This window comes from Amycolatopsis sp. NPDC047767 (assembly GCF_040704195.1).
Taxonomy (GTDB): domain Bacteria; phylum Actinomycetota; class Actinomycetes; order Mycobacteriales; family Pseudonocardiaceae; genus Amycolatopsis.
Genome location: NZ_JBEYSJ010000013.1, coordinates 169755 through 252155, shown reverse-complemented (window position 1 = coordinate 252155; position 82401 = coordinate 169755). Strand labels below are relative to the sequence as shown.

81 protein-coding genes (1 of these 81 cut by a window edge) are annotated in these 82401 nt (G+C 70.0%); 41 read left to right on the top strand and 40 right to left on the bottom strand.

Annotated features, from left to right (window positions below; genetic code table 11):
• Positions 1 to 123: 123 nt before the first annotated feature.
• Together AB0878_RS24400 and AB0878_RS24395 are read right to left on the bottom strand one after the other, a co-directional pair.
• Positions 124 to 708: a TetR/AcrR family transcriptional regulator gene (locus AB0878_RS24400; RefSeq protein ID WP_366582552.1), complete on the bottom strand. Its 585-nt coding sequence runs from the start codon at positions 706 to 708 to the stop codon at positions 124 to 126.
• Positions 709 to 722: 14 nt separating this feature from the next.
• Positions 723 to 2426 (bottom strand): SDR family oxidoreductase, encoded by a 1704-nt coding sequence (locus tag AB0878_RS24395; protein WP_366582551.1) that lies wholly within the window; start codon positions 2424 to 2426, stop codon positions 723 to 725.
• A gap of 229 nt (positions 2427 to 2655) precedes the next feature.
• Between AB0878_RS24395 and AB0878_RS24390 the strand changes: the two genes are divergently transcribed.
• From AB0878_RS24390 to sepH, 7 genes are all read left to right on the top strand, one after another.
• The gene (locus AB0878_RS24390; RefSeq protein ID WP_366582535.1) at positions 2656 to 3495 is read left to right on the top strand and encodes an ABC transporter ATP-binding protein; all 840 of its coding nucleotides are present in this window, start codon (positions 2656 to 2658) and stop codon (positions 3493 to 3495) included.
• Positions 3492 to 4316 (top strand): ABC transporter permease, encoded by an 825-nt coding sequence (locus tag AB0878_RS24385; RefSeq protein WP_366582534.1) that lies wholly within the window; start codon positions 3492 to 3494, stop codon positions 4314 to 4316. Before AB0878_RS24390 ends, AB0878_RS24385 begins: the two co-directional genes overlap by 4 nt.
• Positions 4313 to 5485 carry a sensor histidine kinase gene (locus tag AB0878_RS24380; protein WP_366582533.1) on the top strand — a complete coding sequence of 391 codons (1173 nt, stop codon included), beginning with the start codon at positions 4313 to 4315 and terminating at the stop codon, positions 5483 to 5485. Before AB0878_RS24385 ends, AB0878_RS24380 begins: the two co-directional genes overlap by 4 nt.
• A complete protein-coding gene (locus tag AB0878_RS24375; RefSeq protein ID WP_366582532.1) occupies positions 5482 to 6105 on the top strand; it encodes a response regulator transcription factor in 624 nt (207 codons plus the stop codon). The genes AB0878_RS24380 and AB0878_RS24375 overlap by 4 nt, the downstream gene beginning before the upstream one ends.
• A 24-nt stretch (positions 6106 to 6129) precedes the next feature.
• Positions 6130 to 7476, top strand: coding sequence for a serine hydrolase domain-containing protein (locus tag AB0878_RS24370; RefSeq protein WP_366582531.1), 1347 nt, complete (start codon positions 6130 to 6132; stop codon positions 7474 to 7476).
• A 160-nt stretch (positions 7477 to 7636) separates the two neighbouring features.
• Positions 7637 to 8764 (top strand): phosphoserine transaminase, encoded by a 1128-nt coding sequence (gene serC, locus AB0878_RS24365; RefSeq protein WP_366582530.1) that lies wholly within the window; start codon positions 7637 to 7639, stop codon positions 8762 to 8764.
• Between the two features lie 260 nt (positions 8765 to 9024).
• Positions 9025 to 9873, top strand: coding sequence for a septation protein SepH (gene sepH, locus AB0878_RS24360; RefSeq protein WP_366582529.1), 849 nt, complete (start codon positions 9025 to 9027; stop codon positions 9871 to 9873).
• Here sepH and AB0878_RS24355 read toward each other — a convergent pair.
• The 3 genes from AB0878_RS24355 to AB0878_RS24345 form a co-directional block, all read right to left on the bottom strand.
• Positions 9870 to 10226: an MmcQ/YjbR family DNA-binding protein gene (locus AB0878_RS24355; protein WP_366582528.1), complete on the bottom strand. Its 357-nt coding sequence runs from the start codon at positions 10224 to 10226 to the stop codon at positions 9870 to 9872. The genes sepH and AB0878_RS24355 overlap by 4 nt on opposite strands.
• 18 nt (positions 10227 to 10244) lie before the next feature.
• On the bottom strand, positions 10245 to 10841 hold the full coding sequence (locus tag AB0878_RS24350) for a DUF2537 domain-containing protein (RefSeq protein WP_366582550.1): 597 nt from the start codon (positions 10839 to 10841) through the stop codon (positions 10245 to 10247).
• Between the two features lie 311 nt (positions 10842 to 11152).
• Positions 11153 to 11956 carry an RNA methyltransferase gene (locus tag AB0878_RS24345; RefSeq protein WP_366582527.1) on the bottom strand — a complete coding sequence of 268 codons (804 nt, stop codon included), beginning with the start codon at positions 11954 to 11956 and terminating at the stop codon, positions 11153 to 11155.
• 226 nt (positions 11957 to 12182) lie between these two features.
• Between AB0878_RS24345 and AB0878_RS24340 the strand changes: the two genes are divergently transcribed.
• The 5 genes from AB0878_RS24340 to AB0878_RS24320 all read left to right on the top strand — a co-directional run bounded on the left by AB0878_RS24340 (position 12183) and on the right by AB0878_RS24320 (position 16846).
• The gene (locus AB0878_RS24340) at positions 12183 to 13682 is read left to right on the top strand and encodes a glutamate-cysteine ligase family protein (RefSeq protein ID WP_366582526.1); all 1500 of its coding nucleotides are present in this window, start codon (positions 12183 to 12185) and stop codon (positions 13680 to 13682) included.
• 63 nt (positions 13683 to 13745) lie between these two features.
• A complete protein-coding gene (locus AB0878_RS24335) occupies positions 13746 to 14363 on the top strand; it encodes a TetR/AcrR family transcriptional regulator (RefSeq protein WP_364049560.1) in 618 nt (205 codons plus the stop codon).
• A gap of 67 nt (positions 14364 to 14430) precedes the next feature.
• Positions 14431 to 15099: a biliverdin-producing heme oxygenase gene (locus tag AB0878_RS24330; RefSeq protein WP_366582525.1), complete on the top strand. Its 669-nt coding sequence runs from the start codon at positions 14431 to 14433 to the stop codon at positions 15097 to 15099.
• Positions 15100 to 15308: 209 nt separating this feature from the next.
• Positions 15309 to 15932, top strand: coding sequence for a superoxide dismutase (locus tag AB0878_RS24325; protein ID WP_366582524.1), 624 nt, complete (start codon positions 15309 to 15311; stop codon positions 15930 to 15932).
• Positions 15933 to 16033: 101 nt separating this feature from the next.
• The gene (locus tag AB0878_RS24320; protein ID WP_366582523.1) at positions 16034 to 16846 is read left to right on the top strand and encodes an arylamine N-acetyltransferase; all 813 of its coding nucleotides are present in this window, start codon (positions 16034 to 16036) and stop codon (positions 16844 to 16846) included.
• A gap of 239 nt (positions 16847 to 17085) precedes the next feature.
• Here the strand turns inward: AB0878_RS24320 and AB0878_RS24315 are convergent, their stop codons facing one another.
• From AB0878_RS24315 to AB0878_RS24305, 3 genes are all read right to left on the bottom strand, one after another.
• Complete coding sequence (locus AB0878_RS24315; RefSeq protein WP_366582549.1) at positions 17086 to 18345, bottom strand: MFS transporter; 1260 nt, start codon at positions 18343 to 18345, stop codon at positions 17086 to 17088.
• A gap of 200 nt (positions 18346 to 18545) precedes the next feature.
• On the bottom strand, positions 18546 to 18977 hold the full coding sequence (locus AB0878_RS24310) for a MarR family transcriptional regulator (protein WP_366582522.1): 432 nt from the start codon (positions 18975 to 18977) through the stop codon (positions 18546 to 18548).
• 118 nt (positions 18978 to 19095) lie between these two features.
• Positions 19096 to 20562 (bottom strand): NCS2 family permease, encoded by a 1467-nt coding sequence (locus AB0878_RS24305; RefSeq protein ID WP_366582521.1) that lies wholly within the window; start codon positions 20560 to 20562, stop codon positions 19096 to 19098.
• A 137-nt stretch (positions 20563 to 20699) separates the two neighbouring features.
• Here AB0878_RS24305 and AB0878_RS24300 point away from each other — a divergent pair, with 137 nt between their 5' ends.
• A complete protein-coding gene (locus tag AB0878_RS24300; protein ID WP_220247183.1) occupies positions 20700 to 20927 on the top strand; it encodes a DUF2530 domain-containing protein in 228 nt (75 codons plus the stop codon).
• A 24-nt stretch (positions 20928 to 20951) separates the two neighbouring features.
• Here AB0878_RS24300 and AB0878_RS24295 read toward each other — a convergent pair whose 3' ends face one another.
• Positions 20952 to 23717, bottom strand: coding sequence for a molecular chaperone Hsp90 (locus AB0878_RS24295; RefSeq protein ID WP_366582548.1), 2766 nt, complete (start codon positions 23715 to 23717; stop codon positions 20952 to 20954).
• 50 nt (positions 23718 to 23767) lie between these two features.
• A complete protein-coding gene (locus tag AB0878_RS24290; protein WP_366582520.1) occupies positions 23768 to 26386 on the bottom strand; it encodes a DUF3027 domain-containing protein in 2619 nt (872 codons plus the stop codon).
• A 51-nt stretch (positions 26387 to 26437) separates the two neighbouring features.
• Between AB0878_RS24290 and AB0878_RS24285 the strand changes: the two genes are divergently transcribed.
• From AB0878_RS24285 to AB0878_RS24275, 3 genes are read left to right on the top strand one after another with little or no spacing between them, the layout of a single operon-like run.
• On the top strand, positions 26438 to 27235 hold the full coding sequence (locus AB0878_RS24285; RefSeq protein ID WP_366582519.1) for a glutaminyl-peptide cyclotransferase: 798 nt from the start codon (positions 26438 to 26440) through the stop codon (positions 27233 to 27235).
• 38 nt (positions 27236 to 27273) lie between these two features.
• On the top strand, positions 27274 to 29265 hold the full coding sequence (locus AB0878_RS24280; protein WP_366582518.1) for an MFS transporter: 1992 nt from the start codon (positions 27274 to 27276) through the stop codon (positions 29263 to 29265).
• A 10-nt stretch (positions 29266 to 29275) separates the two neighbouring features.
• The gene (locus tag AB0878_RS24275) at positions 29276 to 29752 is read left to right on the top strand and encodes a DUF2771 family protein (RefSeq protein ID WP_366582517.1); all 477 of its coding nucleotides are present in this window, start codon (positions 29276 to 29278) and stop codon (positions 29750 to 29752) included.
• Positions 29753 to 29812: 60 nt separating this feature from the next.
• Here the strand turns inward: AB0878_RS24275 and AB0878_RS24270 are convergent, their stop codons facing one another.
• Entirely contained in the window at positions 29813 to 30199 is a 387-nt protein-coding gene (locus AB0878_RS24270; RefSeq protein WP_366582547.1) for a cold-shock protein, read from the bottom strand.
• Positions 30200 to 30330: 131 nt separating this feature from the next.
• Here AB0878_RS24270 and AB0878_RS24265 point away from each other — a divergent pair, with 131 nt between their 5' ends.
• Positions 30331 to 30561 carry a hypothetical protein gene (locus AB0878_RS24265; RefSeq protein WP_285972115.1) on the top strand — a complete coding sequence of 77 codons (231 nt, stop codon included), beginning with the start codon at positions 30331 to 30333 and terminating at the stop codon, positions 30559 to 30561.
• Between the two features lie 3 nt (positions 30562 to 30564).
• Here AB0878_RS24265 and AB0878_RS24260 read toward each other — a convergent pair whose 3' ends face one another.
• Positions 30565 to 31170: an HAD hydrolase-like protein gene (locus tag AB0878_RS24260; RefSeq protein ID WP_366582516.1), complete on the bottom strand. Its 606-nt coding sequence runs from the start codon at positions 31168 to 31170 to the stop codon at positions 30565 to 30567.
• 102 nt (positions 31171 to 31272) lie between these two features.
• On the opposite strand from AB0878_RS24260, the gene AB0878_RS24255 reads away from it, so the two are divergent.
• The 3 genes from AB0878_RS24255 (at position 31273) to AB0878_RS24245 (ending at position 33467) form a co-directional block, all read left to right on the top strand.
• Positions 31273 to 31887: a TetR family transcriptional regulator gene (locus tag AB0878_RS24255; RefSeq protein ID WP_366582515.1), complete on the top strand. Its 615-nt coding sequence runs from the start codon at positions 31273 to 31275 to the stop codon at positions 31885 to 31887.
• 16 nt (positions 31888 to 31903) lie between these two features.
• The gene (locus tag AB0878_RS24250) at positions 31904 to 32872 is read left to right on the top strand and encodes a R2-like ligand-binding oxidase (RefSeq protein ID WP_366582514.1); all 969 of its coding nucleotides are present in this window, start codon (positions 31904 to 31906) and stop codon (positions 32870 to 32872) included.
• Between the two features lie 427 nt (positions 32873 to 33299).
• Positions 33300 to 33467 carry a hypothetical protein gene (locus tag AB0878_RS24245; protein WP_366582513.1) on the top strand — a complete coding sequence of 56 codons (168 nt, stop codon included), beginning with the start codon at positions 33300 to 33302 and terminating at the stop codon, positions 33465 to 33467.
• 139 nt (positions 33468 to 33606) lie between these two features.
• On the opposite strand, the gene AB0878_RS24240 is transcribed toward AB0878_RS24245, so the two are convergent.
• Both AB0878_RS24240 and AB0878_RS24235 read right to left on the bottom strand, forming a co-directional pair.
• Positions 33607 to 34728, bottom strand: a complete 1122-nt coding sequence (locus AB0878_RS24240; protein WP_366582512.1) for a hypothetical protein — start codon at positions 34726 to 34728, stop codon at positions 33607 to 33609.
• 64 nt (positions 34729 to 34792) lie between these two features.
• Complete coding sequence (locus tag AB0878_RS24235) at positions 34793 to 36451, bottom strand: AMP-binding protein (RefSeq protein WP_366582511.1); 1659 nt, start codon at positions 36449 to 36451, stop codon at positions 34793 to 34795.
• Between the two features lie 133 nt (positions 36452 to 36584).
• On the opposite strand from AB0878_RS24235, the gene AB0878_RS24230 reads away from it, so the two are divergent.
• The 11 genes from AB0878_RS24230 to AB0878_RS24180 all read left to right on the top strand — a co-directional run bounded on the left by AB0878_RS24230 (position 36585) and on the right by AB0878_RS24180 (position 44937).
• The gene (locus AB0878_RS24230; protein ID WP_366582510.1) at positions 36585 to 37361 is read left to right on the top strand and encodes an ESX secretion-associated protein EspG; all 777 of its coding nucleotides are present in this window, start codon (positions 36585 to 36587) and stop codon (positions 37359 to 37361) included.
• Positions 37358 to 37930 (top strand): hypothetical protein, encoded by a 573-nt coding sequence (locus AB0878_RS24225; RefSeq protein WP_366582509.1) that lies wholly within the window; start codon positions 37358 to 37360, stop codon positions 37928 to 37930. The genes AB0878_RS24230 and AB0878_RS24225 overlap by 4 nt, the downstream gene beginning before the upstream one ends.
• Before the next feature lie 112 nt (positions 37931 to 38042).
• Entirely contained in the window at positions 38043 to 38591 is a 549-nt protein-coding gene (locus AB0878_RS24220; RefSeq protein ID WP_366582508.1) for a hypothetical protein, read from the top strand.
• 169 nt (positions 38592 to 38760) lie between these two features.
• Positions 38761 to 39312 (top strand): hypothetical protein, encoded by a 552-nt coding sequence (locus tag AB0878_RS24215; protein ID WP_366582507.1) that lies wholly within the window; start codon positions 38761 to 38763, stop codon positions 39310 to 39312.
• A gap of 292 nt (positions 39313 to 39604) precedes the next feature.
• Entirely contained in the window at positions 39605 to 39820 is a 216-nt protein-coding gene (locus tag AB0878_RS24210; protein WP_366582506.1) for a hypothetical protein, read from the top strand.
• Positions 39821 to 40100: 280 nt separating this feature from the next.
• Positions 40101 to 40655 carry a DUF3558 family protein gene (locus tag AB0878_RS24205; RefSeq protein WP_366582505.1) on the top strand — a complete coding sequence of 185 codons (555 nt, stop codon included), beginning with the start codon at positions 40101 to 40103 and terminating at the stop codon, positions 40653 to 40655.
• An 88-nt stretch (positions 40656 to 40743) separates the two neighbouring features.
• Positions 40744 to 41298, top strand: coding sequence for a DUF3558 family protein (locus AB0878_RS24200; RefSeq protein WP_366582504.1), 555 nt, complete (start codon positions 40744 to 40746; stop codon positions 41296 to 41298).
• Between the two features lie 99 nt (positions 41299 to 41397).
• Positions 41398 to 41874 (top strand): hypothetical protein, encoded by a 477-nt coding sequence (locus tag AB0878_RS24195; protein ID WP_366582503.1) that lies wholly within the window; start codon positions 41398 to 41400, stop codon positions 41872 to 41874.
• Positions 41874 to 43337 carry a hypothetical protein gene (locus AB0878_RS24190; protein WP_366582502.1) on the top strand — a complete coding sequence of 488 codons (1464 nt, stop codon included), beginning with the start codon at positions 41874 to 41876 and terminating at the stop codon, positions 43335 to 43337. Before AB0878_RS24195 ends, AB0878_RS24190 begins: the two co-directional genes overlap by 1 nt.
• A gap of 464 nt (positions 43338 to 43801) precedes the next feature.
• A complete protein-coding gene (locus AB0878_RS24185; protein ID WP_366582501.1) occupies positions 43802 to 44563 on the top strand; it encodes a PhzF family phenazine biosynthesis protein in 762 nt (253 codons plus the stop codon).
• Positions 44563 to 44937, top strand: coding sequence for a YccF domain-containing protein (locus AB0878_RS24180; protein ID WP_364049602.1), 375 nt, complete (start codon positions 44563 to 44565; stop codon positions 44935 to 44937). Before AB0878_RS24185 ends, AB0878_RS24180 begins: the two co-directional genes overlap by 1 nt.
• On the opposite strand, the gene AB0878_RS24175 is transcribed toward AB0878_RS24180, so the two are convergent.
• From AB0878_RS24175 to AB0878_RS24150, 6 genes are all read right to left on the bottom strand, one after another.
• Entirely contained in the window at positions 44934 to 45728 is a 795-nt protein-coding gene (locus AB0878_RS24175; protein WP_366582500.1) for a metallophosphoesterase family protein, read from the bottom strand. The two genes, AB0878_RS24180 and AB0878_RS24175, sit on opposite strands and share 4 nt — an antisense overlap.
• A gap of 37 nt (positions 45729 to 45765) precedes the next feature.
• Positions 45766 to 46560 carry an HAD-IIA family hydrolase gene (locus AB0878_RS24170; protein ID WP_366582499.1) on the bottom strand — a complete coding sequence of 265 codons (795 nt, stop codon included), beginning with the start codon at positions 46558 to 46560 and terminating at the stop codon, positions 45766 to 45768.
• Between the two features lie 108 nt (positions 46561 to 46668).
• Positions 46669 to 47745: an ABC transporter ATP-binding protein gene (locus AB0878_RS24165; RefSeq protein ID WP_366582498.1), complete on the bottom strand. Its 1077-nt coding sequence runs from the start codon at positions 47743 to 47745 to the stop codon at positions 46669 to 46671.
• Complete coding sequence (locus AB0878_RS24160) at positions 47742 to 48500, bottom strand: ABC transporter permease (protein ID WP_366582546.1); 759 nt, start codon at positions 48498 to 48500, stop codon at positions 47742 to 47744. Before AB0878_RS24160 ends, AB0878_RS24165 begins: the two co-directional genes overlap by 4 nt.
• 64 nt (positions 48501 to 48564) lie before the next feature.
• A complete protein-coding gene (modA, locus tag AB0878_RS24155; RefSeq protein WP_366582497.1) occupies positions 48565 to 49371 on the bottom strand; it encodes a molybdate ABC transporter substrate-binding protein in 807 nt (268 codons plus the stop codon).
• Positions 49368 to 49772: a TOBE domain-containing protein gene (locus tag AB0878_RS24150; protein WP_220244619.1), complete on the bottom strand. Its 405-nt coding sequence runs from the start codon at positions 49770 to 49772 to the stop codon at positions 49368 to 49370. The genes modA and AB0878_RS24150 overlap by 4 nt, the downstream gene beginning before the upstream one ends.
• Before the next feature lie 449 nt (positions 49773 to 50221).
• On the opposite strand from AB0878_RS24150, the gene moaA reads away from it, so the two are divergent.
• The 3 genes from moaA (at position 50222) to AB0878_RS24135 (ending at position 52888) form a co-directional block, all read left to right on the top strand.
• Positions 50222 to 51295, top strand: coding sequence for a GTP 3',8-cyclase MoaA (gene moaA / locus AB0878_RS24145; protein ID WP_366582496.1), 1074 nt, complete (start codon positions 50222 to 50224; stop codon positions 51293 to 51295).
• A gap of 25 nt (positions 51296 to 51320) precedes the next feature.
• Entirely contained in the window at positions 51321 to 51572 is a 252-nt protein-coding gene (locus AB0878_RS24140) for a MoaD/ThiS family protein (protein WP_220244621.1), read from the top strand.
• Between the two features lie 668 nt (positions 51573 to 52240).
• Entirely contained in the window at positions 52241 to 52888 is a 648-nt protein-coding gene (locus AB0878_RS24135; RefSeq protein ID WP_366582495.1) for a transglycosylase family protein, read from the top strand.
• A gap of 141 nt (positions 52889 to 53029) precedes the next feature.
• Here AB0878_RS24135 and AB0878_RS24130 read toward each other — a convergent pair whose 3' ends face one another.
• From AB0878_RS24130 to AB0878_RS24115, 4 genes are all read right to left on the bottom strand, one after another.
• Entirely contained in the window at positions 53030 to 54061 is a 1032-nt protein-coding gene (locus AB0878_RS24130) for a molybdenum cofactor biosynthesis protein MoaE (RefSeq protein ID WP_366582494.1), read from the bottom strand.
• Entirely contained in the window at positions 54058 to 54531 is a 474-nt protein-coding gene (moaC, locus tag AB0878_RS24125) for a cyclic pyranopterin monophosphate synthase MoaC (RefSeq protein WP_366582493.1), read from the bottom strand. The genes AB0878_RS24130 and moaC overlap by 4 nt, the downstream gene beginning before the upstream one ends.
• An 89-nt stretch (positions 54532 to 54620) precedes the next feature.
• The gene (locus AB0878_RS24120; RefSeq protein ID WP_285972095.1) at positions 54621 to 56018 is read right to left on the bottom strand and encodes an NAD-dependent malic enzyme; all 1398 of its coding nucleotides are present in this window, start codon (positions 56016 to 56018) and stop codon (positions 54621 to 54623) included.
• Positions 56019 to 56144: 126 nt separating this feature from the next.
• A complete protein-coding gene (locus AB0878_RS24115) occupies positions 56145 to 56327 on the bottom strand; it encodes a hypothetical protein (RefSeq protein ID WP_220244626.1) in 183 nt (60 codons plus the stop codon).
• 91 nt (positions 56328 to 56418) lie between these two features.
• Here AB0878_RS24115 and AB0878_RS24110 point away from each other — a divergent pair, with 91 nt between their 5' ends.
• Entirely contained in the window at positions 56419 to 58659 is a 2241-nt protein-coding gene (locus AB0878_RS24110; protein ID WP_366582492.1) for a helicase-associated domain-containing protein, read from the top strand.
• Positions 58660 to 58663: 4 nt separating this feature from the next.
• Here the strand turns inward: AB0878_RS24110 and AB0878_RS24105 are convergent, their stop codons facing one another.
• Positions 58664 to 59650, bottom strand: coding sequence for an aldo/keto reductase (locus tag AB0878_RS24105; protein ID WP_366582491.1), 987 nt, complete (start codon positions 59648 to 59650; stop codon positions 58664 to 58666).
• 105 nt (positions 59651 to 59755) lie between these two features.
• Here AB0878_RS24105 and AB0878_RS24100 point away from each other — a divergent pair, with 105 nt between their 5' ends.
• Complete coding sequence (locus AB0878_RS24100) at positions 59756 to 60325, top strand: helix-turn-helix domain-containing protein (RefSeq protein ID WP_366582490.1); 570 nt, start codon at positions 59756 to 59758, stop codon at positions 60323 to 60325.
• Positions 60326 to 60329: 4 nt separating this feature from the next.
• On the opposite strand, the gene AB0878_RS24095 is transcribed toward AB0878_RS24100, so the two are convergent.
• From AB0878_RS24095 to AB0878_RS24070, 6 genes are all read right to left on the bottom strand, one after another.
• Positions 60330 to 62054, bottom strand: a complete 1725-nt coding sequence (locus tag AB0878_RS24095) for a DUF742 domain-containing protein (RefSeq protein ID WP_366582489.1) — start codon at positions 62052 to 62054, stop codon at positions 60330 to 60332.
• A 3-nt stretch (positions 62055 to 62057) separates the two neighbouring features.
• Positions 62058 to 62483: a roadblock/LC7 domain-containing protein gene (locus AB0878_RS24090; RefSeq protein ID WP_285972090.1), complete on the bottom strand. Its 426-nt coding sequence runs from the start codon at positions 62481 to 62483 to the stop codon at positions 62058 to 62060.
• 394 nt (positions 62484 to 62877) lie between these two features.
• Positions 62878 to 63486, bottom strand: a complete 609-nt coding sequence (locus AB0878_RS24085) for an ATP/GTP-binding protein (protein ID WP_285972089.1) — start codon at positions 63484 to 63486, stop codon at positions 62878 to 62880.
• Positions 63467 to 64231, bottom strand: a complete 765-nt coding sequence (locus tag AB0878_RS24080) for a DUF742 domain-containing protein (RefSeq protein ID WP_366582488.1) — start codon at positions 64229 to 64231, stop codon at positions 63467 to 63469. Before AB0878_RS24080 ends, AB0878_RS24085 begins: the two co-directional genes overlap by 20 nt.
• A gap of 27 nt (positions 64232 to 64258) precedes the next feature.
• Positions 64259 to 64717 carry a roadblock/LC7 domain-containing protein gene (locus AB0878_RS24075; RefSeq protein WP_220247186.1) on the bottom strand — a complete coding sequence of 153 codons (459 nt, stop codon included), beginning with the start codon at positions 64715 to 64717 and terminating at the stop codon, positions 64259 to 64261.
• A gap of 14 nt (positions 64718 to 64731) precedes the next feature.
• Complete coding sequence (locus tag AB0878_RS24070) at positions 64732 to 67866, bottom strand: nitrate- and nitrite sensing domain-containing protein (RefSeq protein ID WP_366582487.1); 3135 nt, start codon at positions 67864 to 67866, stop codon at positions 64732 to 64734.
• Positions 67867 to 68574: 708 nt separating this feature from the next.
• Between AB0878_RS24070 and AB0878_RS24065 the strand changes: the two genes are divergently transcribed.
• From AB0878_RS24065 to AB0878_RS24050, 4 genes are read left to right on the top strand one after another with little or no spacing between them, the layout of a single operon-like run.
• Entirely contained in the window at positions 68575 to 69537 is a 963-nt protein-coding gene (locus AB0878_RS24065; RefSeq protein ID WP_366582545.1) for an ABC transporter substrate-binding protein, read from the top strand.
• 1 nt (position 69538) lies between these two features.
• Entirely contained in the window at positions 69539 to 70306 is a 768-nt protein-coding gene (locus AB0878_RS24060; RefSeq protein WP_366582486.1) for an ABC transporter permease, read from the top strand.
• Entirely contained in the window at positions 70303 to 71130 is an 828-nt protein-coding gene (locus AB0878_RS24055; protein ID WP_366582485.1) for an ABC transporter permease, read from the top strand. Before AB0878_RS24060 ends, AB0878_RS24055 begins: the two co-directional genes overlap by 4 nt.
• 22 nt (positions 71131 to 71152) lie before the next feature.
• Entirely contained in the window at positions 71153 to 72016 is an 864-nt protein-coding gene (locus AB0878_RS24050; protein ID WP_366582484.1) for an ABC transporter ATP-binding protein, read from the top strand.
• A gap of 51 nt (positions 72017 to 72067) precedes the next feature.
• Here AB0878_RS24050 and AB0878_RS24045 read toward each other — a convergent pair whose 3' ends face one another.
• The 5 genes from AB0878_RS24045 to AB0878_RS24025 all read right to left on the bottom strand — a co-directional run bounded on the left by AB0878_RS24045 (position 72068) and on the right by AB0878_RS24025 (position 77998).
• Complete coding sequence (locus AB0878_RS24045) at positions 72068 to 73285, bottom strand: acyl-CoA dehydrogenase family protein (RefSeq protein ID WP_366582483.1); 1218 nt, start codon at positions 73283 to 73285, stop codon at positions 72068 to 72070.
• A gap of 44 nt (positions 73286 to 73329) precedes the next feature.
• A complete protein-coding gene (mdlC, locus tag AB0878_RS24040) occupies positions 73330 to 74913 on the bottom strand; it encodes a benzoylformate decarboxylase (RefSeq protein WP_366582482.1) in 1584 nt (527 codons plus the stop codon).
• A 35-nt stretch (positions 74914 to 74948) separates the two neighbouring features.
• Positions 74949 to 75800 carry a class I SAM-dependent methyltransferase gene (locus tag AB0878_RS24035; protein ID WP_366582481.1) on the bottom strand — a complete coding sequence of 284 codons (852 nt, stop codon included), beginning with the start codon at positions 75798 to 75800 and terminating at the stop codon, positions 74949 to 74951.
• A 293-nt stretch (positions 75801 to 76093) separates the two neighbouring features.
• A complete protein-coding gene (locus AB0878_RS24030; protein WP_366582480.1) occupies positions 76094 to 76309 on the bottom strand; it encodes a hypothetical protein in 216 nt (71 codons plus the stop codon).
• A gap of 48 nt (positions 76310 to 76357) precedes the next feature.
• Positions 76358 to 77998 carry a S53 family serine peptidase gene (locus AB0878_RS24025; RefSeq protein ID WP_366582479.1) on the bottom strand — a complete coding sequence of 547 codons (1641 nt, stop codon included), beginning with the start codon at positions 77996 to 77998 and terminating at the stop codon, positions 76358 to 76360.
• 547 nt (positions 77999 to 78545) lie between these two features.
• On the opposite strand from AB0878_RS24025, the gene AB0878_RS24020 reads away from it, so the two are divergent.
• Positions 78546 to 79130, top strand: a complete 585-nt coding sequence (locus AB0878_RS24020; protein ID WP_366582478.1) for a sigma-70 family RNA polymerase sigma factor — start codon at positions 78546 to 78548, stop codon at positions 79128 to 79130.
• A gap of 260 nt (positions 79131 to 79390) precedes the next feature.
• On the opposite strand, the gene AB0878_RS24015 is transcribed toward AB0878_RS24020, so the two are convergent.
• From AB0878_RS24015 to AB0878_RS24000, 4 genes are all read right to left on the bottom strand, one after another.
• Positions 79391 to 80131 (bottom strand): GAF and ANTAR domain-containing protein, encoded by a 741-nt coding sequence (locus AB0878_RS24015; protein WP_366582477.1) that lies wholly within the window; start codon positions 80129 to 80131, stop codon positions 79391 to 79393.
• A gap of 24 nt (positions 80132 to 80155) precedes the next feature.
• Entirely contained in the window at positions 80156 to 80893 is a 738-nt protein-coding gene (locus AB0878_RS24010) for a hypothetical protein (RefSeq protein WP_366582476.1), read from the bottom strand.
• A gap of 66 nt (positions 80894 to 80959) precedes the next feature.
• Positions 80960 to 81637, bottom strand: coding sequence for a copper homeostasis protein CutC (locus AB0878_RS24005; protein WP_366582475.1), 678 nt, complete (start codon positions 81635 to 81637; stop codon positions 80960 to 80962).
• A gap of 15 nt (positions 81638 to 81652) precedes the next feature.
• Positions 81653 to 82401, bottom strand: the 3' end of a protein-coding gene (locus AB0878_RS24000) for a nitrate- and nitrite sensing domain-containing protein (protein ID WP_366582474.1). It continues 1999 nt past the right edge of the window; the window shows 749 of its 2748 coding nt (coding positions 2000-2748); the start codon falls outside the window, past its right edge; the stop codon is at positions 81653 to 81655.

Below are 82401 nucleotides of genomic sequence, written 5' to 3'. Positions count from 1 at the left end.
AACTTCGTTGCGGGGCAAGGAGGGCCGAAGTTCTGGGCGGCGCGAAGTCGGCTCGGTTAAACGCCCGGCCTGCACTGCCTGATAGAGGCCCAGCGCACCCAACGCCACATTGGGGTGGTCGGGTCAGGGGGTGAGCGCGGGGTCGTGGGCGGCGGTCGTGGCGAGCATGGCCGTGAGCTGGTCGACGAGCCAGCCGTCGAGGATTTCGCGGGGCACGTTGCGGTCCTGCAGCCACGACAGCAACGCGCCCTCGACCACGGCCGTCCAGCACCGCAGCGTGAGCAGCACCAGTGGTGACGGCGAAGCGAGGCCCAGCGCGTCGAGGATCAGCTCCACGGACCGGTTGCGCACCTCGTCGATGGCCGCGTCCGTCTCCGACGTCGCGATCACGGAACCGCTGCGCAGCAAGGCGACGTAGCCGGCGCGGTAGTGATCGGCCACGTCGATGAGCCCCCGCACGGCCGTGCGCAGCCGGTGTTCCGGCGGGCCCTGCTCCAGGTGCGCGAGGCCGTCGACGAGGCCGTCGGTGACCGTGCGCAGCGCCTCGACCTGCAGCTCGCGCAGGCTCGGGAAGTAGCGGTAGAACAGCGGCCGCGACACCTCGGCGCGCGCGACGATGTCGTCCACCGTCACCAGCTCCGGCGCGCGGCTGCCGAACAGGTCCAGCGCGGCGGCGATCAGGTCGTCGCGCCGGGCCTGCGGGGTCATCCGGCGCGGGCGGCTCACGGGGTGACGTCCAGCTTCGCCGCCGCGCGCAGCAGGCCGGGCGTCAGCCGCGAGAGGACCAGCGCGACCTTCGCTTCGGGCGTCGACGCCTGGATCGCGCGATCGCGCTCGACGGCCCGCAGGATGTCGCGCGCCACCTTCTCCGGGCCGAAGCCGCGCCGCGCGTAGAGCTTGGTCGACGCCTTCTGCCGCCGCGCTTCCTCCTGCGGCGCGACGCCGACGAACCGCGTGGTGCTGGTGATGTTGGTGTTCACCAGACCCGGGCAGATCGCCGTCACACCGATGCCGGCCCCCGCCAGTTCCGCGCGCAGCCCGACGCTCAACGCGAGCACCGCGGCCTTGGTCGTGCCGTACGCCGTGAGGACCTTCGACGGCAGGTACGCGGCGGCCGACGCGAGGTTCACGATCTGCCCGCCCTCGGCGCGCTCGACCATCATCGGCGCGAACGCGCGGCACCCGTGGATCACGCCCCACAGGTTCACGTCCACGACCTTCTCCCAGTCGGCCAGCGACGTGTCGAGGAACGGCCCGGACATCCCGATGCCGGCGTTGTTCACCACGATGTCGGGCACACCGAACTCCGCGCGCACCTGCTCGGCGAACCGGGCCACGGCGTCGCCGTCGGCGGCGTCCACTGTGTACTCACCGGCCTCGACCCCCTTGTCCCGCAACAGCTTCGCCGTTTCGGTCGCCGCGGCCGGGTCCAGATCGGTGACCACCACGTCCGCACCCTCGTCGGCGAACGCCAGCGCGGTCGCCCGCCCGATGCCGCTGCCGGCCCCGGTGACGACCACCAGCCGGTTCGGGAACCGCCCGCGCTCGGCCCCACCGACGCGAGCACGCTTCAGTGCCCGGCTCTCCTCGCCGCCCTCGACGTGGTCGATCAGCTCGGCGGTCGCGGCGGCCACGACACCGGGATCGCTGCGGGTGATCCAGTGCGAGCCGACGAGCCGGCGCACCCGCAGGTCCGGCACCCAGCGCTCGATCTCCGTCTGCAGCGGAGTGGTCACGTAGGCGTCGCCGGTCGGCGCGAGCACCTGCACCGGCACGTCGGCGGTCCGCGGCACCGGGCGCGAAAGCCGCGAGCCGATGTTCGCGCGGTAGAGCTCCAGCCCGTTCAAGCCGTCGACGGTCGAGGGCGTGGCTTCGGCGGGCTCCAGCCGGCGCATGAGCGCGCGCATCAGCCCGGTGCGCCAGAACAGTTCCGGCACGACCGGGAGCTGGAACAGCAGGATGTAGTACGAGTGGAAGAACTGCCTCAGCGCGCGCGGCAGGCCCGACGGCCGCCGCAGCTGCGTGCGGAACCACGCGCCGGCGTGGTCGAGGCTCGGGCCGGAGATCGAGGTGTACGACGCGATCCGCCCGCGCAGCTCGTCGCCGGTGACCGCGTGCCAGGTCTGGATCGAACCCCAGTCGTGCGCGAGCAGGTGGACCTTGCCGGTCGGTTGCACGGCGTCGACGACCGCGGCGAGGTCCGAGGCGAGCTGGTCGAGGCGGTACGCGCTGCGCGCCTTGGGTTTGTCGGACTCACCCGCGCCGCGCACGTCGTAGACCACGACGCGGTGGCGGCGGCCGAGCTCGGCGGCGACACCGTCCCACATCGAGCCGTTGTCCGGGTAGCCGTGCACGAGCACGACCGTGGGCCCGTCCGCGGCGCCGGTCACGCGCACCGAGAGGCGGACACCGTCACTGGCGGTCACCTGCTTGTGAGACATTCTGTCATGTTAGACAATTTGTCAATAGAAGTGGTTCACCTCGGCGGCGGTTGCCGTCTGCCGGGCGTTCGTGCGTTGGGTGGTTTTCGGGCTTCACAACGGCGTTTTCGCTGGTTCCACGGGAAACACCGGCTCGTGTCCACCGTTCGGTGGACAACCGGATTCCACTGGCCGGACGTCCCGCGGCGACGGTGCGTGGCCGCAGGATTGAGCCATGACCACAGCAGTGAGGGTGCGCGGACTGCGCAAGGAGTACCCCGGCCACGTCGCCGTGGGTGGACTCGACCTCGACATCCACCACGGCGAGGTGTTCGCGCTTCTGGGGCCCAACGGCGCGGGCAAGACCACGACCGTCGAGATCCTCGAAGGACACCGGCAGCGCACGTCCGGCGAAGCCGACGTGCTCGGCGAAGACCCCGGCAAAGCCGGCCGCGAGTGGCGCTCCCGGCTGGGCATCGTGCTGCAGACGGCGACCGACGCGGCCGAGCTGACCGTCACGGAAACCGTGCGGCACTTCGCGAAGTACTACCCCAACCCGCGAGACCCGGAGGCGGTGATCGACCAGGTCGGCCTCACGGAGAAGGCCGGCGCCCGCGTGAAGTCGCTTTCCGGCGGGCAGCGCCGCCGCGTCGACGTGGCGCTCGGCATCATCGGCCGGCCCGAGCTGCTCTTCCTAGACGAGCCCACCACAGGTTTCGACCCCGAGGCGCGGCGGCAATTCTGGGGCCTGATCGAAGGTCTCGCGAAGGAGGGCACCACGATCCTGCTGACCTCGCACTACCTCGACGAGGTGGAGGCGCTGGCCGACCGGCTCGTGGTGATCGCGAACGGCACGGTGGTTGCGGAGGGGACTCCCGAAACGCTCGGGGGCCGCGGCCAGGCCGAGGCGATCGTGCGGTGGAGCGACGAAACCGGGGAACACGAGGAACGCACCGCCTACCCGACGAAACTCGTCACGCAACTGTCCGGCGGGACGAGGGAGCTCGCCGGCCTCACCGTGACGCGCCCCAGCCTCGAGGACATCTACCTGGACCTGATCGGGGAACAACTGTGACCACCGCCGTCAACGCACCGGCCCTGCCGGGCACCTTCACGCTCGGCGCCGCCCGCGGCAGCTTCGAGCTGCGGCAGTTCTTCCGCAACAAGGAGCAGGTGGTCTTCACCTTCTCCCTGCCCGCCGTGCTGATGATCCTGCTCGGGTCCATTCTGGACGGTCCGACCGGACAGGCCGGAGTGTCGTCCGGCCAGCTGCTCGCGGCGAGCATGATCGGCGCCGGGATCGTGTCGACGTCGTTCAACAGCGTCGGCATCGGGATCGCCGCCGACCGCGAGGTGGGCGCGCTCAAGCGCCTGCGCGGCACGCCGATGCCGGCCGCGTCGTACTTCATCGGCAAGATGATCATGGTGCTCGTCACGAGCGTCGCCCAGACCGTGATCATGGCCGCGGTCGCGATGCTCCTGTTCGGGCTGAAACTGCCCGCCGACGGCGAGAAGTGGGCCACGCTGGTGTGGGTGATGCTGCTGGGCGTGATCTCCTCGACGCTGCTCGGCATCTCGATCAGCTCGCTCACGCGATCGGCCAACGGCACGGTGGCCGTGGTGCAGCTGGTGTACCTGGTGCTGCAGTTCATCTCGGGCGTGTTCGTCACTCCGATCACGCACCTGCCGAAGATCATGGTCGACATCGCGTCCTTCTTCCCGCTGAAATGGATCTGCCAGGGTTTCCGGTCGGTGTTCCTGCCGGAGGCGGCCGCGAGTCAGGAGATGGCGGGGACATGGGAACTTCCGACGGTGGCACTGGTGCTCGGCGCCTGGTGCGTGGTTGGGCTCGTGCTCGCGAGGCTCACGTTCCGGTGGACGAACGAGCCCCGGTGACCTCGCTCGACGACGCGTGGGAGCGCTCGTACTGGGTCTGGGAGGTGCTGTTCGCGGTCGTCTACCTGGCGACCGCCCTCCTGGTCCTGTTCGACGACGTTTCCCGAGCGGAGAAGGTGGTCGCGGAGGCCGCGCTCGCGGCGTTGCTGATCGGCTACGTCGCGGCGGGCCGCCGGATCACGCGCATCGACGAGAACCCGGTGCCCCGCAACGTGGCCACGGGCGTGCTGGTGGTGCTCGTGGCCACGGCGATGTTCGCCGACACCACGGCCGCGTTCATCCTGTTCATGGCGTGCCCGATGTTGTTCATGCTGCAGGAGATCCGCCCGGGCGTCGTGCTCACGACGCTGCTGATCCTGCTCGAACCGGCCGCCGCCGTCGTCCGCGGCGGCTGGGAGAACCCGAGCCTGCCGATCCTGCTGCCGATGACCGCGATCCTCGTGGTGTTCAGCGTGCTGGCGGGCAAGTTCACCACCGACGTCATCAAGCAGAGCGCCGCGCGCGCCGAGCTCATCCGGCAGCTCGAACACAGCCAGGCCGAGGTCTCGCGGCTCTCGCGCGAAGCCGGCACCGCGGCCGAACGCGAACGTCTGGCCCGCGAAATCCACGACACGCTGGCGCAGGGGTTCACCAGCATCGTCACGCTCACGCAGGCGATCGAGTCCGAACTGGACACCGACGTCACCGCGGCCCGCCGGCACCTCGCCCTGGCGTCGGCCACCGCCCGCGAGAACCTCGCCGAGGCCCGCGCGATGGTGGCGGCGCTGGCGCCTTCGGACCTCGCGGCCGGCACGCTCACCGACGCGGTGCGCCGCGCGGCCGAACGCCTCGCCGACGAGGCCGGCCTGCGCGTCGAGTGCGAAGTGGACGATCCCCTGCCACCGCTGGCCACGGCCACCGAGGTCGTGCTGCTGCGCGGTGCGCAGGAGGCGCTGGCCAACGTCCGCAAGCACTCGGGTGCGGACTCGGTGCTGGTGCGGCTGTCCGCTGTGGACGGAACGGTACGGTTGCGCGTGCGCGACGACGGCTGCGGCTTCTCCCCGAACGCGCCCACCGAGGGGTTCGGCCTGCGCGGCATGCGCTCGCGGGTCGAGCAGGTGGGTGGCCGGCTGAGCTTGCGCGGCGGCGCGGGTGGCGGGACCGAACTGGAGCTGGAGGTGCCCGCGTGATCACGATCATGCTGGTCGACGACCACCCCGTGGTGCGCGAAGGCCTGCGCGGGATGCTCGAGGCCGAGGCCGATCTGACGGTCGTCGGCGAAGCGGGTTCGGGCCACGAGGCCATCGCGCTCGACCGCGTGAAGCAGCCCGACGTGGTGCTGATGGACCTGCGCATGCCGGGCCTCGACGGCGTCGGCGCGATCCGCGGCATCCTCAAGGAGACGCCGAAGCGGCGGATCGTCGTGCTCACCACGTACGAGACCGACGCCGACATCCTGCGGGCCGTCGAAGCGGGTGCCGCCGGGTACCTGCTCAAGGACGCGTCGCGCGCCGAGCTGGCCGGCGCGATCCGGGCGGCGGCGCGCGGCGAGACCGTGCTGGCGCCGTCGGTGGCGGGCAAGCTCGTGAACCGCGTGCGCAACCCGGAACCCGTGTCACCGCTTTCGGCGCGCGAAGTCGAGGTGCTGCGGCTCGTCGCGAAGGGACTGACGAACGCCGAAATCGGTCGGTCGCTGCACATCGGCGAGGCGACGGTGAAAACGCACCTGCTGCGCGTGTTCGGCAAGCTCGGTGTGTCCGACCGCACCGCGGCCGTGACCACGGCGCTGGACCGGCAGCTGCTGGGCTGAGCCGCGCGGGGCAGAATGGCCCGCATGCTCGCTTCCACCGAACTCGCCCTGTACCGCCGGCTCGCGCGGGAGCAGGCGTCCTCCCGCACGCCGTCCCTCGTCGGCGCCGTGGTGCGCGACGGGAACCTCGTGTGGTCCGGCGCGCGCGGCCGTATCGGCTCCGCGCGCCCCGACGACGACACGCAGTACCGCCTCGGCTCGATCACCAAGACGATGATCGCCACGGCCGTGCTGCGCCTGCGCGACGAGGGCCGGCTCGAGCTCACCGACCCGATCGAGAAGCACCTGCCCGGCACCGCGTTCGCGACGGCGACGGTGGCGCAGCTGCTCTCGCACACCTCCGGCCTCACGTCGGAGTCGCCGGGCCTGTGGTGGGAGCGCACGCCGGGCGACGACTGGGCCGCGCTCGTGGCGAGCCTCGACAAGGACGCGACGAAACTGCGTCCGGGCTTCAAGTTCCACTACTCCAACGTCGGTTTCGGCGTGCTGGGCGAGCTCGTGGCCCGCCTGCGCGGCAAGCCGTGGTTCGACGTCGTGCGCGAGGAGATCCTCACGCCACTGGGCATGACCCGCACGACGCCGCACCCATCGGGCGCACACGCCGAGGGCTTCGCCGTGCACCCGTTCGCCGACGTCCTGCTGCCCGAACCCTCGCCCGACGCCGGCGCGATGGCCCCGGCCGGCCAGCTCTGGTCGACGATCAAGGACCTCGGCCGCTGGACGTCGTTCCTGGGCGGGCACACCGGTGGCGTGCTGAGCGAGGACACCGTGGCCGAGATGCGCACGATGAACACCGTCGACGACACCGAGGTCTGGACCACGGGCTTCGGCCTCGGCGTGATGGTGGTGCGCTACGAGGGCCGCCACCTCGCGGGCCACACCGGCTCGATGCCGGGCTTCCTCGCCGCGTCGCTCGTCGACCCGAACACCGGCACCGGCGCCCTGTGCCTGACCAACGCGACCGCCGGCGTCGGCATCACGCAGCTCACGCTCGACCTGCTCACGATGACCGACGAGCTGGAGCCCGCACTGCCCGACGAGTGGGTGCCGTCCACTGTGGACCCCGCGCTGCTCGCGCTCACCGGCCTGTGGCACTGGGGTCCGACGCCGTACCACCTGCGCGTGCTCGGTTCGGACCTCATCTCGCTCGACCCCGCCAACGGCGCCGGGCGCGCGTCGCGGTTCCGGCCCACCGGCCCGGACACGTGGGTCGGCCTCGACGGGTACTACACCGGCGAAACCCTCACCGTCGGCCGCGACGCGTCGGGCACGGCCAACCACCTCGACCTCGCGACGTTCATCTTCACCCGCACCCCGTACGACCCCGGCGCGCCCATCCCGGGCGGCGTCGACGAGGCCGGCTGGCGCTGAGCACCCCCATGCGGCGTTGGTTGCGTTGAGCGCACCCAATGCGGCGTTCGGTGCGTTGAGCGCACCCGATGCCGCATTGGGGCGAAAGTGTCGGGTTCCACATGTCCGACACCGCCCCACCGCATTGAGCAGGCGCATCCCGACCTGAGAGACTGCCCACATGACCGATGCAGCGGAGTTGAGCATCCCCGAAGACCTCAAGCCGGCCGATGGGCGCTTCGGTTGCGGACCGTCCAAGGTCCGTGACGAGCAGCTCGCCAAGCTGGCTGAGTCCGGCCACACCTACCTCGGCACGTCGCACCGCCAGAAGCCGGTGAAGTCGCTGGTCGGGCGCGTGCGCGCGGGGCTGTCCGAGCTGTTCTCCCTGCCGGAGGGCTACGAGGTCATCCTCGGCAACGGCGGCACCACCGCGTTCTGGGACGCCGCCGCGTTCGGGCTGGTGCGCGAGCGCGCGCAGCACTTCACCTACGGCGAGTTCTCCTCGAAGTTCGCGAGCGTCACGAACAAGGCGCCGTTCCTCGCCGACTCGATCATCGTGAAGGCCGACGCGGGCAGCGCGCCCGACATCGCGTACGAAACCGGTGCCGACCTCGTCGGCTGGGCGCACAACGAAACCTCGACCGGTGTCGCGGTGCCGGTCCGCCGCCCCGAAGGCAGCGACGGCGCACTGGTGGCGATCGACGCGACGTCCGGCGCCGGCGGCCTGCCGGTCAAGGCCGAGGACTTCGACGTCTACTACTTCGCGCCGCAGAAGTCCTTCGCGTCCGACGGTGGCCTGTGGATCGCCCTCGCCTCGCCGGCCGCGGTGGAGCGCATCGGCGAGCTGGGCAACGGCGACCGCTGGATTCCCGAGTTCCTGTCGCTCACCACGGCGCTGGACAACTCGCGCAAGGACCAGACGTACAACACCCCGGCCGTGGCCACGCTCTTCCTGCTCGCCGACCAGATCGAGTGGATGAACAGCCAGGGCGGGCTCGCCTGGACGACCGCGCGCACGCAGGACTCGTCGAACCGGCTGTACGAGTGGGCCGAGAAGACCTCCTACACCACGCCGTTCGTCAAGGACCCGGACCTGCGCTCGCAGGTCGTCGGCACCGTCGACTTCTCCGACGAGATCGACGCCGCCGCCGTGGCCAAGGTGCTGCGCGCCAACGGCATCGTCGACACCGAGCCGTACCGCAAGCTGGGCCGCAACCAGCTGCGCATCGGCCTGTTCCCGGCCATCGACCCGGACGACATCACGAAGCTCACGCAGAGCATCGAGTACGTCGTCGAGCGGCTGGGCTGAGTTCTCGGTTCACCGACGGGCCCCTCTCACTCCGGGAGGGGCCCGTCGTGCGTTTCGGCGACGAACACGGAACACCACTCATTCGTGACGGAACGTGGTCGGCGTGTCCCACGGGTTCCCGGTGAGCGGGCCCGGGAGGATGACGCGGACCGTCTCCAAAAAGGTGACGGATGGGTGATGCATCGGCGCGCCTCGCGCGTCAAGCCGACGCGCCGTTCTAACGTGAGCACCCACAAAGGTGAAGATCGGGGAGGCGAGAAATGCGGGCGCTACGGGTGGTCGGGCTGCACGAGGACGGCAAGTCCATCGTGCTCGAGGACCCGGCGAGCCGTACCCGCTTCCTGCTCCCGGCCGATGAAACACTGCGAGCGGCGGCGAGGGGGGACATCGCTCGGCTGGGCCAGATCGAAATCGAGTTGGAGAGCCAGATGCGGCCACGCGAGATCCAGGCGCGAATCCGCGCCGGCGAGTCCGTCGAACAGGTCGCGAGCGGCGCCGGTGTCTCGGCGCAGCGCGTGGAGCGGTTCGCCTACCCCGTGCTGCTGGAGCGCTCGCGCACGGCCGAGCTCGCCCAGAGCGCCCACCCCGTCCGCGAGGACGGCCCCGACGTGCAGACGCTCGGTGAGGTGATCGCGTACGCGTTCGGCGTCCGCGGCCACGACTACAGCCAGGCCCGCTGGGACTCCTGGCGCGGCGACGACGGCAAGTGGGTCGTCGTGCTGCAGTGGAAGGCCGGGCGCTCCGACAACCGGGCCCACTGGTCCTTCTCGCCCGGCGCCCACGGCGGCACCGTGCACGCCCTCGACGAGAACGCCGAGGTCCTGCTCAACCCCAACTCCTACCGCCCGCCGCGCACGGTCCGCGCGCTCGACCCGGCGCGCGACGCCGTCGTGCAGCCGACGCTGGACTCGGCCGAGGACGAGCGGCTCGCCATCGAGGCGCCGGCCGACCCGCACGAGGAGGACGACGACACCCGGGAGATCCCGCGCGTCCCGTCCGACGACGAGGCCGCCGACGACGACCAGCCGCGCACGAAGCCCAAGAAGAACCACCCCATCGTGCCTTCGTGGGAAGACGTCCTGCTGGGCGTGCGTTCGCAGCGCGGCTAGTTCTCGATCAGCACGGCCAGCGACCTCGGCGCGACCAGCCGGTAGGCGTCGCGCACGATGTGGTCGATCTCGGCCCAGTCGACGTCCACGTCGAGGCGCACGCCGAGCCAGCCGCGGTGCCCGACGTAGGGCGGGCGGAAGAAGCGTTCCGGCTCGGTGCGCACGAGATCCTCCTGCGCACCGGGCGGCGCCGGGCACCAGAACGCCAGGCGGCCGTCGTCGTGGTGGTGGTTCGCGAACATCACGAACGTTTTCTTGCCGCGCACGAACCACGTCGGCTCGCCGTGGCTGAGGCGTTCGGTGGCCTCGGGCAGCGCGAGGCACAGCTTGCGCAACTCGTCGAGGGGCGCCATCGGGCCAGTATCGGCCGGTCAGAGCACGATCGCCAGCAAACCCAGCCACGCGGCGATGATCCCGGCGCCCGCGCCGTACACCGCCCACCGCACGATCGGCAGCCGCCGCCCGAGCCACAGCGACGGCCCGATCCCGGCGGTCACCACGACCGACGCCACCACCGCGAGCCACACACTCGTCTCGCGCGCGAGCGTGCCGGCCAGCGCGAGCATCGCGACGGTCACGAGCACCGCGGCGAACGCCGACACCGTCAGCCCGGTCAGCCACGGCGTCGGCTCGGCCGGCGCTCCAGGCATCCCCCGCCGCCGCGCCACCACGCGCGCGGGCGGCTCGATCACCGTCTCGACGCCGGACACCGGATCCACGAACCGCACCGTCGTTCCCATCACCGTCGCCAGCCGCCCGGCCAGCTGCCTGCCCCGCTGCGACACGACCGAAGTGGCGACCTCCGCGTCGCCGCCCGTCCGCGACACCGCTGACGCGACGCGCGCCCACTCGTGCAGCGCCTGCGCCAGGTCCGCCCCGATCGCCAGCCGCCGCGGGTCGACTTCGCGCGCACCCTCACCACCCGGGCCGGCGAGCACCGCGCGCTCGCCCCGGATCCGCAGCTCCACTGACGTCCTCCCGCTGGGCATTTCCCACCTGCCGGTGCCCACCTGACGCGACCGTGCCGCGGCCCGCACCTGCCCGCAGCAGCGTAAGCCCGCGACCCCCTCGGCGGGACGGGCACCCGGCGCGGGAAGCGACCGCAATCAGAGCCGCACGTGGAGCAGTTCCTCCACCGCCACGAGCGTATAACCGCGCCACCCCGTCGATGCCAACGGTTGGCGCGCCGCCGGGGCCGGACGGGCCATGGTCGTTGACCGATCGACATTTTCGCCTGTGGTTATCGGCGCGGAATGGGTATCCCGGAAAGGTGAGCACCTCAGCGCGTGGCGGCGACCTCGTGGAACGCGACCGCGGCGGCGGTGGCGACGTTCAGCGAGTCGACGCCCGCCACCATCTCGATGCGCACGGCCAGATCCGCGGCCGCGATCGCCTCGTCGGTGAGCCCGGGGCCTTCGGCGCCGAGCATCAGCGCCACGCGCTCGCCCACCTTGTCGCGCAGTCCGCGCAGCGGAACGGAACCCGGCCGCGGTGTGAGCGCCGCCACGGTGAAACCGCTCTCCCGCAAGAGGTTCAGTCCGCCGGGCCAGCCGTCCAGCGGAGCGAAGGGCACGCGGAGCACGTGGCCCATCGACACGCGCACACTGCGCCGGTACAGCGGATCCGAGCAGCCCGGCCCCAGCAGCACGCCGTCGACGCCGAGCGCGGACGCGTTGCGGAAGATCGAACCGAGGTTCTCGTGGTCGCCGACGCCTTCGAGGACGGCGAGCACCTGCGCGCCGGTGATGATCTCCGGAACCGCGGGCGGCGCCGGACGATCGGCCACCGCCAGCACGCCGCGGTTGAGGTGGAACCCGACCACGGAAGCCATCGTTTCCGCCGAAGTCACGTACGCGGGCGCGTCGACGCCGGAAAGGTCGAGGTCACGCACTCGCCGTTCCACGCCGAGCAACGCCCGCACGGGGTACCGCGAAGCGAGCATCCGCTCGACCACCACGGTGCCTTCCGCGATCACGAGTCCCCGCCCACCGGGACGGTCCGGCCGCCGGTCCGCAGTGGACAAGTCGCGGAAATCGTCGAGCCGGGGATCTTCGGGATCCTCGGTGAAGATCAGTTCAGCCACACCGCACAGTGTGACATCCGCATGCCGGACCCCCGGCCGGTACAAAGCTGGTCCGAACGACCGGAGAACTCTGGTACGAATGGGCCATTTTTGCGCACGGTCAACCCCCCGTGACGGAGAGCACCAGTTTGGCCGCTAGCCCGGATGCGCCGCACTGTGCGACGGTGGGCGGCCTGGCAGTCCCCGCCCGGACACCCGCGGACAGCAGCCAAGGAGCGCGTCAGACATGGGTACCGATCTTTCGGCGAAACCGTTCGACCAGCTGGACCGAGGACGGTACCGCCGCAAGGTCCAACGCTGTCTCGACACGCTCGCCCGGATGCTCACGGACGGCAGCTTTTCCTTTCCCCGCAAGAACATCGGGCTCGAAGTGGAGCTGAACCTCGTCGACGGCCAACTGCGCCCGTCGATGACCAACACGGCGGTGCTGGAAGCGCTCGACGACCCGTCGTTCACCACCGAACTCGGGCAGCACAACCTCGAGCTGAACGTGCCGCCGCGCCCGCTCGCCGGCGATTCGGCTCTGCAGCTGGAAGACGATCTGCGTGCATACCTCGGCAAAGCGTCCGCCAAGGCCACCGACTCCGGTTCGACGCTCGCGATGATCGGGATCCTGCCGACACTGCGTCAAGAACACTTCGACCAGAAATGGCTCACCAACAACGCACGGTATTCGTCGCTGAACGACCAGATCTTCGCCGCGCGCGGCGAGCGAATCGCGCTTTCCATGGACGGCGCGGCGCTTCCGGGCGAACAGCCGGAAAGACTGCGCAGTTTCGCGGAATCCATCCTGCCCGAAGCCGCGTGCACGTCGGTTCAGCTGCACCTCCAGGTGGCGCCTGAGGAATTCGCCGCGCACTGGAACGCCGCGCAGTGCCTCGCCGGCGTGCAGACGGCGCTGGCCGCCAACTCTCCCTTCCTGCTGGGCAAGGCGTTGTGGCACGAGACGCGGATCCCGCTGTTCCAGCAGGCCACCGACACGCGTCCGGAAGAGCTGAAGAACCAGGGCGTGCGGCCGAGAGTGTGGTTCGGCGAGCGGTGGATCACCTCGATCTTCGATCTGTTCGAAGAGAACGTGCGGTACTTCCCCGGCCTGCTGCCGCAGACCGACACGGAAGACCCGCTCGAGATGCTGGAGTCGGGCCAGGCGCCGAAGCTCACCGAGCTGCGCATGCACAACGGCACGATCTGGCGCTGGAACCGGCCGGTGTACGACGTCGTCGACGGCCTGCCGCACCTGCGCGTCGAAAACCGCGTACTGCCGGCCGGGCCCACGATCGTCGACATCGTGGCCAACGCCGCGTTCTTCTACGGTGCCCAGCGCGCGCTGGCCGAGCAGGAACGCCCGGTGTGGACGCAGATGTCGTTCCAGGCCGCGGAGGAGAACCTCTACGCGGGCGCGCGCAAGGGTTTCGAGGCGCAGCTGTACTGGCCCGGCATCGGCTGGATCCCGCCCGACGAGCTGGCGCTGCGCGTGCTGCTGCCCCTCGCCCACGAGGGACTGCGCCGTTCGGGTGTCTCCGACGAGGCCCGCGTGAAGTACCTCGGCGTGATCGAGCGGCGTTGCCTGGCTCGCCGCAGCGGCGCCACCTGGCAGCGCGACTACGTGCAGCGCGCACAGGACCGCGGGGCCGACCGCGAGACGGCGCTCAATCGCATGCTGGGCCGCTACCTCGAGCTCTCGGCCGCCGGCGAACCCGTGCACACCTGGTCGCTCACCGACTGAGTACGAGCCCCCGTTCGGCCTTATGGTGGCCGGAGCAGGTCTCAGGCAGGCAGGGGAACAACGGTGCCGAAGGTACTCGGCGGCTCGCTCGAAGCGCACCGGCGCGAGGTCCGCGCGCGGGTGTTCGAGGTGCTGCGCGCGCAGCTCTACGAGCGCGGCTTCGACGCGATCACGCTCGCCGGCGTCGCCGCGGAGGCCGGGCTGGGCCGCACCGCGTTGTACAACCACTTCCCCGACAAGGAAAGCCTGCTCGTCGCGTTCGTCGAGGACGAGGCGGCGCGCTACGTCGAGCGGCTGCGCGCGGCCGTGGAGGCCGAGACGGACCCGATCGCGCAGCTGGCAACGTTCGTCCGGCTGCAGCTGCGGGTGCTCGCCGAGCACCACCTGCCACCCGGTGGCGCGCTGGAGTCGGCGCTCGCGCCCGCGGCCTACCGGCGCATCAGCGCCCACGCCGATCCGATCACCGGGCAGCTGCGGGCGGTGCTGCTCGCCGGCGTCGACGCGGGCAGCTGGCCCGCGCAGGACGTGGACGTGGTCGTCCCCATGATCACCGCGGCGCTCGGCACACGGCAGGTGATCGACGTGCCCGCCGAGCGGCTGGCCGGCGTGATCGAGGCGGCCGTGCGGTTCGTGCTGCAGGCCGTCGGTTCGAGTGAACTTCCGGATCCGCGTCCTATTTAGGGTGGCCTAAGTCGTGATCGTGGCCTACCCTCGTTCTGACAGCGTGTCAGAAAAGAGGGAGGCCGCGATGTCGGTGACCACTGAGCTCGAAGCCCGGCCGTTCTCCGGACAGCTGCGGGAGTCGACCAGGGGCGTGCACGACCGGGCCAACCACTCCACGTACATGAACGCGCTGCTCGGCGGCGAGCTCTCCCTGGAGGGCTACACGCAGCTCGCGATCCAGTACTACTTCGTCTACCAGGCCATCGAGCGCGTCAGCGACACCATGACCGCCGACGCCGTGGGCCGCGAGTTCGTGTTCGACGAGCTGCGCCGGCTGCCCGCGCTGGAGCGCGATCTCGCACGCCTCGTCGGGCCGGCCTGGCGCACCGAGATCCGCCCGCTCGCCAGCACGGAGGCGTACGCCGCGCGCATCGCCGAGGCGTCGGCGTGGGCCGGCGGGTACGTGGCACACCACTACACGCGCTACCTGGGCGACATCGCGGGCGGCCAGATCATCCGGCGGCTGCTGGAGAAGAACTTCGACCTCGCCGAGGCGGGCTCGCTGTTCTACCACTTCGACGAGATCGGCAGCGCGCCCGCGTTCCGCGACCGCTACCGCGCGAAGCTCGACGCCGCGCCGTGGGACGACGACGCCCGCGCCCGGGTGATCAACGAGACACTGGTCGCCTTCGAACACAACGTCGCCGTGTTCGACGAGCTGGCGCACGACCTGGACCGATACCGGATCGCCTGACGCCCGGGCGGATGAGGCTGATCACAAGAAGTTGACCTCCAGTTTGATGGAGGTACAAGGCTCGGTTTCACACAGTGCCCACCCGGGTACGCAGTGGCCGAACGAGTGGGTCCACCCTGTGGCACGGAGGCCGCCCCCGGTCGCCGCGAACCCCGGTGTGCTACTAGGTTCGGTAGTAGGAACTTGTGTCGAAGACTGAAGGAGGGCCAATGGCCCGGTACAACCTGCCCGATCTCGACTACGACTACGGCGCTCTCGCGCCCCACATCTCCGGTCAGATCAACGAGCTGCACCACAGCAAGCACCACGCGACCTACGTCAAGGGTGCCAACGACACGCTCGACAAGATCGCGGAAGCGCGCGAAGCCGGCGACTTCGGCAACATCGTCGGCCTTGAGACCACGCTGGCCTTCAACCTGGCCGGCCACGCGAACCACGTCGTCTGGTGGAAGATCCTTTCGCCGGAAGGCGGCGACAAGCCGACCGGCGAACTGGCCGCGGCGATCGACGACGCGTTCGGCTCCTTCGACAAGTTCAAGGCGCAGTTCACCGCCGTCTCCACCACGATCCAGGGCAACGGCTGGGGCGCGCTCTCCTGGGACCCGATCGGCAAGACGCTGATCACCCAGCAGCTGCGCGACCACCACAACAACCTGATCCTGCCGACCACGCCGATCCTGCTGGTCGACGTGTGGGAGCACGCGTTCTACCTGGACTACAAGAACGTGAAGCCGGACTACGTCAAGGCCCTGTGGAACATCTTCAACTGGGCTGAGATCAGCAAGCGCTTCGACAACGCCGTCGCCGGCGGCAACGGCCTGCTGCTCGGCTGAGCCTGCTGTTCCTCCACAAAAGCGGGGTTCTCCTTCACGGAGGGCCCCGTTTTTCGTTTCTCGCTTGACTTCGAGTGCACTCCAGGTGTGAGGCTGGGGTCATGGACGTCGACGCCTACCTCGCCCGTCTCGACCTCGCGTTGCCCGACAAGGCCGACCTCGCGGCCCTGCGGCAGCTGCAGGAGCGCCACCTCGAACGCGTGCCGTTCGAAAACCTGAGCGTGCACCTCGGTGAACCCATCGAGCTGGCCGAGGAAGCGCTGTTCGACAAGATCGTGCGCCGCCGGCGCGGTGGCTTCTGCTACGAGCTCAACGGCCTCTTCGCGGCCCTGCTGCGCGAGCTCGGCTTCGAAGCCGCGTTGCGCAGCGCGCAGGTTTTCACCGACGACGGCGAGCCCGGGCCACCGCTGGACCACGCGGCCGTGGTGGTGGACCTCGACGACGAGCAATGGCTGGTGGACGTCGGTTTCGGCCGCTTCAGCCGGGGCCCGCTGCGCCTGTCGGCCGTGGAGGTCCAGTGCGACCAGGAGGGCGAGTTCCTCTTCCTGGACGCCCCGTTCGGCGACGTGGACGTGCTCCGGGACGGCAAGCGCGTGTACCGCCTGGAGGCGCGCACACGGCCGCTGACGGACTTCGTGCCGATGGCGTGGTGGCAGTCGACGTCGCCGCTGTCGGGCTTCACCAGGCGGCTCACGTGCTCGCGGCCGACCTCCCAGGGCCGCGTGACGATGTCGGGGAACCGGCTGATCGAAACGGTCGACGGGGTGCGCAACGAGGTCCTGCTGGCCACCGACGACGCCGTGCGGACGGCGTACCGCGTGTACTTCGGCCTGGCGCTCTCGCGGCTGCCGACCCCACCTGGTGAGCACCCCTTGACGGAGCCCGCGGCCGACCCGACCATGAACCCGTCATAAGGGACCGATGAACGGAGCCCCGCTCCCGGGGTTCCCAGGGGCGGGGCTCCGTCCGTTCCCGAACTGACTGCCGCTCCCACCACGAAGCGGACATGTATGAGGTTAGCCTAACCTCAGCAACTCCGGCAAGTCCCCTCGTGCGGAGACCCACCTCTCACTCGTCCGGGTGACCCGTGAAAAGCCGCTGAAAACGCTGAAGGGCACCTCGGCGAACCGAGGTGCCCTTCAGGACGAGCAGGTCAGACGCGTTCGCGCTTGAGCACGCGCAGGCCGTTGCCGAACCGGCGCACGGGCAGCGACACACCGCCGCGCCGGATCAGCACCAGCGCGCACACCACGGCGGCGATCAGCGAGATCGCGCCGCCGATGTAGAACGGCGAGCGGCCGCCGAACGCGTCGGCCATCCAGCCGGTCATCGGACCGCCGATGGGGTTGCCGCCGATGAGGACCAGCACGTAGATGCCCATCACCCGGCCGCGCATCTCGGGCGTGACGGACGTCTGCACCAGCGCGTTGGCCGTGTTCAGGAACGTGATGGTGGCGAAGCCGAGCGGGATGAGGCCCAGGCCGAAGGCCAGGTACGTCGGCATGAACGCCGTGATGAACTCGAACAGGCCGAGCCCGGTGGCGGCGATCAGCATCGTCCGCACCCGCGGCCGGCTCTTGATGCCGCGGCGCGCGGACAACAGCGCGCCCACGAACGTCCCCACCGCGACGAGTGTGGACAACAGACCGTAACCGTCGGCCTGGGTGTGGAAGACGTTGGCGGCGACGATCGGCAGCGACGTGAAGTAGGTGATGCCGAACGTGCTGACGAAGAACATCAGCACCATCACCGTGACCAGGTCGGAGCGGTGGCGCACGTAGCGCAGGCCCTCCATGAGCTGGCCCTTCGCGCGCGGGATCGCGGGCCCGCGGAAGAGCTTGGCCGGGTTCATCAACGCGAGCCCGGTGACCACCGCGACGGTGCTCACCGCGTTGGCGATGAACAGCCAGCCGGTGCCGACCCAGGTGATCGCGAACCCGGCGATGGCCGGGCCGACGATGCGGGCCAGGTTGAAGATCGAGGAGTTGAGCGCGACGGCGTTGGCGATCTGGTCGCGGCCCACCATCTCGGCGACGAACGACTGACGCGTCGGCACCTCGATGGCGGAGGTGATGCCGAGCATCATGCACAGCAGGTACACGTGCCAGATCTGCACGACGCCGGTCAGGTTCAGCACGCCGAGCAGCGTGGCCTGCACGCAGTTGATGCTCTGGATGAGGATCAGCATCCGCCGCTTGTCGACGCGGTCGGCGAGCACGCCCGCCCACAGCGACAGCAGCAGCGTCGGCGTGAACTGGAACGCGACGGCGATGCCGAGCGCCACCGGGTTGTTGCCCGAGAGCTGGAACACCAGCCAGTCCTGGGCGATGCGCTGCATCCAGGTGCCGACGTTCGAGATGACCTGGCCGCTGAAGAACAGCCGGTAGTTGCGCACGCGCAGCGAGGCGAACATGCCCTTGCCGCGCTTGGGTTCCACGGGTCTGTCGGGCGCCTCCGGCACCTGATCGGCGCCGTCGGGCAGGCTCTTGACCTGGTTTTGCCTCGTACCGGGTGGTCCGGACGTGGGCGGGCTGGCCGGCTGTGGCGCCGTGTCCCGGGTAGCAATGGTTTCCGTCGTACGCTCTGCTTCGCTACCCGTGGTCGCCACCGGTGTTAGTTCCCCGCCATCCTGTCGATGATCTCAGCGGCGCGGGAGAGCACTTCCAGCTCTTCCTCGCCGAGTTCGGCCAGTTGCCGATCCAGCCACGCCTCCCGGACGGAAATGGCCTTCTTCACGTAGGCCATGCCGCTGTCGGACAGCTCGACGATGGCCTGCCGGCCATCCGTCGGGTGCGGGCGCCGCTCGACGAACCCCATCTCCTCGAGCGCGGCGATGACCCTCGTCATCGAGGGCGGCTGGACGCCTTCCTTCGCGGCCAGCTGACCAGGCGTCAGCGGACCGCACTTGTGCAAGGTGGACAGCGCCGCGGTCTGCGTCAACGTCACGTCGTCGCCCACACGCTGTGCCCGGAGCCGGCGGTTGAGCCGGACCACCGCGAGACGCAGGCGGCTCGCGAGGGAGCGCTCATGCGGGTCGCCGGACATATAGTTAGCTTACCTCACGAAAATCGCGCCGGCGGGTGAACCCCGCCACCCTCCGCGATCACGCTCAGCTCAGCACTGGCCGCCTGCGGCGGCGGTCAGCGCGGGACCGGTTCCAAGCTCAGCTCAGGGCGGCCTGGATCGGGCCCACCGCGAAGTACGCCACGAACGCCACCGCGATCACCCACATCAGCGGGTGGACCTGACGGGCCTTGCCGGTGGCGGCGCGGATGACGACGTAGCTCACGAAGCCCGCGCCGATGCCGTTGGCGATGGAGTAGGTGAACGGCATGACGACGATCGTCAGAAAGGCCGGCAGCGCGATCGAGAAGTCCGTGAAGTCGATCTCCCGGACCTGCCCCATCATCAGCGCGCCCACGACCACCAGTGCCGGTGCGGCGGCTTCGACGGGCACGATCTGGTAGAGCGGCGTCAGGAACATGGCGGCGAGGAAGAGCACGCCGGTGACGACGTTGGCCAGGCCCGTGCGCGCGCCCTCCGCGATGCCGGACGCGGACTCGACGAAGACGGTGTTGGAGCTGGCCGAGCCGAAGCCGCCGGCCGCGCCGGCGAGGCCCTCGACGAACAGCGCGCGCCCGACGTTGGGCAGCTGGCCGTCCTTGCCGATCAGGCCGGCTTCCTTGCCGAGGCCCGTCATGGTGCCCATGGCGTCGAAGAAGTCGGCGAGCACGAGCGTGAACACGAGCAGGACGACGGTGATGATCGGCAGCCGCGTCCACGCGCCGAAGGACACGTCGCCGACCAGCGACAGGTCCGGCATGCCGACGACGTTCGACGGCAGCGCCGGGTAGCCGAGGTTCCAGCCCTTGGGATTGGTGCCGTTCGACGGCCCGGCCTTCACGAGCGCCTCGACGACGATGGCCAGCACGGTCGAGCCCAGGACACCGATGAGGATCGCGCCCTTGACCTTCTTCGCCACGAGGATCGCGGTGAGCAGGAGGCCGACCACGAACACGGCCGTCGGCCAGGAGGCGACCGAGCCGTTGATGCCGAGGCCGACCGGGACGGTGGTGTGCGCGTCGTCGGGCAGGCGGCGCACGAAGCCGGCGTCGACGAGGCCGATGAGGCAGATGAACAGGCCGATGCCGACCGCGATCGCCGACTTGAGCGCCGGCGGCACCGCGCGGAACACGGCCGTGCGGAAGCCGGTGAGCACCAGCAGGACGATGATCACGCCCTCGATCACCACCAGGCCCATGGCCTCGGGCCAGGTCATCTGGGGTGCGAGCGTGACGGCGAGCAGGCTGTTGAGGCCGAGCCCGGTGGCGATGGCGAACGGGTAGTTGGCGATCAGGCCCATGAGGATCGTCATCACGCCGGCGACCAGCGCCGTCACCGCGGCCACGGCCGGGACCGGCAGGATGTGGCCGAGCACGTCGGCGTGCGCCGAGGGGGTGCCCGCGGCGAAGCTGCCGATGATGAGCGGGTTGAGCACCACGATGTAGGCCATGGTCACGAACGTGACGACGCCGCCCCGGATCTCCCGCCCGGCCGTGGAGCCGCGTTCGGAGATCCTGAAGAAGCGGTCCAGAGTGGACACGGTCTCCCGCTCGCGCTGATCCGTCATGCCCTGCCCCTGTCCTGCTCGCTGCTGTCTAGCTCACTGCTGTCGTGCTCGCTGCTGTCGTGCTCGTTCCGGGAACGCCCGGGGGTACCCTTCACCACGTGGATGAACCGATCAATCCCGCGGAGGTAACGGGCTCGTTGCGGCACACGCCGGACCTGCCCAAGCGCCTGACCGACCTGACCCCGGTGGTGATCGTAGGTACCTCGCTGTGGGCGGTCGCGCTGGTGGTGCTCTTTTTCGTCGCCGACGGCGTGTGGGTGTGGACCGCGTTCGCCGGGATCGTCCTGGGGTTCATCGGCTTCGGCATCATCTTCTGGCAGCGTGCGGCGGCCCGGCGGGGGTCGAAGTCGGCGCAGCGTCTCTAGTCCAGCGGCGCTAGTTCAGCGGCTCTAGTTCAGGAACGTGTGCGGCGCCGGGTCGTCGAGCAGTGCGGTGATGCGGTAGCGCTCGGCCCAGTGGTCGGTGGCCCAGGCGAACGCGCGAGCCAGGCCTTCTGACGTGTCCGCGGCGTGGAGGCGGTTGTCCTCGTCCGACCACCACGGGACGTCGGCGGTGGTGCCGTCGACGGTCACGGTGAGCACGTCGTGCAGCAGCGGGCCGCCCTCGGGCACGGTGAGGCCGAGCTGGTCGGCGACGAGGCGGATCGCGGGCAGGTCGGCCCAGGCGACGTACTCGCCGGTGCTGGTCACCTCGTTGGGCAGGGCGCCGGCGAGGGGCACGTCGAGCAGTTCGGCGAGGCGTTCGGGGTCTTCGGGGGCGGCGACGATCTTCGACGCCGGCAGCGCGGACGCCGGCCACGGCACGTCGAGGACCACGGCCTTGTCGGCGTCCGCCACGCTCGCGTCGGCCGCGCGGACGCGCACCGGGGCGTCGAGGTCGTCGACCTCCACGGGCGAGAGCACGAGCGCACGGTGGGCGCGCGCGGCGAGGCCCGGGCTGAGCGTGCGGGCGGGGTCGCCGAGGCGGTCGAGCAGGTCGGTGACGTCTTCGGCCGTCGCGAGGTCGAGCGTGGTCCGGACGCCGGCGGCTTCCAGCAGCTCGGTGGTGAGGCCCAGGTCGGGCACCTCGTCGTAGAGGCCGGCGAGGTCGGCCGCGGCGGGCAGGCGCCAGGAGCCGGGCGCTTCGCCGGCCAGCAGGGCGTAGCGGGCGAGCCACCAGCCCGCGTGGCCCTCGGGCGCGTGCAGTGCCTGCCACGTCTCGGGGCGCGCGGCGATGAGGCGCAACGCGGCGGGCCACGCGTCGTCGGCGACGAGGTCGAGGTCCCTGATCGCCAGGACCGTGGTGGGCTCGGCCGAGTCCCACCACGTGTCTTCGTCGGGCAGGCCGTGGTCGGGCTCGTGCGGCTCCTCGTCGCGGACGACGGCGAACGAGTCGAGCACGCCGACCGCCTCGAGTGTCGACTGTGGCCAGTCCTCGACGAACTCCTCGTCGAGAACGGAAAGGGCACCGTCCTCTTCGAACACTTCGGGGTCGAACACGTCCAGCAGCGGCGAGGTCGGCAGCACGAGCTCGTCGGCGCGGCGCCAGCCGTCTTCGGACGGGAGCGCGAGCGCACCCGCCCATTCCGGCGCGTCGTCACCGCACTCCGCGATCAGCCGAAGCACGGCGCCCGCGAGGTTCATTCCGTCCAAACCGGACCGGACGTCTTCCACGCTGCGTTCCACGGCGTACTGCACCTGCTCGGCTTCGAGCAGCTGGCGGGCGTCGGCGTGCTTGGCGCCCAAGCGTTCCAGCAACGGGTGCGCCGCGGCGGGGTGCACCAGCCTGAGGCCGGGAACGTCCACGTCGGACAGCAGCGCGAGCAGCTCACCGGACCCGTCGACGAGCAGCGCACCCCGGGCCCCGGGCAGCGTCCGCCCGTCGGACAACGGCACCGGGAGCCCGTCGAGCTGCGCCGGCGACACGTCGTGCGTGTCCACGGCCACGGCGAGCGCCGCGTAGAGCCGGTGCCACCACCCGGGTTCCCGGTCGATCCCGGTGAGCACCTCCAGCACGTCCTCGATGCCGATCGCCTGTGCCGACACGGGTTTCAGCGTGCGTGCCGCGCCCGCCGGCGCCGGGACGAGCCCCGGCACGAGGTCGGCCAGCAACGGCGGCAAGTCCGGCACGTCGACGTCGAGCACCTTGGCCTGCCGGCCGGACACTTCCTTGTTGTCCATGGTGGACAACCACGGCTGAGTCGCCAGCTCGGCGAAAACCTGATCCCGGAGGTGCGAGTCCACTGTGGACCTGGGGAACCCGGCCTGGGGCACCAGAACAAACCGATGCTCCTGCGGCACGGCCTTGACGAGCCCAACGTAGTTCCTGGCCGCGTTCGCGAGCGCTTCATCCAGCGCCGCCCCCGGCAGCACCCTCCGCCGCGACGGCTCCAACGGCACGGGCGCGATCAACCGCGCCGGCAACGACAACGCCTCATCCGTCGGCGTCGGCGCGTGCAGCACGTCTTCGTCCAGCGGCTGCGGCACCCCGTCCGCGTCGATGGGCACGGCCCAGCCCTCGTGCGTCAGCCACCGCTGGCCCTTCTCCGGCCCGGTGATCTCCACCTGGTCCGCGCCCGCACGTGTCCAAACGCGACCGTCCACTTCGACCTCGCCCAACCACGGCAAGGCCAGCAACAGATCGGAAATCTCTTCCTGGAGGGCGTCCAGCAGTGCCTTCCCGCTCTCCGGCTCCCGGAGCGGCAGCCGCACCTCCGTGTCGAACCCCTCCGGCGGCGCCTCGTCAGACGGCCACGGCAGCCTCAGCACGGGCACGTCCCCGTCCCGCCCGGCCGCCTCTCGCGTGCGCTCCGCGGAGAACCGCACCCCACCGCCGGTCGACACCACCCGCGGCTCGTCGGACACGGTCAACACCGCGGCAAACCCGACGCCGAACCGCCCCACCGTGCCGAGGCGCTCCTTCGCCGACGCCCGCAACGACGCCAACGACTCCACACCCCGCGTATCCAGCGGCGCCCCCGTGTTGGCAAACCTGAGCTCACCGTCCACAACGGACACCTTCACCCGGCCGGGCCGGTCGGCCGCCTGCGCCGCATCCGCCGCGTTCTGCGCCAGCTCCACAAAGAGCCGATCGCGATACGCCCCAACCCTCAGATCCCGCTCGGCGTTCGTGTCCTCCACAAACCGCGTCGGCGAGTCCCGCCACGCGCGCAGCATCGCCTCACGCAGCCGCCCCGTCCCGAACGGATCCGCCCCCACGCCCTCACTCACCGGGGGCCGTCACCACTCTCAGCGCCGCGCTGCCCCTCGCCGGCCTCCACTTCGGTGACGTGGTTGGCTTCGCCCGCTTCGGTGACGTGGGCGACTTCGCCCGCTTCGGCAACCTGACGCGCTTCAGCAACACCCTGAGTGCCTTCGGCAGCTCCGGCCTCAGCGCCCTCGAGCGCTGCAGTCACCTGGGTCGCTTCGCCTGTTTCGGCCACAGCGGCGGCTTCGGTGCCCTGGCCCGCTTCGCCGGCGTTGGCGTCTGCGCTCCCTTCGGCGACGTCGGCCGTGTTCGCGGGTCCGGTCGCGTCGGTGGCTCCGGCGGCCTCGCGCGATTCGGGTCCCGCGCCGGTGTCACTGGCCAGGCCGGCTTCAACGACCTGGCTCAGTGCGGTCGCTTCGGCAACTTGGCGCGTTTCAGCGGCGCCAGCCGCATTCGCGGCTTCGGTCGCGGCTTCGGCAGAATCGCCGGCGGCTTCCTCGAACGACTCCGCAGCCGATTCCTCGACCGTGGTCGCTTCCGGCCCCGCGCTCTCAGCGATCTTGTCGCCAGCGGAAACCACCTGTGCCTCGGGCGCGGTGCTGTCGGCGACCGCAGCGGTTTCCGCGCCCGCGCCAGCCTGCGCGGTCGGCTCGATGGCGGCTTCCTCAGAAGTACCGGCCTGAACCTCACCGACCGGCTCCGAACCCTGCTCCGCAGGGTGATCCGCCCACAGCCCCACCGCTTCCCACGCCGCGCCAGCCGGCTTAGCGGGGGCAGCGGCCTCGGACTCCGACGTCACAGCCGCAGAGTCGGCGAGTGCATCTGCCGCCGGGGTAGCCGCCGGCTCAGTCGTCTGCTCCGCTTGAGGCGCCGCAACTTCAGCGACCGAATCGGCAGGCGCCGCTTCCACCGCCGATTCAGCAGCAGCCTCAACGTCAGGCTGAGCGGCCGGGGCCGCCGCATCGTCGGCGGTGGCCGCCTCCGGGGCCGCAGTCGCCGCAACCGGCTCGGCAGAGGCAGTCGCCTCGGGCTGCGAGGTCGCAGTCGCGGTGTCGGCGCCTGCATCCGGCGCAACCAGGTCCGATTCGACCGAGTTCGCCAAAGGCTCGGCAGTCGGCGCGGCGGCGGGAGCCGAGGTCGAGGCAGTCGCCTCGGGCTCCGCAGTCACAGCCGCGGTGTCCGCAGCTGCATCCGGCGCCGGGGTGACCACGGTGGGCTCGGCGATCGAGTCGACAGAAGCCTCCGCGAGCGACTCGGCAGCGGGAGCTGCCTGCGAGGTCGCGACTTCAGCAGCCGAATCGGCAGTCGCTTCATCCACCACAGACTCAGCAGTGTCCACCGCAGGCGAGGCAGCTGGGGTCAACCCCGTCGCCTCGGCGGCGGGAGCCGTGCCCGGAGCCGAGGTCGCCGCTGCCGTCTCGGTCGAGGCGATCGCCTCGGCCTCCGCAGTCGCGGCCGCAGTGTCGGCAGCTGTGTGCGGCGCCGAGGTGACCGCAGTCGGCTCGGCGCCTGCGGTCGAGTCGGCCGTGGTGGCGATCGGCTCGGTAGTGGCGATCGGCTCGGCGGCTGCGGTCGAGTCGGCCGCAACCTCGGCGATCGGCTCGGCAGGGGCGGTCGCCTCGGACTGCGGAGCGGCGGCGGCAGTGTCCGAAGAAGCAGCCACAGCGGCGTTCGTCGAGAGAGTCTCGGCGGCCGGAGTCTCACTCACCCCAGCCGAGGCCGTCTCCTCAAGCGCGACCTCCAACGCGGCAACTTCGGCAGCCGCCTCCGGCTCCACAGTCGCCGCGGCCGAAGCCTCTTCGGCAGCGGCCGACGAAGCCTCCGCAGCCACCTCCGGAGAAGCGGCAGCATCGGCGGGCGACACCGAGACCTCGGAACCCGCATCCGACACGAAGTCGATCAACGAGTCGTCGTAGACCAGTTCCGCCACGGGGATGGACGAGGTGATCTCCACCTCCACCTCGGAGTGCGCCCCGCACCCGTACTCGACGTCGACGGCGTGGCCGTCCGCCGGTGCGATGTCGTTGGTGCACACGCCGAAGGCCCCGCGCAGGGAGCCGGCGAGGGGCACGAAGAAGCCGCAGGACCCGCAAGTGGCCGGCGCGCTCCGGGCCATGTCGGAGCGCGGGCCGAACTCGCCGCCGTGCCAGCGGGTGGCGGCGTCCTGGCGGCCGTAGCGGGAGAGGACGTGGACGCGGCCCAGGCCGATGTCGTGGGCGACCTCTTCGACGGCCGGGTCGTCGGACTGCAGGTAGGCCGGCGCGAGGCGCGGGTCGTCCTTGTCGGTGGGGAAGATGTCGCCCACGCCGAGGTCGCCGGCGCGCACGCGCTGCTCCCAGGGGACCCACGTGGGCGCGACCAGGGACTCCGGACCAGGCAGCAGGGCGAGCTCGCTCACGGTCACCGGCTCGTCCAGGCCGGCGACGGCGACCGTCACGGCCCAGCGCCAGCCGCGGTAGCCGGGCACCGACGCCTCGAACAGGTGGGTCGCCGACACGGCGTCCTCGGAGGTCACGCCGACGTGCTCGCCGACCTGCTCGGCCGGGGCGTCCGCCAGCACAGCTTCGCGCGCAAAGTCTTCCGCGTCCGCGAGCTTCCGCTGGATAGAGCCGTCGTCCAGGGTCAACAGCAACGTCATGGACCCAATTGTGCCGCACGCATCCGCGCCGCCCGTGCCAGGCTGTTCCCCGTGCGCACTCCCTCGACGCGAACCCCGTTGATCTGGCCGCTGCTGGCGGTGGCCCTGCTCGGCGGCTGCGCCGGCACGCAGGCGACCCAACCCCCGCCCGAGGACCTCACCGTGCAGGTGCTGCAGACGCTGCCCCACGACACGTCGGCCTTCACGGAGGGCCTCGAGTTCGCCGGCTCGACGCTGTACGAGAGCCGCGGTCTCTCCGGCGAGTCCGCGCTCACCGCCGGCCCCGCCGGTCAGAAGCCGGCCACGCGCGTGGCGCTGCCGTCGCCGCTCTTCGCGGAGGGCATCACGATCCTCGGGCCCAAACTGTGGCAGCTGACCTGGCAGGACGGCTTCGCCATCGAACGCGATTCGAAAACTCTGGCCGAGCTGCGCCGCGTGCCCTTCGACGGCGAGGGCTGGGGCCTGTGCCACCAGCCCAGCGGCCGCCTGGTGATGAGCAACGGCACCTCGCAACTCACGTTCCGTGACCCGCAGACGTTTGCGGCCACCGGGAGTGTCGACGTCGGCGTCGATCAGCTCAACGAACTCGAGTGCGTCGGTGACACGGTGTACGCGAACGTGTGGAAAACCGGCACCATCCTGCGCATCGACGCCAATACCGGACACATCACCGGACGCATCGACGCGAGCAAGCTCCGCACCCCCGTCAACCCGGGCGAAGACGTGCTCAACGGCATCGCGGCCGTCCCCGGCACCGACGAATTCCTCGTCACGGGCAAGCTCTGGCCCGCGATGTACCGGGTGAAGTTCGTCCCGGCCGGCACCTCCGGGACACAGAACGGCACGTGATCGGGCGGAACGGCACCCGGATGAGGCAGGATTGACCCGTGGCACTCTTCGGTTCGCACTCCGAACCCGACGGCTCCTTCTCCGGCCGGTCGGGCAAGGGTCGCGGCCGGAAGTCCAAGCGCAAGTGGACGCCGGAGCCCAGCGCCGCCCAGGCCCGCTCCTGGCGCGACGCGCCGCAGCCCACCCGCGTCGACCCCGCCGCGCACCCGGTCGAACCACCGGCCCGGGGCGTCGCGGCGGAGCCTCCGACCCAGCACGTCCCACCACGCGCCCGGCCCCAGCGGTACGAAGAGCGATACGAGCCTCGCGCCCGTCCCGAACGCATCCCCGCCGACGGCCGCGAGCCCCGCGCCCGAAGCCCGTTCTACGACGAGCCCCGCACCCCGACGGCCGACGAGGCCCCCACCGGCACCGTCCCCCTCGGCCACCGGCCGCCGCCACCACGGGGTGCCCGGCCGTACCCGCCGCAGGACCACCGCACCGAACCCGTCCGGCCACGCCCGGAGAACGCCCGGCCCGGCAGCGGCGAGTACGAGCACTACGACACCGGCGGCTACGCGGGCGAGCCCCGCGTCGACCCCGACCGTGACGAAGAACTCCGCACCACCGCCGTCCCCGGCGCCGGCTCGATCCCGAAGCTGCCGAAGAAGATCACCGTCACGCGCGTCGCCGCGTTGCGCAGCCGGCAGCTGAGCGGTCAGGCCATCGGCATGTTCCAGCGCGCCACCAAGGCCGACGGCGCGGACAAGTCGGGCCTCACGTCGCTGATGTACGCGGTGATGCTCAACTACGCCAGCGACGCCGCCATGGCCATCGCGCTCGCCAACACGCTCTTCTTCGCCGCCACCAGCGGTGAGAGCAAAGGCAAAGTGGCGCTGTACCTGCTGATCACCATCGCGCCGTTCGCGCTCGTCGCGCCCGTGATCGGCCCGGCACTGGACAAGATCCAGCGCGGCCGCCGCCTCGCGATGTGCGTGGCGTCGATCGGCCAGGGCCTCATGGCCGTGGTCATGGCGCTGCACTTCGACGACTGGCTGCTCTACCCCGCCGCGCTCGGGATGATGGTGCTGTCGAAGTCGTTCACCGTGCTCAAGGCCGCCATCACGCCGCGCGTGGTGCCGCCGGAGATCACGCTGTCGAAGACCAACGCGCGGCTCACGATCTTCGGCCTCATCGCCGCCGGCGTGTTCGGCGGGCTGGCCAGCGGTGTCAACGCGATCAGCGGTTCGGCCGGCGCGCTGTGGTTCACCGCGTTGATCTGCGTGGCCGCGGCCGTGCAGTCGATGCGGATCCCGTCGTGGGTCGAGGTGACCGAGGGCGAGGTGCCCACGTCGCTTTCGGCGCGGCCGGAGCCGAAGCAGAAGAAGCAGCGCCAGCCGATGGGCCGCCACATCGTGGTCGCCTTGTGGGGCAACGGATCCGTGCGTGTGCTCACCGGGTTCCTCATGATGTTCGCCGCGTTCGCGGTGAAAGCGCAGACGGAGGGCACGGGGCACAGCCCGTTCATGCAGCTGCTCCTGCTGGGCATCATCGGCGCCGCGGCCGGAGCGGGTGGCTTCGTCGGCAACGCGCTGGGCTCCCGCCTGCAGTTCGGGGCGCCCGACCAGGTGATCGTGTGGTGCGTGGCCGCGTGCGTGGGTGTGACGCTCATCGCCACGCTCCTGCCCGGGCTCGCGACGGCCGCGGTCGTCGGCCTCGTCGGCTCCACGGCGAGCGCGCTCGCGAAGATCAGCCTCGACGCCGTGATCCAGGAAGACCTGCCCGAGCAGTCGCGCGCGTCCGCGTTCGGGCGCTCGGAAACGGTGCTGCAGCTGGCCTGGTGCTTCGGCGGCGCCGTGGGCCTGCTGCTGCCGCCGACGTACTGGATCGGGTTCCTGGTGGTCACGGTGCTGCTCGGCGTCGGCCTCACGCAGACCTACCTCGTGCAGCGCGGCGGCTCGCTCTTGCCGGGGCTGGGCGGAAACCGGCCACTGCGGCCCGAACCGACCGGCAGCTTCCCCGCGCAGGGTCTGCCGCGGGAGCGCCGGTAATCTTCGGACCATGCGACGTTCCCGATTGGTGGCCGTGCTCGCGGCCGGTGGTCTCGCCGTGGCCGGCTGCTCGGCGCCCGGGCCGGCCGAGGTGACCTTCTACGGCGATGGGCACACGATCAACGTCGGGCCCATCGGCAACTGCGACGTCAAGACCGGCATCTGCGCCGCCAACCCCGGCGCCGCGGGCACGCTGAAGCTGCGCCCGGGCAAGTCCGTGCAGATCTCCGTGCCGAAGGAGGTCGCGGAAGGTCCGTGGAAGGTGACGGTGCAGTTCGTCAACGGCAAGGGCCAGCCCCAGCCGTTGAAGGAGGACATCATCACCAGCGGCGACCGCTACGCCTACACCGCGACGCCGCCCACCAAGGACGACCAGATCGTGGTGGTGGAGATCGCGCAGGCCACCGTGATCAGCCGCACGGGCGACCCCAACGACGCCGAGCCGATCACCTCGGCCCTGTGGTCGTTGCAGGTCCAGCCCGCCTGAAGCCGTGACGAGTGAAGGGCACCCGCCGAGGTGCCCTTCACCTCCGCGTTCGACGCGGGTTTAGGGGTCGAGGTCCCGGGCGACCGCGCGCATGATCTCGGCGATCTGCTTGGTGTTCTTGCGATCCGGATACCGGTTGCGGCGCAGGTCCGGCTGGACCTTCACCTCGAGGAGCTTGATCATGTCCTCGATCAGGCCGTGCAACTCCTCGGCGGGGCGCCGGCGCGCTTCGGCGACCGACGGCGGCGGGTCCAGCAGCCGGACGGAGAGCGCCTGCGGCCCGCGACGGCCGTCGGCGACGCCGAACTCCAGCCGCTGCCCGGCCTTGAGCCCCTCGACGCCCTGCGGCAGCGCGGCCTTGCGGATGTAGACGTCGGCTCCGCCGTCCTGCGTGACGAACCCGAACCCCTTCTCCGCGTCGTACCACTTGACCTTGCCGGTCGGCACTTCCCTCACCAGTCCTTCTGCTGTGCTGCTCACGACGAACGCGCCCCGGGCGTACCCAGGGCGCGCGTCCGCTTAGCGTATCTCGCCACATGCCCTGGGGAGAAGCGGATACGGCCGATACCCTCAGCGCCATGGACAACGCAGCAAAGCAGACCGCGGGCAAACCGATTCTCATGCGGATCGGGATCGGCCTGTTCGCCATCGGGCTGCTCGCCGTGCTGGCCGTGTTCATCATGTTCGCCGCCGGGCTCGAGAACCTGCCGGTGTGGCTCAGCGCGGTCGCCGGCGTGGTGACGCCGCTGGGCCTGCTGCTCGGCCTGATCGCCCTGGTCCGCGAGGCGCGCGCCGGCAAACACGGCTGAGCCTCAGAACGCGCGGGCGAACCACTCCGGGAACTGCGTGAGCGAGTCGAACACCACGCCGGCTCCCTCGGCGAGCAGTTCTTCCCTCGTGCACGGCCCGGTGGCGACGCCGACCGCGAGCGCACCGGCCGCTCGGGCGCCCCGCACGTCGCCGAGGTGATCTCCGACATACGCCCGCGCGTCGTGCTCCTTGAGCGCCACGGCTTTCTGCGTGGACCACAGCTCGCCCACGAGCTCGTCGACCTCCAGTCCCAGCACCTCGACGTGGAGCCGCGCGTTGGGCCCGTACTTGCCGGTGACCACGAGCGTGCGCCCGCCCGCCGCGCGCACGGCCTTCAGCGCTTCGGCCGCGCCGGGCAGCGCGACCGTGCTCGGCACCACGAGGCCGGGATAGAGCGCGCGAAACCGATCCACGAGGCCCGGAATCCGTTCTTCGGGCGCCTCGAAGCCGCGCAGGATGTCGTCGAGCGGCGGGCCCAGGTTGGCGGCGAAGTGCTCGCCGTCGAGCGGCAGGCCCGACTCCGCGCCCAGCGCGTTCATCGCCGCGACCATGCCCGGCCGCGGGTCGATCAGTGTCATGTCCAGGTCGAAGCCCACGGTGATGCCCACGTCCGCCACGGTAGCGGGGAGCACCGACAGAACCGGCGTGTACATCCGATCGTGGTCAGTAAACGTTCTTGACACAACCTCGATCTGTGTCAAGCTGACGGTGTGACGAGCTTCACCGAGCGCACCAAGGCATCGCTGCGCGAAGCACTGCTCGACGCGGCCGCGGACCTGCTCCCCGACCGCGGTCACCAGGCGCTGCGCATGGCCGACGTCGCGGCGCGGGCCGGCGTGAGCAGGCAGACCGTCTACAACGAGTTCGGCAGCAAGGCGGCCCTGACGCAGGCCGTGGCGCTGCGCACGGCGGCGGAGTTCCTCGACGGCATCCGCCGCCGCTTCGAGAGCGCCGACGGGCTGATCGCCGGCATCCACGGCGCCGTCGTGTACACGATCGAGCACGCCCGCGAGAACCGGCTCGTCGCTGCCGCGCTCGGCACCGAGGCGGGCGAGGACCTGCTCCCCCTGCTCACCACCAAGGGCGAGCCCATCCTCACGGCCGCCGCCGACCTCGCGACCGAGCAGTACCGCGCGCTGGAGCCCGGCCTGTCGCAGAAGTCCGCCGCGCTGCTGGCGGAAACCGCGGTGCGGTTGTCGCTGAGCCACCTGGTGCTGCCGACGCACTCCGCCACCGAGGCGGCCGATGCCGTCGTGGCGGTCATGGCGCCGGCGATCGAGAGCTTCCTCGCCGAATCGTCCACGGAATCGTCCACAATGGAGTGACACGAAAGGGCCGGACATGACGGACACGCTTCCCGAGCTGCGCAGCGGGTTTTCGTCGCTGCGCAAAGGTGGGCTCAACTGGGACTCGTTCCCGTTGCGCCTGTTCGTGAAGGGCAACAAGAAGTTCTGGAACCCCGCCGACCTCGACTTCAGCCGCGAACGTGAGGGCTGGGAAAGCCTGACGCCGGAGCAGCGCCGCTCGACGACCTACCTCGTTGCGCAGTTCATCGCCGGCGAGGAGGCCGTGACGGAGGACATCCAGCCCTTCATGCGCGCGATGTCCTCGACCGGCCGCTTCGGCGACGAGATGTACCTGACGCAGTTCTGCTTCGAGGAGGCCAAGCACGTCGAGGTCTTCCGCCGCTGGATGGACGCCGTCGGCCTCGACGACGACCTGCACCCCTACGTGGCCGAGAATCCCCACTACCGCAAGCTTTTCTACGAGGAGCTGCCGCAGTCGCTGCGCGCCCTGGAGGACGATCCCAGCCCCCTCAACCAGATCCGCGCGAGCGTCACGTACAACCACGTGATCGAAGGCAGCCTCGCGTTGACGGGCTACTACTCGTGGCAGCTCATCTGCACCCAGAACCAGATCCTGCCCGGCATGCAGGACCTCGTCCGCCACATCGGCGACGACGAACGCCGCCACATGGCGTGGGGCACTTTCACCTGCCGCCGCCACGTCGCCGCCGACGACTCCCTGTGGGACGCCGTGCAGCAACGCATGGGCGAACTGCTGCCCCACGCGCTCAACATGATCCAGTGGGTCCAGGACCAGTTCGAGGAAGTCCCCTTCGACAACGACCCGCAAGAGCTCCTCCAATACGCGGCCGACCGCGCCCAACGCCGCCTGGGCGCCATCGAATCGGCCCGCGGCACGCCCGTGGAGCAAATCGACCTGGACTACTCGCCGGAGCAACTGGAGGAAACCTTCGGCGAGGAGGACGAAAAAGCGCTGGCGGAAGCCGCCGCGGCGGCGTCCTGACGGGCGCAGGCCACGGCTCCGTGGCCTGCGACTGCGGCTGCGGCTGCGGCTGCGGGGCCATTCCACGCACCGCCTCGGACCAAGCGCAAGCGAAAGGCTCGACCTTCCGAACTTCCGAGCGCGCACGGTTGGCTCGCTGCTGCACAGTTCAGCCGCGCACCAGCCAAGTCCAGCGTTCCTGCAAAGCCGGTAGTCGATGCCGCCACGGGTCTTGATCCGTGGCGGCACCGGCCCCGTCCCGGCGAAGCGGCACGTCCAGCTCGTGCCACGGCGCGGCGGTCCGCGACGATTCAGCCGCACCGCCGCAGCGGGGCCGCGGCCCCGCCCGGTGCATTCGTGCGACCGCGACCGGAACCGGCCTCGGAGGCGGGCAGGCGAGCACCATCAACTGGGGCATCGCACCGACAACGTCCCGCTGCCCTGGACTGTGACGGTCAACGCCGAACCTGGCAGCCACAGCAGTCCGGCGCTCCGGGCCAGCCTGGTCCCCGGCGCCGTCGGCACGATCCGCTGCGCCATCACGCGCGACGGCCAAGAACTCGTCACCGACACCCTCAGCGTGCTGTGCAAACCGCAGTACCTGATCGACCAGTAACCAAGGGCGAGTTGCTCGACTCGCTACGAAGACTGCGGCGTGGCCACGCCGGATCTCGCGGGCTGGGCAGCAAGAGTCAGCGCGCAATCAGCCGCGGGCGAAGGCCGTCCCCGGACCGGGCTGGGGACGGCCGCCGGCGTCAGCTCCAGATGGCGCCGCGCCAGATGGCGCCGTAGGACATGCCCGCGGTGAGGCCGCGGGAGTTGATCAGCAGTGCCGACGCGGAAGTGTGGCCCGGCAAAGGGTCCAGGCGTGTGCGGGTGCCGTCCGGGGCCCATTTCGCGCCGACGCCCTCGGCTTGGCCGGCGATCGTGCCGGAGCGGTTGATGGCGTGGGCCGTCGCGTTGCGGGTGTCGCTCGGCAGGTAGGTCGGGTGGCCCGCGCGGTCCCACCGTGTCGCGTAGCTGCCGCCGAAGTCGGGGTCGACCAGGCCGACGACGGTGCCGTTGTCGCTGATCCCCATGGCCTGCCCGGAGCTCGGCGCCGCGGTTCCGCCCAGCGTCACGACGCGGCCCGAGGGGTCCCACCGCTGGGCCACGGAGTTGCCCCCGGGCAAGGTCGTCGAGCCGATAATCGTGCCGTCACGGGAAATCCCGGCGACGGTGCCGTACTCGCCGTCCGGCGTGAGGTCCGTGATCCGGCCGCGCTCGTCCCAGCGCACGAGGTGGGTGTGCCCGGCCGCGTCGGCCGCGGCGCCGGCGATGGTGCGACCGTCGGGCGTGATCTTGTCCGCGAACGCCGAGCCTCCGCCGGGCAGGCCCGGCAGCTCGCGGACGCGGCCGTCGCGCTCCCACAGCAGCGCGTGCGAAATCACGCCGTCGTACGAAGCGCCGACGATCCGGCCGGTGTCGCTGATCGCGCTCGCGTTGCTGCTCACGCCGGTGTCCGCCAGCCGCGTGACCGTGCCGTCGGCAGCCCAGCGCACGGCGCGCTGAGCACCCTGCGCGTCCTCGGCCCACCCGACCACGACGTCGTCCCCGTCGATCGCGACGGCCTGGCCCAGCGCACCCCCGAGCGTCGGCAACGCGGTAACCGAGCCCGTCGCGGACCACTTCATGGGGTGGTACAGGATCCGCACGTCACGCGGGTAGGACTCGCCCACGACGGTGCCGCGGTCGTTGATCGCCTCGACCCCGCTGTACGTGTCACCCGGCCGTGGCGCGAGCTCGATCGGCCCGGCGACCGCATTGGCCGCTGGTGCGAGCACGGTGATCGCCGCCGCCGCGACCCCCACGGCGAACGCTCTTCGACTGACCTGCACGATGTTCCCCCTCCGTCGGTCTCCGAGGGGGAACACGCGCGACCGAGTTGTCCGGTTGCCCGCCCTATGCGTGTTTGGCCGAAGCGGCGTCTTCGAGGCCCAGCAGCGTCACGGACTGCTCGCGCATCTCGACCTTGCGCACCTTGCCCGTGACGGTCATCGGGAACCCGTCGACGATGTGGACGTACCGCGGGATCTTGTAGTGCGCCAGCTTGCCCTGCGAGAACTCGCGCACGGCCTCGGCGGTGAGCGGCTGCGCGCCCTCGCGCATCTGGATCCAGGCCATGAGCTCTTCGCCGTACTTGACGTCGGGGACGCCGATGACCTGCGCGTCGAGGACGTCCGGGTGCGTGTAGAGGAATTCCTCGATCTCGCGCGGGTACACGTTCTCGCCGCCGCGGATGACCATGTCCTTGATGCGGCCGGTGATGTTGAGGTAGCCGGCCTCGTCCATCACGGCGAGGTCGCCGGTGTGCATCCAGCGCGCGGCGTCGATGGCCTCGGCCGTCTTGTCGGGCTGTTCCCAGTAGCCGAGCATCACGGAGTAGCCGCGCGTGCAGAGCTCGCCGGGCACCCCGCGTGGCACGGTGAGGCCCGTTTCGGGATCGACCACTTTGGACTCGAGGTGCGGCCCGACGCGGCCGACCGTGGACACGCGGCGCTCCACCGAATCGTCCGCGCGCGTCTGCGTGGAGACCGGCGAGGTTTCCGTCATGCCGTAGCAGATCGACACTTCCGTCATGCCCATCCGGTCGATCACCTGCTTCATCACCTCGACCGGGCACGGCGAGCCCGCCATGATCCCGGTGCGCAGCGACGACAGGTCGAACTCGCCGAAGTCCGGGTGGTTCAGCTCCGCGATGAACATCGTGGGCACGCCGTACAGCGACGTGCACCGCTCCGCCTCCACGGCCTCCAGCGTCGCCCGCGGGTCGAACGCCGGCGCCGGGATCACCATGCACGCGCCGTGGCTGGTGCACGCGAGGTTGCCCATCACCATGCCGAAGCAGTGGTAGAAGGGCACGGGGATGCACACGCGGTCTTCTTCGGTGTAGTTGCAGAGCTCGCCGACGAAGTAGCCGTTGTTGAGGATGTTGTGGTGCGACAGCGTGGCGCCCTTGGGGAAGCCCGTGGTGCCGGAGGTGTACTGGATGTTGATGGGGTCGTCGGCGGACAGGTTCTTCTGGAGTGCGGCGAGGGCCGCCGGGTCGCCGCCTTGGCCCTTCGCCATGAGGTCGGTCCACGCGTCGGTGCCCAGCAGCACCACGAACTCGAGCCCGGGGCAGTTCGGCCGGACCTGCTCCACCATCGCCGCGTAGTCCGACGTCTTGAACTTGTCCGCCGCGACGAGCATCCGCACGCCGGACTGGTTCAGCACGTACTCGAGCTCGTGCGAGCGGTACGCGGGGTTGATGTTGACGAGGATGGCGCCGATCTTGGCCGTCGCGTACTGCAGCAGCGTCCACTCCGCCCGGTTCGGCGACCAGATGCCGACGCGGTCCCCCTTGCCGATCCCGGTGGCGACGAGCCCGTGCGCGAGCTGGTCCACGTCCTTCTTGAGCTCGGCGTACGACCACTTCGTGCCGGCCGCGCGGTCCACCATCGCGTCGCGCTCCGGGAACGCGGCCACGGTGCGGTCGAGGTTGTCCCCGATGGTGTCACCCAGCAGGGGGACGTCGGACGTCCCGGAGGCGTAACTCGGCAGGGCGGGCGCGTCGGGCATGGTTGCCTCCCGGTGGGGTCTTCGTCGACACCCGCGAGTCTAGGAACCCGGGGGTCCGACGACCACCCGGCCGGGCGCGCGCCTTCCGCTACGCTCGGTGCGGGTTCGTTTCACGAGGGGTTGGGGTTGGGCCGTGCCGGAGGAGTTCTCCCTGAGCTGGACCGAAGTCGACGTCGCCGTCCGCCGCAGCGGCCTGCCGGCTTCGTGGCACCCCTTTGAAATCCGCAGCCCCGGGCTGACGCTCTCCGAAAACCGCCGCTTGTCGGACTCGGCTTGGGACGCGCTGCGGTCCCGTGGCCTGGCTGTCTCGGACAAGCTGGACCACGACGTGTTGGCCACCCTGCAGGCCTGGACACGGCCCGAGGTGCTGATCATCGTGCGGGCGGCGGAGCTTCCGTCGGGGACGGTGCTGTACCGGGCTTGCATCGGCGAGGGGCTGGGGGTGTTCTCGTCCTCGGATGCGGATGGGATCCGCTTCCAGCAGACCCGGCCGGATCGGCTGGTGGAGACGGTGTTGAGCATGTTCCCGGCTTATCCGCCTTTGCCGGTGGCGCCGGTGTCGATCACGCAGCCACCGGCTCGGCATTCTGCTCCGTCGGATGATGCGGATTATTCGGATCGGGATTTCACTTCGCCGTCGTCCAGCCCTTCCCGCCGCGACCGGGACGCGTTGGGCGCTTACTCTCAGTGGCCGTTGCATCGCCACGGGACGGTGGAGCTCTCGCTGCGCCCTCGCCACGGCGTGTTGCGGGCTGTCTCGACGGCCACCTTCGTCGATACGGACGGGGGCCGGTACGTCACCTTCTCGGAACCGCTGGCCGATGGGGGCTTCCGCCTGCGTTTCGTACCGTCCGACGGCTCTCACCTGCGCCGGTGGCTGTTCGAGACGATCGATGAGGGCATTCGGTGAGCGTGTTCGCTGTTCACGGCGTGGTCGGACGGACTCGCCGCCTTTACCAACTCGCCGGTCTCGCCGCTCTCACCCTCATCTTGACCGCCTGCGACAGTTCGGTCGGCGGCAACCCGTCACCGGAGCCGTCGGTCGGGTCGAGTGGTGCGACGGCCCCGCTGTCGAACACCCCGTTGGCTGGAATGAGCTCGTGCAAGGCGCTGGACCAAGCAATCGCCGGGCAGGGCTTCCCTGCGTCGAAACCATCGATTGCTGATCTGGAGCACGCGTGCGACGCCCTGAAAGCCGGCTACGGCGACATCGGGCTCAACCTGCAAGACGGACAGAGCTACGACTCCGACCTCATCAATCCCGTTTCGACGAAGACAGGCAATGTCGGCCACCGGCGCGCCATCCTCGAGTTGCAGACCAACCACCAGTCCGGCGCATGCGCCGTCAGCATCGAGATCAAGCCCAAATCGCGAGCGATCGTGCTCGCGGTGCTCTCCTCGGCCGGGCCTGACGAAGCCTGCGCTGAGGCACGCAAGGTCGCAGAAGCCGTGGAGCCGTTGCTCCCGGCGAACACCTGATCAGACGTTGTCCCGAACTCGCTGACAGCCCACAACCACCCATCCCGAGCGATCGGGGGAGCACGTAGCAACAGGATCGCATCGATGATCAGCTACCCGTAGTGTTCGCCAGGTGACCGGACCGATCCGCGGCTTCGTGACCTTCGTCGGCCTCGCCGTACTCGCTTGCACGCTGACCGCCTGCGACAGCTCCGTCGGCGGCACGCCGAACCCGGCGCCCCCACAACCGACGTCGCCCAGCACTTCCGCAGGTCAGACTGACACTCCGCTGGCTGGGATCAGCGCATGCGCAACCCTCGACAAGGCGCTGGCCGGCCAAGGGTTCCCACCCGGGCACCCATCGGCCGCCGACCCGCAGCACGGATGTTTGGCGTCGAAGCCCCAGTTCGGCACCGCGGGCTTGGACCTGCAAGACGGCCGGAACTACAAGGAGGCGGTCTACGACCCGAGCAAGACCAGCACAGGCCAAGTCGGCAACCGCAATGCCGTACTGGAACGCGACATCCAGGGCGCAGAGGGATGCGTGGTGTACATGGAGGTCAAGCCGAATTCGCGGGCGACCCTCACGATGGGGATGTACCGATCCCCAATCGGCGAAGCGTGCAAGACGATCGTGCCGCTCGCGCAAGCCGTCGATGCGCTTCTTCCCCCGAACAGCTGATCAGAGGCGATCTCTCGCTGGTCCTGGACAGGTCCACCACACCATCACCCTCGTCCGTTGTGAGCGCGCCGGCTGATCAGCCACGAACCTCCGGTCAGGCCATCTCGACCGCATCTGCGTTCGGCAACAGGCTCGCCGCCGGTGATCAACTACCCGTAGTGTTCACCAGGTGACCGGACCGATCCGTGGCTTCATGACCATCGTCGGCCTCGCCGCACTCGCCTGCGCCCTGACCGCTTGTGACAGCTCAGTGGGAGGTAACCCCACTCCGGCGAGCCCATCGCGGTCCGCACCAAGCAGCTCGCCCAGCTCGCAAACGGACACCCTGCTGGCCGGGATGAGCCCGTGCAAAACGCTGGACCAGGCCCTCGCCGGGCAGGGCTATCCGGCCTCCACGCCGTCGATCGCCGATCCGGAACATGCCTGCGGCACGGACAACACCCAAGACAATCTCGGCCTGGTCTTACAGGACGAACAAAGCTACGACGCAAACCTCTCGAACCCCTCGATGGCCCAACCCGGCAGTGTCGGCACACGACGGGCGATTCTCGAACTGGAACCTACTCGTCAGGCCGGCCTTTGCGCCGTCAGGATCGAGGTCAAGCCGAATTCTCGCGCCCTGGTCTCCGCAGCGCTCACCAGCGGCAACACCGACGAAGCGTGCACAAGAGCGAGGGCCGTTGCCGAAGCGGTCGAACTTCTACTGCCAAAGACCAGCTGACGATCGCCCGCGCCGGCGCGGCAAGAGGGCAGCTCCGCCATGGCTCACCGTCGGCGATCACCTACCCTTAGTATTCAAGCCGTGACTCGACCGAGGAACCGACTTTTCTGCGCATTCGCAGTGGTCACAGGCGTCATGACCACGGCCAGTGCGTGCGGCAGCCCGGTGAGCGGCAACCCGGCACCATCCACCGCACCCGCCTCGGCGCCGACCAGCGGCAACCGCTTTCGTCGGGGTGGACCAGTGCCAACTGCTCGACAAGGTTCTCGGGCCGCAGGGTTACAGCAAGGCCGTGCCCAACGTGTTCGGCGGCGCAACTGCGTGTGACGCAACGAAAGAGCACTACGGGAGCGTCACCTTGACTCTCGATCCGGGGCAGAAGTACACCGACAACATCAACAACCCCAGCACTGCTACTTCCGGCCGCATCAACGGTCGTCCGGCAATGCTCGCCCGAGCCCGTCGGCTCGCACGGGCAGTGCGCAATCGCGTTGCAGGTCAACCCTGACTCGCGCGCACTACTCGTCCTCGGACTCAGCCAGGGCACCACAGACGCCGCGTGCGAAGCCGTCAACTCGGTCGCAACGCAACTGGAACCGCTTTTGCCGCGAACAGCTGACTGACAACCTCATCTCGCAGGTCGCGGACATGTCCACCGCGCCACCACACTCACCCGTAGTCAGCACCACCGGCAGACCAGTCGCAAAACTCCGGTCAGGCCATCTCGCCGCACCCGCGTTCGGCAACATGCGCGGCGCCGGTGATCAACTACCCGTAGTGTTCACCAGGTGACCGGACCGATCCGTGGCTTCATGACCATCGTCGGCCTCGCCGCACTCACCTGCGCTCTGACTGCCTGTGACAGCTCATTAGGAGGTAACCCCACTCCGGCGAGCCCATCCGGGTCCGCACCGAGCAGTGCGCCCACCTCGCAAACGGACACCCCGCTGGCCGGGACGAGCCCGTGCAAAACGCTGGACCAGGCCCTCGCCGGGCAGGGGTTCCCGCCAGCCACGCCGTCCACAGCGGATCTGGAGCACGCCTGCGACACACAGAAAGAAGGGGCCGGCGTTTTCAGTCTGGGTCTGCAGGATGGGGAGGCTTACGACACGAGCATCGCCAACCCCGCGAAGGCTACTCCTGGCAGCGTCCGCGCTCGACGAGCGATCCTCGAACGAGAGCCCACCCAGCAAACGGGCGTCTGCGCGGTCTCCGTCGAGGTCAAGCCGAAATCACGAGCAACGATCGCTGTGTCGTTCGCTCAGGGGACCACCGACGAAGCATGTACAGAAGCCAGGACTCTGGCCTCCGCGGTCGAACTGCTCCTCCCGAGGAACAGCTGATGATCCAGACTTCTGCCCCGAACACGACCACAACTGTGTTCGGCAACAGGCTCGCCGCCGACGATCACCTACCCGTAGTGTTCACCGTGTGACCGGACCGATCCGTGGCTTCGTGACCTTCGTCGGCCTCGCCGCTCTCGCCTGCGCCCTGACCGCCTGTGACGGCTCAGTGGGAGGCAACCCCACCCCAGTGAGCCCGTCAGGGTCCGCATCGAGCAGTGCGCCGAGCACGCCGTCGGACACGCCACTGGCGGGGATGAGCCCGTGCAAAACGCTGGACCAAGCCGTCGCCGGGCAGGGCTATTCACCCTCGACACCATCGATCGCCGATCAGGAACACGCTTGCGACGCCGACAAGCCAGGGCAAGACTATCTCGGCCTCGTTCTGCAGGACGGACAGAGCTACGACGCGAACCTTCCGAATCCGTCAAAGGCTCAAACCGGCCACGTTCGCGCTCGGCGGGCGATCCTCGAGTTGGAGCCGACCGGGCAAGAGGGCCTCTGCGCCGTCAGCATCGAAGTCAAGCCGAAGTCGCGTGCTCTCGTCTCAGCTTCACTCGCGCCCGGAACCACCGACGCGGCTTGTACCAGGGCCAGGGCTGTCGCCGAAGCGGTCGAGCTTCTGCTCCCGAAGAACACCTGACGGCGACCAGGCGGTTGTCCCCAACTCCCTGACAGCTCACCTCTGGCCATCTAGAGTGGGCGGAGGAGCACGTAGCGTGTCCAGGAGGGTTGTACAGCGATGACGAGTGCGTCCGAATTCGGCGGTGGTCCCCCGGCCTCGGCCGACACGGGGCAGGGCAGTGTTCCGGATCTTCTGGTCAACCCTCTCGACACAGAGGGCGTACACCGCCTCAACGAAAGTGCACAGAAATTCAAAGCCCTGGCCGAAGGGGGCGGATTCGCCGTCAACGAAGCAGGGTTTCAGGCGTACAACAAGGTATGTGACGATTTTATCCACGGCTACGACAAAGAGGCCCGAAACTTCTTCCATCTCTTGACGCGCGCCAAAATGGGTTCGAGCGACTACGCGAATCAAGTCGCCGACTTCAACGTCAAGGTCGCCAACGGTGACAAACAGTCCATGATCCCCAACCTCAAGCTGCTCTTGGATAGCATCACGCAGGTCCAGCAGGCTTTGCAGATCGCGCGAAACAACTACAACGCGGCCGACAGCGAGCACGCCCAGACCTTCTCCGGCATCGGCAAGGCGGACTGATGAGCGAGCGCGCACAATCCCGCGAGTACGAAGCCGACTACTACAGCCAGACTCACGCAGACCTGTCGAAAAAGGCAGCGCCGGGGCGGTTCGGTGCCGAGGATCAGCAGAACGTTCGCGACTCGGTCGATCAGCGCACCGGTCAGGCGGCGTCGAACTACTCGGTCGCCCAGGGTGAGCAGCTCTTGCAGGGCCAGGCGACTCGTGGCGATGCTCCGGCGCCCAGCGCGAACTACGCGGCGCACGATCACCAGCAGCTGTACGACATGGTCCACACGAACATGGATCCCGGCGAACTCGACGCCCGCGGGCGGGTCGCCAATGATCTCGGCAACTGGCTGGCCGAAATCTCCAACTCGATCAACGACGCGGCCAATTCGAGCCAGATCGAGTGGCAAGGCGCAGGCGCGTCGCAGGCCCACAACTTCTTCCAGAACACCGCGACGTATGCGGCGAACACCGCCAACGCTGCCCAACTGAGTTCCAACCGCTATTCGCAGCAGGCCGCGGCGGCCGGGCATGCGCAGACGAACATGCCGGAGCCCGTCAAGTTCGACCAGCAGGCCGAGATGGCCAAGGCTACGCAGCAGCTGAGTGTCGCGAATCCTGCGGCCGCCGCGCAGACGATGCGAGACATCGGCGCCAAGCAACAGCAGGCGGACGCCGCGCACCAGCAGGCAGTGCAGGTGATGCAGGGGCTCGACAACACGTACCACGAAACGTCCACGACCCAGCCCCAGTTCGCACCCCCACCGCCGATCGGAGGCGGGGACGACAGCACTCACGCGAGCAGCGCCGGACCCGGTGCCGGTCTCGGCCACTCAGGCGCTCTCAGCGGTGGCGGCAACTTCGGCTCACCCGGCGGCGGAGTCCCCGGCGGAGGAGCTCCTGGTGGTGCGGGTGGGCCCGCAGGCTTCAGCGGCAACGCGTACACACCACCCGGTGCGGGATCCAGCACCGGCGCTGGGTCGTTCGGCGGGCCCGGAAATACGGGTGGTGGGTTCCGGCCACCCGCTGGTGGCGGTGGCTTCGGGCGGCTGGCCCCAGATGCGTTGGCGTTCGGTGGTGGCGGCCCAGGCGGCGCCGGTGGTGCCGGCGAGGAGACGCTGCGCGGCGGGCGGGCCGGCGGTGGGACCGGGAGGCCCGGCGGCGGGTTCGCGGGGAGCCGCGTGTCCGGTGGTGGAGCGACGGGGAAGCCCGGCGAGGGCGAAGGCCCCGGGTCGGGCAAGGGTGCCGGCGAGCGGTTGGAGCGCGGGGCGACCGCGGCGGCCAACGCGGGCAAAGCCGGGAAGGCCGGAGCAGGCGGAGCGGCCGGCGCCGCGGGGGCCGGTAAGAAGAAGGAAGAAGACAAGGAGCACAAGAACAAGCTCCCCAACCAGGAAGACCCCGACGAGGTGTTCGAGGTCCGCCCCGAGCGTGGGCCCGACGGGGAGAAGATCACGCCCCCGGTCATCGGCGGCTGAGTAGAGGCTGACGGAGCGCGGCGCCATCTTCTGGGTGGCGCCGTGTTGCGCGGCGCCATGTAGCGCGCGCCGTGCTGTGCAATGCCAACCGGGGGGCAGCGCGTTGCGCCGGCGCCATCCGGTGGGTGGCGCGGTGCCGCCTGGGAGGACGCCGTGGTGCGCGGCGCCAACCGGGAGGGCGCCGTGCTGCGCAGTGCCGCCCGGGGGGCGTCGTGTTGCGCGGGCGGCATCCGGTCGGTGCGCCGTGTTGCGGTTCTAGACGAAGGCACACGCGACGCGTTGAGAGCGCCGCACCTGGGGCAAGCGCGCGTTTCTGGGCGAAGGCGGAGGCGACGTCTTGAGCGCACCCCGGGGCTCGGGTGAAAGAGTCAGCAGCCAGAGTCCAAGTCGACAAAGCGACACTCCACAAAACCCAGGGTAATTCCCTGACACCCCCACCCACCGACGCCGGTACCGTCAAGTCCATGCGGTTCTACGTTGTGGATGCGTTCACGGGGGAGGCGTTCGCCGGGAATCCGGCCGGGGTGGTGGTGCTGGAGGGGCCCGCGGAGGCTGGGTGGATGCAGCGGGTGGCGGCCGAGATCGGGCTTTCGGAGACCGCGTTCGTCGAGGAAAAGCCCGGGGCCACGGGGCTCAGGTGGTTCACGCCGGCGACCGAGGTGGATCTGTGCGGCCACGCGACCATCGCGGCGACCCAGGTGCTCGGGGGGACGCAGACCTTCGAGACCCGCAGCGGCCTGCTGCGGTGCACCAAGCACGACGACGGCTGGATCGAGATGGACTTCCCCGTCGATGAGCCGCGGGAAACCCACGAGGACGTCAGTCGCGTCCTCGCCGACGACGACCTGAAGCCGCTCTACGTCGGGCGGGCCAAGGAGAACCTGTTCGTCGAGCTCGAGACGCCGGAGCTGGTCGCCCGGGCCGCGCCGGATCTCGTGCGGCTCAAAGACACCTGGACCGGCCGGATGGTCATCACCGCACAAGGCGGCGACACCGACTTCGTGAGCCGGTTCTTCGGACCCGGCGTCGGCGTGGACGAGGACCCCGTCACGGGATCCGCCCACTGCGCCCTCGCGCCGCACTGGGCTGCCAAGCTGGGCAGGAAACAGCTGCAAGGACACCAGATCTCGCAACGGGGCGGCGTCGTCCGAACAGAACTCGACAACGACCGCGTCCGCATCAGTGGGCAGGCGGTCACCGTGGTGAGTGGGGAGCTGCACGTCTGATGCGCCTGCTGCTGAACATCATCTGGCTCGTGCTCTGCGGATTCTGGATGGCCGTGGGTTACGTCCTCGCGGGCATCGTGTGCTGCATCCTGATCATCACCATCCCGTTCGGGCTGGCTTCGTTCCGGATCGCGAACTACGCGTTGTGGCCGTTCGGCCGGACGGTGGTCGATCGGCGCGACGCGGGCGTCGGGTCGGTGCTGGGCAACATCATCTGGTTCATCTTCGCCGGGCTGTGGCTGGCGATCGGCCACGTGGTCACCGGCATCGCGCTGTGCATCACGATCATCGGGATCCCGTTGGGGATCGCGAACTTCAAGCTGATCCCCGTGTCGCTCATGCCGCTGGGCAAGGAGATCGTCGACGCCCCCTAAGACTCGGGCGTGAACGGCAGCGGCACCACGAGGCACGGGCCGCCCACGAACAAGCCGCCGTCGATGCCCAGGGCCTTGCCGCCGGCGTACAGGTACGGCCCCTCGATCTGCGCCGGGTGAATGCCCAGCTGGTCGGCGATCACGCTGTGGCCGTGGACGATCCGCGAACCGCCCAGTGCCTCCATCAACGCGTCCGCGTTCTCCTCGCCCGCCGGGCCGCGGAAGGCGTAGCGCGTGGTCATCCGGCGCCAGACGTCCCACCACGCCTCGATGTCGCTGCCGGTCAGGATTTCCCCCACCGACGCGTTGATCGAGGCGATGTCCGAGCCCCAGTCGAGGTACTCCAGCGTGTCCGAGTGCATCAGCAGGTGGTCGTCCACCAGCGCCACCAGCGGACGCGCCGAAAGCCACTCGATGTGTTCCGGCGTCAGGCGGTCCTGATCGGACAGCAGGCCACCGTTGATCTCCCAGCTGCGGGCGAAGCTGCGCGGCCCGAAGTCCGACGGCACCTGGCGGTCGCCGAAGTGGTACATCCCCAGGAGCAGGATCTCGTGGTTGCCCAGCAGCATCTCCACGGAGCCGCCCGCCTCCGGCGCCTGTTCCTGCAGTGAACGCACGAAGTCGATCACGCCGACGCCGTCGGGACCGCGGTCCACGAAGTCACCGAGGAACCACAGCTGGTCTTCGGCGCCGCTCCACTTGCCGTCGCTGTCGACCAGTCCCTCGGCGCGCAGAGCGTCGGCCAGGGCGTCGCGGTGCCCGTGGACGTCGCCCACCACATACACGCTCATCGTTCGACGATAGGCCCTGCTCCGGCGCGCACGCCGGTCAGCCTTCGCCGAACGGGTCCAGGGTTCGCCCGATCAGGTCGGCGACCGAGTCGATCACCTTCGTCGGCCGGTACGGATAGCGTTCGGCCGACTCCGGAGTGGAAATCCCGCTGAGCACGAGCACCGTCTGCAGCCCCGCTTCGAGGCCCGCGTGGATGTCGGTGTCCATGCGGTCGCCGATCATCAGCGTCGACTCCGAGTGCGCGCCCAAGCGCCGCAACGCCGAGCGCATCATCAGCGGGTTCGGCTTGCCCACGAAGTACGGCGAACGCCCGGTCGCGCGCTCGATCAGCGCCGCGACGGACCCCGTGGCCGGCAGCGAACCCTCCATGCTGGGACCGGTCGCGTCCGGGTTGGTGGCGATGAACTTCGCGCCGCGCTCGATCAGGCGGATCGCGTTGGTGATGGAACTGAAGCTGTACGTGCGGGTCTCGCCCAGCACCACGTAGTCCGGGTCGCGCTCGGTCAGCACGTAACCGACCTCGTGCAACGCCGTGGTCAGCCCGGCCTCGCCGATCACGAACGCTGTGCCGCCCGGGCGCTGCGAGTCGAGGAACTGCGCGGTGGCCAGCGCGGACGTCCAGATCGACTCCTCGGGGACGTCGAGCCCGGTGCGCAGCAGCCGCGCCCGCAGGTCGCGCGGGGTGTAGATGGAGTTGTTCGTGAGCACCAGGAAGCCGATGCCGTTGTCCCGCAGCTCGCCGAGGAACTCGTCCGCGCGCGGCACGAGGTGCTCCTCGCGAACCAGGACGCCGTCCATGTCGCTCAGGTACGTCCAGCGGCCTTCTGTCACCCTCGCCGTCCTCTGTTGTGCGGTACTTGATCGAAACAGGCGCACCGTACCACGGCATCCCGGCACAGTGCGCCCGAAACGGGGGGTTTCCGTTGGGGCACAACGCAGTCAGGAGTGTGCGGGATGTACCGCCACCGTCGCGGCCTTCACCGAGAGCGTCACGGCCGAACCCGGCTCCAGTTCCAGGTCGGCGACCGCCGCCGGCGTGAGGTCCGCGGTCAGGCCCTCGGCCCAGCCGCCACCGGTCACGCGCAGCCGGATCACGGGCCCGTGCGGCTCCAGCGCGGCGACCGTGGCCTCGGCGGTGTTGCGCGGGCTGCCGTGGTGCTCCCCGTCGTGCGGGTACACGGCCACCGCGCTGGGCTCGAACACCGCGACGGCCGCCTCGCCCACCACCGCGTCCTCGGACAGCAGCCCCGACACGAGGTCACCCGCCTTCGTCCGCAGCCCCTCGGCCTCCGCGACGCCCGCGACCAGGTTGAGCCCCGCGATCCGGGCGGTGAACGCCGTGCGCGGCGCGGCCAGCACCTCGCGCGTCGGCCCGCGTTCGACGATCCGGCCGCCCGACATCACGGCAACGTGGTCGGCCAGCGCGAGCGCGTCGAGCGGGTCGTGCGTGACCAGCACCGTCGTCGGGCCGGCGCGCAGCACCCGCCGCAGCAGGCCGCGGATCGCGGGTGCGGCGTCCACGTCGAGAGCGGCGAACGGTTCGTCGAGCAGCAGCAGCGACGGCGCCGAAGCCAGCGCCCGCGCGATCGCCACCCGCTGCTGCTGGCCGCCCGAGAGCTGGCCGGGCCGGCGGCGCGCGAACGCCGACGCGTCCACCTCCGCCAGCCACTTCTCCGCCGCTTCCCGCGACTTCGCCTTCCCCGCGCCGGCCGAGCGCGGCGCGAACGCGACATTGTCCAAAGCGGACAGATGCGGGAACAGCAGCGCGTCCTGCGACAGCAACCCGACCCCCCGCGCGTGGGGCGGCAGGTCCACCTTGTCCCCCGCCAGCACGCGGCCGGACAACGTGATGTCGGCCGACGTCACGGGCACGAGCCCGGCCAGGCCACCGAGCACAGTGGACTTTCCCGAGCCGTTCGGCCCGAGCAGCGCCAGCACCGTTCCCTCGGGGACCGTGAACTCGACGTCGAGGGAGAACGTGCCGCGCGAGAGCGCGATCCGCGCCGAGAGCGTCACCGGAAACCACCTTCGAACGATCGCGGCCGCGCCACCGCGATGACCACGATCGCCACCACGATCAGCAGCAACGCGAGCGCCACCGCGCTGTCGACGTCCACTTCGGCCTGCGTGTAGACCTCCAGCGGCAGCGTCCTCGTGACGCCTTCGAGACTGCCGGCGAACGTGATCGTCGCACCGAACTCCCCCAGCGCGCGGGCGAAGCTGAGCACCACGCCGGAGCCGAGCGCCGGCAGCAGCAACGGCAGCGTCACGCGGCGGAATACCGTCCACGGCCGTGCGCCGAGTGTGGCGGCCACCTGCTCGTAGCGGTCGCCGGAGCCGCGCAGCGCGCCTTCGAGGCTCACGACCAGGAACGGCATGGCCACGAACGTCTGCGCGATCACCACGGCCGCGGTCGTGAACGGGATCTGCTGCCCGGTCAGCGCGTTGACCAGGATGCCGAGAAAACCCTTGCGCCCCAGCAGGTACAGCAGGGCGAGGCCGCCGACCACGGGCGGCAGCACCAGCGGCAGCAGCACGATCGAGCGCAGCACGCGCACCCCGGGCACCCGCGAGCGGGCCAGCACCACGGCCAGCGGCACGCCGAGGATCACGCACGCCACCGTGGACAGCGCGGCCGTGATCAACGACAGCTTCAACGCGGCCAGCGACGACCCGGTGATCAGCAGGGACGGGAACCGCGTGACGTCCGAGCGCACGAGCAGCCCGATGACGGGCAGCACCACGAGCGCGAGCGCCACGACGGCGGGGATCCAGAGAACAAGGGGAACCCGCGAGTGCGGCGGCCGTTGCCCGGCCGCCGCACCGCGCTGCCCCTTACTGAGCCGGGCCAAACCCGATCTTGGTCAGCTCGGCCTTGCCCTGCGCACCGAGCACGAAGTCGTTGAACTCCTTGGCCAGAGCGGCCTGCGGAGCGTCCTTCACGACAGCGATCGGGTAGCTGTTGATCGCGCCGGAAGACTCCGGGAAGTCCACCTTGTCGACCTTGTCCGCGGCCGAGGTCGCGTCGGTGACGTAGACCAGGCCCGCGTCGGCGTCACCCGACTGCACCTTCGCCAGCACCTGCTTGACGTCGGTCTCCTCGCTCGCCGGCTTCAGCGTGACGTGGGTGTTGTCCTCGACCTTCTTCGTCGCCGAGCCGCACGGCACCTGCTGCGCGCACACGACGACGGTCAGGCCCGCCTTGGTCAGGTCGGAGAAGGTCTTGATGCCCTTGGGGTTGCCCTTGGCCACGGCGATCGCCAGCTTGTTGGTGGCGAACACCGTCGGCTGACCGTCGATCACGCCGCCCTGCACGGCCTTGTCCATGTTGGCCTGGTCGGCGGAGGCGAACACGTCGGCCTTGGCCCCGTTGTCCAGTTTCTGCACGAGCGCCGACGAACCCTCGTAGTCGAACTTGACGGTGACACCCGGGTGCGCGGCCTCGAACTCCTTGCCGAGCTCGTTGAACGACTCGGTGAGCGACGCGGCGGCGAACACCGTCAGCGTGCCCGTCGCGCTCGAACCGGCGGGCGAGGGCACCGCCGGGCCGCCCGAGTTCGGGCTGGTGCTGGCCTGGTCGTTCGAGCTGCAAGCTCCGGCGAACAACGCGACCGCCGCTACGGCGATGGCGAGCTTCTTCATCTGTTTCCTTCCGGGGTCTCCACCACGACGGTGGTCGCCTTGACAACGGCCACCGCGAGCACACCCGGGCGCAACCCGAGCTCGCGGACGGCTTCTGAACTCATCAGTGACACCACTCGGTGCGCCCCGCACTGCAGCTCGACCTGGGCCATCACCTTGTCGGCGGTGACCTCGGTGACGAGTCCCACGAAGCGGTTGCGGGCGGAGCGGCCGACTGCCGACGGGTCCTCGGGACCGGCGGCCTGCGCGCGGGCGAACCCCGCCAGCTGGGCACCGTCGACGACCTTGCGACCGGCGGCGTCGTCGGTCGCGGTCAACTGACCACCGCGGACCCAGCGCCGGACGGTGTCGTCACTGACGCCGAGGAGCCGGGCGGCCTCGGACAACCGAAATTGCGGCATGGCCGGAAGATTATCGCCGCAGTTGAGGAAAAGCCATGTGAAACGTGAATTGTCGAGCACTTCGTTGTGTAACTCTTCGATTATTGCGTTCTGATAACGCTCGAAGTTTTCACCGGGCCCGCCAGGAGGGCCCCGGGAGCCGTCCGAGGCCGTGGACACTCACCGTCGGCGGGGCGGGTGGATGACCCGCGTCACAGCCGGTGTGGACAGTCGCGGCGGCCGCGTAATCCACGTCACCACCAGGAGTTCTGCCCGGTGTCCCGCGAGGTCGGAGGCGGCGCGGTCGATTCCGGACAGTCCTCGCGCAGCCGGCGCGCGAGCCGTCCGCCGGCTCCCGTGTGCGGGCCGTCACGGGCAGGTCACGACACGCCGCCGGAAGTCCGTTCCCCGGCGCGTCCCGGATAAGGACGAGGCGGCTTTTCCGACCTTCACGAGTTAAGCTGTGAGTAATGACGGCAGTACATCTCGGGTTTCCTCGCGTCCCCGGTACACGAGGTTCGTCCGGCGTGCCCTCGGCACCCCGCCCCGACCATCCGGGCTTGCTCGACCAGTTCGGCCGCGTGGCCACGGATCTGAGGGTCTCGCTCACGGACCGCTGCAACCTGCGCTGCACTTACTGCATGCCCGCCGAAGGCCTCGACTGGATGCCCGGCGAGCAGGTGCTCAGCGACGACGAGCTGGTGCGGCTCATGCGCATCGCCGTCGAGATGCTGGGTGTCACCGACATCCGCCTGACCGGTGGTGAGCCACTGCTGCGGCGGGGTCTCGAGGACATCGTGGCGCGCGTCACGGCGCTGCAGCCGCGCCCGCGGGTTTCCATGACCACCAACGGGATCGGGCTCGCGAAACGGGCGAAGGGCCTCGTCGAGGCCGGCCTCGACCGGATCAACGTGTCGCTCGACACCGTGGACCGCGCCCTGTTCGAGCAGATCACCCGCCGCGACCGGCTCTCCCACGTGCTGGCGGGCCTCGCGGCCGCGCGCGACGCGGGGCTGGCGCCAGTGAAGGTCAACTCCGTGCTGATGCGCGGGCTCAACGAACACGAGGCCGTGCCGCTGCTGCGGTTCTGCCTCGACGAGGGCTACCACCTGCGGTTCATCGAGCAGATGCCGCTCGACGCGCAGCACGGCTGGGACCGCGGCGAGATGATCACGGCCGAGGAGATCCTGCGGGTGCTGGGCGAGGAGTTCTCGCTGTCGCCGTTCCCGGCCGCCCGCGGCGGCGCGCCGGCCGAGCGGTGGCTGGTCGACGGCGGGCCCGGCGACGTGGGCGTGATCGCGTCCGTGACCAGGCCGTTCTGCGCCGCGTGCGAGCGCACCCGGCTCACGGCCGACGGCGCGGTGCGCTCCTGTCTCTTCTCCAACGACGAGACCGACCTGCGCGCCCTCGTGCGCGCGGGCGCGCGTGATGAAGAGGTGGCGGACGCGTGGCGGGCCACGATGTGGGGCAAGCTCGCGGGCCACGAGATCAACGAAGCCGGGTTCGCGCAGCCGATCCGGCCCATGAGTGCGATCGGCGGATGAGATGTCACCCCAGTCCCTCGAACCGATGACCGTGCTGGTCCGCTACTTCGCCTCCGCCCGCGCGGCGGCGGGAGTGGAAGAGGAGAAGCTGAAGCTTCCCGAGGGCTCGACCGTCGCGGACGCCGTTCGCCTGGTGCGCGAGCTGCATCCGGGACCGCTGCCGCGCATTCTCGACGCGGCGAGCTTCCTGCTGAACGAGGTTGCCGTCCGTAATCAGAATCGCGCCCTCAGTGACGGAGCGCAACTCGACGTGCTCCCGCCCTTCGCCGGCGGCTGACCCTCGCGAGACCCCGGCAGACCCGGCTCAGGGGCTCACTGGACCCCCGAACCCGCCTGTCCGGCCAGTTGGTCCGGACCAACCCGAGTGGCGCTCAAGGCGCCGTGAGCGGCCATTCTTGTCAATACCTACTCTCCGGAGTAGTTCGCTCACGGCGTATTCCAGGACTCCTACAGAACCACTCGGCGTGCACTGGCGGACTTCGCACTGAGTGGTTTAAGGTGCCCGACTCAATGGCCGCACGAATGGACCGTTGACGCCTTATCGACGTGATCCAAGCCTCACGATCCGTGAAATATCTCAGGCAGAAAACGGGCAGATAACGGCCCTCTGACCTGCGAAAACATGCCGATCGTGAGAGGTTGCTTGCTGTTACTGTGACGTAGGTCACATGCCGAATAATTTCCGATCACGGCTCTCGTTACGTACCGTCGCTTTTCGGTTGGCCCCGACCGACCGAGCAAGACCGGGAATCCGTAGCGCCTAGCCCTGTCCAGCGGATCCCCGGACCCATACCCCGAGCGAAAGCATTTCCGGACAGGGACGAGGGGACGAAGACCGCGCGTCGTGCGCTGTCCGCGTCTGCCGCCCGGCAACGGGCGGACGGGCTCCCAACCCGGCCCTCAGCCTTCGGGCTCGTAGGCGCAGGAAAACCGAGAAGTGTTCTCATGTCTTACCGAGGCAAGCACCGCAAGATGTCCGCCGCCACCCGCACCATCGCCCGCGTCGCTGTCGCGGGGATCGCGGTCGGCGCGCCCATCGCGATCGCCGCGACCCCCGCGTCGGCGACCAACTGGGACGCTGTCGCGCAGTGCGAAAGCAGCGGCAACTGGAACACCAACACCGGCAACGGCTACTACGGCGGCCTGCAGTTCACGCAGAGCACCTGGAAGGCCTACGGCGGCACCGGCAGCGCGGCGAACGCTTCCCGTGAGCAGCAGATCGCCGTGGCCGAGCGCGTTCTCGCGGGCCAGGGCGGCGGCGCGTGGCCGAACTGCTACGGCAAGGGTGCCGGCGGCTCGACCGCGGCGCACAAGTCGACGAAGTCGACCAAGTCGACCTCGAAGTCGACCGCCAAGAAGTCGACCTCGAAGAAGAGCACGAGCGCCCCCAAGAAGGTCGCCAGCACCCCGGTCACCAGCGTGCCGAGCTCGAACCCGAACGGTGACTACACCGTCGTGTCCGGCGACAGCCTGTCGAAGATCGCCAAGCAGCTCAACGTTCAGGGTGGCTTCCAGAAGCTGCAGGCCCTGAACAAGGCCTACATCCCGAACCCCGACCTGATCCTGGTCGGTCAGAAGATCGCCACCAAGTGACTCCTGACCTCCTCGTGAGGTCGTGAAAGTCCCTTCAGGGCGCAGCGTTCGGTTGGCTGTGATCCGACGAAAGGGCCCCACCGCGAATTCCCCCGGCGGTGGGGCCCTTCGTGGGGTCTGGCGAACGGCGGCCCCGGCGGATCAGGGTGAGTTGACCCATTCGTCGGAGCCGTCGGTGAAGTGCTGGTGCTTCCAGATCGGGAGCCGGGCCTTCACCTCGTCGACGAGGTCGGCGCAGGCCGCGAAAGCCTGGCCGCGGTGTTCGGCGGCGACCGCGCACGCCAGCGCCACGTCGCCGATGGCGAGCGGGCCGACGCGGTGGCTCACGGCCACGGCGCGAACGCCCGTCCAGCCCGCGGCGAGCTCGGTGACGACCTGCGCGAGCACTTCGCCCGCGGTGGGGTGGCCTTCGTAGATGAGGTCACGCACGCCCTTGCCACCGTCGTGGTCGCGCACCACCCCGCCGAAGGTGACGACGGCGCCGGCCGCGTCGTCCTCCACGAGACGGGCGTGCTCGTCGACGGACAGCGGCTGGTCGCTGACCTCCGCGCGGAGGATGCGAACCGGAGGTGTGCTCGGCGTCTTGGCTTCGAGCGGATCCGCCGGCAGCGAGTCCGCGGCGATCGCGTCGGCGACGGAGGCGGAGTTCTCCGTGGACTCCGCGGCTTGGTCGGCGTTGGCCTGGTCTTCCGCGGCGGGCCGCGGGTGGTCACCACCGGCGAGCTGGTCCACGGCGTGGTCCAGGATTCCCTCCAGCACGCCCAATCCGTCCTTCACTCCGCCGCGCGAGCCCGGCAGGTTGACGACGAGCGTGCGGCCGGCGACACCGGCGAGGCCACGCGACAAGACAGCCGTCGGCACGTGCGGCAGGCCCGCGGAGCGGATCGCGTCCGCGACGCCCGGAAGTTCGTAGTCCAGCACTCCGCGCGTGACGTCCGGAGTGCGGTCGGTCGGCGAAATGCCCGTGCCGCCGGTGGTCAGGACCACCGCGACGCCCTCGGAAACCGCCGCACGCAAGGCGATTCCCACCGGTTCGCCGTCTTCGACGACCACCGGGTCGGGCACCGCGTAACCGCGCCCGGCGAGCCACTCCACGAGCACCGGGCCGGTTTTGTCCTCGTAGACGCCCTTCGCGGCCCGGTTGGACGCCACGATCACCCGTGCCTCGCTCATGACTGCCGCTCCCACGTGCCGGTCTTGCCGCCGTCCTTGCGGATCAGGCGGACGTTGTCGAGCGTCGCGGCCGGATCCACGGCCTTGATCATGTCGTGCAGCGTGAGCCCCGCGACCGCGACGGCCGTGAGGGCCTCCATCTCGACGCCGGTGACATCGGTGGTCTTCGCCGTCGCGCTGATGTGGACGGCGGTGGAGTCCAGTTCGAACTCCACCTTCACGCCGGACAACGCGATCTGGTGGCACAGCGGGATCAGTTCCGGCACGCGCTTGGCGCCCATGATGCCGGCGATCCGGGCCGTCGCCAGTGCGTCGCCCTTCGGCAACCCGTTGGCGGACAACAGATCCACCACCTCGGCGGTGGTGTGCACCGTGCCGCCGGCGAGCGCCGTGCGCGCGGTCGCCGTCTTGCCGGAGACGTCGACCATCCGCGCGGCGCCGGTTTCGTCGACGTGGCTGAGTTCACTCACCCCAGGAGGCTATGCCAGCGGTGTCCCGGCCGACAAAAGGCCCCGTCACCGCGGTCGGCGATGGCGGGGCCTTCCGGCGTCTCAGGAACTCAGCCGGCCGTGGCCTCCGCGCGCACGGCCGCCTTCACGGCTTCGGCGACGGCCGGGGCCACCGCGTTGTCGAACACGCTCGGCACGATGAACGACGCGTTGAGCCGGCTCTGGTCCACCACGTCGGCGATCGCGTCGGCGGCGGCGAGCAGCATGTTGTCGTCGATGTTGTGGGCCGCGGCGTCGAGCAGGCCGCGGAAGACGCCGGGGAACGCCAGCACGTTGTTGATCTGGTTCGGGAAGTCGCTGCGACCGGTGGCGACCACGGCGGCGTGCTGCTGCGCCTCGAGCGGGTCGATCTCCGGGTCCGGGTTGGCCAGTGCGAAGACCACGGCGTCCTTGTTCATCGTCGCCACCTGGTCGGCGCCGAAGAGGTTCGGGGCCGAGACGCCGATGAAGACGTCGGCGTTCACGAGGGCCTCGTGCAGCGTGCCGGCCTGCTTGTCGCGGTTGGTGTGGTTCGCGATCCAGGTCAGGTTGTCGTCGAGGTTGCCGCGGTCCGGGTGGACGATGCCATCGATGTCGGCGGCCACGATGTCACCCGGGTTCTTGCGCAGGAGCAGCCGGATGATGGCCGAGCCGGCCGCGCCGACGCCGCTGACCACGATCTTGCAGTCCTCGATCTCCTTGCCGACCACGCGCAGCGCGTTGCGCAGGGCCGCGACGACGACGATCGCGGTGCCGTGCTGGTCGTCGTGGAACACCGGGATGTCGAGCTGCTCACGCAGGCGCGCCTCGATCTCGAAGCAGCGCGGCGCGGCGATGTCCTCGAGGTTGATGCCCGCGTAGACCGGCGCGATCGCCTTGACGATCTTGATGATCTCCTCGGTGTCCTGCGTGTCCAGGCACACCGGCCACGCGTCGACGCCCGCGAACTTCTTGAACAGCGCCGCCTTGCCCTCCATCACGGGCAGCGCGGCGGCCGGGCCGATGTTGCCGAGGCCGAGCACGGCCGAGCCGTCCGTGACCACGGCCACGGTGTTGCGCTTGATGGTCAGGCGGCGCGCGTCCTCGGGGTTCGCGGCGATGGCCTGGCACACCCGGGCGACACCCGGGGTGTACGCGCGGGAGAGGTCGTCACGGTTGCGGAGCGCGACCTTGGGCGTGACCTCGATCTTGCCGCCGAGGTGGATCAGGAACGTCCGGTCGGAGACCTTGCGGACCTTCACGCCGGGCAGCGAGTCGAGTGCCTGGGTGATGTCCTGCGCGTGGTTCTCCGACAGCGCGTTGGCGCTGATGTCGACCACGATCGTGTCGGCGTGCGACTCGACGACGTCGAACGCCGTGAGCACCCCGCCGACGCGGCCGACGGCGGTGGTGAGGTCACCGGCGGCCGTGGAGGAAGCCGGGGCCTCGACCCGGACGGTGATCGAATACCCGGGACCGGGAACCGGCATGGCACTAACTCCCCGCTGGGAAACCTGTGGCTAGGACGCTTCGAACACTAGCCCCGTGACCGCCGCCACCCGACCCCAACCGGGTGACTGACCAGTAACTACGGTTGTTTCCCCAGAAGTGGGGAATCAGCGGTTGATTTCCGTCTCCGGGTGCACGTAGGGCACCGAGTCGAGCGGGAAGGTCAGGTCGCCGAACGGCGACAGCGCCCCCTGACGGTCGGACGCGAGCTCCGACACGGGGTGCTCACCGTCTTCCGCCGGCCAGGTGGGGTCGATGCCCTTTTTCCTGCCGTTCTCGCCCTTCGCCACAACGCCCTCCATCGACTGGTGCCGCCGGTTCGCCCACAGTCTGCCCGAACACCCCCGGCGCCCGCTCACCCGCCCGGTATCCTGGACGTCTATGCCCGCGACCTCTCTGGCGGACTGGCTGCGTGCGGAGTCCGACGACGCACTCGCCGACCTGCTGCGCACCCGTCGCGATCTGTCGACCCCGCCACCTTCCGACACCACCGTGCTGGCCACGCGCGCCGGCACGCCGGGCTCCGTCGCGCGCGCCTGCGAGGACCTCGACACGTTCACCTTGGCCGTCCTCGACGGCTTCCTCGTGGCGGGGGCGGACACTGCACCGGTTTCGCTGGCTGAGGTGACCACACTGGTCGGAACGGACATTTCGGGCCCGTTGACGCGGTTGCGGGCGCGGGCGCTCGTCTGGGGCGAGGACGACGAGCTGCGGGTGCCGCCCGCGGCCCGGGATGCGCTCGGGCCGTTCCCGGCGGGCCTCGGGGCGCCGTCGCCGGCGCTGGCTTCGACCGACTTGGCCGCACGGCTGGCCGAGGTCGGCGACGACGAGCGGAAGGTGCTGACCGCGCTGGCCGCGGGCCCGCCGATCGGGCGCACGCGCGACGCGAGCTTCGACGTCTCGCTGTCCGACGCGGCCACGCCCGTGCAGAAGCTGCTGGCGCGCTCGCTGCTGCTGCGGCGTGACGACCAGACGGTGGAGCTGCCGCGCGAGCTGGGTCTGCTGCTGCGCGGCGGGGTGGCGTTCGAGGCGGCCACACTGGTCGAGCCGGAGCTGCCCGTCCATCCACATCAGACGGACACTGTGGACTCCACCGCGGCCGGCGAGGCGATGGAGCTGTTGCGGCAGATGGAAACGCTGCTGCGTTCGTGGTCGGTCACGCCGCCACCCGTGCTCAAGTCCGGCGGGCTGGGTGTGCGGGAGCTGCGGAAGCTGGCGAAGGACCTGGAGACCGACGAGGCGCGCGCGTCGTTCGTCGCGGAGCTGGCCGTGGGCGCCGGCTTGGTGGCCGACAGCGAGGCGACGACGCCGGAGTGGGTGCCGACCACGCTCACGGATTCGTGGCTCGCGTCGCCGACCGTGCAGCGCTGGATGACGCTCGCGCAGGCGTGGCTGGAGCTGCCGCGGCTGCCCGGGCTGGCCGGCGGGCGGGACGCGAAGGACAAGCCGATCGCGCCGTTGTCGGAGGACCTGCGCCGGCCGCTCGCGCCGGTTTCGCGGCGCCGGGTGCTCATTGCCTTGGGCGACTTGGCACCCGGGTCCGGGGTGAAGAGCGTGGACGAGCTGGTGGCCGTGCTCGCGTGGCGCGCGCCGCGGCGAGGCGGGCGGCTGCGCGACGAGACCGTGCGCTGGACGATGGCCGAGGCGTCGGCGCTGGGCCTGGTCGGCCTGGGCGCGCTGACCACCGCCACGCGGCTGCTGCTGGAGGACGACCGCCCCGGCGCCGTCGAGGCGATGCACGACGCCCTGCCCACGCCGGTCGACCACGTGCTGGTGCAGGCGGACCTCACGGTCGTCGCGCCGGGACCGCTCGAGCCCGAGCTCGCGACCGCCATGGCCGCCGTCGCCGACATCGAGTCGGCCGGGCACGCGACGGTCTACCGCGTCACCGAGACGACCGTGCGCCGCGCCCTCGACACCGGCCGCACGGCCGACGAGCTCCACGCGCTGTTCCGCGCCAAGTCCGCCACCCCCGTGCCGCAGGCGCTCACGTACTTGATCGACGACGTCGCCCGCCGCCACGGCCGCCTGCGCGGCGGGGCCGCCGGCTCGTTCCTTCGTTGTGACGACGAGGCCCTGCTGGCCGAGGTGCTCGCCCACCCCGTCGCCGCGGACTACGACCTCCGCATGATCGCACCGACGGTCCTGATCAGCCCCGTGCCGCTCGGCGAAGTCCTGGAAGCCTTGCGCAGTGCGGGTTTCGCACCCGCCGCCGAAGGCCCGGACGGCCGCGTCGTCGACATCCGCCCGTCCGGCCGACGGCTGCCCGCGCGCACGCGAGCGGCCCGCTCACGCCCCGGCGAGCAGGCCGTGCTCACCGACGACCAGGCCACGCGCATCGTCGCCAACCTCCGCGCCGGCGACGCGGCCACCGCCCGCCGCCGCGGCTCCGCCGTTCGCGCCCACTCCGGCGGGGGCGCCGACACGACGGCGACGCTCGAACTGCTCTCCCGCGCGACCCTCGAACGCCGCGAGGTGTGGATCGGCTTCGTCGACTCCCGTGGCACGGCCAGCCAGCGCGTCGTGCGTCCCGTACGCGTGGGCGGCGGCGTGCTGGAGGGAACGGATCACGAGCGGTATCCGTTGCACCGGATCACTTCGGCCGCGTTGGTGGAGGAGTAGGCCTTCACCAGGCATAGGCCTCCGGCGCCGGTTTCGCGCCGTTCGGACCCGGGGCCGGGAAGATCCGGTCCAGCTCGGCGAGGGTGTCCGCGTCCAGCTTCAGCTCGAGGGCGCGCAGTGAGCCGTCGAGGTGGGCTGCGGTGCGGGGGCCGATGACGGGACCAGTGACGCCGTCCTGGGCCAGCAGCCAGGCCAGGCCGACGTGGGCGGGGTCTTCGCCGAGGTCGGCGCAGAGCTTCTCGTACTCCGCGACGGAGTCGGCGTGGGCGGTGAGGCTGGCCGCCCACAGGCCGGTGCCGCTGCGGTCGGCGCTGCCGTCGCGTTGTTTGCGGAGCACCCCGCTGAGGATGCCGCCGTGGAGCGGGGACCAGGGGATGACGCCGAGGCCGTAGGCCCGGGCGGCGGGGAGCACTTCGAGCTCGGCCCAGCGCGACAGCAGGTTGTAGATCGACTGCTCGCTCACCAGGCCGAGGAAGTGCCGTGACGCCGCGGCCTCCTGCGCTTGGGCGAGGTGCCAGCCGGCGAAGTTGGACGAGCCGAAGTACAGCACTTTTCCTTGCTGGTGAAGGACTTCGAACGCCGACCAGATCTCGTCCCACGGCGTGGCGCGGTCGATGTGGTGCATCTGGTACAGGTCGACGTGGTCGGTGCGCAGCCGGCGCAGGGACGCGTCGATCGCGTGGCGGATGTGGCGCGCGGACAGGCCGCGGTCGTTCGGGCCGTCGCCGGTCGGCGAGAAGAGCTTCGTGGCCAGCACGGTCCGCTCACGCCGTTCGCCGCCGCGGGCGAACCAGCGGCCGAGGATCTCCTCGGTGCCGCCGGGCTGCTCGCCGTACGCGTTGGCGGTGTCGAAGAACGTGATGCCGTGCTCGTGCGCGCGGTCCATGAGGGCGTGACTGTCCTCTTCGGACGTTCGCGAGCCGAAGTTCATGGTCCCGAGGACGAGCCGCGAGACCGTGAGCCCACTGCGGCCAAGGCGGGTGTACTCCATGGCGATTACCTCCCAGGTGCGTCATCGACGTGCAGGTAAGCTACTACTTGCAACATAAATGACGCAACTAAGAGGAGAACGGGTACAGTGATGTAAAGTTTCGTCATGAGCACCCGACCCCTGCGCGCGGACGCCGAGCGGACGATGACCGCGATCCTCGAGGCGGCCGAGCAGACCTTCAGCCGCGATCCGGCCGCGACGATGGAGCAGGTCGCCGAGGCCGCCGGCGTCGCGCGGACGACCGTGCACCGGCGGTTCGCGACCAGGGAAGCTCTCGTCGACGCGCTGGCACTGTGGGCCACGCAGCGCTTCGCCTCCGCGGTGGACGCCGCGCACCCGGATGCCGTGCCACCGCTGGTGGCGCTGTACCAGGCGACGGCGAACGTCCTCGGCGTGAAGATCGGCTGGGGCTTCGCGATGAGCCAGGCGTCCTCGGCGAACCCCGAGGTCGCGCGGGTGCACGAGGAGGTGCGCGAAACTTGCGCGCGGCTGTTCCGGCGCGCGCAGGAAGCCGGCGTGCTGCGCGCGGACGTGGACCTGGACTGGACCCGCCGCGTCTACTACGCGCTCATCCACGAAGCCGCGCAGGACACGGACGCCAAGAGCCCCGACGCGCTCGCGACGATCGTCGTCGACACGCTGCTGCGCGGAGCCGGCACCGGCAGCGCCCTCTGACGGCTCAGAGGTTGCGCAGGCCCTGCAGCACGCGCTCCATGAAGTCGCGCGAGGAGCGGTCGCCCAGCACGAGTTCGGTCTGGTGGATGAGGACCAGGCCGATGTCGGCCATGTCGCCGACCAGGACCTTCACCACGCCGAGCGGCAGGTGGAGGTGGGCGGCGATCTCCGCGACCGAGCGGGTGTCCAGGCAGAGGTCGCAGATGCGGCGGTGCTCGATCGAGCGCACACCCCGGTAGCGGCGGCCGTCGTCACTGGTGGAGACGAGGGCTTCGAGCGCGAGGTTGTGGTCGGAGCGCGTGCGGCCGCGGGTGCGGGCGTAGGGGCGGACGCGGGACTTGGCCGGTTTCGCCGCCGGAGTGCGGTCTTCGCGGGACCAGGCCTGCTCGGGCTCGGGTGAGTACGGCTCGGCCGGGTCCTGATCCTGGTGTGCCGCAACGGGTTCGGGCGCGTACTGCTGCGTGGCAGGCTCCGGCGCATACGAATCCTGCTGCGACGCAACGGGTTCGGGCGCGCGGCGGCGGCCGGTGATGCGCTCCGGGGGTTCGGCGAGGCGGTGCTGGGCGTCGGCCGGCGGGAGGTAGCCGGTGTCGGCCGGCGTGGGCCGGTGGGGCCGGTCGCGGTCGGCGATGTCGACGGCGGCGCGGCGCTGGTCCTGGTGCGAAGGCGCTACGACAGCGTGGCGGCCGGTCGACTCGGCCGACTCGTAGGCAGGCGCTTCGAAGTAGCCCGAGGAGTACTCGTCGCCGGATGCGCGGTCGTGCTCGGCGTACGACTCCGCTGCGGCAGAACGGTTGTAGTCCGCCGGACGGCCGGCATCGGACGCCGGCAGCTGGTGGTGGCCGGAGGAGTACGGCTCGGCGTGCTGATAGCCCGGAGCGTAGGAATCCGGAGCGGGCGTCTGGTGGTAGCCGGAAGCAAAAGCCGCGTCGGAGACCGGAGCCTGGTCGTAGCCCGAGGAGTAAGCGGCGTCGGATACGGGAGCCTGGAAGTAGGCCGTGTCAGACGCCGGCGCCTCGTGGTAGCCCGGGGCCGCATCGGAGCCCGGCGCCTGGTGGTACTCCGTCGCATAGGCATCGGAAGCCGGTGCTTGGCGGTACCGCGTGGCATGAGCCGCATCGGAGGCGGGAGCCTGCTCGTAGCCCGTGGCGTAAGCGTCGGGAGCCGGTGTCCCGCGGTGGTAGTCGTCAGCGACAGGAGCTTGCTGGTAGCCCGAAGCGTAAGCCGCGTCCGAAGGAGCCGGTTCATAACCGTAGGACGCCGGAACCCGCTGGTACCCCGAAGCGTAAGCCGCATCCTGCTCGTACCCCGCCGCGCTCTCAGGCTCCTCCACCGCGGCCAGGTGCCGCCGCTCCGGAGCCTGGTAGTACGCGGAGTCCTCCGGCACCTGCCGGTCCTCGTGCGTCAGGTACGACTCGGCGTCGTAGTAGCCCGAGGAAGTCCCGGTCTCCTGCCAGTACCCCGACTCCCCGTCCTCGACCCACTCGTACCCGTCATCGTCGTAGTACTCGGAAGACGACGAAGACTCGGGAGCAGCCGGAACCGGAGCAACGGGACGAACAGGTGCAGGCGGCGGCACCGCGGAAGCAGCCGGCCGCCGGTGCGGCAGCATCGTCTTCAGCGTGCTCAGCTCGAAATGGCTCGGCGAGTCCACGCCTTCACGATCGGTCCCCTTGTGCAGCGCGTCCCAAGCGCCCGTGTCTTGTTCGCCGAAGCCGGAGATCCTCATGTACTAACCACGCACCCCGCCCTGGAGCTGGGCGCGCAGTTCCGGCGTGATCTGCTGGCCGACGCGCTCTACGAGCAGCGTCATCTCGTACGCGACCGTGCCGATGTCACACGTGGGGGCGGCCAGCACGGCCAGCGACGACCCATCGGACACCGACATCAGGAACAAGTACCCGAGCTCCATCTCGACCACCGTCTGGTTCACACCACCGGCCTCGAAGCACCGCGCGGCGCCCTGAGTGAGGCTCACGAGGCCCGACGCGACGGCCGAGAGCTGTTCGGCGCGCTCCTGCGGCAGACCTTCCGACGGCGCGAGCAGGAGACCGTCGGCCGACACCAGCACGGCGTGGGCGGCGCCGGGCACCCGGCGCACGAAGTCCGTGATCAGCCAGCTGAACGTGCCCTGGCCTTCCTGGCCGGAAACGGTCACTGTCCCTCCAAACTGGTCGAACACCGCCGAACACCGCCATGATCGCCGGGCGGGCGTGAAGACGCCGTTCCAGCGTATTCACCCGCCCGACACTGTCGAGTCCGCGTCGGGCGAGCACCCGAGCACTGTGCGTACCGATACGGACGCACACCGCGCGAAGCCCAGCGGGACCACGCCTACGTGGGTCACTCGGTGGTGGCGCCGGCAACTGTGCGCAGCGGGGTGTCTGCGCAGGTCACCGACCGTTCGGCTGCCCGTTCGGGCCCTTGCCGGCCCCGACCGTACCGAAGAGCGGGCGCGGGGCCCTACTCCGGTCGGAGGCACCACTCCCCGAAGCGGGTGAAGCACGTGGAGTTCACTCCAACGGCCGCACCCGGTTCCGGGTACTCGGGTTCTAGCCTGCCCTCAGTGCCGTGTCGTGAGCGATGGCGTGCTGCACGACCGAGATCAGCACCTGCTTGGCGGAGTCACGCTCGCGCGCGTCGCAGGCCATGATCGGCACCGACGGGGAGATCGTCAGCGCGTGCCGCACGTCTTCGATCTGGTGGTGCAGCAACCGGTCGAAGCAGTTGATCGCGACCACGTACGGCAGTTTCCGGTTCTCGAAGAAGTCGATGGACGGGAACGCGTCGGCGAGGCGGCGCGTGTCCACCAGCACGACGGCCCCGATCGCCCCGACGGCGAGGTCGTCCCACATGAACCAGAACCGGTGCTGGCCCGGCGTGCCGAACACGTACAGCACGAGGTCCGAGTCGAGCGAGATCCGGCCGAAGTCCATGGCGACCGTGGTGGTCGTCTTGTTCGGCGTGGCCGAAGTGTCGTCGTGGCCGACACTCGCCTCGGTCATCATGGCCTCGGTGGTCAGCGGGTCGATCTCCGAGATCGCCCCGACCAGCGTCGTCTTGCCCGAACCGAACCCACCCGCGACCACGATCTTGGCCGACGAGGTCGGACCCGTCACCTGCGGTGTGTTCGCGTCGGAGTCAAATTCTCCGAAGCCCACTGAGCACCCTTTCCATGAACTCGATACTGGGGCGGTCGCCCGAGGAAGTGCTGCTGGTGGTGTGCACCAGCACCAGTCCGAGACCCGCCACGTCACCAATGAGCACCCGCACGACGCCGAGCGGCAGGCGCAGCAGCGCCGCCACCTCCGCGACCGAGCGGGTGTCGATGCACAGATCGCAGATGGACCGGTGCTCGGGCACGCGCACGCGGTCCAGCACGCGCCCCTGTTCGCTGGTCGAGACCAGGGCCTCGATCGCGAGGTCGTAGGTCGGCCTCGTCCGGCCGCGCGTGCGGAAGTACGGGCGCACGAGCCCGGACGTCTCCACCTCGGCCACCGGCGGTTCGTCGACGAACTCGCCCGCCGCCTGCAGCGGCAGGGCTTCGGCCAGCTCGTTGGACGACGGTCCCGGCGAGCCGTCGCGCTGCGCGCTGAACGCCGCGAACTCCGCGGAGTCGTACAGCGGCCCGCTCGCGCCGCCGAACAGCTCGGCACCCGGGCCGCCCAGGAGGCGGTCGCGGTACTCGCCGGTGATCGGCTGCTGCCCGGCGTTGGAGTCCGTCAGCCAGTTCGGCGGCTCCCGCACCGGGTCCGCGTCGGATCCTGTGGCGCGCCGGGCGCGCCACTCGCGGTCCACTCGGTCCCGGAAGGACTTCCAGTCCTCCCGGCCTTCGCCGGCCTCGGCCCAGCCGCCGGTGAAGTCGTCACCGAGCCGGCCATCGCCCCTCAAGCGCCCGTCGTCCACGGTCTGCTCCTGAAGTTCCCGATCCGCCTAGCGGCGGATCGCAGCGCCCTGCAGTTGCGCGCGCATTTCCGGCGTCAGCTGCTGGCCGACTCGTTCGACCAGCAACGTCATCTCGTACACGACGAGACCGATGTCGCTGTCCGGCGCGCCCAGCACCGCGAGGCACGAGCCGTCGGAAACCGACATCAGGAAGAGGAAGCCGTTGGCCATCTCGACCACGGTCTGCGCGACCGGGCCGCCTTCGAACACCTTCGCCGCGCCGCGCGCCAGGCTGGTCAGCCCGGAGGCGACCGCCGCCAGCTGGTCGGCCCGGTCCTTCGGCAGCCCTCGCGAAGCCGCGAGCAGGAGCCCGTCGGCCGAAACGACCACCGCGTGGGCCGCGCCCGGAACCCGGTGGACGAAGTCCGTGATCAGCCACGCGAAGCTGCCCGCCACGCCGCCGCCGGCCCTGCCGTTCGGCTGCGCCGAGCCGCCCCCCGGCTGCACTGCACCCGCCCGTGTCACTGTCGCTCCTCACTGCTGTCGCTCACATACCCGGACCCGGTGACCCGTACGCCTTCGTCGTCGAGCCGGGCTTCGTCGGCCGGCCGATCCTTCAATGCGTGCCGTCCGGAGGTGTACCCACGCTGGAAGCTTGCCATCCTGTTGCGGGCCGCGGCGGCCGAGCGGGTGATAGCACCCGTTCCGGGCAGACCGGCAGTCGCGTCGGTGAACGAATTGTGCTGGTCATCCGGTGCCGAGTCGCCGCCGATCGAACCGGGCACGAGGTACGCGTTGGGCACCCGCTTCGGCAGGCCCGCCGGCGTGATCTCCTCGGCCTTCTTCTCCAGCAACGACTGCGCGGCCTGCCAGCCCTCGTCCGACGCGCTGCTCCAGCCGTCGTCGGAACCGGGGTAGAGAGGCGTCGCTTCGATCGGCTCCTCCTCACGGCTGTCGAAGGCGCCGTCGATCCCGGACGGCTCCTCGGCGGCGGCCGAGGACCCGTTCGTCGCCGGGGCCCCGGGTGCCTCGGCGGCTTCCGGTTCCGCCGGAGCCGCCTCGGCCAGGGCTGCGTCGGCCGGGGCGCCGACCTCGTCGGACGCACCGGGTTCGCCGTCCTCGCTGCCCTCGCTGAACCACCGCGAGAGCACCGACTGGTAGATCGGCAGGCGCCGCGTGGGCACGTCGTCCTCGAGGGCCGACGCGCCGTCGTCCACGGCCGGTTCCTCCCGCTTCGGCTCCTCCGGCGCGACGTACTTCGGTTCGCGCTTCGGGAGCACCAGCGGCGGGAACTGGGTCTCCGACAGGCTCGCACCATCCCCGTTGGGCTGCTGGGTGAGCGGGGCGAGGTCCTCGGCCGTGGGCCACGCCGGCGCTTCCGGCAGCGAGGCCTCGGGGCTCAGGAACGGCCCTGCGGCACGGTTTCCCGCCACCAGGTCGTCGAGGCTGATCGGCTGGTCGAGCGGCACGAGGCCACCGTTGGACTGCGCCGGCACGGCCGGTGCGGCCGGAGCCGGGGGCGGTGCCGAAGCGGGCGTGGAACTCGGCGGCGTCGAGTCGAACTGCGAGTCGAACTGGTCGAACTGCTGCCGGTTGACCGACGGCAGGCTCGGGTGCGAGACCTCGTTGCGGTTCAACGGCGGCGGCGTGTGGCGCGGCATGGGGTTGGCCACGCGCAGCTGCGTGAGCAGCTCCGCCGGCACCACCACGCGGGCGATCACGCCACCCTCGATGTCCTCGTTCTCGCGCAGCCGCACCTCGATGCCGTGGCGCTGGGCCAGGCGCGCGACCACGTACAGACCCATTCGCCGCGTCACCGAGACGTCGAGGTCCGGCGGGTCGGCCAGGCGCTGGTTGACCTCGGCGAGCCGGTCCTCCGTCATGCCGACACCGTGGTCGGTGATCTGGATCGCCAGGGCCTTCTTGCGAGTCACCACGGCCCGCACTGTGACCTTCGTCTCCGGCTCGGAGAAGTAGGTCGCGTTGTCGAGCAGCTCGGCGAGCACGTGCACGAGGTCGTGGATCGCGAGGCCCTGCACGGCGACCTCGGGGACGATGCCGACCTCGATGCGGGCGTACTGCTCGATCTCCGACACCGCGGCGCCGATCACGTCGGCCGCCGGCACCGGCTTGGGCACGGACTTCGCGAGGCCGGCGCCCGAGAGCACCAGCAGCGACTCACCGTTGCGCCGCAACCGGGTGGCGAGGTGGTCGAGCTCGAACAGGCTCGCCAAGTGGTCCGGGTCCTGCTCGTCGGCCTCGAGCCGGTCGATCACGCCGAGCTGGCGTTCCACCAGCCGCTGCGAGCGCCGCGAGAGGTTCACGAAGATGCCGTTGACGTTCTCGCGCAGCAGGGCCTGTTCGGCGGCCATCTTCACGGCCTGGCCGTGGACCACGTCGAACGAGCGCGCCACTTCACCGATCTCGTCGCGTGAGGTGACCGGCACCGGGTCGACGGCCTTCTTGGACGCGTTGACCGGGTCCGGATCGTCCAGAATGGACTGAACCGTCTCCGGCAGCCGGGTGTAGGCCACGTCGAGCGCCGTGGTCCGCAGCACGCGCAGCGGCCGCAGCATCAGGCGGGCGATCACGAGCATCAGGATCAACGCCGCGATGAGCGCCGCGAGCACGATCACACCGCCGACCCACGCCGAGCGCACGGCCGAGCTGGCCAGGTCGTCGGCTTGCGTCCGCAGCTGCGTGAGCAGGTTCGTCTCGACCGCGCGCATCTTGTCGGAGGCGACGGTGCTGTCCTGCCCGAGCTGCGTCGGGTCGATGTTGAGCGCTTCGCCTTGCTGCGCGAAGGAGAACGCCTGCGTCTGGATGCGGCGCCGGTCGTCGACCTCCGGGCCCGAGACGGTGTCGGAGTACAGCTGCACCTGGTCGTCGGTGGCGTTCGCGAGGAACGCCGCGATCGACGCGTCGCCACTGGCCTCGGCGGCGCGCGTCTCGTCGAGGAGGTCGCCGGGGAAGCCGTTGCGGAAGGCCGCGATCTCCAGTGCCGTGTCACCGCGGAGCGTGAACTCCTTGGCCTCGCTGATGGCCTGCGTGCTGTTGCCCAGGCGCAGCAGGTCCCGGTCGGTGACTGCGGTGGTCACCTCGCGGCCCAGCTGGATCAGCGAGTTGAGGATGGAGGAGTAGGTGTCGAGCACCGCGATGTCCGAGTAGGACGAGGAGCTCACGGCCGCGCGCAGCGGGCGCAGCGCGTCGAGGCGCTGGATTCCGCGGGCGTACCGATCAGCGGTGGCCTGGTCATCGGGATTCAGGTTGACCAGCGAGTTGCGCAGGTCCTCGACGTCGTGGTCGACCTTCGCGATCTGCGCGTCGAGCCCGGTCTGGCGCAGCGCGTCGCCGGAGGAGATCCGGGCGACGGCGAGGCTGCGCTCGCCCTGCAGGTCGTGGATGACCGTGGTCACCTTGCCCGCGAACGCGACCTGGTCCGCGGTGTGGCCGAGCTGCACGGCCTGCTGCGCGTCGTCCGCGACCCGCAGCGCGCCGAGCACCAGCGCCGTGAGCGTCGGGATGATCAGGATGAGGGCGAGCTTCGAGCGAAGCCGCCAGTTGTTCAGCGCGAAGACCGAACCCCGTCGTGCGGGATTCACCCCACTTTCGCGCGCAGGGGCCCCTCCCACCCCCGCGGTGTCTTCGTTTGGCACCGCCGCACCACCATCTTCGTCCGGGCCCGAGGGACCCTGTGAGTTGAAGCCTGCCGTGCCCGCGACCACTACCCGCACGCTCCCGGCAGGCCGCCCGGCACCTCAGCGGCCCGGTCGACCTGGGCCATTACACCCTTTCGGGGGAAAAGATCCACTTCCAGGTGCGGTTTCGCGCCGCCCTGGACGCGGAATCGGTTCAGTACTTGCATGGCGTTCGGTCCCCGCACTGGTCGATCACTGGTCCATTAGGCCTAAGCCACCAGTCCGCCGACGAGTGCCGGCCTGCGCAGAGTGCCTCTCAGCGAGGCTGACTCTCACTACATCGGTGGTCCACACCTCACACTGCCGGAGCAGAGGGTAGCGAACGACTCGGTGATTTGTAACCCTCTTGACAGCCGATCCGGAACACCCGGGTAGCGGATCAAGCCGATTCGTAGTTGGCTCCGACGTGCCGGATGATCTTCAACTCGACCACCTCGATCCCCTGATCGAGTGATTCACGCCACTTTCGGACCGTTGATGAACACCCATTGTGATGGATGCGTCGCTTCTCTACAGTAGCCGCGTGACTCCGGACAATGAGCCACACCCACCAAACCCAGCACCGGTCAACACCCATGTGACCTCATTCTCCAAGGAGTGGCCTTGTTTGAAACAGCCGGGAGCAGCCAGGCAAGACTCGGGCGCCGTGGCTTCCTCTCCCTCGCCCTGGCGAGCGGCGTCGCACTGACCGCGAGCGGCTGCGGCCTGCTCGGAGGTTCGGACGACTCGGGCAGCAGCAGCGGCGCGTCGGGGCTCGAGAAGACGAAGATCAAGGTCTCGATCATGCCGACGATCGACGTCGCGCCGTTCCACCTCGCGGTGCAGAACGGCTACTTCAAGGACGAAGGCCTCGAGGTCGAGTCCGTCGACGCCGCCAGCGGCGACGCATCCGTGACGAAGCTCCTGTCCGGAGAGGTCGACGTCGCCTACGCGAGCTACACGCCGTTCTTCATCGCGAAGAGCAAGGGCAACGCGGACATCAAGTTCGTGTCCGACGCCTCCTCGGCCGGCCCGAAGAGCACCGAGATCGTGGCCATGCCCAACGGTTCGGTGAAGAGCGTGCGCGACCTGGCGGGCAAGAAGATCGCCATCACCGCGCAGAACACCATTTGCGACACCCTGACGAAGTCCGTGATGCGCGACAACGGCGTGGACTTCTCCCAGGTGAAGTGGGTTTCCCTGCCGTTCCCGAGCATCGGCGCGGCCGTCAAGCGCGGCGACGTGGACGCGGGCTTCCTCACCGAGCCGTTCATCACGGGCTCGGCCAAGACCAACGGCACGGTGCCGATCATCGACACCGCGACCGGTGCCACGCAGGACTTCCCGACCGCAGGCTACGGCTCGCTGGGCAAGTTCACTTCGGAGAACCCGAAGACGGTGGCCGCGTTCCAGCGCGCGATGCTGCGCGCCACGAAGGAGTCGGCGGACCGCTCGAAGATCGAGCCGCTGATGGTGCAGTTCTCGAAGGTCGACGAGGCCACCGCCTCGCTCACCGCGCTGCTCACCTTCCAGTCCACTCTGGACGCCCGTCGTCTGCAGCGCGTGCCGGACCTGCTGCAGCAGTTCGGGTCGATCCCGGCCAAGATCGACGTCGCGCAGATGATCGTGGCACAGCCGAGCGCTTCCTGACGTGCGACTCGTTCGGAACCTGGTCGGCCTGCTCGGCTTCCTCCTGATCTGGGAGGTCGCCGTGCGGGCCGGCCTGATCGACCAGAACGACGTGCCGCCGCCCACCGTCGTGTTCGCGCGCATCGGCGAACTGCTCGGCGACACCGAGTTCGTGCGTGACGTGATCGCGTCGGTGCTGGCGTGGCTGATCGCGATGGCCGTGTCCATCGCCGTCGCGGTGCCGGCCGGGCTGCTGCTCGGCAGCGTCCGCTGGCTGCGCGACGCGACCAAGGCGATCGTCGAGTTCCTGCGGCCCATCCCGTCCGTGGCGTGGATCCCGCTGATCCTGATCGTGGTCGGCGGCGGGCCCGAGTCGAAGATCCTGCTCGCGGTCTACGCGGCGGTGTGGCCCATCCTGTTCAACACCATCTACGCGATGGCCGAGATCGACCCGGTGCTCATCGAAACCGCGCGCTCCTACGGCACACCGAAGTCGCGGCTGCTGACCTCGGTGGCGCTGCCGCACGCGGCGCCGTTCGTGTTCACCGGCATCCGGATGTCGGCAGCGATCTCGCTGATCCTCGTGATCAGCACGGAGTTCCTCGCGGGCGCGAAGCTGGGCATCGGGCAGTTCGTGCTCGAGGCGTCGTCCGGCTCGGGGCGGATGGACCTGGTGCTCGCAGGCACCGTCGTGGCCGGGGTGCTGGGATACCTGGCCAACGAGGGGCTCGAGCGGCTGGGCAAGCGCCTGTTCCGCTGGAGCAGCAACGACGAAGGGACCGTCGCGTGACCGTCGTCGGCAAACCGGTGAGCGCCGCGCGCGGCCGCGTGAGCCGTGGCCTGAGCGGGTTCGCACGCAAGTGGCTGCTGTTCGTGGTGCTCGTGGTGATCTGGCAGGTCATCACGCAGTTCACGGAAAGCGTGTTCTTCCCGCCGCCCACCAAGATCGTCGCGGCGGCGGTGCAGCTGTGGTTCTCCGGCCCGGCTTCGCACGTCTTCCTCGGCCAGGCGGTGTTCGACCACGTCCTGCCCAGCCTCGCGCGGGTGCTGGGCGGCTGGCTGCTCTCGGTGGTGCTGGGTGTCGCACTGGGAACGGCGCTCGGGCGCTCGAAGACCGGCATGGACTACGTGGGGCCGCTGTTCGCGTTCTTCCGCGCGATCCCGCCGCCCGCGCTGGTTCCGGTGTTCATCGTGTTGTTCCACATCGGACCGGGCATGCAGATCGCCACGATCATCTTCGGTTCCGTGTGGCCGATCGTGCTCAACACGGTGGACGGCGTGCGCTCGGTCGACAAGGTGAAGGCGGAGACCGCGCGGGCGTTCCGCACGCCGCGGTTCTACTGGATCACCACGGTCGTGCTGCCGGCCGCGATGCCGAAGATCTTCGCGGGTCTGCGGCTTTCGCTGTCGATCTCGCTGATCCTCATGGCGATCTCGGAGCTCGTCGGCTCGCTCAACGGCATCGGCTACGCGTTGATCGCCGCCCAGCGCGCGTACGACTTCGACCAGATGTGGGCGTGGATCGTGCTGCTGGGCATCCTGGGTTACGGGTTCAACGCGGCCCTGCTCGCCGTCGAGCGCCGGGTGCTCAAGTGGCAGCCCGGCCGTCACTAGAACTTTCCGGAAGGTAGTCAGAATGTCGACCATGCTCGAGGTCTCCGACCTCAGCCACCGCTACGGCACGGGCGACAAGGCGCACGTCGCCGTGAACGACTTGACGTTCACCGTCGAGGCGGGCCAGCTGGCGTGCATCGTCGGCCCTTCGGGGTGCGGCAAGTCGACGCTGCTGCGCGCGATCGCGGGCCTGGTGCCGCCGACGTCGGGCACCGTGAGCCTGCACGGCGACCTGGTCACCGGCGTGCCCGACGACCTCGCCGTGGTGTTCCAGGACTACAGCCGTTCGCTGTTCCCGTGGCTGACGGTGGCGAAGAACGTCGAGTTCCCCTTGCGCTGGACCAAACTCGACAAGGCCGAGCGGCGCAAGCGGGCCGCCGCGGCGCTGTCGGCCGTCGGGCTGGACGGGGTCGGGGCGAAGTTCCCGTGGCAGCTTTCGGGCGGTATGCAGCAGCGCGTGTCCATCGCTCGGGCGCTGGCGTCGCGGCCGGCGCTGCTGATCATGGACGAGCCGTTCGCCTCCGTGGACGCGCAGACGCGCTTCGAGCTGGAGGACCTGCTGCGGCGCGTGCAGCGCGAACAGGGCACCACGGTGCTGCTGGTGACGCACGACATCGACGAGAGCGTGTACCTGGGTGACCGGGTGCTCGTGCTGTCGAAGTCGCCGGCGTCGATCGTCGCCGACCTGCCCGTGGACCTGCCGGCGGAGCGGGACCAGATCACGACGCGGGAGTCCGCCGAGTTCGTGACGCTGCGCGGCGAGGTGGCGCGGTTGCTGCACGGGCCGGCTTCGGCTGCCCGCGCGGATGAGGCCGAGCGTGAGCTGGTGGAGTCCGAGTCCGAGTCTGAAGCTGCGGCTGCGGTGAAGGCCGAAGCCAAGAGCTGAAGCTGTTCTTGCGGAACGGGGCGCCCTCCGCGGGTGCCCCGTTTTCGCGTCTCAGGCCTTGGCTCGCGAGTCCGGGCCGGTCTCGTCGGGGCCGATCTCCGGCAGCGTCCGCACGCCGAGCACGTTGGCGCCCACCAGCTTGCGCGTGGCGAGGTTGCCCATCGGCATGAACGTGCTCGCCTGCACGTCACGCCACATCCGCTCGAACGGCAGCTTCTTCGTGTACGACATGCCGCCCAGCACGTCGACGAGGCGCTGCATCACCTGCACGGCGTTGTTGGCGGCCACGTACTTCACGACGGCGCAGCGGGCCACTCCGTCCTGCACGTCGCCGGTGAAGAGGCGGCGCGACATCACGTCTTCGGCGTGGCTGCGGATGAGCGCCCGCGAGCTGTCGAGGAGGATCTGGCACTCGCCGATCACGTCCTGCAGCACCGGATCGCCCGTTTTGCCGCGCTTCTGCAGCGAGCGGACGGTCCAGTCGAGCGCCCCGGCCGCGACTCCCGTGTAGACGGCCGAGAACGCCGGCATCGCCCACGACCACACGGTTTCCAGCACCCGCGCGTCGAGGTGCTTCACCGGCAGCGAGTGGACGACGGCACTGTCCTCGACGAACACCTTGGTGAGCTCGACGTCGTTGCTCTGGGTGCCGCGCATGCCCATGGTGTCCCAGGTCTGGTGGATCTTCACCCCGGGCTGGTCGAGCGCGATCTGGCACAGCATCAGGCGCGGGCCGCCTTCGGCGTCCTCGTACCGCGCGGTGGTGGAGCAGTGCGTGGCGACGGCCGTGTTGGTGGCGAAGCTCTTGCGGCCTGTGAGCTCGAACCCGCCTTCGACGCGGACGGCCTCGGTGTTCGAGTCCGTCATGTCGTTGCGCAGGCCCGTTTCGCTGGTCACCGACGCCCAGATCAGCTTGCCCTCGGCGGCTTTCGTGAGCAGCTCGGCCAGCCGCGGCGACTGCGTGCGCCGCCAGACGCTCGCCCACTGCCCCAGCGGCGAGAGGTGCATCGTGAACGCGAGCGCGGTGGCGCCGTCGCCCATCGCCAGGCGTTCCAGCACCGGCAGGATCTCCGGCAGGCCCGCGCCGAAGCCGCCCAGCTCCTCCGGCACGGACAGGCGCAGGAAACCCGCTTCCCGCAGGTCGTCGTAGTTCTCGTGGGGGAAGGAGTTCTCGCGGTCGTGCAGGCTGGCGCGCTCGGCGAAGACGTCGGCGAGCTTGCCGGCCTGTGCGACGAGTTCCTGCTGTCCGGGAGTCAGTAGAGGCTGCACCCGGTCATCCAAACAGCGTCACCCGGTCGGGTCAATCGCGAAGATCAATACAGTTTCTGCGGATTCGGGTCCACCTTGACGTGCACGAGGGCGGGACCGTTTTCGGCGAGGGCTTCGGCGAGCGCGTCTCGCAGGTCGGCGCCCTCTTCGACGGTCCGTGCGGGCACGCCCATGCTCTGCGCGAGCTGCGCGAAGTCGATGCCACCGAGCTCGGTGCCCGGCACCTTCTTGCCACCGGCCGACTCGCCGAGGATCCGCACGGCCGCGTACTGCGCGTTGTCCAGCACCACGAAGGTGACCGGCACGTTCTCGCGCGCGGCCGTCCACAGTGCCTGCACGCAGTACATGCTGGAGCCGTCGCCGAGGATCGCGACGACCTTGCGGTCGGGCCGCCCCAGGGCCGCGCCGACGGCCGCCGGGAGGCCGTAGCCGAGCGTCCCGCTCGCGACGGTGAGGAACCCGGTGTCGGTGGAGGTGATCGGCAGGTGGTCGTGGAGGCAGTTGCGGTGGCTCGGCGTCTCCTCGACGACGATCGCGTTGTCCGGCAACAGGTCCGCGACCGTGGCGTAGGCGAAGTCCGGCGAGATCGGCGTGGTTTCGGCGGGCTTGGCGGGTTTTGCTTGCGGGGCCGGGGTTTCGCGGCTCTTCGCGGTGACTTCTCGGGCGAGGGCCTGGATGGCGAGCTTCGGCGTGGAGCGGATGCCGGTGCCGTTGCCCGCACGGGCGAGGATCTGCTCGTCGTCGCTCACGAGGTACAGCGGCGGCAACGGCTGCTCCGGCTCGCCGCGGTACACGTGGTAGGTGAAGGCGGGCGCGCCCAGCACCACCACGACGTCGTGCTCGCGCAGCGCCTCGGCCACCGCCTTGCGCTCGGGCTGCAGGAAGCCGAGGAACAGCTCGTGGTCCTCGGGGAACGAGCACCGCGACGACATCGGCGCCGCCCAGACGCCGGCCTTGAGCTTCTCGGCGAGCGCGACCACGTCGGGCACCGCGCCGTCGCCGTCCACACTGGCGCCGACGACCAGCGCCGGGTTTTCCGCGTGGTCCAGGGCTTTCGCCAGCTCCTGGAGGGCTTCGGGGTCGGGCGCGAAGCTCTGCGTCCGCCGGCCGGTGGGCAGCGGCATCGTCGCCTCGGCGTCCCAGTCGTCCACGGGCACGGAGACGAACACCGGCCCCTGCGGCGCCTGCGTCGCGATGTAGTACGCGTGCGCGATCGCGGCCGGCACGTCCTGCGCCCGCGCCGGCTCGATGCTCCACTTCACGTAGGGCTTCGGGAAGTTCGCCGCTTCCACGGCCCCCAGGAACGGCTCGTCCGGCAGCAGTGAGCGCGTCTGCTGCCCCGCCAGCACGATCAGCGGCGCCCGGTCGCGGAACGCGGTGAACACGTGGCCCAGCGAATGGCCCACGCCACCGGCCGAGTGCAGGTTCACGAGCACCGGCTTGCGCGTCGCCTGCGCGTACCCGTCCGCCATCGCCACGACGGCCGACTCCTGCAGCCCGAGGACGTAGGTGAAGTCGTCGGGCCACTCGGTCAGGAACGCGATCTCCGTGGTGCCGGGGTTGCCGAACACCGTGGTCAGGCCGAGATTCCGGAGCAGCTCCCGCGTGGCGTCGCGAATCGTGCGCATGATCCGGAGGTTATCCCGGCTCCCGGCGGGTTGTCTCACCCACCCGAGTGAACATTGGTGCCACTCACGTAGCGCACGTCGCTGAGCCGCAGCGAGTCGTCCGCCAGGGGCAGGCCGTTGGCGGACAGCAGCTCCGCGATCGTGGCGCCCCTGAGCTCCCAGCCGAGGCCGGTGAGGTAGGGGGCGGCTTCGTTGCGCTCGCCGTAGTAGCGGACCTTCGCCATGTCCGTGTCGAAACCCTGCTCCCGCCAGCGTTGCGCGATCTGGTTCAGCCCCGCCTTGGTCTTCTCGTCGTCACCCGGCTTCGGGTTCGGCCGGCTCTCGGTGGCCACACGGCTTCCCGGCGCGCTGAGGGCGGTGATCGTGTCCAGCAGCCGATCCTGCGCCTCGGGCGGCAGGTAACCCAACAGCCCTTCGGCACTCCACGCGGTCTTCTCGGTCACGTCGAACCCACTGGCTTTCAGCGCGGCGGGCCAATCCTCACGCAGATCAATCCCGACGGCGCGCCGCTCCGCGGTCGGCTCCGCGCCGAGCTCGCTCAGGGCGCGGGCCTTGAACTCGATGACGTCGGGCTGGTCGAGCTCGTACACGACCGTCTCTGTCGGCCACCGCAGCCGGTAGGCGCGGGAATCAAGACCGGCGGCCAGGATCACGGCTTGCTTGATGCCGGCTTGGGTCGCTTCTCGGAAGAAATCGTCGTAGAACTTCCCGCGCACCTTGGCGACATCGATCGCCACCCGCCCCACCAAGTCTCCGGGCGGCTCTTCCCCACTGGCCAGCCTCGTGAGCAGATCGATGCCCACCGCCCGCACGAGCGGCTCGGCGAACGGATCGGCGAACAGGCTTTGGTCTTCCCGCGTCGCAATCGCCCTCGCCGCCGCGGCCATGGTCGCCGTCGCCCCCACACTGGAGGCGAGGTCCCAGGTGTCTCCGTCTTGCCGGGTGGAAGTCATGGTCCGCCTTCGTCTTTCGGGGGTCTCACAGGCATTCTTTTGCACCGGGCGCAGCCCGCCACCTCTTGCACCGGGGCAGCCCGCCACCGACACAAACCCCCGCCCTCCCTAGGGGGCGCGCCCATGTCCATCGTATCGGCCACCCCCGACAGAATCGGGTCACAAGCCATTGCGGCCCCGACTTGTCCACAACTCGGGGTCGCTGTGGACAACGACCGCTGAGCACCTCATTGCTCAGCGGTCGTTAGCTCCGCACTCAGTTCAGCGAGCACCTTCTCGATGAACCGCATGCTCTCCTCTTCGTCGAAAGCCAACGACAGCACAGCGCTGGCGTCGACGAGCGCGGTGAACTCCGCCGGACCGCGCAGCAGCTCACGAAGAGCGACCCGGGTCAGGATCCGGACATCCCGCCCATCCCAGGAAATTCGGCGGTGGTCAAACACGAAAGCGGGGCCCTCCCCCGAAGGAAAGGGCCCCACTGCAAGGAAAACTCAGCCGATCAGACCCGAAAGCCCCGTGCCCTTGAAAGAGCCCCAGCCGGTCACCTGGTCGTAGCCCGTGCCGGCGGTGAAGCCGGTGGTGCCGTTGAAGGTGTTGTTGCCGGTGGTCACGTCGTGGAAGCCCGTGGAGTACGAGGAGCCGTTGCCGATGCTGTAGAAGGTCGGGTTCAGGTTGCCGAGCGAGCCGCCGTGGACCTGGTTCTGCAGGGCGGTGAAGGCGGCCCACAGCGGGGCGGCGCCGGAGGTGCCCCAGACGTTGCCGCTGCTGCCTTCGCTGACGATGGTGTACGCGGAGCCCGAAGCGGCGTCACCGGCGACGTCCGGGACCTTGCGCTTCGTGGTGCTCTGGTGCGACTGCCAGGACGGGGCGTTGAACAGCGTCGAGATGCCGCCGCCGCCGGCGCCGGCCGAGGCGCCGTCGTTCCAGGCCTTCTCGCTGCTGTAGCCGTTGGACGAGGTCACGGTGAGCTGGGTGCCGCCGACGCCGGTGACGTTGGGGCTGGACGCCGGGAAGTCGACGGCCTTCGAAAGGCTGCCGGTCTGGCGGGCGCAGTCGGTGGTGCCGTCGTCGCCCGCGGCGGCGAAGTACGTGATGCCCTCGGCGGTGCCGGAGGCGATCGCGTTGTTCACGCTGCTGGCGGCCGACGAACCTTCAGCCGACTCGCACGAGCCCCACGAGATGGAGACGACGTTGACCCGCGCGTCCGACGCGATCTTCTGGTACATCGCCAGCTCGCCGGCGTTGGAGTTCGGGGCCTCGTAGACGAACGAGCTCACCTTCGACGCGAGCGCGTGCACGACCTCGATGTCCAGGTCGACCTCGACCTCGCCGTCGCCCGGGCTGGAGTCGTAGTTGGCGCCGCTCACCGGGACGGTGGTGACGCTGCCGCCGGAGAGGCCGTACTTCGAGTCGTAGCTGGTGATGTCCGACTTGCGGTAGCCGTCGAACTCGACGAAGCCGACGTTCACGCCCGTGCCTGTGGCCGAGAGGCCGCTGGTGGAGTAGGCGGTCTTGAGGATGCTCGGCGTGACGGCCTTGACCACCTTCGGCGCGGCGGTGGTGGCCGAGTGCTCCTTCACGGCGTGGTTGTCGAGGCCGACCACGGCCTGCACCACCGACGAAACGGAGGCGGGCAGCGCCGGGGCGGAGTCGTTGGCGAAGAACTTGCGACCGGTGGTCGTGTCGGTGTAATTGCCGAGGCGGGTGTGGAATGTGGATTCGAGCTGTGCGGCCGAACCGGTGAACGTGATGGCCTGCCGGTTACCGGAAACCTCGATTCCGCGCGCACCGTTTTGTTTCAGGAATGAAACGGCCTTGGCGACGTCGGCCTGCGTTGGGCCGAATGCCGCATTGAACTGCTCCGGAGTGAGGAAGTGGTGGTACTGCGGCGAGGCCGGGTTCTGGACGTCGGAGAGGAACTGCTGGAGGGCCTGCTGGTTGTGCAGCTTCAGCGACAGCGCCGCGTTGATCTGCTGACCAGCGTCGACGTCGCCACTGCGGGCGCTCGAGGCCAGCGGCGCCGCGTTGCCGCTCATGGTGATCAAGGGATCGGCGTGGGCCACGCCGGCCAGGGAAAGGCACAGCAACGCCGGCAGCGGGACCGCTGCGGCGACGAGCTTGCGCAAGCGCATGGCAATTCCTCTCAAACGGTGGGGGACCTGGCCGAAACACTTCGTGCGTCGACCTGGGAAGGAGCATAAGCCGCCGAGGAACCTACTTTTGGCTGAGCTTTTCACAGTCCGTTTATGTTTCACGAGAGCAATTTCGGCAGGTTTTCGCCGGAGCTGTCCCGAAATTGCGCTTACTCCCGGATTACCCCTTTACGGATGGTTTGGGGTGGTTCCCGATCGAACACGGGTTCACCGAGCTCAGCGCGGAGCTGGCCCGCCGGTGGGATCCGGGTGCGGGCGAAGACGGCGCCGAGCGATACACGCGGTTCTTCGCCAAGGTGCCGGCCATCCACCGGGCGAACACGAAAGTGCCGGCGGCGTTGCGCGCAGTGGCCGGGTGCACTGACGCGAGTCCTCGCCCTGCCGGGCCTGTCCGATGGACAATCCCGGCCCCTCGGAGCAGGCTGTCGGAGGCTCGCCAGGCGTCCCCGGCCCCCGGTTGTCGTGCGTGCTCATGCCGCCGCGCCACTTCGGTCCGGCGGCCCGCCCGACCTGGGAAACGATGTGGATGGCCACCGACGACCGCGCGCCGTCGCCGCGTCCGGACAGCCGGCTCGTCGCGGCTGCCGTGGCGGGCGATCGCGCCGCGGTGGCCGAGCTCGTGGAGTTCGTGCGCCCCTTCGTGCTCCGCTACTGCCGTGGCCGGCTCGGCCTCAGCGGCGGTGCCGAGGACTGTGCGCAGGAAGTGCTGATCGCGGTGCTCGTGGAGCTGCCGCGCTACCGGTACGAGACGGACAGCTTCCTGCCGTTCGTGTTCGGCATCGCGAGGAACAAGGTCGTCGACGAGTTCCGCCGTCGCTCGCGCAACCGCGCCGACCCGTATGCCGACGCCGGCGACGAGGACCGCCCCGGACCCGACGAGTTCGCCCAGACCGACTCGCGGCTGCAGATCGAGGAGCTGCTGGGACACCTGGCGCCGGAGCAGCGTGAACTGCTGACGCTGCGGGTCGTCCTCGGCTATTCCGCCGAAGAAACAGCCGCGGCGCTGGGGTTGCCGAGCGCCGTGGCCGTCCGGGTGAGCCAGCACCGGGCGCTGACCAAGCTGCGCCGCCTGATGCGGGACGGGCCGGAGCCGAAGAAAAAAGACGACTGACGCGTCAACCCGGGCTCCGGGCCCGGCGGTGCGAGAGCCTTCGGATCAGCCGCACACCCATCACGAACGGGTGCGCCGCGATCGAGGAAACCCCTCGCCGATTCCTCGAGAGCACGCCGAACTGAATACGCACGCCCATGGCGCGCCGCCTCCTGCACCTGCCGGACCGGACCGATACCGATTCCGCCGAGGTCCAGGGCGAAGCAACCGACGTTAGCGCCGAAACACAGCTGTGCACTCCGCCGACCGGTCGAAACGTTTCAGCGCATCGGTGGGTTCCGGAACAGCTCCCGCACGGTCTCCGAGCGGTTCACCACCTCGGCCGCCACCACGCTCAGCTTCCGGCTGTTGCCGCGCGCGAACCGCCGCAGCACGGTGAACGCCTGGTCCATCTCCAGGTTCAGCCGTTCCGCGATGAACCCCTTCGCCTGCTCGATCACGACCCGGCTGCTCAACGCGGTCTGCAGCTGCTCGACGAGCACCTCGTGCTGCTCGATCGTGCGCGCCTGCAGCAGGCCGATGGTCGCGATGTCGACCATCGCGCGCGCGACCCGCAGGTCTCCCTCCGAAAGCTCACCGGGGCGCGCCGAAAACAGGTTGAGCGCGCCGATCACCTCGGAGCGCAGCCGCATCGGCAGCGCGTGCACCGAGTGAAAACCGTGGCCGAGCGCGGCCGCGGCGAAGGCGGGCCAGCCGGCGTCGTCGAGCGCGAGGTCGGGCGCGCTCACGGGGGCGCGCGTGCGGAACGCGTCGAGGCAGGGGCCTTCGTTGCGTTGCAGCTGGAACAGCTCCAGCAGCCGCACGTGCTCGTCGGAACTGGCCACGAGCTGCAGTGCGCCGCTCGGGCCGGCCAGCAGGATGCCGGCGGCGTCCACCGGTAGCAGCGCGACGCTCCGGGCAGCGAGGAGGTGGAGGAAATCGATCACGTCGAAGTCGTCGGTGAGCGTGTCCGCCAGTTCCACGAACGTGTCCACCAGCTGCCCGTCAGCCACCCGTACCATCTCCCACCACACCGAACGCGTGCTTCACCGAGTTCCCCCTTCCCGCTCGAATCGAACACGTCTGTTCACCACGTCGGCGGCGAGGTCGGACAGCGGGCGCTGCTCCGCGAACGCCCGCGCCCGCAACGCGGCGAACGCATCGTCGAGACGCACGTCGAGCTGCGCCGCGACCATGCCGGTGGCCTGGTGGACCTGCGCCGATCGCAGTGACAGGTCCACGGACTCGTCGCCTGCCGTGCCGACTTGCTCGTCGAGCAGGAGAAGGAGCGTCAGTTCAGCGTAGGCCAGTGCGTCGGCCAGCAAAACGGGCTCCAGCGGCACAGGAGCCTTTCGGTGGAACACGACCGTGCCCACGTCGACGAGCCCCACGCGCAGCGGCAGCACGAACTGAGCGTGCACTCCCGCTTGCACGGCCAGCGGTGCGTACAGCGGCCAGCGGCGCGACTGTTCGACGCCGTCGAAGTCACCCACCAGCACCGGCGAACCCAGCTCCCGCGCGCTGCGCACCGGGCCTTCCCCCACCATCACCTCGAGCTCCGCGAGCACGGTGGCGAGGTCGTCGGTGGCCACCCGCACCTCCTGGCTGCCCGGGCCGGTGCTCACCAGCACACACGCCCCGGCAACGCCGAGCCACGCCACGGCCGAGTCGCACAGGGCCGCCACCGTGACGGCGGAGCGCAGCAGGCGCGCTTCGTCCTTTACCCGGCTCCAGGCACGGGAAAGCGGCGTGTCGTCACGTCTGCCGTCCTGACTCGCCTCCATGCTCCGTGCCTTCGGCTCGTACTGCCCGGAAAGTCACCCGGGCGGGAGACTTCCGCACACCCTAACTCAGCTTTTGACGAGTTCAGCCCACTCCCGAACCGCACCAGCGTCCACAGGGGACTCCCAGCCACCGGGACGCACCGCGCTGCCCACGTGAAAGCCGCGCACTCCCCCGGCGCGCAAGAGGTGCACCTGCTGCGCGCGCAGGCCGCCGCCGACGAGCAGCGAAGGGCCCTCGGTGCGGCGCGCGAGGCGCTGCAGCACGGAAAGGCCGCTGCCGACGCCGTGCGGGCTGCCGGCCGCGAGCACCGTGTCGCAACCGAGTTCGGTGAGCACGTCGAACGCGGCGAGCGGGTCGCGCGCGCGGTCGATGGCGCGGTGGAAGGTCCACGGCGCACCGTCGAGCTCCTTCAGCAGCGAGCGGCAAGCGTCGACGTCGATCTCGTTGTCCTCGGTGAGGAAACCGAACACGAACTCGCGCGCGCCGGCGGCCAGGAGCTTCGCGGTGTCGGCGCGCAGGGCGTCGAGGTCACCGGCGGCGAAACCGTCGCTGCCGCGCAGCATCACGCGCACCGGCAGGTCGGTGGCGGCGAGGACGTCGCGCACCGTCTGCTCCGACGGCGTGAGCCCGTCCCGCGCCATGTCCGCGACCAGTTCGAGCCGGTCCGCCCCGCCTTCCTGAGCGCGCTGCGCGTCTTCCGGACCCAGCGCGATCACTTCCAGCAGGGCGGTCTTCGAGCTCATGGGTCATCCGTTCGATCAGGTCGTGGGGTTCTCGTCCCCCCGGGCGTGCCGGCCACGCCTGAACCCGCCTTGAAGGCTCGTCATCCGCTCGCGCACCGCTTCGGGGGAAAGCGAGAGTATCGGCCGCTGCTCGGGCACCTGCCCGGGGCTGGCCTCCATGCCGTCTTCGCCTGCGTTTTCGATATCGGACACGCGCAGGAACGGCCACGTGTTCTCGGCGCCGTCCTCCTGCTCCAGCTCGTCCGAGGTCGGCCACTCCGGCGGGGCCGGGCTCTCGTCGGGGTCGGTGGTGGGGAACTGCTCGACCGGGAACGCCGGTTCGACGCGGTCCGGTTCCGGCACCGTGCGGGCGTGCCGCGAGGGCGGTTCGGGCTCCACCGGTTCCGGTACGGGTCCCGGCTGAGGTTCCGGTTCTGCCACGGGTTCCGCCACCGGCAACAGCTCCGGCGGCACCGGCGCCCGTCCCTCGGGCGGCGGCACGGCCGCGTCGAACCACCGCGACAGCACGTCCCGGTAGGCGGGCATCCGTTCCGTCGGCGCGTCCAGGTCGAGGTGCGAACGGTCCTCCTGCGCCGGCCACGGCGGCGTGCTCTCCACCACCGGCGCGCGGCGGGGCGGGCCCGGTTCGAGCACCGGAACTATCGGCGCCTCCGCCGGCGGCTCGGGGGCTTCTTCCTCCGCGACCACAGGCACCGCGGCCAGCGGAGCCAAGGGCGGCAACAGCTCCGGCGCGGGCTCGGCTTCGGCGGCGACGGGAGCGGGCG

Coding starts and splice junctions, on each gene's coding strand:
- AB0878_RS24400 (WP_366582552.1), bottom strand. CDS start 708: ATGACCCCGCAGGCCCGGCGCGACGACCTGATCGCCGCCGCGCTGGAC.
- AB0878_RS24390 (WP_366582535.1), top strand. CDS start 2,656: ATGACCACAGCAGTGAGGGTGCGCGGACTGCGCAAGGAGTACCCCGGC.
- AB0878_RS24370 (WP_366582531.1), top strand. CDS start 6,130: ATGCTCGCTTCCACCGAACTCGCCCTGTACCGCCGGCTCGCGCGGGAG.
- serC (WP_366582530.1), top strand. CDS start 7,637: ATGACCGATGCAGCGGAGTTGAGCATCCCCGAAGACCTCAAGCCGGCC.
- sepH (WP_366582529.1), top strand. CDS start 9,025: ATGCGGGCGCTACGGGTGGTCGGGCTGCACGAGGACGGCAAGTCCATC.
- AB0878_RS24355 (WP_366582528.1), bottom strand. CDS start 10,226: ATGGCGCCCCTCGACGAGTTGCGCAAGCTGTGCCTCGCGCTGCCCGAG.
- AB0878_RS24340 (WP_366582526.1), top strand. CDS start 12,183: ATGGGTACCGATCTTTCGGCGAAACCGTTCGACCAGCTGGACCGAGGA.
- AB0878_RS24330 (WP_366582525.1), top strand. CDS start 14,431: ATGTCGGTGACCACTGAGCTCGAAGCCCGGCCGTTCTCCGGACAGCTG.
- AB0878_RS24325 (WP_366582524.1), top strand. CDS start 15,309: ATGGCCCGGTACAACCTGCCCGATCTCGACTACGACTACGGCGCTCTC.
- AB0878_RS24320 (WP_366582523.1), top strand. CDS start 16,034: ATGGACGTCGACGCCTACCTCGCCCGTCTCGACCTCGCGTTGCCCGAC.
- AB0878_RS24315 (WP_366582549.1), bottom strand. CDS start 18,345: ATGTTCGCCTCGCTGCGCGTGCGCAACTACCGGCTGTTCTTCAGCGGC.
- AB0878_RS24310 (WP_366582522.1), bottom strand. CDS start 18,977: ATGTCCGGCGACCCGCATGAGCGCTCCCTCGCGAGCCGCCTGCGTCTC.
- AB0878_RS24305 (WP_366582521.1), bottom strand. CDS start 20,562: ATGACGGATCAGCGCGAGCGGGAGACCGTGTCCACTCTGGACCGCTTC.
- AB0878_RS24295 (WP_366582548.1), bottom strand. CDS start 23,717: ATGCTGCGCGCGTGGCGGGACTCGCCGACGCGGTTTGTGGAGGACACG.
- AB0878_RS24290 (WP_366582520.1), bottom strand. CDS start 26,386: ATGACGTTGCTGTTGACCCTGGACGACGGCTCTATCCAGCGGAAGCTC.
- AB0878_RS24275 (WP_366582517.1), top strand. CDS start 29,276: ATGCGACGTTCCCGATTGGTGGCCGTGCTCGCGGCCGGTGGTCTCGCC.
- AB0878_RS24265 (WP_285972115.1), top strand. CDS start 30,331: ATGGACAACGCAGCAAAGCAGACCGCGGGCAAACCGATTCTCATGCGG.
- AB0878_RS24250 (WP_366582514.1), top strand. CDS start 31,904: ATGACGGACACGCTTCCCGAGCTGCGCAGCGGGTTTTCGTCGCTGCGC.
- AB0878_RS24235 (WP_366582511.1), bottom strand. CDS start 36,451: ATGCCCGACGCGCCCGCCCTGCCGAGTTACGCCTCCGGGACGTCCGAC.
- AB0878_RS24195 (WP_366582503.1), top strand. CDS start 41,398: ATGACGAGTGCGTCCGAATTCGGCGGTGGTCCCCCGGCCTCGGCCGAC.
- AB0878_RS24190 (WP_366582502.1), top strand. CDS start 41,874: ATGAGCGAGCGCGCACAATCCCGCGAGTACGAAGCCGACTACTACAGC.
- AB0878_RS24185 (WP_366582501.1), top strand. CDS start 43,802: ATGCGGTTCTACGTTGTGGATGCGTTCACGGGGGAGGCGTTCGCCGGG.
- AB0878_RS24180 (WP_364049602.1), top strand. CDS start 44,563: ATGCGCCTGCTGCTGAACATCATCTGGCTCGTGCTCTGCGGATTCTGG.
- AB0878_RS24175 (WP_366582500.1), bottom strand. CDS start 45,728: ATGAGCGTGTATGTGGTGGGCGACGTCCACGGGCACCGCGACGCCCTG.
- modA (WP_366582497.1), bottom strand. CDS start 49,371: ATGAAGAAGCTCGCCATCGCCGTAGCGGCGGTCGCGTTGTTCGCCGGA.
- AB0878_RS24150 (WP_220244619.1), bottom strand. CDS start 49,772: ATGCCGCAATTTCGGTTGTCCGAGGCCGCCCGGCTCCTCGGCGTCAGT.
- moaA (WP_366582496.1), top strand. CDS start 50,222: ATGACGGCAGTACATCTCGGGTTTCCTCGCGTCCCCGGTACACGAGGT.
- AB0878_RS24140 (WP_220244621.1), top strand. CDS start 51,321: ATGACCGTGCTGGTCCGCTACTTCGCCTCCGCCCGCGCGGCGGCGGGA.
- AB0878_RS24135 (WP_366582495.1), top strand. CDS start 52,241: ATGTCTTACCGAGGCAAGCACCGCAAGATGTCCGCCGCCACCCGCACC.
- AB0878_RS24130 (WP_366582494.1), bottom strand. CDS start 54,061: ATGAGCGAGGCACGGGTGATCGTGGCGTCCAACCGGGCCGCGAAGGGC.
- AB0878_RS24120 (WP_285972095.1), bottom strand. CDS start 56,018: ATGCCGGTTCCCGGTCCCGGGTATTCGATCACCGTCCGGGTCGAGGCC.
- AB0878_RS24110 (WP_366582492.1), top strand. CDS start 56,419: ATGCCCGCGACCTCTCTGGCGGACTGGCTGCGTGCGGAGTCCGACGAC.
- AB0878_RS24105 (WP_366582491.1), bottom strand. CDS start 59,650: ATGGAGTACACCCGCCTTGGCCGCAGTGGGCTCACGGTCTCGCGGCTC.
- AB0878_RS24100 (WP_366582490.1), top strand. CDS start 59,756: ATGAGCACCCGACCCCTGCGCGCGGACGCCGAGCGGACGATGACCGCG.
- AB0878_RS24095 (WP_366582489.1), bottom strand. CDS start 62,054: ATGAGGATCTCCGGCTTCGGCGAACAAGACACGGGCGCTTGGGACGCG.
- AB0878_RS24050 (WP_366582484.1), top strand. CDS start 71,153: ATGTCGACCATGCTCGAGGTCTCCGACCTCAGCCACCGCTACGGCACG.
- mdlC (WP_366582482.1), bottom strand. CDS start 74,913: ATGCGCACGATTCGCGACGCCACGCGGGAGCTGCTCCGGAATCTCGGC.
- AB0878_RS24035 (WP_366582481.1), bottom strand. CDS start 75,800: ATGGCCGCGGCGGCGAGGGCGATTGCGACGCGGGAAGACCAAAGCCTG.
- AB0878_RS24025 (WP_366582479.1), bottom strand. CDS start 77,998: ATGCGCTTGCGCAAGCTCGTCGCCGCAGCGGTCCCGCTGCCGGCGTTG.
- AB0878_RS24020 (WP_366582478.1), top strand. CDS start 78,546: ATGGCCACCGACGACCGCGCGCCGTCGCCGCGTCCGGACAGCCGGCTC.
- AB0878_RS24015 (WP_366582477.1), bottom strand. CDS start 80,131: ATGGTACGGGTGGCTGACGGGCAGCTGGTGGACACGTTCGTGGAACTG.
- AB0878_RS24010 (WP_366582476.1), bottom strand. CDS start 80,893: ATGGAGGCGAGTCAGGACGGCAGACGTGACGACACGCCGCTTTCCCGT.
- AB0878_RS24005 (WP_366582475.1), bottom strand. CDS start 81,637: ATGAGCTCGAAGACCGCCCTGCTGGAAGTGATCGCGCTGGGTCCGGAA.